This window comes from Bacillus sp. FSL R5-0585 (genome assembly GCF_038004545.1).
GTDB lineage: Bacteria > Bacillota > Bacilli > Bacillales > Bacillaceae_G > Bacillus_A > Bacillus_A cereus.
This window is the reverse complement of record NZ_JBBORJ010000001.1, coordinates 1,440,362-1,555,704: the sequence shown is the minus strand read 5'-3', so window position 1 is coordinate 1,555,704 and position 115,343 is coordinate 1,440,362. Positions and strand designations below refer to the sequence as shown.

Sequence of the window (115,343 nt, the reverse complement as noted above, 5' to 3'; positions counted from 1 at the left end):
AATGCTGCTTGAATAGATAAAGCAGCTTTTGTATCTGTAGTAGTAACTTCTACATCCGCTGAATCTACAATTGTAATAGATTCTTCAGAAATTTGATACGTTTTACTTTCTTGCGCAGCTGCTTCTGAAACGCTAGCATTTTTAAAAGATGGATGAGGATTTGAGGAATCTAATGCACTCCACTTTTTATTTTCATCTGAATGACATGTTTTGTCCATGCGTTCACCCCCTTTCAATCTAAATAATTATTAACTTGTGATTGTATTTCAGAAACAATACTTTTAATTTGCTGCTTTTTTTCTGGTGATAAATTTTTTAATTTTTCTTCATTTATCCCATGCCTATTAAAAATATCTGAGAGTAAAAGGTCTATAATTATATTCTTTTGATCCTTATCAAACTTAAAGGAAGAAAATTTGTTTAAATCATCCATTTACAATATTCACTCCAATCAATTTTCTATAAAAATTTTAAATATCTACGAGCATTATATGTAATGAAATAAAAATTGCTTGGACAAGTAACTTAATCTTCTATTTTCACTTCTTTTTGCTAATAAAATCAAAAGCTGACTTCTAATAAGAAGACAGCTTTCCTTCACTTCACATAAATATAAGTTTCATTACTGTTAAATCATGTATTTTATCTTTATTTGTAGTTTTCCACACTTGCTTTACCATTAATCTTGAATATTAATTCAGTCATAATAAAAAGTCCAAGCTTGTACCACGTATTACAACAAAAAACATTTACTTAGAGTGAAAACTTATAGCTAAATATCAATAGGATAGACACTTTATAAAATGTTTAGTTTAACTAATAAAGCTAATAAAATTTGAAGGAGAATTTGAATATTCACTGCAATATCTGTATCAGTAGTTGTTACGGTTACGTTTCTAGAATTTTTAATAAATGTTTTTTGTCTATTAATTTGTTTAATAGCTGATTTTTGAAATAATTCTTGTGTTATTTTATCTGCCTTTTCACTATCTGCTATAGAAATACTTACTACAACTACGATAGCTGCTTGTAATGCCGCTTGGATAGATAGTGCAGCTTTTGTATCTGTAGTAGTAACTTGTACATCTGCTGAATCAACTATTTCAATATATTCCTCAGAAATTTGATCGATTTCATCTGTTTGTATAGCTGCCTCTAAAAAATTTGCATTTTTACTAAACGAATAATCATTTAATGATTCGCAATCTTCTTTTTTTGGCTCGCAATCCTCTTTTTTTGGCTCACAATCCTCTTTTTTTGGCTCACAATCCTCTTTTTTTGGCTCACAATCCTCTTTTTTTGGCTCATGAACTCGTTTTTTCGGCTCAAACTCCCGGTTTAATGGATCCCGATTTTTCTTTCGTCTACAAACTTCACATTCACACATAAAATCACCCCTTTTAGTCTTAAAAATTAGCAATATTAAAATATTGACTAACTAATAGCATTTTATGTATTTTTTTAAAATTTGTTTGGACAAGTAACTTAATCTTCTACTTCTTTTTCTAATAAAAAAAGCTGCCTTCTAATAAGAAGACAACTTTCTTTGTGACTACTCTAGAATAGATTTCATACAATATAATTGTTCCTTCCTTATAACCTGAGTTCGTCACTTTAGTTATAAAAATGTGGGTATATCCTATAACCTTTTTAGGGACCATCCATAATTTATTTCATAAAAAGTGCTTTGTTTTACTGAAAGGTGGTTGCGGAAACAACCGCCTTTTTATTCGGAACAAAATAAAACTTTTATATAAAAGACCCATAATTAAATACACTTAACTTCATATGATATATTGCATCCTTTCTTTTTAGAATGAGTAGTCGTTACTGAAGGGCACTTTTCGAAGTGCTCTTATCTTTAATCTCCCTCTTTTTTAGGAAGAGTTTTTTTACTAAATCCTAATATGATTTGTATCACTAAGGCTGGCGATTACCACATTTCCTTAATAGCTTCAATGAATACAGTAGCTACTAATTAAAATACCCCTATAATTTTCTCTACACTTAAACAATCGTGCGTTATCGAACGCATGAACTAATTTTTATTTTGACTATGTAACACTAAATTCACAAGATTATTATCCTATGTTTGGTGAAGCCATCATTTCAATGCCAGCAACCCCACACTTTTAACTAATAACTTAAACAAATGGGCTACCTCAAGGTTCCTTTGATATAGTATCTTATGTTCTATATAATGAAGAGAGCGCTAGTATTTCCAAGGAGGATGTATATGAGTATTCAATTGGCCACATGTAACGATTTAAAATGGATTAATAGTCAATATGACTCAATAGGATTTGTACGAAGTGATTTAAAGAGAGATAAAGTTGCAATTATTACATATAACAACGAGTATGCAGGTGTTGGCCGATTAGTCGAAATAGATGAAGATACTTTAGAAATGGGCGGGATTTTTATTCTGCCTCAATTTAGAGGGCTTCAATTAGCTGGTGAGCTTGTTTCATTTTTAGTAGAAACTGCGAAAAAATCACAAATACAAAATGTATATTGTCTTCCTTTTGAGGAATTAGAAAACTTTTATAAGAACTATGGATATACTGAAGTCGATACTACGACAGAAGCAGTCCATCCAATTATTCTAAAAAAATATAATTGGTGTTTGGAGAACTACGATAAACACGTTCTACTATTTAAATTGTAAATGTAATAAAGTGAAACTTTAATCAATGGGAGTTTTAATCAAACCCCTCACCAATCGGGCTTTGATTAAAACTCTATGTTCCGTCAATACTATAGATAATATGATTGTATTTCTCCATTCCCCCTTAGAGAGGAGCAGTTGGCTTTTACTAGCTGCTCTTTTATTTTTTCAAAAAGCCACATAAATATCTTTAATTCCAAACATTCAAAAGATAAAATATGATATGATTGTTATGAAGATATTTACCAACTAATAAATGCGCCCTAGACTTACGTACTAGGGCGCATTTATTTTTTAGTATGTAACTCCTTCACTCATCTATTATCCACAAAATAAGTATCATATGCCTTATCAAATTCATATCCTAACTTTTCTGCTAGTTTAGCAGATGTAGTATTCGCTGCGTCCCAGTTTGGATACTTTCCATTTTCTAAGCAATCCAATATAAGAGCTGCACTTACTACAGTTGCCAAGCCCTCTCTTCTATGATTGTGATCAGTCGCAACTTCAATTTCAATCCCATCATTATAAATACTATACGAGGATGCACCGCATACAACTTCTCCGTTATATAAAATGCTATAACCTATACCACGGTTTATATAATCTTCTACCGAATGAAATTGACTTGTGAAATCTTCAGATATCTTATGTAATGTAGGGCTATTTGCGATATGCTCGTCTATTCTTCTTAACTCATATTCTTTTGGAAGTGCTGATATAAAAGATTTTAATTTTGAACGATTAAAAACTTCTGGATTTCGTTTGAATTTATAACGTAAAAACTTATCTATTTTTCTTTCATGGAATGTTTCTAAGCGTTGTTTCCACTCTTCACTATTTACGATAACTAAAATTCTTTCTGGAATATTACGTAATAACTCTTCTGTTTCTTTCGTATTTGGGTCTCCAGCGTAAAATGTAAAAATCCCTACCGTAACTTGTGCTACTTTTGGATTTTCAAGATCATTTACCCAAGCAGTACCCATATGCCCTTGTAAATAAGAAAGTAAAACAACGTTATTGAAATCCTCAAACATAGAAACTAGTTTTTTTCTTGTATGTATATTCGCTTCATATATCATTTACATTCCCGCCTTCTTTAGAATCAACTACTCTTAACATTTTCATGAGCGCTCCATAATTCGTATTCATATACATACCCACCTGTTCATCATAAAAGCAATTGACTATTAAATTAAAACTTCGAATATTTATAAAATATCAGTAAACATAAAATGATTATAACATCTACTAACTATGAAATGATCAACATATAAAATAAGTCAACAATAAATATATTTCTTACCCGTTAACAAACGGTTTGAAGGACCAACATAATTAATTATGTAACAACCCTCAACAATAGTTTGAGGGTGCATTTAAATACATGTGTTATAACTCATTTTTATAAATAAAAGATTCCGTCTCACCGTTCTTATATACTTTAGTCAATTTAACAACTGATTTGTACGTGTTAACATCATCCTCTATCATTTTTTTCATCTCTTCTATTTCGGCATCACCAGTTCCGCCCTCTATTTTTAAACAGTTCGAAATGGAAAGGTATCCGCTTGATGCCAATATAAAAATAAAAATCGTATCAGGAAAATTAATAAATAATAATCCGTAGTTTAAAGGGTCTCCAGCTGGATGTGATAAAAGTAATCGAAAACCTACCAGTTCAGGTACTTGAACAAAATCTCTAGAAACTCTCGCCTCACCTACTATAGTAATTTGCTTTACTACATTCCCGAGATCATCTGTAAATTCAGTACATCTAGGTGGATTAATTGTTGTTGCTTGGAAAGACACATTTAATTCAGGATTGTTAAAATCGAAAAAGATTGTACTCCCCTCTATTAAACATTGCGGGCAAACATTTCCTAGCAAGCTAAAGTCCTCTTCAATATATTTAACTTTTGTTTTGCAACTACATACTTTCCCTATTCGAATTGCATCAATCTTTGAACAATCGACAAATATAACCTCATTGTCTTCTTGTACGAATGATACGATACCTGTTTTCTTATTAAATGAAAGAAAATAAGATACAGCAATTTCGTTTCCTGCTATTATGATACTTTCAACTTTTGTATACGGTTCTAGACTCTGTAAAAACTCACATATACTATTTTGGCAACACCCACAATCACGTTTCGGTTCACACCCCACTTACACTCCATCCCTTCTCTATATAGAATTGCTACTACATATATATGAGAAGAAAATAAGAAAAGCTTGGACAATATAACGTTAACGTAGTAATATCGTTACCTACTCGTACATTTATATGGAAATCACACCATTTTTGAGTAAGGACACATAATTTTTACTATAAATACATATAACAATTTCATCTTTCATAAAAAAAACGTTATAATAAGGTGTAGCCTCTACGATTACGTTATAAAGGAGATTAAAACAATGGCTAAAATTAAAGTATACCAAGCAAAAGAGGAAAATATGGAAGCAGTAAAAAACATCATTGATGTTGAGGAACAAAACCCAACTGCTGAAAACTTACAAAATCTATACGCATGTGTATTAGATACTGAAGATATGGCATTGCCTGAATCATACATTGAAGAAGATATCTTAATTGATTCTATTGAAGTTATGGTTAACGCTTCTCAAAGCAAAGTAAGAGACTTAGGTGCTTACGATGTAATCGAAGTTCAAAACAAAGGTAAGAAAACACAAATTTTACTATTAGCAGACGAAGAATACGAAATTATCGAAGGCTAATCTAAATCCGTACATACGAAAAAGCTCCTTTCCAATTAGAAAGGAGCTTTTTCATTACGCTTTTGATGTTTCACTCTTTTTATTCGTTTGTTGTTTCTTAATTACCATGCGCTCATTTCCCATAAAGAAAATGAATATGAATGCTAATCCAGCTGGTACCAATGCCCACATGAATGTTTGAACAATTGAACTAGAAAGAGCGTCAATAATCTTATCTAATATTTGCGGAGGGATTTGAGATCTTGCCGATTCTGATAGAATAGCTCTTGAATCCCCTAAAGCGTTTGTATTCATTCCCCCGCTCATCCCTTTAAATGCTTCTTCTAATTGATCTTGGAAACCTGTTCTTTGGATCATTCCGAAGATTGTAATGCCTAGTGTCATTCCTAACGAACGAATGAAGTTACTCGTTGAAGTCGCAGACCCGCGCTGTTCCATACCGAAGTTGTGAATAGCTGCCATACTTAGTACAGAGAATGAGAAACCGACTCCAAATCCGATAATAATCATATAAACTGTTAATAATGCACGACTTGTTTCTGGTGTTAACGTGCTTAATAAGAATAGTCCAATTAGCATAATAACCGCAGAAATAATCATAATGTTTCGGTAGCTAAGTTTAGTTGTTAAAAATCCGCCTAACTGCGCTGTTACGACTGATCCTAACATCATCGGTAAAAGTAATAATCCTGAGTTTGTTGCGGTACCACCGTATACACCTTGAATAAATAACGGAATGTACACAGTTGCTGACATAAATGCAGCACCGTAACATAAAGCAATAATTGTACTCATTCCGAATAAGCGCTGCTTAAACATCTCAAATGAAATAATTGGTTCTTCTACTTTTCGTTCAATAAAAATGAATGCGATGATTAAAATGGCGAATCCACCAAATAAGCTTAAAATAAAGCTAGAATCCCAATCATATTTTTGTCCACCTAGTTCTAAAGCAAACATTAAACAAATTACTGCACCAACTAAAGTAATTGCACCAAACCAATCAATCTTTTGCTTTCTATGAACGCGTGATTCTTTATAAAAGAATGTAATAAAAATAAGTGCTAAAATGCCAAGTGGTAAGTTAATATAAAATACCCAGTGCCAGCTAATGTAATCGGTAATATATGCGCCAAGTAATGGCCCGAAAATACTAGATAATCCAAATACCGCTCCGAATAAGCCACCCATTTCCCCGCGTTTTTCAGGTGGGAAAATATCAAAAACGATAGTAAACGCAATTGGCACTAATGCCCCGCCGCCAATACCTTGAATGGCACGATAAATACCTAACTGTGTAATATTTTCAGCAGTACCACAAAGTGCCGAACCAATCATAAAGACAATTAAACCGAAAATAAAGAATCTCTTTCTACCATACATATCTGATAGCTTACCGAAAATCGGCATGCCTGCCATTTCTGCGACCATATAGGCAGAAACGACCCATACAAAGTTTTCGAGGCCTCCTAAGTCACCAACGATTGTTCCCATCGCCGTTACGACAATGGTATTATCCATCGATGCCATTAAAATACCTAGCAATAAGCCCGCCACAACAAAGCCGAGCTTATTATTCTTCTCAACCATATCTCTTGCTCTCCCTCATACTACTTATATTTGTTTATGTTCTTTTACGACTGCATTACCTTTTTGATTAAAACTAGTATGATATTCTACAACACTAATTTCACATCCAGGACCAATTGTGACGTTGTTGCCTCTTACAACTTCAGCAATCGTATGTTCTAAATAGATATCATCTCCTTCAACAATCGAAGTTTGGAGGTTTCCAGCATGACTAGTAAAAGGAATAAATCTCGTTTTTTTACGAACAGTAATCTTTTTGCCACCAATTTCTCTTACCTTACTGCCTTCATAACGAAGTGAGATTTGAATATTTTCAGCATTAAGTAATCCAGCACTTTCAAGACCACCAGTTAATGATAAATCTTCTATTTCAATATCTCCCTTCACATTTAAAGCACCTTTTACATCAACAAAATCACCTGAAAACTTTCCTGCAATATCTATCATACCTCTAACTTTTGTTTTTTCAATATGAGCATCACCATGAATTTGTGTATTACCATATACTTTTACATATTCCGCATCTATATTTCCTTGTACTTCGTTATCTCCATACACGACATAATTTTTCACTTTCACATTACCACGTACATCACTCGTTCCGTACGTTTTAAACTCATTGCAACTCATATCATTCGTAATTGTTCCTTCACCGCGAATCTTCACTTTATTATAATCTCCGCCTGCTGAATTACCAGAACCATTTACTGTGAGACTATGTGGATGTTCCATATTGATTTCTCCCTTCCGTTAAACCAGCTTAATTTCTTTTACATTTGCATTTTTATCAACAGTAAGAACACCGGTATATTCAATCAGTTCAATCTCACAGTTTGCTCCTACTGTAACATTGTTTCCTCTTACCGTTCTTATGTGAGCATAATCAATATCGATATTGTCACCTTCTAATAGTTCAGCTTCTAACTGCAAGCCAAACACTGTTTTAAATAACCTACTAAATGTACCTGATCTATGTCTTACTTTAATCGTTTGACCACCAATTTCTTTCGCTCGACATGTACCGTGAATATTTATATTAATTTCATCTGCGCTTAATAAACCACCGATTGTAAATTGTCCTTCTGAAGAAAAAGTATCCACTTCACAATTACCGTCAATTGTAGCTTGACCATTGACTTTAAATTCTTCACCAGTGACATTTCCACCTATCGTACCTTTTCCTGCAATTTTCAAACTGTTTGCTTTTACATTTTGCGTAATTGTTGCTTTTCCATCAATTCGCATCGTTTCAGCATGAACTGTACCATCAACTTTACCAGATCCGCTAATTCGTGCACTGCTACTTTTCAAATCACCAGTAACTGCACCGTAACCGTTACATTCAAATTGCTCACATTCAACATTTCCATTCACAGTTCCTTTTCCGTTTAATTGCACTTTATGAAACTCGCCGCCATTCGATGAACCGTAACCATTTATAATCAAATTATCTGTACGCATACTTTCTCCTCCACTACAACAATTTAGTTTTTAATGCTTCGGTATATTTCATAATCGCTTCGCGTAAAACGATTTTGGTGCCTTTTTCAAAAATTAAATCGTCCACGTTTGAAACTAATAAACATGTAGAAATCCCTAACTTTCGGACGATGATTAAGTCACAAGTTTTATGTTTCATTGCTTCATAATTTTCACGTAAAACTTGCAAGACCATTTTTCCTTCTTCTAAACTAATCTCTCCTGATTGTAGTAATTCTTCTAACATGTACACATAAAGAATATCTACAAATTGAAACTCTGCTGTTTTATTCGTTTGTTCTATGAAAAATTGTAAAACTGGTTCTGATGCAATTCCCTTGCATAAAATGTCTTCCTTTGTTAAAAGAATTTCTCTCACACTCGGTGAAAACATGTTCGCTAGTTCATCAAGTGATAAATCCTCTTTCATCGTTTGGATTTTATCGATACGCTCTAATATCTTTTCTTTCGGAAAAAATGTCTCTTGACCTGTAAACGTTGATTTTCGTACAAACCAATCTTCCGGAATTAAATTTTTTCTTTTCCACCTATATAACTGTCCGTATGAAATACCAGTTAGTTCTAATAAATCTTTTTTTGAAATTAAATCTGTACTCAACTGTATAACACTCCTTTCTGATAACAATGTAACATAACACTGTTACGCTGTAAATAGACTTTTATCACAAGTAGCGTAACAATGTGTAAAACAAACCTATTCTCACATACAAAAAAGGCTCTTACACATCTTATGAAAATGTGCAAAAGACCTTATATATCAAGATTTAAACCAAATATTATAAAAATCAATCCAACCTTGTGAATTAATCATTATATTTTGAACTTTTTCATGTGTACTTACCTCTTGTTTATTACGATATAAAGGAATAATATGAATTTGACGTAACAAAGTATCCTCGATATCGCGTAACAGTGTAACTCTTTTCTCTAATTCTTCTTGTCTAAAATAAGGAGACAACTTTTCATGAAAGTCCATGCTGCTTTGTCCATGAATAAAACTATTTTTTGTAAGAAACATATATAATAAACTATCTTCTATTCGTTCACTTATTGTGGCACTATCATGCATCATATCGGCCTTTTGTATCGTACTTACTTCCAATAGCTCTTCTATCTCAAGAAAATTATTTTCTACACGAATCCCGTACTTCGCACACTCTTTTTGTATCCATTGTGCATCTTCAACATGATCTCGTCCTGTAAATGTGTAGAGTTGTAGCACTTCATTATGATAATTACTCCTTTTAATTAAACTTTCTACATCTTCCTCAATCTCTACAATGCTTTCACCTGCTAATATTAGTTTTTTTGCCACTTCTCCACGTTCTCCGCCGAGTTCTTGAACGATTGTATAACCATGAATGATGTTATATAACGCTTTCCGAAATAACTCATCTTGCATTGGTCCTTCTTTCGTAAGATTACATGTTATATATGTCACGTTCGACTCAAGCCGAGACAATTCTTTATTATGTTTTTCTTTATCTTTATACTGCGCCTTTACTAAAACATCGTATGTACTTACACCTTGTTCTACATTCCACAACTCAATACGATCTAAAAAAGGTCTTTCACGAAAATATAAAGGATGTCCTTCTAAAATGAACAGATTTTCATTACTTTTATATAATTGAAAAGGCCCTGTTCCAATTAACCCTCCTGCTTCATCTTCATTCACGATAGAACACTGTTCTGCACTTAGCATATGTAAAAACATTCGATTTTCCGTATGTAATTGAATTTCGAAAACGTAGTCATCCACTGAACGGATATTTTCAACGTGTTGTAACATCCATGCGTGTGCATTATTTTCCAGCTTCATAAATCGATTCAACGAGTATATAACATCATGTGCAGTAAGTTGTTTTCCATTATGAAAGTGAACTCCTTTTCGTAAGTAAAACGTCCATATTTTTTCAGCGTCATTATATTCCCAGTGAAATGCAAGTCTTGGCTCTATAATGTTTGTATTACCGTCTACATACACGAGTGTGTCGAATATATGTTTTACCATATGGCATTCTGAACGCATTGTAGCGTATACAGGATCTAATGTGATATCTAAATTCATTTGTACTTGCAACCGGAGTACATCTCTTCTCCCTTCAGATGTCATTTCAACCTTATGACCAAATATTGAATCCACCCAGGAATGATATTCTCCCTTTACCGATGGAAAATGTGAGCTATAGCGTTCCACAAATATACTTCCGCTTTTCACATCCCCTTTTTTCGTTATTTCTTTTCCTCTATCTAAAATTAAAGATATCGGGTGCTTTTGAAATATTAACTTAGACCGATTTCCTCTGCCGCGACCTGGAAACCACTTAATCCAATTTAACTCATCTAATTTTTTTATAATTAACTTACTATTGCGCTCTGTACAAAATAATGTACCAGATATATTTTGCACTGTTACTTCCAATCGTTCTCCCTCTTTTTTTCCTTTTCCATAAGCAATCCATAGTTCAATGTATTGATCTAAAATAAACATCATACTCCCCCTAAAAGGTGAAAAATCCTCCCTATAGTCTCTACCCTTTTTCCAACTCTCCTTTCATCTTATCATTTCAATATAGAAAGGAGGAATTAATATTGAATTATCTCTTACTTCGTTACAATAAACCTATTTTTATTAGATTGTGTGGTGAATTATTAACCCGAACGACTGAATCTATGTTAGCTCTCATTATGATTATTTACGTCAATAAAATGTTAAACGGCAATGTAATAATAACTATGCTAATTTTCGGATTACAGCCACTTTCAGACATTTTATTTACACTTATTGCTGGAGGAATTACTGATAAATATGGCCGAAAAAAGATTATGTTACTCGGATTATTACTACAAGGTGTTGCAATCGGCAGTTTCGTTTTCGCTCAATCTGTTTATATATTTGCACTGTTATATGTCATTAATGGTATTGGCCGTTCCTTATACATTCCAGCTCAGCGTGCACAAATTGCTGATTTAACAAAACAAGAGCAGCAAGCAGAAATTTTTGCTCTCCTACAAACGATGGGAGCAATCGGATCCGTAGTCGGCCCTTTAATCGGTGCAAGTTTTTATAATACTCACCCAGGATATTTATTTATCGTGCAAAGTGTAACTCTTACGATATATGCTGTTGTTGTTTGGACCCAGCTCCCAGAAACTGTTCCAACTATAAGTAAGTCAAAACAAACAGTGGAGGCAAGTTCACCAAAGCAATTTGTTTTTAAACATTACGCCATATTCGGTCTTATGGTTTCTACACTTCCTATTAGCTTTTTTTATGCACAAACTGAGACGAATTATCGTATTTTTGCAGAACATGTATTTCCTAATCTCGTATTCATACTCGCATTTATTTCAACATGCAAAGCCATTTTGGAAATCATTCTACAAATCTTCCTCGTAAAATGGTCTGAACGATTTTCTATGGCGAAAATCATCCTTATTTCTTACGCCTGCTATACAATAGCTGCAGTTGGCTTTAGTTATTCAACGACGATATTGTCGTTATTCTTCACCTTACTCTTTTTAGTCATTGGAGAAAGTATTGCTCTAAACCATTTATTACGATTCGTTTCAGAAATTGCACCTCATGATAAACGTGGTTTATATTTTTCAATTTACGGTATACACTGGGATATATCTCGAACGTGTGGACCAATTATTGGTGCAGTTATATTAAGTAAGTTAAATGGAAGTATACTGTTTTATATTTGTGCTAGCTTCTTATTAGTTGGAGGTATTGTTCAAGCGCTATTTGTTCAAAGTTTGGAACGTAAAAAAATCGTGAACCATCCTACACATAATTTATAGGTTACTACTTTTCAGTAGATCAATATTTCTTATTGGATGAATATTAAAAAACAAAAGTGAAGTATTTCGCATATGAAAGTATGTTTTATATGACAGGAGACGTTCTTTGTTTACAACTAAAAACACCTCACTTCAAGAAAGTGAGGTGTTTTTGAAATCACTTAATTTCTTATCCTGCCATTTTATTAATACTATCCTCTGGCGAAAATACGGAAATATGATCGACCTTACCAGTCGATTTTGGAATGACAAATTTCAATTCATACTGGTTATTTACTTTGTATACATATATTTTATCTTCACCATTCTCTTTAACTGAAGATGGTTTTCCTAATGCTTTTTCAATTTCTTGTAATGTAATCAATTTTAGTTCTGCATGATATGAGCGTACATCAAAAACTTGTGACCCTTTATTAAATCCGAAAACAATATTTTTATTTGTAAAAGTTGCGTACATTCCGTTCCCTGCATATTCGGTTTTATTTGCTTTCCCCCACGCTTTTTCAATTTCTTCAATATCCCCTGTATGGGCTCCAAATGGCACATTAGGTACCTTTCCTTCTTTTGCTAGTTCAAACAAATCTTTAACGTGGTTAATTGATTTTTGATTAAGTGTTCTATTTTTCGAATCTGGGTCAGGCGATGGTTTTGTTGTGTTTTCATTGCTTGGTTTTGCTTCAGGATTTTTCTGTTCTTCTGAAGAATTGCTTTGCTCATTTTTATTATTTTCCAAGGTTGGATTTGTTTCCTTTTTTTCGTCTGTCCCTTTACATGCGACTAGCGCAAACATACATGTAAACACCAAAAATAACATAACTATTTTTAAATATATTTTCATCATTTTTACCCCCTATTGTATTTTATTCATTTCGATAATCAACCGGATGCGAAGTATAGTATTAATTAAGGACTTCTAATTCTAAATCGTCACTTTCCCATAATTTCAAAAAACTTGGAATTATATTGTTAATCACTGTATTCATCTCCTTATTTAAACCTTCTCTTCTCAATGATAATATCCTCTATCTATAGCTGAAAATATGCCGTCACAACAGCTCCTTGAAACAGAAAAAAACCAGTAGGAAGTGATTACTCTTTTCCTACTGGTTGAAATGAAATTAAACGGTAAATCTTAGTTTCTTAAAAAATGTAGCGATAGTGCTTTTTACAGTTTCAAAATTATAAGCAAATGTATTATCTCCACTTAATGATGAAATACATGTTAAACCTGCAGCTTTAATAAAAGCTTTTACATCTACAAGCATAGAATTAGCCTCCATGAATTTAATTACAATCATTATAACAGGTGTTTTACGATACTAACATGAAAGTAATAAATAATCCTACTTAATAAATAAATTTCTATTATTAATTTATCCCGCTATTTGCCGGGCAGTAAGATCCCCACTTCGAAGCAAAGAAGTTAGATGGGGGTAAGAGCTGCCCGTAAAAGCCCGATTGGTAGGGCTAATAATCAGTGGGGATGAACCACCCACTGATTAAAGCTTCACTTTATTTAGCTCAAAGTACACCATTTCAATGTCATATAAAAAAGCTGCCCAAAAGGACAGCTTTAAATATGTATATTACACTTCAATTGACTTACCGTCTTCAACAATATGATAAAGTAAGTGAGCTAAATGATGAATTGGACCATATTCTTCTTCTTCCTCATCTGTTTCACCTTGGTATTCCAGATCATTTAAGTATAGTGCTAAAAATTGATAGTATAGTTTTAAATCAAATCCATAACACGCAGTTGGTTCTTCATGATCCCCTTCATATTGTAACATTAAGTATTGATCATTTCCTTCTACATCTTCTGCATCAAAGAATACGAAGAAGCCAACGTTTGTATCTAAATCAAATAAATGACGAGTACCTTTTTCAGTTGCTTTATTGAAGTCCTCTTCACTTAATTTATGTACTGTTGTCGCTTTTGCATTATCTTCTTGATGGAAATTTACTGTAAATGATTTCAATGCTGACACCTCCTGATTGTATAATACTAGCATAACATATAAAAAGGACTGCTTACAAATGTAAACAGTCCTTACATTCATTTTCGCATTGCTCGTAATAAGAAGCTTACGATGAAAATTAAAATAATCGCACCGATTAAAGCTGGAATAATTGCATATCCGCCAATGACTGGACCAAAACTACCAAGTAATTTCGAACCAACCCAAGAACCGATAATACCAGCAATAATATTACCAATTACACCACCAGGTACGTCCTTTCCAGTAATTAAGCTCGCAAGCCATCCTAATATACCACCGACGATTAAAGACCAAATCATATAATAACCTCCTTTACATTTCACCAATCAAAATATAATTAGAAACAATTGCTTACCATTAGTTATGTGACATTTTTCATAAGTTATTCATGTTGTTCAACTTTAAGATTTATGAGAATAATACACACAGATTAAACCTTTTTTGAACTAACGATTTATCCGACTTGTTATTACACACATTAAGAACAATCTGGCTTCAATATTGTTCGCATAAACTCTTCTTTAAAAGCTGCATAGTTAAAACCAACAGCAATTCTTTGAATCGGCCGATCATCAAACCTTGTTGGCTCAGCTATTTTTCTAAAGTCTGCTACACTTTGGCCCCTAGTCACATCATTTGTCGTACTAATCCACACTGCCGATTTTTTATATTCGAAAATACTGTCATTTATAAACGAGATAAACGGTAGTAAATCGTGTATAGGACTTCCACCAATACCCGGATATTCTTTTTTATAGAAATTCTCATAATAAAAATCAATCATTGGTTTAATGAGTTTCGCCTGTCCAGTTCCTTGTTTATCTATTATATTGGCCATTTCAGGCGTAATAAGCGCGCCCTGTGTTACATTTAACGGGTATATGCTAGCGTTTTTCGCATATTTCATAACAATATTTGCTGCAATTGGATCACCATAAAAATTCGCTTCAGATACTGGTGTAACATTACCTGAAAATAGGAAAGCGCCGCCCATTATATAATACGAACAAATACGATCCATTATATTTGGATACAATAAAAATAACGTAGCAAGCGTCGTTAGTCTCCCTGTCGCCACAATTATAATATCTTCTGGACAAGGTTCGATTAATTTGATTAATTCACAAAAATTTTCTCGTTTACAAATTCTCATCTCAGGTGGAATAATAGGACCTAAACCGTGATCCCCGTGGATTTCAGGGAAAAACAAAGGCTCTTCAGCTGTCATCGGTCTACTCGCACCTTCAATAATTTTCACTTGTGTAGCATAGTACCTTTCTAAAAAATAAACATTTTCCGTAACGATATCTCGTGATACATTCCCGTACTCAGCAACAATACCTAGAATATCTAATTTACATGTTTTATTTGCATAAATTAACGCTACGGCGTCATCAATACCAAAGTCTCCAAAAAAGATAATTTTCTTATTAACTATTCTCACCCCTCTTCAGCATAATCTACTATTATTATTATGTGAAAAAGACAAGGCGGTGAAACAGCGCAAACTAAAAAAGCCGCCTATTTATTGGCGACTTCAATCTTTTTATAAGACAAATATGCAAGTACATTTTTACTTGAATCGTATTTCGGGTTATTTCCTTTTCTCGGCTCTCTCATATGTGTCTTTTCAAATCCAGGAATGTCTGGCATTTTCCCCATAAATTCAAGCATTTCTTCCTCAGTACCTTCAATGCGTACACGAATCATTATAACTATTCCTCAATTCTCAGTTTCTCTGTACTAAGTATATCGTACTTCAGAAAGACTGCAACACATTTATCTTTTTAACGTTGTACTTTTTTTACATATAAACATAGCCATTTCAGTATAGAACGATTCTACTTTATTATTTTTAAATTGAATATTAAAATATCCCTTCATTTCGTTTGGTGCTTTCATCATACATTCTGTTAATTTTTCACGCTTTTGTAAAGGGACATCCATCATATTACACCACCAGTCAAAATCAAACTTCTTATCAAAAGTAAGACATGACTGCATTTGCAAACCGTTTTTTTCTAATAAAGTAAGCCATTCTGTCTTTTTTAGAGCTCGTTCATGACTTGGGTCACGCTTTTTTTCTATAAAATTATAAAATGTATCATATTCATTATTTTCTGGCGAAACATTATCTATTAAGATGAATAATCCATTATCCTCCAACGTACGATTTACTTCATAAATAAATTGAGCCGGACTCGTAAAATGATGGGCTGCAATCCGGCATGTAATTGTATCAAAAAAATGGTCTGCAAATGGTAAATTCTCTGCATTTCCTGCTACAAAAGATACATTTTCATGACCATTCTGCTTTATAAAAACTTTTGCTTTTTCTAACATCTGTTCTGTTAAATCAAGTGCAACTACTTCTTCAAACATAGGTGCTAACATATTTGCCACATGCCCGCCACCAGTAGCAACATCAAGAAGACGATTATTATGACGAGACTCAACTTGTTGAACTACATATTGTAAATCCAGTCCTTTAGCATGTATTTTACTATTTACATATTTATCTGCATTGCTGCCAAACTGTTTTTTCACAAGCTCTTCTTTACTCATATTATCATCTTCTTTCTATTGTTATTTACATATACGACTCATATAATTATTACAATTCTCTTCATGTATTTTCAAATCCTCTTTTCATCTCACTTCTTATCATATTACCTTTCATTAAAATAATATAATTTTGCATTTTATTATTAAACAAAAAAAGGCTATGGGAGCTTCCCCCCTAACCTGAATAAATATTTACTACATTTTTATTTCTTCGTATATATCTATATAATATAAATCCTCTTTCAACTTCATAATAACATCTACTTCGTTATAAGTAGCCTCACGAGCATGTAAACCAAATTGATCCATACCAATCCATATCCACCCAGGTGTAAGATATAAAACATCTATATTAAAATAATCTAACTTAGTAAGCTCCGATGTAATAAATTTATCTTTATTAGCGATTTGTTTATCTATTAAACCGTATTCTTTTCCATTTTCAAATAGCGATATAAATTTCCCTACAATCGGATGTTCACGAACAATAAAATGATATTCTTTTTCTTCTATATTTACCACAATCAAACGAGAAACAGATAAATCAGGCCCTGAATTCGACATATTTGTTTATTCACCTCCTTATATAGGCTTCTTAAATATGATAACAAATGAATATTCAAATTAAGTTAATATAATGTAAAAAATAAAAAGACTGATTTCCCTTTAGAAATCAGCCTTTATAATTTGATCAACTTTATTCTTTTACAAATTATTATAATGTTTCTTTTTCCTCATCATTTCCAGAAACTAAATTTCCTATAGCATCTGCTGTTACTTCCACTACAAATTCACAAATACCAGCTACAACTTCTCCAAGTATTTCATCCATCTTTTTACCCCCTTATTTTATGTAACCTATTTGCATTATAGAAGAAATTGGTAAATACAAACTATCGAAAAAGGTGACATAAACCTTACAGAATTGTAAGCTCTTTTATCCCTTTACTTATCCCCTTTGAAACTCCAAGTATTTTTAGCAGACATATAAGCCATCATAATATGAAGCAAGTAATAATCTAGTGTCAGGAGGCGTTTAATATGTATTACGTAAAATTAATTAAAGGTCAATCTTTCTACGCTTTTGATCATCGTTTCTTAGTGTCTGAAGAAGAAGAGGTTTCAGAGAAAATTTATAATTACTTACGACGTAATGAATTTTTTGAAGTACGTAAAGAAGAATATTCTGCTTAATTACAAAAAGCATTAAGAAAAATATCATCTTATGTGGAACACACGAATATTCATTAACTGTAGAAAACCTTACTAGTGGTGCAAGCGCAGAAGTTGTTGGCCCACTATCTTTTAGCGCTTTAGCTATTGGTCAAGAGCGTAAATGTTGCTAAGTGAATCTAATATTTAATTTTGTACTTGAGAAAAGCGAGGCGTAGTTATACGTTCTTGCTTTTTTATATGTACCTTTACTTTCTATTAGCTTTAATCATAAATTTTTTACGTTTTGATTCACTTATTTCATCAATTAACACATCAAATTTTTGACAAATCAAAAAGATTGAAATCCAATTATGAAACACGTAATATAGACTCTGACTCTAAAAAAGTTCGTATAAAAATACTACATAAATAAGGAGGTTTTATATACGAGTTTTTCATTTTAAAAGACGGAGAGGTTTTATGTTATGTGGCGTAATAAAAACGTTTGGATTGTTTTAATTGGGGAGTTTATTGCAGGTCTAGGATTATGGCTTGGTATTCTTGGCAACCTTGAATTTATGCAAAAATATGTCCCTTCTGATTTCATGAAATCAGTTATATTATTTATCGGACTATTAGCCGGTGTTCTAGTTGGACCTATGGCTGGCCGTGTCATCGATCAGTATGAAAAGAAAAAAGTTCTTCTTTACGCTGGGTTTGGTCGAGTTTTAAGTGTTATTTTCATGTTTTTTGCTATTCAATTTGAAAGTATCGCATTTATGATCGCATTTATGGTTGCTCTTCAAATCTCAGCAGCATTTTATTTCCCTGCATTACAATCTGTAATTCCACTCATCGTACGTGAGCATGAGTTATTACAAATGAACGGTGTACATATGAATGTTGGTACAATCGCTCGTATTGCAGGTACTTCACTAGGTGGAATTCTTTTAGTTGTGATGAGTTTACAGTACATGTATGCCTTCTCAATGGCAGCATACGCCTTATTATTCCTCTCGACTTTCTTCCTACAATTCGAAGACAAGAAATCAACAATACCTAGTAAACAAGCTGCAAAAGATAATAGCTTTATGGAAGTATTTCGTATTTTAAAAGGAATTCCTATTGCTTTTACAGCACTTATATTAAGTATCATCCCTCTATTATTTATAGCTGGGTTTAATTTAATGGTTATTAACATTAGCGAAATGCAACATGATCCTACGATTAAAGGGTTCATATATACAATTGAAGGTGTCGCATTTATGTTAGGTGCCTTCGTAATTAAACGTCTATCTGATCATTTCAAACCTGAAAAATTACTATATTTCTTCGCAGTTTGTACTGCTTTTGCACATCTGTCATTGTTCTTTAGCGATATAAAATGGATGGCTCTTACATCATTTGGTTTATTTGGGTTTAGTGTTGGCTGCTTCTTCCCTATTATGTCGACGATTTTCCAAACGAAAGTGGAAAAAAGTTATCACGGTCGCCTCTTCTCATTCCGTAATATGTTTGAGAGGGTTATGTTCCAAATCGTCTTACTTGGCACAGGCTTCTTCTTAGATACAATTGGGTTACAATATATGGTTCTCATCTTCGGAGTCGTTTCATTATTGATTATTTCTATTTCCCTTTCTAAGCAGAAACATTATGAAAAACAGCATTCGCAATCTGCGAATTTATAAAATAAACAAAGAAGTATGGATCTAATATTGAATCCATACTTCTTTGCTTTATAATACGCCTATTTATTACGTTTATTGAAATTACCTAAAGGAGTATCCCCCTTTTATTTTGAATAGATTATAAAAAGTACTCTTTATAAAAGGAGTGGTAAAATGTCTGATGGCATCGAAGTATTTATTATCCTGCTCTTTGCAATTGTTCTGTTTAGCATCCTAAACTTTTTAGCCATTTCCTTATCTGGACATAGTTTAAAAAAAAGAATCGTGGCAGGTTTCATATTTTTACTACTGACTCCCATTATCTTTTTGACTATCGCAACATTTGCTTCTATATTCGATAAAGCAGGATTTGGCGCAGGTACGTTAGCCTTTATGATTGCAAGCGTATATATATTAAATGGAATAGTAATTCTGCTTTCCTCTTTATTTATCCTCAAAAAAGACATAACATAGGCTATAGTACTAGCATGAATCTGACTTTACACTAGATTCATGCTTATTTAATTTCTCCTAAATTTTTATATGAAATTAAATAATTCTTTAAAAAAATTTAAACTTTATTTATTATAATATCCCTATCGTATTCGCACGTTTATTCAAATTTAAAAGAAAGGAGCACAAAATGAAAAAGGTTCTACTTACAATTCCTATACTAATCATCCTACTTAGTGGATGCAGCAATAACGATATATACGGTTCTTGGGAAGTCGTTGACAATAAAAAAGGTGAATGCCCTGTATATTATAAATTTGAAACAGTTGTCAAAAAAGAAAATAAAGAGGAAATTGTGCAAAACTTAGTAGAAATGCAAACAACAAAGAATAAAGACGATTTATATAAAGGCTCATTTGTCAAAAATTCTAATGTATATCACATTGATTATGGTAATTCATTTACATCGGACCAAACTTTAAAAGTTGTCGACGGTACATTAAATGTATACTTTTTGACAGCCGAAAAATTATGCACATATAAAAAGAAATGATTACATTTCAGAGGAGACGCAGAAAATATTTTCTGCGTTATTTCACTTTAGAAATCGTCCACAAAAATAGCCCTTGTTTTCGTATTCTTTTTCATTCAAAACATGAGAAATATACTTAATAAAAGCTAGAAAATACCTTAAGTTATATAAAATGAATCATATAATACACATTTCAATTAATATATCTACGCTATTTACATCGTTACTTTTCAAAATAGGATAATCCTCCCTCTAAATTTGTCAATCGTTTTAATTTTCATAAAAAAATGATAAAATGTAAACATGTGTTTTCAGAATAATTAAAAATGCAGAATGAAAGCACTGTTTTAGGAGGGGTTTTGATGACTTACACGTTAGCAACTAGAATGAAAGCATTCCAATCTTCTATATTTAGTGAATTAGGAGCCTATAAAAAAGAAAAAATTGCAGCAGGTCATAACATGATTGATTTGAGCATCGGAAATCCTGATATGCCGCCCGCTGATTTTGTAAGAGAAACAATGGTACATACAGCGATTGAAAAAGAGAGCTACGGGTATACATTATCCGGTATTCAAGAATTTCACGAAGCTGTAACTGAATATTACAACAACACTCATAACGTTTTATTAAATGCGGATAAAGAAGTTTTATTATTAATGGGTTCACAAGACGGGCTCGTTCATTTACCTATGGTTTATGCAAATCCAGGTGATATTATATTAGTTCCTGATCCAGGATATACAGCTTATGAAACAGGTATTCAAATGGCCGGTGCAACATCTTACTACATGCCTTTAACGAAAGAGAATGATTTCTTACCAGACTTAGAAGTCATCCCTGAAGAAATTGCCGATCAAGCGAAGATGATGATTTTAAACTTCCCAGGGAATCCCGTTCCAGCAATAGCTCATGAAGATTTCTTTAAAGAAGTAATCGCATTCGCGAAAAAGCATAATATTATCGTTGTCCATGATTTTGCTTATGCTGAATTTTATTTCGATGGTAATAAGCCAATTAGCTTTCTCTCTGTACCTGGTGCTAAAGAAGTTGGTGTAGAAATCAATTCTTTGTCAAAAAGTTATAGTTTAGCAGGTAGCCGTATTGGATATATGATTGGAAACGAAGAAATTGTTCGTGCACTTACTCAATTTAAATCTAATACCGATTACGGTGTATTTTTACCAATTCAAAAAGCGGCATCTGTAGCACTAAGAAATGGCGCTGCATTTTGTGAGAAAAACCGCGATATTTATCAAGAACGGAGAGATACTTTAGTCGATGGATTCCGAACATTTGGCTGGAATGTCGATAAGCCAGCTGGTAGTATGTTTGTCTGGGCTGAAATTCCACAAGGATGGACTTCTCTAGACTTCGCTTATGCATTAATGGATCGTGCGAATGTCGTTGTTACACCTGGTCATGCATTTGGACCTCATGGAGAAGGCTTCGTACGTATTGCACTCGTTCAAGATAAAGAAGTTTTGCAACAAGTTGTTGAAAATATTAGAAATAGCGGCATTTTCGTCCTTGAAAAAGTAGATGAATTAGTTAAAAATTAGTTCCCACTCCCCTGCTTAACTTTAGCAGGGGTATTATTAATTGGAGGTACTTTCATATGCATATTAAAGACACGCTTCCCCATCGTTATCCATTTTTAATGATTGATAAAGTAACAAATGTAAAACAAGGTGAATCCGTTACAGGATATAAACTCATTACAAATAACGAATGGTTTATAAATGATAGTCAAAAACATATGCCTCATATGTTAATTGTAGAATCACTTGCCCAGCTTAGTGCATTTGTACATACAAGTGATTCTGAAGGACTAGGATTCCTCTCCTCTTTAGATGGAGTTGAATTCCACGGAAAAGCATATCCCGGTGATAAACTTGATTTACATTATGAGCTAACGCGCAATCGCCGAGGTTTTATTCTTGGTAAAGGTATTGCAACTGTAAACGACCAGCCTATTGTAACTATAGAAAAACTATTAATATATCAAGCAGATTAAAGTGTTCCTTATATCAGTTGGAAATATCTATTCTCAACCAATTAAGTAAATAGGAAAACATATTACGTAGTTAGGAGCAGGAAAATGGAACGCACTATCGGTATCGATGCTGGAGGCACATTAACGAAAATAGCTTATTTTAACGAAAAAAAGCTATTAACTTTTGAAAAATTTTATTCGCATGAACAACATAAAATAATAGATTGGATTAAAAACAACAATGGCATAAAACAAATATGTATTACGGGTGGTAAATCGAAACTATTACAGCAACTGCTTACAGGTTCATATAAAATAATAGAGCTAAGCGAATTTGAAGCTACTCTTGCAGGTGTCCAATTCATATTAAAAGAAGAACAACATACTATAAACAATTTTATTTTAACCAATATCGGTACAGGTACTTCTATCCATTATGTTTATAATGAACAATATATTCGCGCTGGTGGAACCGGAGTTGGCGGTGGGACTATTATGGGACTCTCAAAATTGTTAACAAATATAGATCATTTTGAAGATATAATACCTCTAACAAAAGTAGGATCTAGAAAAGAACTAGATATTACGGTTGGAGATATTTATGGTGGTATTCTTTCCCCTATCGATAATAACTTAACTGCTAGTAACTTCGGAAAAGCAGCCATTACAGAATCAAATAATAGTAGCTCCGATATACTAGCTACTGTACAAGGACTTGTCGGTGAAGTCGTTACTGCATTAAGCCTTCAATTCGCTGAAACAAAAAACATTGAACATATTATTTATATTGGTTCGACTTTATGTAATAACGTACAACTTCAACATATTATTAGTAGCTACACCGAATATCAAAATAAAATACCAATCTTTTTACAAGATGGTGGTAATAGCGGTGCAATTGGTGCATTACTTCATGCTACGAAATAAAAAGCTGACTTTTGTCAGCTTTTTAGAAATGGCACTTCAAATTCAATAATTGATTCCCCGTTCTCTCCAATTCGCTCCACGCTTATTCTATCAATCAAACAATTTAACTTCCCATGAAAACTAGGAATCTCCTTCACTACTTCAGCAGCTAATTCGGCACTTTCTTTTCTTCCGACTGTTACATGCGGGATGTACGGAATGTCTTCTTTCAAAAATTGTAATAAAGGTCCTGTATACAGGCTATCATGTAGTTCTTCTATTTGTTTTCTTCCTCTATCAACTTCTAAAAACAAATAGTTCCCTACGCTAGTGATACGATTTGCAAACTCAATTTCAATTTTGCCTCCCCCTTTTGATACATTAAAAATATGAGATTTTAATTCATCATTTGAAATATTACTCTTAAATGGAAATACGATTGTTATATGCGGTGGAATTAATCCAAATAAAGGATCATGTTTATGTCTAATGTTCTCTATTTTGTCGATGAACATGTTGTTTAGAAAAAGTAAAATTGTACGCATTTTTATCCCCTCAACTTTTCCTCATTATAATATGTATCATATTCTATGACAGCCTGCCCTTCAACAACTTGTTTTGCTTACCTATAAAAACAAAAAAACTTCTCAAATGAGAAGTTTTCATATAGCATAATTATTATTTTCCCGCCAAACTTTCCTAAACTTATACTTTGAACTGTTCCACCACCGGGTAAATGATTAACAATTGCAACCACATCTGAATTATTACCAACGTATGTCCCAGTATATTTCTTAAAATCATCTGACCTAACATCATATATATCTTTTATTCTTTCTCCGTTAGAACAAGCCGCAATGAATAAAAAAATTGTTAGCATAACGATCATGTTATGATGCATATATTTCATTTAGCATCCCCCATTTTTATCGATATTTCGTTAATTACAATATTTACTTTCAAATCCCTTTTTAAATATACGCATTTTAATCAAAATTAAAAATTTTCATTTTTTATGTTTACAATTATCCATTAATTGTATATACTTACTAACGTAAGAAAAAAATTCTAAAAGGAGGTCGAAGGAAATGATGAAATTACAATTACATGCATTAACTTTAGCGTTAACTGCACCTGTGTTTTCTGGACAATTAAATATGAATTCGACCACCCTAATGGAGAATTGAAAATCGTACTTTATTTCATTTAATTCATAAATTCGCCACAGGAGGTCGTATACTTTCCTGTGGCTTTTTCACGCCCAGCCATAGGAGAACTGTATCTTCCTGTGGTTTTTTTGCGCGATTTTTTAGTCTCTTACATTATTTTTCTAAGAAAGGAGCAACATTCAATGACTATTAGCGTATTGTTTTTAAGTATTACGATTCAAAGAAATACAATTTCCAAAGATGAAATTCTTCATAATGAGCAAATTGAAAAAGCTATGAATGATGTTAAGGAGCGCCAAGCACTTTACTGTGATCACCTGTAATTCCTTTTCGAAAGGAGGAATTCATTTATGACTTTTCATATTTTCTTTTTTACGACTGCACTTCAAAAAAATACTTTATCTGAAACTGAAATCAATCGTAAACAACAGTTAAAACAACTGACTGATAAAATAACTGACATTAAAAGTTCATACTACACTCAAATGTATTAAAAATATATTTTAAAGGGGTAATATATTCATGAAATTTAAAGCATTCTTTTTAACAATCACTATTCAAAAACGTAAGCTCTCACAGAAAGAGATTTTATGTGAACAACACATTCAAAATATTATGGACGAAGTAAAAGAGCGTCAATCTTCTTATTACACTCGTCTTTTCTAAATCACTTATAAAGGGGTAATTATTTTATGAAATTTAAAGTATTCTTTTTAACCATTACCATTCAAAAAAAAAAATTTTCCGAGTCTGAAATGCTTCATGAGCGACAAATTAATCAGGCTATGAATTCTGTAAAAGAAAGACAAAGTCATTACTGTAGTCACCTATAATTTCTTATTACACTCGTTTTTTCTAAATCATTTATAAAGGGGCAATTATTTTATGAAATTTAAAGTATTCTTTTTAACCATTACCATTCAAAGAAATAAATTTTCTGAGTCTGAAATGCTTCATGAACGACAAATTAATCAGGCTATGAATTCTGTAAAAGAAAGACAAAGTCATTACTGTAGTCATCTGTAATTCCAATTCGAAAGGAGGAATTCACATATGAAGTTTCACCTTTTCTTTTTAACGATTACGATTCAAAAAGAAACAATATCTCAAAATGAATTAAAACAAGAAAGACAATATAAACAAGTTATTGATGAAATTCGAGATCGTAGAAGCAAGTACTACACTCACCTTTAATCGTTTAACTATATAGAATTGAAAGGAGTCGATTATGATGTTGATAGCACGCTGTAAGGAAATGATTTGGATAGTTCAGAGGGATTCCACATAGTTTTATAGAGCTTATATCACACAAGTTTATCACTGAATTTGATGTATAAAAAATATATAATAAAATCAAATCAACACACTTTTAATTATTTATTTATAAACAAAAGATACACCACTTAAAAAGCGGTGTATCTTCCTCAGTTTTTACTATTTTCGGTTACTTCTCTTCGTCTTAAACAATCTCACTAAGTTCGAAACAACTGTTTTTGTTACTGCATAAACTGGTACTGCTAAAATCATTCCGATGATTCCAGCAAAGTTACCTACCCCTAAAATTAGGATAATAATTGTTAATGGGTGGATGTTTAATTTCGAGCTCATAATACGTGGTGAAATAATATTACTTTCAAACTGTTGTACAATTGTTACGATAATAATTACGTATAAGGCTTGCATCGGAGATACGAACAGTCCTACAATAACAGCTGGTGCTGCTCCGATAAATGGACCTAAGTTAGGAATGATGTTTGTAAATGCTGCAATAATTCCTAAAACGAAAGCGTACGGTAAATCGATAATTAAATAACCGATAAAAGTAAACGCACCTACAAATATACAAACAAGCGCTTGCCCTTGAATATATGCAGATAATGTTTCATTCGTTTCCTTAATGATACGAAGCCCCTCTTCACGGTAAGACTCTGGTAATAAACTTACCGCTTTTCCTGGAAAGGCATGTCCATCTTTAAACATGTAAAATAAAATGAACGGTACAGTAAATACAACTAATGCAACGTTCGTGATAATACCAAATAAAGCCGTTGCACTCGACGTAATTGTATTTGGTATATCTTTTAAGTATTCAATCGCATTTTTTTCAATTGTTTCAATGGAAACGTAGTTTTGTGTAGATAACCATTCAAACAACCTATGATGTGATAATTCTTGTATGTATACTTTTCCTTCTTTTATGTAGCCTGGCATATTTTTTACCAAGTCCATTAGCTGTTGTGAAATCGTAGGAACAACTACTCCAACGCCAACCGCAGTTAATGTTATGATAAAAAGATATAACAGCAATATCGCTAAATTTCTAGGTACTTTTTTATTCTCCAAAAAGATTAATACAGGATTAAATATGAAGTATAAAAAAAGCGCGATTAAGATTGGGAAAAATAATGTTGATATGAAGATACCAATCGGTTGAAATAAAAATGATATTTTTGTGCAAATAAATATGATTCCTACAACCATTAGCACTTCTAATGTCCAAAAGTGCACTTTTGATTTCAAAAAAATGGCCTCCTTTAAACTAGCACTTCTCTTCATTGTACCAAAATAAGTATGAATTTCACATAATATTTTCCTTTACAATATTCCAAAATACCAATAAATACACTACAATGAGATTACATACAAATTTGCAGGTAAAGGTGATAAAAATGACACAATGCATCATTTGCAGAAAAGATACGAAAGAACTTAGTGAACAATATGTCATTCCAGAAATATTATGTGGATATTATTTCACAAACTCAATTTGTGATACTTGTCATGAACAAATGACAACAAATATTGATCGTCCTTTAATTAGGCATAAATTGAGTCAATTTAAGATTGAACAAATGAAAAGACAAATTGATTCCCCACTCTATACGAATGAGCACGGTGAGGAACTTGCGGCTGCTGAGACTGATGTTGTCGAAGTAAGCGACGAAATTCTTTATTCTAATGCATTAATTATGAAACTATGTAAAAAGCACGATATTTCCTTACATAATGAAATTTGGAAAGAGGAACGTGTAACGAAAGTAGCCAGTTCTATTCAACGTGAATTGCTATTGGATAACCGTAAATATAAAATGAGTGTATTAAAAATGGCTTATACATTCGCTGTACAAACAGTTGATGGCTACTTTGAAGATCAAGATGCAATTGATATTTCTACCATTCTCTCAAATGCAGATTTCGTGGAACTAAAAGAAAAAAGCATTGTACGTGATTTAAGCAAAAGTTCTTTATGGAATACGCTAAATACAAGTAGTGAAAATCATTACTTTATTTTACTTAGCGATAAAGACGGCCTGTTTTGCTTCATTCGTTTGTTTGACATCTTTGATGTTGTCGTTCATTTATCAGAAAAAAGATTTGACCTTCCATCGCCGATTGTCGGTGTAAATAATGTGAATACGCAGAAATTTTATGTCCAAAGTTTAAAACAGTATATGGATGGGCTGTTTAAAGAAAAAGCACCTACTATATAACAGAAACCAGAACATACGGTCTCCTTTCTTGATGAAAAGACACTGTGTTATAATGAGTATGAAAAGAACAATACAATCACATAAACCAATTATAAATTGTATATAAATAAAAAAGACTAGTGTGCGGCTACACACTAGTCCACGTAACTTAGCAGATTGGATTGTTCATTTATCCTATTTGTTTCTTACAAACAAAACAACCCACATTCTATAGGCATAGGTGGGTTGTTATTTTTTGAGCTTGTCTATTAAAACGACGACGAACGTTAACAATGCAACGAGAAACAGTCCACCCTGCAGTAGCAACGCTATTTCACTCACGTATTATCACCCCCCTCCTACTCGGAGAAGTGATAATTGAACAACCAACCGCACCTTAAGTTACCCTTTAATTTTACCATATTTTCTAATAATTTACGATGAAAACCCGCAAGCGAATAACTTGCGGGTTTTTTATCCCGTATTAACAGGCAGTAATCAAAATGAAGCAATAAATAAGTGAAACTTTATTTCTCACTATTTTTTTAATGCATATGCATCAGCAATCATTTCACCAACAATTTTATTTTCTTCTTTCTTCTCGTCTTTCAATAATGGGAATAACAATTCTGCCACTTCATACGCTTCTTCTAAATGCGGATATCCTGATAAAACAAACGTATCAATTCCTAACGATTCATATTCTTTTATCCTTTCTGCTACTGTATGCGGATCGCCTACAAGTGCAGTACCTGCCCCACCTCTTACAAGTCCGATTCCAGCCCATAAATTAGGGCTTATCTCTAACGACTCTCTCGTACCTTTATTTAAATGGGTCATCCGTTTTTGACCAACCGAATCATATCTTGTAAATGTCTTTTGAGCAAGCTCAATTGTTTCATTATCCACATATTGAATTAAACGTTCTGCCTCTTCCCATGCTTCTTCTTCTGTTTCTCTTACAATTACGTGTAATCTAATGCCAAATCGCACTGTACGCCCCTTCTCTTCTGCAAGTTTTCTTACTTCTTCTATTTTCTCTTTCACTTGCTCTGGCGGCTCTCCCCACGTTAAATATACATCACTATGTTCAGCTGCTACTTCTTTTCCAGCAGCTGACGATCCTCCGAAATATATAGGAGGATAGGGTGTTTGAACTGGTGGGAATACAACTTTACTATCTGTAACTTTAATATGTTTTCCTTCTAAAGAGATCGTTTCACCTTGCAATGTCGATTTCCAAACTTTTAAAAATTCATCCGCTGCTTCATATCTTTCATCATGATCAAGATATAATCCATCTCCTTGTAGTTCAACTGGATCTCCTCCAGCTACTACATTGATAAGCAGCCTCCCATGTGAAATTCTATCAAATGTAGATGCCATCCTCGCTGCAACTGTAGGGGACATTAGTCCTGGTCTCACTGCTACTAAAAATTTTAGTTTTTCTGTTTCAGCAGCAAGAGCTGAAGCTAACACCCAAGGGTCTTCACATCCTTGACCAGTTGGAAGTAAAACACCCGTATATCCTAAATAATCAGCTGCCGCAGCAACTTGCTTATAATAATCATATTCAGCTGCTCTTCCTCGTTTTGTCGTTCCTAAATATCGACCATCTCCATAAGCCGGAATAAACCATAATAATTCCATACCTTTACACACCCCTTATTTATTTTGAATCGTATACTAACACATTCTATATAAATTACCCCTAATAATTTATATGCTAATTCCCTGTCTCACCTTTAAAGTTATCTCGCCATCTTAAAAACTTCACTTCTAGTAAACGTACAAGAGAGTCAGAAAACTTCCCAACAAATGCAAAGATAATTATGCCGACAAATACGATATCTGTATTTGAAAATTGCCTTGCATCCATAATCATATAGCCAATACCTTCTGTAGACCCCATAAGTTCTGCTACTACTAAACTCACCCACGCAACACCTAACGATAACCTTGCTCCTAGTAAAAGGTTAGGCAATGCAGCTGGTAAAATTAGTTTCGTGATTAATTTTCTTTTACTAAACTCTAACACTCTCGCAACATCAAATAACTTTGAATCCACACCTCTAATACCTAAAAATGCGTTTACGTATAAAGGAAAAAATGCACCATCTGCAATTAATAACACTTTTGATGTTTCACCAAAACCGAACCATAATACGAAAAGCGGCGCAACAGCTAAATGAGGTACAGTTCTTAACATTTGCACAGATGGGTCTAAATATTGCTCACTTCTCGTTGAAAATCCAACAATCGTTCCTAAAATGATTCCTAAGCCCCCACCAATAAAGAAACCAGCCGCAGCCCTGAATACACTAATACTTAAATGGCCGAATAACTCTCCTGTTTTAATAAGCTCTTGGAAAGCTAGAAAAATATCTAATGGTGTTGGTAAAACTGTTTTAGAAACAAGACCGAATACGCCAGCCAACTGCCAAATTATTAATATAATAACCGGTATAGTAATCGCCCTTACTAAAACTTTTACATTTAACTTTCGTACCTTCTTTATGCCATTTTTCTTAATCGTTATACTCGCTGGTTTCATAACAGCTTTCGTATTTTCCACTTTACAAAACCTCTTTTCACTTCGTTTTCAATGCTTTTTCTACGAAAGAATTATCTACAACTTTTTCCGTCTTAATTTCTTTCTTTATAGAACCGAGCTTATATTGAAAATCCGCAGTCTTTTGTTGTTCTGCTATTATTTCCTTAGTTACCGGAACTAAAATTGGTTTGTCGTGATTAAACACTTCTTTTACGATCTTCGCATCTATCTTTTTTACAGAAGTATATACTTTTATTGCTTCATCTAAGTTAGCATCTTGCCATACACGTGCTTTCTCATAAACTTTGAGGAATTTCTCAACTAATTCTGGATGTTCTTTCGCAAATTTTGTTCTCGTAATTAAAAATTCTGGTGAAGAGACATTTAATGTTTCACCGTCTGCAATCACCTTCGTACCTTTATTTAACGTATGTAATGATATGAAAGGGTCCCAAATCGCCCATGCATCTACTGATCCTGATTCGAATGCAGGCTGCGCTTCATCTGGTTGTAATTGAATGACATTTACCTCTTTTGCATCAATCCCTTCTTTATCAAGTGCTCGATACAATAAATTAAAGGCACTACTTCCTTTTGCTACCGCAATTTTTTTACCTTTTAACTCTTTTACACTCGCAATCTTGCTATCTTTTTGAACGAGAATTCCAGTTCCTTTTCTCGCATAACTTGTATTGGCGATTTCGGTAAATCCAATACCTGCTGCTTGCGCTGAAATGACTGGAGAATTCCCTACTTCACCAAAGTCTAATCGGTTTGATGCGATTGCTTCAAAATAAGGAGGTCCACTTTGGAACTCTGTCCATTTCACTTTAACTCCTTCTTTTTTAAACTCCTCTTCAAACCACCCCTTTTTCTTTGCTAGTAATAGCGGGCTTAATCCTTGTTGTATACCAATTTGTATTGTTACATCTTCTTTCTTACTACTTGCTGTACTTTTTTCACATCCTAACAAACATACTGATATAGCTAAAGCAAAAGAAAGAATTTTTAATTTTTTATACATATAAAATCACCCTTTTCCTATATACTTGTTTGAATCAACCCTCCATATTCAAACTGCTGTAATACTTTCGTTCGAAGTTGTTGGAACGATTGAGAAGTTTTATTTCGCGGATAAGGCAAATTATTTTCAATCACTTTATGTATTCCCCCTGGTTTTGCACTCATAATGATGATTCGGTTTGAAAGATATATCGCTTCGTCTATATCATGTGTAACGAATATCATTGTTGTTTTCTTCTGCTCCCAAATATTTAGCAATACTTCTTGTAAATGACTTCGAGTAAAAGCATCCAGCGCTCCAAAAGGTTCATCAAGTAATAATACATTTGGATCTCTTAATAACGCTCTCGCTATCGCAACACGTTGTGACATCCCGCCTGAAATTTCTTTCGGATACGATTTTTCAAAGCCATCTAATCGAACGATTTCAACCCATTCTCTCACCTTATCTTTCACATACTTATCTTTTAACGGCAAATCTGCCGCTATATTTTCTTCAACTGTTAACCATGGAAAAAGCCTATGTTCTTGAAAAATAAAACCTTGTTTCTTACTCGGTTTTGTTATACGCTCCCCGTCAATAATGATTTCACCTTCAAAATCGCTGTCTAAACCTGCAATAATTTTTAATAGTGTACTTTTTCCGCAACCACTCGGACCAATTACTGTAACAAAATCCCCTTTCTCTAATTGAAAATTAATATTTTCTAATACTTGAACAGTACCAGTTTGTTTCAAAAAATATTTTGATACCCCATCAATTGAAACAGTCATTTCTTCCCCTCCTTAAAATGATTCATATAAATGAACAGATTCAGTATTTGTGCAATAAAAAAACCAAAGGCATTTTATCTGTTGATAAAATGCCTTTGGTTTCTCCAATCAGCAATACGTTATGGAATTAAGTACATATTATACAAACATTTCCGATAAGTCAACTATGTTTTACTAAAACATACATATGATTTGTTTGAACATTTTACTTTTGTTTATTTAAACGATATCGTTTACTTACTATTTTTTCTGATCTTTAATCCACTGTAACCAATAAGAAAACTCACACGCTAAATGCATTTGATGGGATTTAATAACTAAGCGACGAAATTTCTACAAAAAAGAGTAATCTCAAGAGATATGCTACTAACCTTAGATTTATCAAAAAAGTTAGATCATATAACTTGAGACTACTCATTCCCATTCAAAATATTTATGTAATTAAATTTTATTTCCTCTGCACCCTGGCTGTCTCCAAAACTATTGGTGGCAGCTCTTTTTGAATGATTTCTTTTAATCCATAAAGAGCTTTCTTCACATAACCACCTTCGAAATTTCCTAATGGTTCTGGTAATTCATCCTCATCCAATATGAAGTATTCTCCATTTGGAAGTACCATAATATCGATGATTAAATCTTCAAAGGAAACCACTTCATCTTTTATTTGTGTGTTTTTTACGATATTAAAATAGGAACCTAAATACTTTCCTTTTATATCTCTCCATACGTATAAATTGTACGGACGATCTTTCCAGTAATATGCGATTGTATAACTCCCTTTTGGGATTGTTAACTTAGTATCATTTGCAGTCATTGTAAATGAATACTGCACCTCGTGAAATAAAACGATACTTTGTGATTGCTTTTCAAGTAATAAGCAATTGTGATCTACTATTGTTGAGTTATACCGGATTTTTCTTTCTATAATTTCAATTTTCGATGTAAGTAACTTATTCATTATTTTGTTTCCCCTTATGCTAGTTCTATCCTCAATTATATCCATTTATGTAGTAATAAAGAAGTATATAGTTTTTTATATAATGATTTATACAAGTACATAATAAAAACTCCTTCTTATTTAGAAAGAGTTTTTCACTATCCATGTTTCATATTTTTTCACTTCTAACGGAAGCTCATTTGTTTTTATGCAACTAACAGTACTATTACTCATGTTTTAACTTTTCCTTAACCGCACCATAAAATTTTCGTTCTTCATCAACATTTAAGTAAACACGACTTACTGTTTTAGAAAAGCCGTATAACAACTGCGCTTTCACTGGCTCTTTTAATGTTATTTCAAAAGTAGCAGGTTCTTTTATGAACTCCATAACAGTTGCATCCAATACCTGTCTCCCTTCTTTTGCCGTTAGCAATTCACCCTTGTAGAACGCAATATTATCAATTTGTGTAAATGGCATAACAATTTTCTTTCCTAATCCGATTTGAATGATTACTTGTTCTCCTGTTACGACAAGTGGATTTTTGCGCATCGCTTGTATTTCAGCTATAAAATAAATCATCGCGTATACATTTAAAATAAGTAAAATCCATGCTATTACTGGATTCCACTGATGTAGTAAATAATGAAAACCAATGCTTTCAATTGCTGTTGCGTGAATAATCATGATATACACACCTATAGCACCAGTCTTTTTATGATATGAGTATACAGATTTACCTGTTGGTACTTTTTCACGCCACGATAAAAACGCATAATAGATTAACTTACACTCTGTTAGAATGACATCTATTAACTTACCTCTTTTCATAGTAGCGTCAAACGCTGCATCAATTGCATAAGAAAAGGAATAATTTTCTCTTCTATATTCTTTATATTTTTTTATTATTTTAGGAAGCACTCTAACAATTTTATAGAGAAGGAATAATTCTAAACCTACAAATGCAATTTCAGCCGCAACAATAATATAAGAGATGAATGAAAAAGCTTGTAAATAGTCACTTGGAATAATAAATCTTGCAAAAATATAACCAGCTATTACAACAGGAACTATATATGTTAACGAGTATCTTTTTCGAATAATGAAGAAATACGTGATGATTGGAATGACAAACATGCAATCTAATAATGACCCAAGCACAACTTCTTTCGGCGCAACTGGTACAATTGGAAGGGCATACAATAAATAGTTTGATAGCATAATTAAAGAGACGAGTCCAATCCAAGTACCTTTTCGCCTTCGTGATAGTGTAACCTTCATACGTTCACTCCTTTATTTAAAAACCTCATTTAAATGGTCTTTATAAAATGAAATGGCACGTTCAAATTCTTTTACTTCCTCTACTTTCACGACAGTTTCAAGTAATAATTTCATCGCTGATTCGTGATCGTTTACGTTATATTTTGCTAATGATAAAAATACTTTCATTGGAGCGTTCTCTGGGAATTTTTTCACCCCAGCTTCTAATACTGTAATTGCCTTTTCATATTCCCCTATACAACGATATGTACTTCCTAAACCAATATAAGCACCGCAAAGCGATTCGCCATCAAGTCCATTTGCGATTGCCTGCTCATAATACGGAACTGCTTCTGTTTCTAGCCCCATTACATCATGTATCCACGCACACTGATACAGTACTTCTGCATCCTTTGTAAAGTTTGTTAATCCTATAAGCATCTCTTTAGACTGCGCATATTTCTTTTCATTTCTAAGTTTAATAGCTTGCTTTAATAAATGTTCCATAGAATCCACTCCTCACCAATTATTCTGTGTATAGCTCTTGATTGGTATACGCTTCACATTCGTGTAAAAGTAAAATTCCCACCAATTAAAGTTTCGCTTACTTATACTATGCGGATTCATTCTCATCTAAAAACTTAATTTTAAAAAGCAGTGACACGATTACATAATACCTCTAAGCTTTTGACAATTTCTTTCGCTGTTTCATCTTTCCCATTACACAACTTCCCTTTACCATCCTGTCCAATTACATAATGCACAGCCCCGCGCGAATATAAAGAATGTGGTGAATTCGCAATCATTACATTCGCCCTTGCTTCTTTCATTCTATTTTTTGCTCTTTCAAACAGTTCTTCTTCATTTAAATCACTTTCAAGTTTAAAACCAACAAGTACTGTTTCTGGGTCCCATTCTTTTATTTGTTTTAATACTTTTGGAGCCTTTTGAAAGTGAATAATCGGTGCTATATCACTTGAAATTTTTCCGTTCATATTAAGAACATTACCATCTTGATCACAAATTTTCTCCACAATCCAATCTGATCCAGCCGCTGCCATAATAACTGCATCAACCTTTTCATGTGTGATGATACTTTTCATTTTATCTTGTAAATCAACGATTCCTTCAAACGGATGTAATTCTAACCCTCTATGTACTTCACTCGGTTTCTCCGCAAAATAACCGTGTAAATATATAACATGTGCCCCTTTAGCTAGAAGTTCTTCTGCGATTATCCTTCCAATTGTACCTTTGGCCATATTCGTATGCCCGCGTACTTGATCCCATTTTTCTAGACAACCACCGCTCGTAATTAATACCTTTTTCCCCTTCATTGTAACCATCCCTTACTAATTTTTCTTACGAAACCATTCTGTTCCAAAGTCAACTATATCACGCTGTTTCATTAGACGACACGTTGCATTCCCTATCTTCCCATTTTTTACAGTTCCTTTTCGCTCAAACTCCACACCAATTTCTACAAACTTCTCAGATTCGTAATCCATTTCAACAAACTCTTTCCACACTCTTTCACCGTTTTCTATAATAGGTGCTCCTACTTGTATTAACTCACATGCACCAGAACGCACCTCGGATAAATGAACAGACGTATTGGAATCATATCCAACACCAATTAATAATACGTACCCGTCTAAATCATATATTTTTCTTAATGGAGATTCTTCTCCAAAGCTCATTGATAACGAATGGTTCATTGTTATTTCTACTGCATGTTTTCCCCATGCAGCAAAACTTCCTAACGGATGATTACTACGTACTACATTCGGATATGTACGAAAACATTCAACTATTTCACCCATTCCCCTTGTTGGGGTTATACGTGAATCAAATGCTGGGACGTTATCTCGGATAATTTGCCACCAGTCTTCCGGTACAGGTGGTCTTGACCAATGTTTCGGATCGGACAAATCCGAAGATTGCGTTGGCATTATTATCGTTCCTTCTTCCGTAACAACTTTCATTAATGCTTCTACTACAGCAACGGCACCACCAGATATCCACCCGATAGAACTTAGTGATGAATGAACGATAATTGTCATTCCTTTTTCGACTCCTAATGCTTTTAAATCTTTTGTTATTGTTTCGATTGTATTTGGAAATTGTGTACTTGCTACTATTTCATTCATTTTCATATTGGTTCCCCCACTAGCCACGTAAATTTAAACTTTTATATAAATATATTATCATATTTTTCTTAATTTTTAACTTAATCATATTCATTACTACAAAAATATGTATATTATTATACTGAAGCCTCAAAACTCTATTAAAATCGTAGATAATGATGAGCGAGAGTTTTTTGAAATGAAGAAAAATGTAAATCCTATTTTTTCAAACTATACTCCATATGCATTTTTTTATACTATTTTTCCATGTAACAATGAAATCTTTCTATCCCTGGATATTTTTCTCCTAAACTTTTAACTTGAAAACCAATTCTTTTATAAAATTCTACCGCCCCATCGTCTGTCTCCGCTTCTATATAAGTCAATTGATATATCCTTACCACTTCTTTAATCATTTGCAGTGCAATTCCTTTTTGACGATAATCTGGAGCCACTGCTATATGACATATGCGTGCTTTAGTTTCTCCGATTATTTCAATACCTAGACAAGCTTTTTCTTCATATTTGTACAAAGTCCCTTTATTACTTTGATAAAATATTACTGCCTTCTTTAAGCTTATTTCATTTGGACCGACGGCATATTGTAGCACATTTAATATTGAATCTTTCTCAATTTGTTTAACACACTGTAAATTCATACTTTCATCCCTTTCTATGAAAAAAGACTAGCTCTTAATAAAAAGAGCTAATCTCATTACGCCGTTATTTTTTCTTCTTTTTTTACAACGACAGCCACATAACTATGAAGTATCATTCCAATAATAACGAGACTCATACCAATCCAAGATAATGATGATGGAATTGGTGCAGATAACCAGATCAACTCTCCTACTAGCGCAAATAAAACTTCACCAGACTGCGTCGCTTCCACTGTTGCTAATTTTTGCGGATCATCTTTCACAAGATCTGTTGCAAAGAAAAATAATACTGTCGCGATTAACCCAGAGCTAACTGCTACAATAAAACATTGAAAAACTTGGCTACTTGACGGTAATCCGCCTGTTGATACTTCGTAACCAGATAATAAAAACCAAAATGGTAAACTTGCTAATGTCATACCGAGTACTCGCTGAAATACATCTAATTCCCCTTTACAAACTTGCATCATTTTTCTATTTCCAAGAGGATACGCAAATGCTGCAATAAGTACAGGAACTACACATAAAACGGTTTCACGAATACCTAATGAAGAAGCATGTTCTACTTGCATGAGAACGACACCGAATAAAATAATGGCCGACATTACTAATTCCTTCATCGGAAGTTTTTTATGTAGTGGATCCACCGCAAAAAATGGTGTTAACAAAATCCCTGCAACGATTGTAATTTGCCATGTTGATGCAACGAGCCAACCTGGTCCGAACGCTCCAGCAAAACTAAGCGGTGCATAAAAGAGACCAAATCCAACGATACTCCACACTAACCATTCTTTCGGATTGTTTTTCATATATTGAAAGAGTTGCTTTAAGTTCCCTCTATACATAACAATAAGTAATAGCATTGGAACCATAAAATAATACCGTAATGATGCACTCCAAATCCAGCTTCCACCTTCTAAGTCCATTACCCTGTTTAAAACAAAAGTAAAGGCAAAGAAAAATGATGCCAGTATCCCTATAACAATTGCTTTCATTGTAAAACCCCTTGTATTTAATTTTTTATCTCTATGACATATATTTTAGTATACGCGATGAAAAATCTACATTCAAACTTACATTTCACTTTAGTGATGATGAAGGAATTGTAGTAGATTTACATGGGAATAAAGTGCATTGGTATGAAATCGAGGCCATTACATGTCAAAATTTTCAAGGGTCAAAATCTACTTTAATCTCGCCCCACTATACTCACCATGAAAATATACGCATCCGCTATAAAAGATGGTTACCAACTATTGCACATTCAATTTACTGGTTTTCTATTGAGAAACCAAAAGATTATCATAAAAATTTAATGATAGCTTGGGAAGAAAAGCGAACGAATAAAAACAAACGCCTCCTTTAATTATTATTTAGGGGCGTTCGTTCATTAAAAAATTAAAGAATATGTAGTTTATATTCTCTGTATAATTTCTTCAATCGACTTATATGGGCTTGATGATACCGATTATGATCTGCTATATGCCATATTCCCCATCTTATTGTCGCGGTTTCCCCTTTTTCATACAAAACTTCCCGCGTTAAATCAGTTTCTGTTAGTTTCATACATTCTTCATAAAACAATTTTTGCACTGCTTCATAATCTTGCATTAACTCTTGCAATGTGTTTTTTCTTAAACTTGGTAATTCTCCTACTTCATTTAACATAGGACCATATTTATTTTCAAATGCTGGCGGAACTTCTTCTCCCTTGAAACGATACACCCAATGTAAATCAACAACTGCTAAATGCTGAAGTAACTGCCCAATACTATTTTCATTATTTTCAGACCCTTTATAGGATAGTTCGTTCTCTTCAGTACCTTCGACTAACCTTTGCAATCTATTAAACGTATCAGCAACCGTCGCATACAAAATCGCTACTTGAGGGTCCATTTTTCTTTCTAAATGGAGATCTTTCATACAAAACTTCCTCTCTTAAAAGAACAACACCATATGCTCATCATCACTATACACACCATTCATTTTTATAGCCCTTTGTTCAATTCCGTATGTTTTAAATCCCATTGATTCATATAATCGTTTGGCTGGTTCGTTCGTTGACACAACCCCTAAATTCAATTGCTCTAGCTTCATCTCTTTTGCCCTTTCAATTGCTTTACGTATTAAATCACGTGCAAGACCACTTCTTCGATTTTCAGTATCTACATACATTGCAACGATATGTCCTTTATGCTTATATGCGTCTTTTTCTTCTGTTAATAAAGTAACAACCCCAACTAAACGATTTTCATTATTAAAAGCACCAAATGTAAAACTACTGTTGGATGAAAGATTACTAGCAACTCGTTCAAGAGGGTTTTCTTGACGTACTGCTTCTTCATAAGTCGTTATAAATGCTTCTGGATTTACTTGTAGTGCTTGTAAACGCAACTCCCAATATTTTTTTGCATCCGCTTTTGTAAGTAATCGAATCATTTTATTTTCCCCTTTTTAATTTACATAATATTTTTATAGGTTATTATTTTTTGATTCATACTCTTCTTTTAATATACTGTAACGATAGCGATGAATGAACTTTCCCTGTCTCAATCGATCATTTCTCATTAACCCTTCGCATACAAATCCGGCACTTTCATAACTCTTTTTAGCTTTTGTATTATCTTCATCTACACGTAACCAAATTTTCTCCAATTCAAACTGAGAAAAACCTATTTGTAACATGCTGTTTAGAGCTGCCATTCCAAATCCTTTACCCCAATAGTCTTTATTTCCAATCGCAATTCCTAGTTCAGCATTTTTATTTGTTTTATCAAAATTTTTAAGGTCTACCCATCCAATATGTATACCTGTCTCAGTAACGATTGCCCTTTGTTCATAACCATTTTTTCGGCTTATACAAGCTTCAATCCAGTTTCTCGTATCTCCACGAGTGAACGGAGGATATTGATCTGGTACAACTAAATGCTTTGTTACATCTCTATCTAATGACCATTGATAGCGATCTTCTACATCATCTAGTGTCAATTCTCTTAATTGAACATATGGTACATTCATTTTTTTCTCCTCTCTTTATTTACCAATAGAAAATCCTTCGAACACTCTTCCACCATACTGTTCTAACGTCTTTTCTATAAAATGAATTAATTCATTTTTCCCTCCCGTTTTATAAAAATGATCAAAAGCGGCTACAAATTTGTTTGCATATTGCTCATCATATCTTTTTAGCACTCTAATAAACCATTTTGAGCTCCCAAGCCACTTACCATTTACTCTTAATACATATTCATGTACTAAATCGGCTAATAAATTAGCGATAAACAATTCTTCTTCTCTTTTTGTTGCACCAATAAAGTCATCTAAAGTATCCGTAATAAAATATCGCTTCTGCTTAATCGTTTCTTCGGTCCATTTAGCCGGTCCTTTATGTAGTAAATCATTCGCTTCTTTTTTTAATTTCTCAACAATTTCCTGTTCCCCTTTTAAGGCAATCCCTTCTGAAACTAATTGTGGTAACGACGGTCTCCCTCGATCACAATCCATTTTGAAAAAGGTTTTATATGTTTCGAAATTATGAACAAACACCTCAACAGGCCATCCATTACTATAGAAAGATTCTCTATAGCAAGAAGTTAAACTTTGATCGACTATTACAATGTCAAGGTCAGATGTTTTCGTCGCTTCTCCTCGTGCAACGCTTCCGCCGAGTAAAGCTACATCACAATTCGGAAATTGTAATGTAATTATGTTTTGTGCTGCTTCAATTGGTTTCATAACCGATCCTCTTTTCTTATTTCACTTTCTTTTTTTCAGCTCTTTCTCTCGCTTTTTTTATATAGCTTTCTGCATCTGGTGTTTTACATGATGTTGCACCATGATCAACCTCTATTTTTCCAATTTCACTTGCAATTTCAATCGCTTGTCGCTCTAAGTCTTCATTACGAATTCCTATTGCGATTAAAGCACTATTCATCGCTTCTTTTTTTCTATTTTTTTCATTATGTATATTTTCTTTAATCTCTTCTAAGTACGGAGAGAAGAAATCATCATGTAACGTTTTATTTTTAATCGCTATATTTGCTAATAAAGACCAGCCAGCTCTTCCAATCCATTCATCATTAGACTTTGTCCACTCTTCCATTCTTTCTATTGCAATTGGCGAAGTACATATAGATGTCATAAGAACATCCATCAAACAGTAATAATCAACATCCTGAATCCAACTATTAAGCTGTTCTGTCGTTATTTTTTTCGGGTCTAAAATATAAGTTGCTAATGTCATCGCGTCCATATTTTTCGTTTCCCACAATTCAACTGCTAAATCGTGATCTTTTTTTATCATCTTTTTTAACAATTTTAAATTTGCAAAACTAACTCCAAATAACGGCTCTTTCGCTCCGTGTTTTTTATACGTTTTTCGATTTTGTTCTGTTCCATATCCTTCTAGTTGCTGCATTACTTCCTCAAGTAACATATACCCACCTCTTTATCTTTTATGTTGACTCTATATATGTATGTACGATATATTCTACATTACTTTTTGGTTTTCCTATATTTATTTTTAAAATACGGTATGTGAAATTTCTAAACATTGCACAGCTATACCATTAAAAAACTATACATGTTAAACATACAGTTTTTTGATGGTATCAATTTTGCGTAGAATAAGATATAAACTACGAAAGAACTTTTAATGGTCCTCTCAATCACCCATTTTTTCAACTAAATTTTTTACATCTGACCACTCTTCTATTGACCCTGCATCCGGAAAAACTGTAACTACATTAAACTTCGCACCTTTTTCTTTCCCAATTTGTTTAGCAGCTAATAAGTTTGCTGCCGCAGACGTTCCTATTTTCATACCAGTATCCTTATAAAAACGGGCCATTTCATACAAGGTTTCTTCATATGAATAAGTCCATTGCTTTTCTATCAAATTTTCTTCCTTTTCTATGAAATGTTGTTTCCGTCCTAGGCCGAATCCACCTGATCCAGCATATTTCTTTAAATCATTTGGTGGTTGTTCCGAACCATAAGGCAATTCAGCAGGCATTACTAAATGTAGTTCAACATTTTTTGTATAATTCTTTATTGCTGTATAGACCCCCATTAGAGTTCCACCAGTACCAGCAGATGCTACCCATGCATGTATTGGTTTTCCATTCATTTGTGCAATAATTTCTCGCCCTGTACCTTCTATATGACTTACTAGATTTGCATTATTATAATGTTGGAATAAAAAGTATAATTCTGGCTTTTGTTTGCTAATCTCTATTGTTTTCTCAATTACTGCGTAGAACCCTTTACATTTATCAACTAAGATTACGTTAGCACCATAACGATCAATTTCATTTAATAGAGATTTACCGGTTCCAGAACTTAAAACTAACGTGCATTGAATCCCTAAATAATTACAAATACACCCAATTGACCTCGCTAAGCTTCCACCACTATACTCTAAAATATTTTGTTTTTTGTCCGCTTCTTGTAAATATTTATTAATCATTCCAAGTGCTGCCCTATCCTTAATTGACCCTGTAGGGTTATGCCATTCACATTTAGCATAGATAGAAAGATCCTTCGTTTCTTCGCATTTTAAATTCATGAGAGGTGTATTTCCAACGTGTTTAGAAAACTCTTCAAAATGGTTTACTATCATACTTTTATACCTCCTTCATAAATTATGTTTATTACATTTGTTCTTAGCCAAAATACTTTCTACATTTTAATAACTCTCTCAATAAGATCTTCTTATATAAAAATCCCTACAAACCGCTGTAGGGATTTATGTCTAAATCATTTTGTTACACTCTATTTCATATGAAAATAGTTTCTTTATTCAGATGCATTCATAAGCACAATTCTCCAACCATCTGGATCCTCTATTGTGGTTCCTTTCTCTATCCAATACGGGTTTTCTGGTTCCACCTCATGATAGCCCATATTACCTAATCGATTCACTATCTTTTCAATTTCATCTTTATTAGGCATATAAAAAACTAGTAAATTATCTTTTGTCGGTGCCGGACATGGACTTCCATTAACATGTGTAGTAAACTCCAAATGATACTCTTCATCTGGTAAGCCAAACATAACCCCATCATATCCTTCATGATTGTGAAATTCCCCTATACGTTTTAAACCTAATCCTGTTTCATAAAAATTTATCACTTCTTCAAATTTATCTGTTGGTCTTGCAATTCTAAATTGAACCCAATTCTTCATGCAAATCTCCTCCTTTTCATTTTCCAAAGCTTTATAGTAATTAGTATAGGTTACATATATTCCCTTTAACATCCCTCATTAGTGTGAACTTCCTAAGTTGAAAGACCTATTAGTTAATAAACAATAGGACCTTAGTATAAAATTCATATAAAATTAGTTATATAAATGTAGAGATGAATTACAAGCTATTACGTATGAAATAGTTCTCCTTGCAGGGCCTTTATATACCGATCAGCAGATCTTTGTACAGCTTTATTCGCATCTTCCACCACACCATGAAATGCATTATATAGTCGACTAAATTGGATATCTTTTACCTTCTCTGCCATATCTCTAACTTTATTCGCTGGTAATGGAATGAGGTTGGGATAACTATACATAAAACTTACCCATTTTCGATCCGAAACTACTTGTATAATATCACCTGATAACAAAATGCCTTTCCCTTCATTACCGTCTTTCCAATGTATAACAGTTCCCCCCTTAAAATGGCCTCCTAAGCGATGCAATGTAAGTTCTTCCGATAATATCAGATGCTCCCCAGACCAAAATTTAATTTGCTTACTCGGACGAACCACCCACTCTTTATCATCTTCATGAATATAAATAGGTACATTGAATGTTTCCGCCCATTTAACTTGTGTAGAGTAATAATGTGGATGAGAAAGTGCTATTGCTTGAATACCACCTAAATCATATATACGTTGTATCGTTTTATCATCTAAATAACTAATGCAATCCCACATAACATTTAGAGTTTTACTTTGTATTAAAAATGCTGTTTGTCCAATCGCAAATTTAGGTTTAGTAGTAATGCTATACAAACCGCTTTCTTCTTTTATTATTTCGTTTTTGTATAAATTGCTATTTTGCATCGTTTCTAATGTTATCCATGACTGCCCAATTGGATTAACATATTGTCTTTCCTCATTACAAATTTTACAGCGAGAAGGTGCTTCTTCATTTTCGGGATACTGTACTCCACATGTAGTGCAAATATAATTATCCATATTCCCACTCCTTTTTTCATGTAATTGTTTCTTTACCAATATTTTAATAAAAAACAAAAATATTCGAATCAATAATTGGAACGAAAACGAAGTGATACGAAAGTATGATTTGGTGATTGAAAGTTTAAATAATAAAGTTTCAATTCATTCTATTTTTCAAAACTGCAATTGATATAAAATCTTGCATACTTTTGAGTAAACTTTTTTACACTTGTAAAAAAGTTTTTTTGCATTTCCCTACCTATAATTGCTAATATAGTAGAGTAGAACTTTTATAGAGAGAAGGAAAATTATGCACAATGGAATTCGAATGACAACTTTAGTAAAAAGGGCTATGTTAGTTTGTGCGGGGGTATTATTCACATACGAAGTAGCTTTTGGATCAGTACATACTGCTCTAGCTAGTACAGAGGATGAAGCAAAATCTGTTCAACTTGTAAGTGAGATTCAAACATCTCTTGCTCCGAAAGAAGCTCCAAAACATTATAACGGGCAAGTTAGAAAAGTCGCTTATTTAACATTTGATGACGGTCCTGGAAAATACACAGCTGAGCTTTTAGATATGTTAAAGAAAGAAAATGCAAAAGCAACATTCTTCCTAATTGGTTCAAACGTAAAAGCTTTCCCTGATCTTGTAAAACGCGAAGATGCTGAAGGTCACTACGTTGGGATGCACAGTATGACTCATAACTACAAGAAACTTTACACTGAAGGTCATTACGTAGATGAAATGAAGGAAGACCAAGGCTTAATCGCTGGTGTTTTAGGTAAATCACCAGTATTAACTCGTCCATCTTACGGCTCTATGCCAGGATTAAACGAAGCTCTTCGCAACAAAGTTGTAGAAAATGGCTTAAAAGTTTGGGATTGGACAATTGATTCTTTAGACTGGAAATATAACAAAATGCAAGTTGATGCTGCATCTGCTAAAATTGTAGAAAACGTGTTACATGGTGCTACAAATCCAACAGAAGTTATCCTTATGCATGATATTCATCCACAATCAGTAAAAGCAGTTCCTGGAATTATTAAAGGACTGAAAGAAAAAGGATATGAATTAGAAGCATATAATGAGAACGAACACTTCCCATTAAACTTCTGGCATGATAATCGTATGTAATAAAAAGACTTGATAACCTACTAGTAGGTTATCAAGTCTTTTTTATCGTTTTTAGAATTTCCTTATAGAGAAAACCTATACACGCTTGCACCATATCAATATTATACGTCCCTTCCCTTTTATCCAATAAAGTGAAACTTTAATCAGTGGGGGTTTTGTTCATCCCCCACCTAACTTCTTCGCTTTCGCTGAATTTTGAGGTGGGGTCCTACTGCCCGTTAATGCGGGATAAATTTAACTTTGAAATATCACATGCTATCTTTAACCTAGTTTAAATAAGTAGATGTTATATAATCGTATTTATAGTGCAAACTGAAGAAGCTTGGAATCAATTTAAAAAAGAAACGCGATAAGTAAAAAACTACAAAAGCGACTTATTCAAAATAAAAACATACATATCAGAATACAGTCAAAAAAGGATTGAATATACAATTTCAATCCTTTTTTATATTATCAACACTTTAGCACATATTACTCTTAAGGAGTGATGTGTATATGGATTTTCTTTCAGCCGAATATTTTTCCGCCCTACTTGCCATCATTGTAATTGATTTAGTGTTAGCCGGTGATAATGCCATTGTAATTGGATTAGCAGCAAGAAGATTACCGAAAGATCAGCAAAAGAAAGTTATTATATGGGGAACTATCGGGGCAATCGCGATTAGAGCCCTCGCTACCTTAGTTGTTGTTTGGTTATTAAAAATACCTGGATTACTCCTAATTGGTGGTGTACTTCTTATTTGGATCGCTTACAAGCTGATCGCTGAGGGCAAAAATCATGATATTAAAGCCGAAGAAGGATTTTGGTCTGCTATTAAAACCATTATTATTGCTGATGCGTTAATGGGCATTGATAATGTACTAGCTGTTGCAGGAGCTGCCCATGGTAACTTTTCTTTAGTAATCATCGGATTATTAGTGTCTATTCCAGTAGTCGTATGGGGCAGTACATTGATTTTAAAATGGGTGGATCGTTTTCCTGTCATTATTACGATCGGAGCAGCAGTTTTAGCTTATACTGCCGCGAAAATGATTGTAGATGAGAAATGGTTCGCTGGATTTTTCGAAAGTAACCCTTTCGTTAAATGGGCATTTATCATTATTATCATCGTCGGTGTAGTTTTCTTCGGAAAGGCAAAACAAAAAGCAACAGCTGGTTCTGTCTCATAATGATGGTATATTTACAAATAAAAGGCGCTATTCATATGAATAGCGCCTTTTATTATTTATTTAGCTTCCCCTTCCGGAGTCGTTTTTACCTTCGTTTTGTTTTTATCGCGGTTGTTATAGTTATACTTCGAACGATCTACTGGAGTGAATCCTTCCGGTGTGTAGAATCGTAATAAGTCACCATTTACAACTTGGTCAGAGTATTTTAGTGAATTTTGAACCATTTGTTCATTTTTCTTTATTTCATCTGTAAATTCTACAGGTTTTCCAGTAGTTGTATCATAGTATTTGCCGTTTAGTGCAGTAACTGTTGGGCTTACGTAGTTACCGTTACGGAACGCAACGACTTGTTTATGATCTGGTGATAATAAATCCGAACCGAATTGAACATAATTCTTTGTATCTGTACCTAGTAAGTGTAATAGCGTTGGAAGAACGTCAATTTCACCACCGTATTGATGTTGTACGCCACCTTTCACTCCTGGTACACGAACGATTAATGGTACACGTTGTAACTGTGCATTTTCAAATGAGTTCATTTCTTTACCCATTACTTTTGACATTGCTGCGTTATGATTATCTGAAATACCGTAATGGTCTCCGTACATAACAATAATTGAGTTATCATATAAACCAGATTGTTTCAAGTAATCGATGAAGCCTTTTACAGATTCATCTAAATAGCGTGCTGTTTGGAAGTACGTATCTACTGATGAATCACCTGTTGTTGCTGGTTCAATCGTTGCTTCTGCCTTATCGATTGGATAAGGGAAATGGTTCGATAACGTAATAAACTTCGTATAGAACGGTTGTTTCAACGTTTGTAATAACGGAATAGATTCATTAAAGAACGGTTTATCTTTTAATCCGTAGTTTACTACATCTTTTTCATTCATATCGTAGTATGACGCATCAAAGAATTTATTAAAACCAAATGATTTATAAATATCGTCACGGTTCCAGAATGTTTTGTAGTTACCGTGGAATACTGCTGATGTGTATCCTTGTTGTCCTAAAATAGCTGGTGCTGATTGATACGTATTATGAGATTTCGTTGTAAAGACAGAACCTTGCGGTAAACCAAACATTGAATTCTCTAACATAAACTCCGCATCAGATGTTTTCCCTTGTCCTGTTTGATGGAAGAAGTTATCAAAATAAAGTGTATTCGCATCTTTTGTAAATGAGTTTAAGAACGGTGTAACTTCTTGACCATTTAATTTGTAATCAATTAAGAAGTTTTGGAATGACTCTAAATGAATGTAAATTACGTTCATTCCCTTTCCTTTACCGAAATACTCAGGGTTTGGACTTGCATAAGTTGATGTTAAATAATTTCGTACTTCTGTCATATTATCGCCATCAGCTAATGCTCGTTCTGTCGATGCTTTCGCACTTTGAATTCCATCATAAATTGTGTAGTTGTATGCACCTAAATATTTCACAATATAATTACGGTCAAACGTTCTTGTTAATAATTCAGGACGGTCAGACTCTGCAAGACCTAAGTTAACACTGAATAATAAAATACCTGCTACAAATACTAGAGATAATTTATGCTTCGCAACACGAATTGGTTTTGGATTTGCAAATTTTGTTGCGACTAACACAATTAATATAATCGTGTCTAAGAAGTATAATGGATCATAAAGATGTAGCAACGCAAGAATACTACCACCTAAATCTCCAAAGTTATTCGTTTGTGTTAATGTCGGGAACGTAATAAAGTCACTGAAAAAGCGATAGTATACTACGTTTGCGTATAAAAGAATCGACAATAACAAATTAATGATAATTAACCAAATATAAGATCGTTTCCCTTTTGCAAATAATGCAAGTCCTAAAAATAGAACTGCTGAACTAAGCGGGTTAAAAAACAGCAAGAATTTTTGAATTGTGTTTGAAATTCCTAAATTGAATTCCGTTACATAAGCTGCATATGTTTTGAGCCACAATAAAATAACGGCAAACAGAAAGAATCCAAAATGATTGCTTAACACACTTTTGCTCTTTAATAAGAACTGTTTCATTTCTCCACCTCTTTTGATCATCCAAGGCTTATTTTTTTATAAGTCTGTCTCTCTATTCAAATTTTCTTCTTCAAATAGATTATATTTATTTAACTATATGAAGAATATTAGTAATTATAATTTGAAGCAAGTATTTATTCAACTATTTCTTTCTAGACATTTTGACCTTGGTTTCTATTTAACAAAATAAATTTGTAACATTTCCTATTTTCTCCCAAGATTCATCCACTAATTATGACACCCCATACTATATACCTTTATAAACTCATTCGCAAACTATTCTATCTCCAAATTTGGTACATATTTCACATGACAAAATAATACGATTTGATTATATTACTCCACTAACATTTCCCTTCTTCAACTAACTCTTTAAATCTTAAAGTCATTACATCCCTTCATACATGAAAAAATTCTCCTGTTCATTAATATTATATTTGAATAATTATTCATTTGACCGACCAGCGATGTTACGTTTTCTCGACAAAAAAACTCGCTCTAAAAAGAGCGAGTTTTTTCATTATATATTATTGACCTTTGTACATTGCATCTACTTGTTTTTGAAGTTCCTCATTTTCTAAGAACTCATCATAAGTAGCCTCTTTATCGATTACACCGTTTGGTGTTACTTCGATAATGCGGTTTGCAATTGTTTGCACGAACTGATGGTCATGAGATGTGAATAAGATTGTACCTTTGAATGCAATTAAACCGTTATTTAATGCTGTGATTGACTCAAGGTCTAAGTGGTTCGTTGGATCGTCAAGTGTGATTACGTTCGCACCACTTAACATCATTTTAGATAACATACAACGAACTTTTTCGCCTCCAGATAATACAGAAACGTTCTTCTTAACTTCTTCACCTGAGAATAACATACGGCCTAAGAAACCACGTAAGAAGCTTTCAGACTCATCTTGTGGAGAGAATTGACGTAACCATTCAACTAAGTTGTAATCACTGTTCTCAAAGTACTTAGAGTTATCTCTTGGGAAGTAAGATTGAGAGGTTGTAACACCCCATTTGAATGAACCGCTATCCGGCTCCATTTCACCCATAAGAATTTTAAATAATGTTGTCATCGCAATATCGTTACGGCCGATAAATGCAACTTTATCACCTTTATTTAAAGTGAAGTACACATTATCTAACACTTTTTCACCATCAATTGTTTTAGAAAGACCTTCAACAGTTAATAAGTCATTTCCTACTTCACGCTCAGGTGTGAAGCCAACGAATGGGTAACGACGTGATGACGGTCTAATATCATCTAATGTAATTTTGTCTAATAATTTTTTACGAGAAGTTGCTTGTTTCGCTTTAGAAGCGTTTGAACTAAAGCGTGCAATGAAGTTTTGTAACTCTTTTACTTTCTCTTCTTTTTTCTTATTAGCATCTTGTGTTAATTTTAAAGCTAATTGGCTTGACTCATACCAGAAGTCATAGTTACCAACATAAAGTTGAATTTTACCGAAATCAAGGTCAGCCATGTGCGTACATACTTTATTTAAGAAGTGACGGTCATGGGATACTACGATAACTGTGTTTTCAAAGTTCATTAAGAAGTTTTCTAACCATTGAATCGCTTTTAAGTCCAAGTGGTTGGTAGGCTCATCTAATAATAGAATGTCAGGTTGACCGAATAAAGCTTGAGCAAGTAATACTTTTACTTTCTCTGCCCCAGTTAATTCTGACAATTTCTTATCATGAAGGTCTTCACCAATACCTAAACCTTTAAGAAGAATTGCAGCTTCTGACTCAGCTTCCCAACCGTTAAGCTCAGCGAACTCACCTTCAAGTTCAGCAGCGCGCATTCCATCTTCATCACTAAAGTCTTCTTTCATGTAAATAGCATTTTTCTCTTGCATTACTTTGTAAAGTTGCGTGTGACCCATAATTACTGTTTCTAATACTGGGAACTCTTCATATTCGAAGTGGTTCTGTTTTAATACTGCTAGACGCTCACCTGGCGTAATATGTATGTCACCTGTTGATGGTTCAATTTCTCCAGATAAAATCTTTAGGAATGTAGATTTACCAGCACCGTTTGCTCCGATTAAACCGTAGCAGTTACCTGGCGTGAATTTTATGTTAACATCTTCAAATAATTTGCGATCCGCGAAACGCAAACTAACGTTACTTACTGTAATCATTTGTGTCCTCCTACTAATACCGCTTATTTCAGCGTTTTCTCACCGATTGTCTTAAAAAATCGCATATTACGACTCAATTATTGTAGACTATAGCTATTATATAGTAGAAGCTGGATGAATAGCAACGGTTGATTACCTTTCTACAATGAAATCGGATAGTTTTTGTCCATTCTCCTAGCTATTGTATGTATATCATCGACCTCTTTCTCATATAACCTTTCACTGCTCATTCTGTAATATATCGGATTCATTTTCATCTGAAATATTATATATCGAAAAAACTGTAGAGAAATCATTCCCTACAGTCTCTTCTTATTTCGTATTTATTATTTTCTCTTTGTAACTCTTCATTTTACTCGTTAACCCTATTAACGCCGGTAATAATATCGGCATCACAATTAAAGCTAATAGAAGAAGTGCAACGCCAACTACTGATGCAACTTGTATAAGTGTTAATACACCTGATGGAATTAATGCTGCAAATGTCCCGCCTAAAATTAGCGCAGCTGATAATACAACTCCTCCTATATGACGAGATGCAGTTACAATTTTCGTTACCGAATCCCCTTCTATCTCGTTATAGCGCATCATTACGAAAATACTATAATCCACTCCTAAAGCGACAATCATAATGAAGCTAAAGAATGGAACATTCCAGCTTAATGACTCTACATGTAATACATGTGCACTAATTTGTTCGCTTATACCGAGTGATGCAAAGTACGCCAATAGTAATGAGCCAATAATAAATATTGTGTTTAGTAATGAGCGTGTAATTACGATTAATACAATCGCAATGCCAATCAACATAATCGTAGCTGTACGTAAGAAATCTTGCCCTGTTACTTCTTTTAAATCAACGTTTCTAGCTGTTGTTCCGCCAATTGCTGTTTTCGCATCATGTAATTCCGTTCCCTTTACAGTGCCATCGATTGTTTTATTGATTTCTTGAATAATTGGCATCGCTTCTTTTGAATACGGATTTACATCTAAAATGATAGTCATTTTAGCAATTTTTCTATCCTGTGACATGTACGTGTTCAATGCTTTTTGGAAATCTTCTCCCTCTAGCACTTCTTTTGGAATATAAAACTTCTCAGAGCTTTTCGATTCATTGAGCTCCCCTAAATATTTCTGTGCGTCATGCAGGCCATTACTTACTTTTCCAAGCCCTTCTGTACTTTTAGATAAACCGGATTGTAATTGGCCCATCTTTTCCTGTAGGTCTTTAAGGCCCGTTAAAAGTTGTCCCTGCCCATCGTTTATTTTCGTTAATCCAGATTGTAACTCAACTGATTTATTTGCAATTTGTTTTGAACCTGAAGAACCTTCATTTAATCCATTTTTAAGATCGGCTGCTCCCTTTTGTAACTTATTAACTCCATTGCTCATTTCTTTTAAGCCGTTATCCACTTTCAGTAACGATTGATTCGCTTCTTTAAATGAATTCATCGCCGTTTTGTGCTGCGTTGCTAATTGATTTAATTCATTTGAAAGTACGCTTAATTTTCTTTGAGCCTCTTTAGCAATTCCTATCGTTTGTTGTATGTTTGGATCATTCGCTAATTCTGGTTTCGTTTGAACGAAATTGGTCATTAACATTTCAATTTGTTCATATCCCTTTTTCGCACCATCAATCGCTTGAGAAATACTTCCGAAGTATTGATCGTAAGAGTTTAAACCTTTTTCTAACTGTGCATAACCAGCATGCAGCTGCGACGTTGCATTAGATAGAACATTTATATTTTCGTTTACTGAAGCTAAACCACTCTCAATTTGCTGCGCTCCTTGTGCACCGTTGTTTATGCCATTTGATAATTGATGTAAAGCTGTTCCTAATGCTGATACCCCATTTTTCGCCTCGTTCGTTCCATCAATTAATTTTTGAACATTCGCAAGACTATTTGAATCATTACTTCCCATTTTATTTTTCGCATCCGTTAATCCATCATTAATTTCCTTTATGCCACCATCGGCATCTCCTAATCCTGTATTCAATTCTCCCGCTTGCTTATTTAAATATAGTTCTTTTATCTTCTCACCAGTTGGACGTGTTGGTGCATATACTTCTGACACACCTTTAAGTTTTGAAATCTTATCAGTTAATTCGTCTAAAATTTGTAGAGAAGTTCCTTCATCCAGCTTTTTATCAGATTGAATGACTAATGTACTCGGTGAAGAAAAACCAGGCGGAAAATGATCTTCTATTACGTTAATACCCATCTTTGATTCATACTTATTATCCACTTCAAATAAATCATTGTAATTAAGTGTATTAGAGTATTTTAATACGAAAGGAATCGATATTACGAATACAATGATTAAAGCGACAAATGGCCTTGCTACTGAGTTTTTCGCAAAGAATCCCCATAAGCGGCTATCCTCATGACCTTTAAATGTTTTAACTGGATAAAACATTCCTTTTCCTAAAAGCACCATGAAAAACGGATTTAAAGTCGTTAATACGAGTAATAATACTAAAACACCAATTGCTACCGCTGAAGTAGATTGATATAATTTAAAACTTGCTAAAGCAAGTGATGCAAAACCAATTAGCACCGCTATTCCGCTATATAATACAGTTTTACCTGCTGATTTGAATGTTTCTTTCGTAGCTAAAAATGCATTTTCTTGTTTACTTAATTCTTCTTTAAACCTCGTATATAATAAAATGTTATAATCTGTTCCTACCCCAAACAGGACGACGACTACGAACACTTGTGTAAAGTTTGAGAATGGAAAATTAAATTGATCTACAAGCTGGGCAATAATCCCCATTGAAACTAAATACGATATACCAACTGTAAGAAGAGAAACAATTGGAACAACTGGTGAACGGAATACGAGGATTAATACTACAAGAATGAAAATGATTGAAATAACTTCTGTCTTTTTCACTCCCTCTTGAGAGGATTTAAGAAAATCACCCGCTATTAAGTCACTTCCTGTTAAATACGTTTTTACCCCTTTCGTTTGCACTTTTTCATGAAGATTATTTGAAACTTTTGATATTTCACCATGTTTTTTATCTATCGATATTTGCGTTAAAATAGTCGTATTATCTTTAGAAACTAATTGTTTCTCCAAGTCTTTATTGTCTAAATGTGAAACAACTTCCTTAATTCCTAATTGCTCTTTTTCATTTTGCAGGGCGTTGATTGTTTTTGTTATTTCCTTTTTTTGTTCATCTGTTAAAGCTGCCTTATTGCCACTATTAAAAACGGCTATAATTTCATACTTTTCAACCCCTTCTTTATCCATCTCTTTCATCATCTTGTCAGCAATACTGCTTTGCTTTGTATTAGGGATTGTAATTTTCCCTTTTTCCTTCACTAATTTATCCATATTAGGCATCGTTACGACCATTGTAATAGTAATAACTATCCATAATAGAAAAGATAAACTTCTCCAACTTTTTAACTTGCTCATTTGAATCATCTCCCGTTTTGAAAGTTTCACGTTAGTAACGGAATGAACGTTCATTCCTATTATTCTATTACGTTATTTTGTAAATCCTATTAAACTAGTCTTTCCGGAATGAATGTTCATTCCCTTAGTTACACAAATATCCTTTCCTACTCTCATTTTTTTTAAATCTATTTAGGAATGAATATTCATTCCTGTCCTTATAAAGCTATAGAATCAAATGATTCTAATAGCGTTCCAAGAGCTTTCTTCTAATTCTTTTACTAACTCTTTCGAGTATTCTAATTGCCCTGTTGCAATTACTTTCGTTAATTTTTCTAGCGGTTGATATACAATAATAATTAAAGCAACTGGAGGCAATGGACGAAGAAAACCTTTTGCGATTCCATCTTCAATAATATTCATAAAGAAGCCTATAAAATCATCAAATATTTTCTTACTCTGTTCATCAAGAAAATAACTATCACAGTGAGAATTTGTAAATAAAAAAGCATCTACATTGTTTCTCGCAAATTCAAATAAACGGTTGTACGTATGACTAAACTGTTCACGAATATTTGCTTCAACAGGAAAATCCGTTTTTATTATTTCAGAAAGCTCTAACATACTTTTTGAAAATAATGAGTTAACAAGTGCCTCTTTATTTTCAAAATAGCGATAAATAGTACCCGCACCGACTTTTGCCTTTTCAGCGATCATTGGAATTGTCGTACCATCGTAACCACGCTCTGCAAAAAGTTGCATCGCAGCATCAAAAATATCCTCTTGTTTGTTTTTAGCCATTTTTTCCACCTCTATTTTCAGGAATGAAAATTCATTCCGTTTTTTAATTATAAATTACAGGGAATAAAAGTCAAGTGCGTGACAACGTATAGTTGCGATTCTATTCTCTTGTATGTGAATAAAATTATATCAGCGATTTTCAGGATATATCAACTTACCGACAAAAATTAATACGATGAGATGGAGCTATCCCAAAATTTTGTTCGAAACAACTCCATCTTATATGCAAATTAAAAGAAATCATAAATAAACGGCTTGCGCACTGGTACTACATTCTCAAATGCCCTTATTTCCTCTTCGCTTCCGCTAATTAATTCTAATTCATTTAGTTCTAATGGGCGTTTGTATCCAAGCAGTATTGTAGATAGTGCATTTATATCTAGCTTGATCCCTTTATCCATTGGTTCTTCTATAATTGCTATTTTATAATTTGCAAGTCTCACCGATACATTATTCCACGGTGCAAATGAATCTGTAATATGTAAAATGACTTCTTGTTGTACATTGTTCCAGTTTAACTCATACTGTTTTAAGAACTGCTCTACATCTACAATTCTTCCCATAAAATATGGTTTTATTTCTGTTTTCACACGTGGTTCTTGCAATGTATATAACAACTGTTCGTTTTCACTTACTGTCATTTCAAGCTCTTTAATCATAGAATCATGCTGGCAAATAAAATTCCATAGACCATTTCGTGCTTCATTATGCAGTGATACAAATTCTTCTACTGTCATTTTATAGTTTTCTATTTTGTATAACATGTAACCTGCTGCCTTTTTATTTTCATCATAGTAAATCGCTAATGTTAAATCATCATAAACCGCTTGGAACCACCAGTTCTTCTCTCGAACTAACATACATGAAAAACGTTCTGCAAATGCTTCATAGAGCTTCTCGACTTCTTTTGGATGATTTTCTTTATTAAAACGTTTCACAGTACCATTTACTTGTTTTTTCATCACTAAATCGCTCTTACTTATATGACATTTGAGTAGATTCGCACAAAGTTCCCAGCCGTATTTACGGTAAAATGAAACAGCAAATGGATGTAACATAGAGACTGTATAGCCATCTTTTTTCATTGTTTGAAGTGAATGTTGAAGTAGCTCTTTTACATACCCACTTCTTCTGTACTCTGGATACGTCGCTACTCCTGCAACGCCACCCATTTTAAATTTTTCTTTACCTATGTAAATATGAAACGGAATGAGGTGTAGTTTTGCAGCTAAGTCTTCCCCTTCCATAATGCCGTATATTTCATGACTTTCCTTCATCTTTGTAAGTTGCTGCTGTAATCGTTCCTCATCTACTTTATATTGAAAAGCGTATTCTGATAAACGTAATGCTTCTCTGAACTTATCTTCTTTTAATTGTATGACATTCATATAATTCTCCTCCATTCCCTGTTTGAATTGTATCATAATTCTTACTATTATAGTTCGGTAAGTGAAACTACAAGGACGTTTTAACAAAAAAGCAGATACATCACGTATCTGCTTTCCATCCTTTTTATTTAGCTAATTTTTGAAGTTCGTCAAAGAACGTAGGATATGATACACCTACTGCTTCTGCATCTTCAATAATTGTTTTTCCTTCTGCCAGGCAACCAGCAATTGCAAGCATCATTCCGATACGGTGATCACCATAACTATTTACTGTATTGCCTTTTAGAGCTGATTTTCCGTAAATGATCATACCGTCATCAGTTGCTTCTATGCGAGCTCCTAGTTTCGTTAGTTCAGCAACGACTGTATCAATACGGTTTGTTTCTTTTACTTTCAATTCATGTGCATCTTTAATTACTGTAATTCCTTCTGCTTGCGTTGCCGCTAATGCGATTACAGGAATCTCATCGATTAATCTAGGGATAATATCTCCGCCAATTTCAATTCCTTTTAATGAAGATGTTTCGATTGTAATATTTGCAGCTGGTTCCGATGCCCCTTCGTTAATTAGATCTACAGTGAACGTAGCACCCATTTTTTCTAAAACATCAATAATACCTGTACGGGTTGGATTCATTCCTACATTTTGTAATACTAGTTTACTATTTGGGATGATTGCACCTGCTACTAAGAAAAATGCTGCTGATGATACGTCACCTGGCACTTGAATGTCTGTTGCTGTTAATTTTTGTCCACCTGACAGCTTCACTGTTTTCCCTTCGCGAGTTACTTTAACACCAAATGCTTCGAGCATTCTTTCTGTATGGTCGCGTGAAATATGTGGTTCTGTAACAGCTGTTACACCTTCTGCACAAAGACCTGCAAGTAAAATAGCCGACTTTACTTGTGCACTTGCAACAGGAGAAATATATTCAATTGCTTTTAAATCTCCGCCACGTATTGTTAACGGTGTAAATGTTCCTTCTTCTCGGCCGTCTATGTTTGCGCCCATTTGTTTTAATGGGTTTGTTACACGCTTCATCGGTCTTTTTGCGATAGATTCATCACCTTGTACGCAAGAGAAAAATGGTGTGTTAGCTAATATACCTGACATTAATCGGATTGTTGTACCAGAATTACCAACATCTAATACAGCTTTCGGTTCTTGTAAACCTTCTAACCCTTTACCAACTACAGTAACCTCATCACCGTTTTGCGTAATTTCTACTCCCATTTCTTTAAAACATGAAATCGTACTTAAACAGTCTGCACCGGGCAAGAAACCTTTAATTGTTGTTTTCCCTTCTGCAATAGAACCGAACATAACAGCACGGTGTGAAATGGATTTATCACCTGGGATTGTAATATTACCATTCAATCCGTTATTAACAGGTTGTATTGTTCTTTCTTTCACGTTTTTCACCTTCTCATTTAAATTGTTTCATAAGTTTGGTATTCTTCTTCTCCAAGCGCTAGTTTTGCTTTCATACGATCTTCTTCCCTTTGGAAGCTAATACGTAATACCCCAAGCAGTCCTTCACGCGCTTCTAATATTTGCAAGTTCGTAATACTAATTTCCTCGCGCGCCAAAATACTCGTAATATGAGCCAATGCCCCCACCTTATCTAATACATCGACGTATAAGTCGTGATAGGCAGGAATTGCCCCTCTCTTTCTTACTGGTAAAGAATCACGGTATTCTTTCGCATCTGCAAAATAGTTTTGAATCTCGCATGCATCTCCGGTAGAAACTGTTTTATATAAATCTTCCATTTCAGAGATCCACTCTTTTAATAATACCATTAAATGCTCACGATTTTGCTTTACAATATCACTCCACATTTTCGGACTACTAGATGCGATACGTGTAATGTCTTTAAACCCTCCAGCAGCTAGCTGATGAATGAGCGGATTATCTCCTGCATGTTTTTCTACTTGCTTTACTAATCCAGCGGCAATAAGATGCGGGAAATGACTTACAATCCCTGTTACATAATCATGTTCTTCTGTATTTAAAACAAGGAAATGTGATCCCGTTCCTTTTAACCAATCTTTTAACTCTTCCACATGTTCATTTGGCACATGATGCATCGGTGTTAAAATGTAAAATGCATTTTCAAATAAATGCGCTTTTGCACTTTCAACTCCCGTTTTATGAGAACCTGCCATTGGATGTCCACCAATGAAAGATACTTCCTTTGAAAATAAAGTTTCTGCTTCATTCATAATCGTGCCTTTTGTACTACCAACATCAGTCACTATAACATCTTCTCGTAAACGGAATGACGCAAGTTTGTGTAATAGCTTCTTTGTTTCTTCAACTGGAGAAGCAAAAACAATTAAATGTGCCTCTTCACATGCATGCTGTAAATCAACTGCTATTTCATCTACTACGTGTAATTCTTTTGCACGCTCTACTTGTTCTTGAAATATATCATAACCTGTTATCGTTATATCGTGCTCTTTCTTAATTGCTAATGCGAGAGAGCCTCCGATTAAACCAGTTCCAATTAATACTACCTTTTTACGCATTTTCCTCATCTCGAGACTTTCTTTTTTTATTTTCAAAGTGTTGTTGTAACACTGAAATCACCCCTTCATTTTGCTCCCTTGTTCCGACTGTAATACGGATACCATTCGGGAACGGACGAATAATAAATCCTGCATGTGCACAAGCTTCATAAATCTCTCCAGCATTCTCAACTGGCAAGAAGATGAAATTTGTTTGCGATGGATAAAATGGAATATCATTTTCCCTACAAAAGCTCTCGTATTGTTGTAATCCTTCTGTATTCACGCGAACTATTTCTTCAATAAACTCGTCATCACCAAAAGCAATCGTCGCTGCTTTTTGCGCTAATGAAGATACGTTAAATGGCAAACGAACGACATTTAATTTTTCGATTAACTCTTCCTGTCCAACCGCATATCCAACGCGGAAAGAAGCTAATCCGTACGCTTTAGAAAATGTTCTAAGTACAAGAATATTTTTATGTTTTTCTAAAAGCGGTAATGTCTCTGGGAAATCTTTTGCTGTTACGTATTCATAGTACGCTTCATCAATGACAATTAACGTATTTTCACTAATACCTTCAATGAATTGAGTCAATTTTCGGTCATTCACATATGTGCCTGTTGGATTGTTCGGGTTACAAATCCATACAATTTTTGTATCGTTATCTACTACTGAAGAAATTTCTTCTAAGTCGTATACACCGTTATTTAACGCAACTTCCTTCACTTCGCAACCTTCTATAATGGCATGATGACGATACTGTGGGAATGTTTCACCTGCTGTTACAATGTTATCTCCCGCTCGTAATACGGCGCGGCTTATTATTTGAATGATTTCATCTAAACCACTACCACAAAGTACTTGTTCCATTTTCACATGTAACTTATCTGCGATTGTTTGACGGAGCGTTGTAGCACCTCCGTCAGGATATAAAGCATGTTCCAACCAAGAGTTTTGCAACTCTTCTAAAACTCTCGGTGAACAACCAAATGGATTTTCATTCGATGCTAATTTCACAAACGAATGATCTCCGTACACTTCTTTCATTTGTTCTGGTGATTTACCTGGTTTATATGGTTGTAATGATGATAGTTGATCTTTTACTTGCACGTTAAACCCACCTTTTTATTAAAATTCTTTTGCGTAGTTATTGTGTTGCATAATGTTTTGTTTTAATAATTCCATACGATCTTTTCCGAATTGTTCGACTAGTGCATCTGCAAGTTCCCATGCCACAACAGATTCAGCTACTACACCCGCCGCTGGTACTGCGCAACTATCAGATCTTTCAATACTCGCTTGGAATGCTTCTTTCGTATCAATATCAACGCTTGCTAACGGTTTGTATAAAGTAGGAATTGGCTTCATCACGCCTCTTACGATAATTGGCATACCTGTTGTCATACCGCCTTCTAAACCGCCGGCATTATTCGTTCTTCTCGTGTATCCTTTTTCTTCATCCCACAGAATTTCATCATGCACTTTGCTTCCTGGTTGTCGTGCCGCTTCAAAACCTACGCCGATTTCAGCACCTTTAAATGCATTTATACTCATAATTGCACCAGCAAGTTTTGCATCTAATTTACGATCGTAATGGACGTAACTACCGACGCCAATCGGCATACCTTCTGCAATGACTTCCACAATACCACCGATTGAATCTCCACTACTTTTTGCGTTGTCAATCGCATTCATCATTTCTTGCTCTACTTCTTTATCTAAACATCGAACTGGTGAGTTTTCAGTAATTGTTTGAATTTCTTCAATTGATAAGTTTGAAATATGTTTTGCTTTTACTCCACCAATTTCAAGAACATGTCCTGCAATTTCCACGCCTAATTCGCTTAAAATTTGTTTTGCAACTGCACCAGCAGCTACACGAACTGTCGTTTCTCTTGCAGATGACCGCTCTAATACGTTTCTTATATCACGATGACCATATTTAATTGCTCCATTTAAATCTGCATGTCCGGGACGTGGTTTTGTAATTGTACGTTTCATGTCTTTACTTTCTTTTTCCGAAATTGGCTCTGCACCCATTACTTTCGTCCAATGTTTGAAATCATCATTTTTTACAATTAACGTAATCGGTGATCCAAGTGTCATCCCGTGACGAACACCACTTACAATTTCAACTGTATCTGTTTCAATTTGCATACGTCTTCCGCGCCCATGACCTTTTTGTCTTCTTAATAATTCTTTATTAATATGTTCCGCCGTAAGTGTCAAACCTGCTGGTACACCTTCTAAAATAACTGTTAACTGCGGTCCATGTGATTCTCCAGCTGTAATGTATCTCATTTCTCTTGCCCCTTTACTATTTTTTTGTACAAAAAAGTCCCTACTGAGCGCTCAGTAGGGACGATGTTTATCGCGGTACCACCCTAGTTGTAGACTTCTTTCGTCTACCTCTCTTCTTCTTTAACGATCGTTCGACCGTCTTACCCTCCAAAAGTTGTCGGGAAAGATGCTCCAAGGCTGTAATTCATGCTTACCTTTGTACTGATTCACACCGACCATCAGCTCTCTTTAACAGTGAGATAAGCACTACTGTTTCCTCTTCAATGCATATATGATATGGAATTAAGATAATTTATTTTTGAAACCTTTTAACTCATCCATGAATCTATGGAATTCTGGAATGTCCATTTGTTGTGCAGAATCTGATAATGCAACTGCTGGATCTGGATGAACTTCAGCCATTACTGCATCTGCGCCAATTGCAAGTGCCGCTTTCGCTGTTGGTAATAATAAATCTCTGCGTCCAGTTGAATGTGTTACATCAACGATAACTGGTAAATGTGTTTCTTTCTTTAAAATTGGTACTGCAGAAATGTCTAATGTGTTACGTGTTGCTCTTTCGTATGTGCGGATACCGCGCTCACAAAGAATAATTTGATCGTTACCTTGCGCAATGATGTATTCCGCTGCGTTAATGAACTCATCAATTGTTGCTGCTAATCCACGTTTTAATAATACTGGTTTGTTAACTTTACCTACAGCTCGTAATAAATCGAAGTTTTGCATGTTACGTGCACCAACTTGAATTACATCAACGTAGTCTAATGCCATTTCAACATCGTTCGGATTTAAAATTTCACTAATAATTGCTAAGTCAAACTCGTCTGCTACTTGACGTAAAATTTGAAGTCCTTCTACTCCCAAACCTTGGAAATCATATGGAGAAGTTCTCGGTTTGAATGCACCACCGCGCATTAATTTTAAGCCTTGGTCTTTCATCGCTTGCCCTACTTGACGAACTTGTTCTAAACTTTCTACTGCACAAGGTCCCATGATGAACGTTTGTGTTCCGTTTCCAATCAATTCACCTTTTACATCAACGATTGTATTTTCTTGTTTCTTTTTACGTGATACTAGTAACGCTTTACGGTTATCATCTTCTTGTAACTCTAAGCTTGCTTTGAAAATCGTTTTGAAAATATGTTGAACTGTTGATGTTTCGAATGGTCCTTCGTTATGCTCTGCAATCATATCAAGTACTTCACGCTCACGTACTGGATCAAAGCGTTTCGTACCTTGTACTTGCTTTTGCTCTCCAATTTTTTGAACAATTTCACCACGTTTGTTTAAAAGGTGTAATAGTTGTAAGTTAATTTCATCTACCTGTTTACGTAATTGATCTAATTCATGATTTGCCATTTGGAAATCCTCCTCTAATGTTTTAAAAGTATAGTAAGAGAATAAAAAATTCTCTATTTTCTGAACTGACTAATTATACAAATTCATAGTGGAATCGATACCTCTTCTTATTTTAAACTGATAATTCTTACAAAGACATGAACTACTAGTTAAAAACCCACTTTTTTGTACAAAAAAGCCCTACTGATCCAATCAGTAGGGACGATATTTATCGCGGTACCACCCTAGTTGTAGACTTCTTTCGTCTACCTCTCTTCATTGTTAACGATCATCTGACCGTCTTTCCCTTCATAAAGACAATACTATCTTTACTACGAAAAAGATGCTCCAGGACTGTAATTCGCTCTTGTTTATGTACTGGTTTGCACCAACCACCAGCTCTCTGTTACAGGGAAACAACAACTACTGCTTTTCCTTTCAATGCATGACTATTTAATTTTCAAGTTGAACCACTAAAATACAAAAAGTCCCTACTGAATAAATCAGTAGGGACGATATTTATCGCGGTACCACCCTAGTTGTAGACTAACTTTCCGTCTACCTCTCTTCACTGTTAACGATCAATTGACCGCTTTTTCCTCATAAAGACAAACTATCTTTATTACGAAAAAGATGCTCCAAGACTGTAATTCATGATTATCCCTGTACTGGTTCACACCAACCACCAGCTCTCTGTTACAGTAAGACTAACCACTACTGTGATCTCTTCATTGCACTTTGTTTATTCAAATGTTTTTGAAATTGAATAAGTATGATTCGTATTATAGAACGCTTTTCAAAACACTGTCAACAACTTTTTATATATTTTTTTAAATTCCACTTTCGTCCTATAATTCTTTTTGTAAATCACCCATTACAATTCCTATGCGAATTATTTCATTTTCTAGTAAATGTAAAACATATTCCTCTACTTCATACTGAACTAATAATTCTTTTATTTTTATGATTTCTTTTTCAAATAAAACGGCTTCGTGACATGTTTGTAGTAAAATAAAAAACACATTTGCAAATATTTCTTTATGCGCTTTCATACTTTCTTTTTTATGAAGCATTTCAATCAATAACTGCTTCATTTCCTCACCTGCACATTTACCATGTACACTTGAAAATGCACGAGACATAATACATAATCCTTTTTCTAATATTTCATCCATGTATAAAATAATACGTAAAAGCATTACATATTCTCTTGCAGTTATCTCACCCATTTTTGGTCGTTCTCGCAAAAATACACTGAGCCAAGCTGTCCAAAATTTTTGTTGTTCTTTTACACTTAATGTTTTGACGTAATAGCATAAAAACTGCATAAACTTAATTTTATTTTCTTCATTTTCTAGTATGAGTAACGGGTATAACCAATCTGTTTTTTGCTCCCAATATAGTACACATTTAATAAATACAAAGCTAAGCCATTTCAAGAAAGCTTCTCTCGTATGCGGATGTAATACTTCCAAATGTTCTATCGCATACTTAATAAATCGCTTCATTTCTGTAAATAAAGGTAGATTTATTTGCGTGTAACATAAGCCGGCCCATGCATATTCCGTAATCTCATTTTGTTTTTTTAAATCTAAATATGGTAACAAATATTTTCGGCACCATTGTTTTTCAATATGATATAGGAATGTAATATCTGCTATTAAACGAGCAAACATAAAGTTTGTTCGTTCCGAATTAACTCTTACTTGTTCTTCAAATAAAAATAAATATTCATATACATTACGATCGTATAAATGATCATATGATAACAACTTTAATAATACAGCCGTCATTTTTCCAACTGGATGCTGAATTGATTCATTATAAAAATCTTGTTTCCCAAGCTTAAAGTCTGTATCACTCTTCATAACTTGAGGAAACACTGAAAAAGCAAATCGTTTTACAACACGTATACTATTCTCTTCTAACTCTTCTAGTCGATTACTAATTTCATATAGAAAACTACTAATTAACCAATGAAAAGCAGTATTTCTAACAAATTTCTGCAATAGCGGAATAATTTTTTGGATTTGCTCATTCGTCAATCCTCGATTATTTCGCCATTCTCTAATACAAACAAACCATACTTCATTACTTATTTCTTGCACTCCTACTAATTGGTATGCAAATGAAATACTCCACTCTGTGTTTAATTTACATGCTTTTGATAACATCTCTAAAAAATGGCGTTGTTCAAAAACACCATCTTGCGAAAATTGCTGAACTTGCTTCATAATTTCAACATCTTTCAGCTGCAATAATCCGTCAGCAGTTACATTACAAGTAATGCTTTCTGCTGTATCCTCTTTCTTTTGTACACTGTATCGTTCAGAATGAAAATGAGGATGCTTTTGCTTCATTAACTCATACCCATTTGCCGTAGATGGGCTATTCGAATCACACTTGAATAATAAGTCTAATACGAGACATGCATCAAATACCCTCTCTTCTGTAAGATGCTTTATTACAGTTCGAGTGACTTCTTCTTTTGTTTTTTCTAAACAATGTGCATAATGCCTTTTTAAAAGTTGAAAAACTTCGTGTTTATAAGTGAAATCTAAAAGAAGTCCTTCATGTAACAACCATTTCATTTTGTCATCTACACGAACAAAAATATTTTTATTCATCGCATCAATTGCAATTCGCTTTTGAAGTACACTATTTGCTTCTATCATTTCTGTAATATAATAATCCGCTTTTTTCTCATTGTTTTCGCATAAATAAGTTAGACACTCTTTTACAATTCGTATTAAAAATGCAAGGTCATTTTGATGAAACTCTTTCTCTACATTTTCCTTATTTCTTTTTTTCAGTGCCGTTTGTCTTAACGACAACATTCTCAATTTTTCTAATCCAATCATCATAATTGGAACAGCATAATAAGCGATATATGGCCTCATCTTTTCGTTCCAAATTTGCTCCACATGAGAAAATGTAGATACTGGTAAGCGACTCGATTCCTCGAGTTCTATTGATTCTTGCGTATCATTTCCCCATTTTCTTACACGTTTCAACTTCAGTTTTCCGTCTAAAATAAAAGTTAGTAACAATAAGGCAATTTCTTTATGCTCAGGAAAAGAACATTTTTGCAGTAACTTAGAAATCTTTTCTATAGAGCTACTATCTTTTTCAGCTGTTTCTAATAAAAGGAGTGTCCACCTTGCAAACAACAACGGGTCCATCTTACTCTTCGTTTCGTTTAAGTAGTTACAAATTGTTTTCCATAATAACGGTGATATTTTAGAATAGTTTTTATAAATTAATTGAAATAATTCTTTCTGATGACTAAAAAGAAATTGTTCCACTAACCATTCTGCAAGTAATTCATCTACTTCATTATAGTTTGGCGTAAGCATAAACAAATTTTGTAATTTACCTTCTGCTTCTAACCATTCGACCCATTCATAATCATGAGCAAATTCCACAAAGTAACGTACTGTTTCAATTTTTTTAATCGATTGCTTTATGTATGATAATTGTTCCTGTTCTACTGACGGGGGAACCGTTACAATATCCCGAATACGCATTCTTTTCGTAATATAATTATCACCCATTAATTCAGCCCAGCGTTTTACCGCTTTTACAAGGGATTGATGATTATTCACCTTATTCGGATACACAATTGGTCTTATCCCTAAATGTTCCCAGTGGTATGTATTTTCTCCTTGTGCGACAAAAGCAAATCGTCTTGTACTTGGTGGTAAACCAGTTGCTAAATATTTCATTACTGGGTCATTATGACTATATCCAACGAATAAAACGGTGTAATTTGAGAATAGATCAACTAAAAACCTTCTCGCCCACCCTTCCGTTAAGTAAGCCCTTCCAAAATCACCATCTGTTAAAATTAAAGCCTCTTTCTCCTGTTCTACATTACCATGTATGTAAGCAAGACCTTTAAAAGCTCTCCCAGTCGGTAAAGCTGGAGCGTAATAAACATTGATATCTCTATTTATTTCTTTAATTGCAGTTGTAAAATGTTGATCAAAATTTGTTGTTACAATGCGGATATCTGTATCTAAAGGAAATAACCTTGGAATTGCATAATGCAATGGATTCGGTTTTGATTTCTCTATATGAACGAGATCTCTTGCGACTTGATGTACATCTTTTGTTTTCGCAATTTTGCCAAGATAATAATCATGCGGCTCTGTTATTTCACGTTTTTCGACATATAACGTTTTTGCAATTTCATCAACTAAATCATCAAAATTCGGTAAGTTTGATTTCCCTTTCATAGAAACTCCCGCTCCAACAAATAACACTAACTTTCCTTGCTCAAGGTGATCAATTAACTCATCTGGAATTTCTACTTCTGAAGTAATCCACATCTTGGATTCCCCCTTACCTAAAAATGTCATACACTCTCATTTTACTATAACATTTTTTCATTGTTTTTATAATATTTAGACTAAATTCCGAACATGAAAAAGTTTTATGTAAATAAATCCGTTACAATGTATGAACTCCAGAATTTATTGAAAAACTATGTATAAATCGGAGGTGTAAATTTTGAATGATTTCACAGTAGTGCTTATCAAGTTTATATCGTGCATTATCGCATTTAGCATTGGGCTTGCTTTATTTTTCCCTGCAACGTTTGTTCAAATTATTTCATTCAGTCTCTTTGTTACAATCGTATCCTACATGTTCGTTGATAAAATTATTTTAAATCGAATTGGCAATACTGGTGCCATTATGTCGGATTTCTTATTAACATATTTAAGCGTATGGATTTTCGGTAATATTTTATTAGACAACTATATGCAAATTGCATGGGGCAGTATCCTTTCTGCCATCGTCTTCACTTTATCTGAAGTAATCGTTCATCGCTTCTCTAACTCTCATACAAGGCACAACAATGATAACATTCGTATTAATCGCCGCTTTGCATATGGTACAGAGTTTGCTGAAGAACAAAATATATTGGATAAAGATAAGAAAAAGTAACGTTTTAATGCAGGAGCGCCCTTTTTAATTATGTGGTGCTCCTTTTTTGTATTTTTTCATTATGGTACGTGAAATTATATAAGTGATTATTTCAAAATACCGAATTACTAACAATATTTGACGCTATTTTTTCTAATAAAAAACTGCCTCTTATTTAGAGGCAGCCACTTTTAAGTCTTTTACTGCAACAACATCCGCAAACGCTCCCAATACTGCGTTATGATGTTTCACAATATCTTCAGCACGTAACACTTCTGTATTAAATGTACTATGCGCATCACTCACTAACGTTACTTTATACCCTTCACTACATGCTCTGCGCGTTGTCGTATCTACACAATACTCTGTTTGCATTCCCGAAAGAATAACGTGTTCAATTCCTTTCTCTTGTAACACTTCGCTTAAGTTTGTATTATGGAATGAATCTGGAGTCGTCTTTTCAACTATATTATCTCCTTCTTGCGGAGCGATGGCCGCATGGATTCGCCATCCATCCGTACCTTTTTCTAACGGATGGTCTTTAGGACCGTTATGTTGGATATAAATAACTGGAATATCATTTGAACGACATTCCCTAATAAGCTCTTGCAATGTTTGTAAAAACTTTCCCCCATTATGTACTGGCATTCCAGCTGTATACATACCCGCTTGCACATCAATTACGATTAATGCTTTTTTCATTTCACACATCCCCCTTTATTTGTATAAGCCATTATTATTGTTTATATTCCATCATCCAACAATCTTCTAATTTCCCCTCATGCAACTCATGTTCCTTTAAAATCTTTACTTTTTTAAATCCACTTTTTTCATAACACTTTAATGCTCGTTCATTATTTACTTTCGGATCCATTGCAATTGCTTCTGCTCCCATTTCACCCATAATATATGTAATTGCTGCCTGAACGAGTTTTGTTCCAATTCCCTTTCCCCAATAGGCTGGTTCACCGATAAATTGGTCCATACCCCATACATTTTGTGATTCTTTATAGCCATATAACGCTTTCCACTCTGAATCCACTGGGTACATTTGTATGTAACCAATCGGAATGGTATCAAATTCTATTAAACATCTTTTTTCATTACTGTTTGGACTATGTATAAAATGATCAAGCACCTTTTCTACAGATTGCGGATTATCTCGTCCTTCGTAATACCGCAGGACTGCTGGGTCCGTTAACCATTTAGAAATGATAGATGCATCATCTTCCATTACGTATCTAATCAATAAACCTTCTTTTTGAAAAAGCATATTATACCTCTATTATTTCTTTATATTTTTTCTTGCTGTTACATCTTTCATTGCACCTACTAATGCATATGGTAGTAATGTAATTGCAAAAAATGCTGTAAATACGTTAAGTTGCGGGATTGTATAGAGTGTGAACCATTCAGTGAAAAATTGAGAATTTAATATTCTATTAAAAAACTCTCCGCCTGGCCTAAAGTTTGGCGCCCACGCAGTGATTTCACACAAAATAAACAGTAACTGAACAATAAAAAATGCCCCTAGATAACGAAACCAAGTCCGTTTCCATATAGGTTGTGCATTTTTTAATATATCTCCCATCTTACCCCCTCCTTAAATATCCATCATATTAATTATACACTTTCCTCACTTTATTTGTTAAAATTTTCTATATAATTAATGCTGTTGGGGGGAAATACATTATGTCTAATCCTATACTTACATCCACTTTAATCATTCTTAGAGGAAACTCCTCAAGTGGTAAAACAACGATTGCAAAACAACTACAAGAACATTTCGGACAAGGAACACTTTTAGTATCACAGGATGTTGTACGTAGAGATATGCTTAGAGTACACGACACAATGGGTAATTTATCACATGATTTACTATTTGAAATTACGAAGTACGGAAAAGGAAAATGTGAATTTGTTATTTTAGAAGGTATATTGAACAGTCATAGGTATGGTGAGATGTTAAAAGAATTAATTCGTTATTTTGATGAAAATGCATTTGCATATTACTTTGATTTATCATTAGAGGAAACTATTAGACGACATAACACAAGAGACAAACGACATGAATTTGGTGAGGATTCCCTACAAAAATGGTATAATCCGCACGATACTATTAAGGTTGCCAGAGAAACTATTTTTACAGATAACTTTACGCAAAAAGATATATTTGATGCGATTCTTAATGATGTTGCGATACAAAAACAAGACTAATATAATATGTTAGTCTTGTTATGTACTTTGTGTTTCCGTTTTTATAATTGAACAATCTTTACATAAATAATAGTATATATTCATTTCCCCAAACTGGAAATCAACTACTGAAATAAGTTCACGTTCCTCGATATCTTGTGTAATTGTAGCAACATACTTCATCTCTTTAGAACAAGTTGGACACGCCAAATGCTCTGGAAGATCCGCATATAATGGTGCCCCTAATAATCTACATACATATTCAGAACCGAACAAGTCAAAAGCTTCCCAGTAACTATCTTCATCTGTAGGTATATCTTCATTTTTCATATTTATAAGCTTTACCGTTGTTTTTGGTAATGAAACTGGTAACTTATCTTCCTCTTCCATTATCCATTCTTCTTTATTTTGCTGCTTTATGATTTGAACTGTTTTACCTCCATCACTTAACTGAAAATATTGCGGTTCCCACACCATCGCGCAGTTCAAGCATGAAACGAATGGTAAAATATTTAGTTCATTACTTTTAAGTTCAGCAAGTCTCCCATCTTTTAAATCAAAACAGAGAATTTGATGCATCTTCTCACCGCATAACTTACATACTGGCAAATTACAATCTTGACCGCCAAAGTAATGATTATATGAACCTCTTCCTTCAATTACTCTATACCCTTTCCGCTCATTACAATGTGCGCCATATAATTCTATTGTCATATTCTATCCTCGCCTTTTATAAGAATGATTCACAAAATGATAATAATTAAGACTAAAAAACATCGTCTTCCTGAATAGTTTCCATAATAAATTCTTTTAAACTCGGAGATATTTCTTCCATTTCGTCATCCGCGTGATACCAAATATATATTTTATCATCCATTTTTCCATTATTTATTTTAAAGCACAATTTATCCCCTGAACCATCGTCACCAATTATGATAAGATTTTCTGGTATAGACTCATCTCTCATGTCAATATTTTGTCTAACAATATCATCCCAAGTTTTCGTTACATTTCTATTATCTTTAATCGGATATAGTATCCATTCCCCTATTTCAGCATTATTAACTAATTTAATAAGATCCCTATATTGATTTGGGAAAGCAGCACCTAGCTTTTCTTCCGTTTCTTTTATTTGCAACTCCAATACACCTTGTTTCTTTGTTTCAATATATTCTCTTACTTCTTTCATGAAATACACCTATCCTTTGAACTTAATTACACTATTATGAGTGAAAGTGTTTAGTAAACGATTTGATCCGATTTATATATTTCATTATACGTTAACCCTTCGTTTTCAACATACTATTCTTCTCTACTTCTCAATAACCTTCTGTTCTACTTCCTTACCTCATTCTTAATAGTTTTTCTAAACATGAGACAATTTTTATGTTTTATTACAGGTTTATTAATAAGTCATTTAAAAATCCTATTATCCTTCTACTAAAAAAATAAAAGCCAGCCTCAATAAAGAGAACTGACTTCTATTTGGATAATTATTGTTATTATAAAATTTTCACTTTAACAGTTTGTCTTCCCCAATTTATAGCTTTACTTTTTGAACCCATTAAAACATCAATACGATTACCTTTAATTGCACTTCCAGTATCACCAGCGATCGCTTCTCCATAGCCTTCTACCCATACTTTAGATCCTAATGGGATTACTTTCGGGTCAACTGCGATAATTCTCATATTCGGATTTTCCGTTAAATCATGCCCCATCGCAGTTAAAACGCGTCCACCATATGTACCATTTTCACTTGGATCAGCAGTATACGCTGTCGCTACTACCGTTAATTCACGTTTAGCAGACTGTATGTTGTTTTTAGATGCTTCTTTCGCTCTCTCTTCTTCTTTAGCCTTTGCTATTTCTCTTGCTTTCTCTTCTTCTTTAGCTTTTGCTATTTCTCTTGCTTTCTCTTCTTCTTTAGCTTTTGCTATTTCTCTTGCTTTCTCTTCTTCTTTAGCTTTTGCTATTTCTCTTGCTTTCTCTTCTTCTTTAGCTTTTGCTATTTCTCTTGCTTTCTCTTCTTCTTTAGCTTTTGCTATTTCTCTTGCTTTCTCTTCTTCTTTAGCTTTTACTATTTCTCTTGCTTTCTCTTCTTCTTTAGCTTTTGCTTTTTCTTCTTCTTTAGCCTTTGCTATTTCTTGCACTTTCTCTTCTTCTTTAACTTTTACTTCTTCTTTGATTTTTGCCTCTTCTTTAGGCTTTACTATTTCTTGCGCTTTTTCTTCTTCTTTAACTTTTACTTCTTCTTTGACTTTTGCCTCTTCTTTAGGTTTTACTATTTCTTGCGCTTTCCCTTCTTCTTTAGGTTTTACTATTTCTTGCGCTTTCCCTTCTTCTTTAACTTTTACTACTTTTGCCTCTTCTTTAGGCTTTACTATTTCTTGTGCTTTCGTTGTTTCTTTCGCTTTTGCTACTTTCTGCGTCTTTACTTCTTTCTTTTCTTTAACTGATTTTTGTACTTTCGCTACTTGCTTCGTTTTCTCTTCAGTTTTCTTTTCAGTTGGTGCTGTACTTGATAGGAAAGAAACGTTTGCATAAGCAGTTTTTCCTTTATACTCAAATTGCAACCATCCGTCTTTTACTTGATGCGTTGATTCAATTACATCATCTTTTTTTAGTCTGCCAAGAATTTCTGAATCTGTGTTTGCTTCAGTACGTACATTTAACAAATTCGCCGTTACATGATATACATCTTTTGTAAACTCCGAACTTACAAACACTTCTTTACCATTCAACTCAATTTTTGACCAGCCATCTTCGGTATTTATGACTTTTAATTCTTGCCCATTCTTTACTTTTTCGACCACTTTTGATTCTGTAGTCGGTTTTTCACGTACGTTAAGTACATCTGCTGTTACGATTGTTTCTGCGGTAGCAGTTGTGGTAAACGCTCCCAATCCAAAAACAGTTGCTGTTGCTGCGCCAATTACTTTTTTCATATTAGCCTCCATTAAATTTTTTTGAATTTTATCAAATGCCTCCGTAAAATTGTATAATTTTACATAATATCAAAACATTTGCAACAGTATATTAATATTGTTTAATATACTGTTATTAAAACTCCTTACTCCAATACTATCAAATTCTCATTTCTAATTCTATATATTATAAATCTCCTTATCTTTTATAAAAGCTCCATGCCCTTCTTCACACTAAATAGTTGTGGCAATTCCCGCCAAAAATAAACTTACGATTGCTAAAATTTGAGTAGCGACAATAGCCCCTCTTAAATGAAACTTATAATCTTTATATCCTTTCATACCTTCCGTACTAGGAATCACAACAAACCTTGGAGTAATCCAGCAAAAAATTAGCCAATCAATTATAAGTAAATCTACTAAATTGAAAATCATTAAAATACCAAAAGTGTGTAAATAGGCATCCATATACATTAACTTTTCATGCTTATGTAGTATATATGTAGAAAGGAAAGGAGTACCGAAAAGAATAGTATTATATACAATATTAAAATAAATGGTTTGCTTTTTTTCATGAATCGATTTTGGAAAAACTACTTTTTGAATATCTTTCGGATAATCAGTTAACGAAAGTCGAGGATTATAATATAAGGACCCTAAAATCATTACGGATAGTACAATAGACATGATGACACCAACGTACATCATTTGCTCAAATTGATTCATATGCTTCATTCACCCTTTTCTGTAATTACTATGATGGTCATTCACTTAATTACATATTGTATGTACGTACATAATCAAAAATTAACAACTAGCTTTAATAGCGAAGCAAAATTGTTGCAATGCAAATGCAAATTTAATACAGTGGAAGCCTAATTGATACAGATAGGACTGGTGAAACCTATGAAAATTGAACATATTGCAATTTGGGTAAATGACTTAGAATGTATGCGTGATTTTTATATGAAATACTTTAATGGTAAAGCAAACTCTTTATATCATAATAAAACGAAACAATTTGAATCTTATTTTATTACGTTCGAATCTGGAGCAAGACTTGAACTTATGCGTAAAAAAGGGATTGAAAATAAGCCTAATTTAAACATAACTGGCTATGCTCATATGGCTTTTTCTGTCGGTAGTGAAGAACGTGTGAATGAACTGACAAAGGTGATAAAAGATGCTGGTTATCCTTTATTGAATGGACCACGTTTTACTGGAGATGGCTATTATGAAAGTGTAATAGGCGATCCGGAAGGTAATCAAATAGAAATTACGATTTAACTTACCCTTTTCCACCACCTCCGTATTTTTCCACCGATTAGGCGGTGCTGTTGCCGAGGTGCCAAATGAGGCGACTGCTTATTTTTACCGAAAAGCACTATCAAACATGTCAATATTTGCTACTTGGGGGCAATCAGAAGGTGCTGGTGGAAGTATTCGATGGGTTGAAGATTTCCGCTTGGCAATGCTCCCCTTTACAAAGGGTGTCTACGTTAATACACCTGACCTTTCCATTAAAAATTGGCCAGATGCATACTTCAGTTGCAACTTTGAACGATTAATGGAAGTAAAAACGAAATATGATCCAAAAAATATTTTTAACTTTCCGCAAAGTATTCCGCTTTTTTAACTGTTTAAAATTTTTTCCAAACTGCTAAGTAAACATTCATTTTATATTGTTTATTTAGCAGTTTAGTATAAAGACTCTTTTGTTTACATAATAACATTACGGATTATAAGATATTGCTCTTTTACTTCTCTTTTTACTTATAATGACTCTTCCTATATTAAAAGCAAAAGCGATAAAAAAGATAATACTCCCCATTAGAAATACTTCATTATAACTACGAATAATTCCATGCTTATATTTCTCCTTTAGTTGCTTGTAAATCTTGCTCTCCCCATCAGTTTGTAATAATATCTGTTGTTTTTTATTTATGGCTTGCAATACTTGTTCCCTTTCTAAATTTGACAAATCACTTTTTTTAATTGCAGTCACTACTTCCCTATTTACTTTCTCTTTTTCAACTAACAACTGATGATTTAGAAACATCACCAGTATCGCTACTCCAACAATACTTCCAACTGTTCTAGAAACATTACATATACTTGCAGCAACACCTGACTTTTCAATCGGCACACTTAAAACTGCTATTGTTGTATATGGCGCTAATGTGCAACCAGTTCCAATCCCAACGATTATTAATCGCCAAATATAATCCCATGTAGTAAAGTTTGAGTCTATTTGACTAAATAAATATGATGATAAAATAAATGTTAGTAGCCCCATACTACCTATTAATGAACTTCCCCGCTTTGCTGCAATTGGTGTTACTATTGCTGTAACAAGCATTGAAACAATCGCTAGCGTGCTAATTATTAAACCTGACTGTAATTCAGACATACCTCCTACTTGGACAAAATAAAAAGTAAGTATAAACAAAAAGTTCATTAATCCCATTCCAACAAAAAATAAAGAAAAATTTGAGATTGAAAACTCTTTATTTGTGAATAACTTTAATGGCAACATTGGATTTTTACTTTTCTTTTCAATGATAAAAAATAATATAAAACCTACGAGTGAGAGCATAAAAAGAAGTATTAAGCTTATCGTGCTTAAATGATTTGTATTTACTTGTATGAGTGCATATACAAGTAAGCATAGTGCAGATGCAGAAGTAATCATACCTGCCCAATCTATTTTAGAGCTTGCAGCATGATCATAAGATTCCTTAATACAAAGAATCACGAAGATGAAAGATAAAATACCAACTGGTATATTAATAAAAAACACCCAACTCCAATTTAATTTGTCAGTTAAAACACCTCCAAGTGAAGGGCCAATTGCCGCTGCTAATCCCCCAAAAGCTCCCATGATACCTCCTATCATACCTTGTTTCTCTCTCGGTACTAAATTAAGGCCTAGTGGCATAGCAACTGGTACGATAACTGCGGCGGAAATTCCTTGTATTATCCTAAAAGCCACTAATGTATGAAAAGAAGTGGCTATACCACACATAAACGAACTAACAGAAAATCCCAATAAACCAATAATATACAGCTTCTTACGACCAAACTGATCCGCCAGACGTGCTGCAATTAATAAACACGATACAAAGGCAACATTATAACTATTAGCAACCCAAGAAATTGTATCAATTGAAGTATAAAATGTCTTTGTCATTTCTGGTAATGCGATATTCACAATATTTGAATCTAAAATTGCCATAAAAAAACCCGCAATTAAAGCTATTAATGCAAATATATTCCTCATTTCTGCCACCCTTATTCCTTTTATTTATTTAAAATCCCATTCATAAATAAATTTACACATGTCTCTATATACTCTTCTAACTGAATCTCTTCTTCCGATATACTTACATTCATAATGTATAAAAACAGTTGTCCATAAAACATATTTGCTATCAAACTGTAATTACAGGTGAAAATGTGTCCCTTCTCACCAAGTTGCTTTAAATATTTTTCTAAGTGATTCACTAAATGTGAATTCAACTCGTGTAGCAATGTTTTCATTTCACTATTTTGTCTTGATTCTATTAACGCAGCCCAAATATAATTTAGCTTTGGTAAATTGGTTTGAATATATGTTTCTGCTACTTTCGTAAGGTCCTTATGTAAATCACCAGTAAATTGCTCTTCTATTTCCTCTAACAATGCAACTGGTGTCGTCCGTAAAATAATGCTCTCCCTAAAAAGATTTTCCTTATTTTTAAAATTACGAAATATCGTTAACTCGCTTACCCCTGCTTTTTCTGCTACTTCACGAATTGTTGTCGCTGTATATCCTTTTTCACCAAACAATAACGTAGCAGCTTCCATAACTTTTTCTCGCGCTGTTAATTTACCCATCTTTATTCCTCCATTCAATATGTAAGTAAGTGATTACTAACATATTATCATAAAAGAAAAATGAAAGTAACTAGTTACTTTCATTTTTCTTTATTTTCATTAACTATTCAATCATCGAAAGTAAAACGTTCTCAAGCTCTTTTTTTGACAACATACTATCATTTATATACACTTGATATGCATTTCTTCCTTCTTTTGCTGGCACAACTATTTTCATAGCCCTTACATTCGATTCTTTATACTCACCGAATGTAACGTCATAGCCATTTAATTTATATTTCTTTATATCTCCAGTAAAATTAGGTCCTCTTTCAGATGGTTTATCAAATGGTCTATCAATAAAGTAATCTTTATATTCTCCTTCAACAATTTCTAATTGATGAATTGTAAAACCTAATTCCGCCTCTGAAGTATGTGGCTGTTTTTTTACATTTTGATTTTCATATCTCATCGTAATAAGTGGCATAGGTTTTCCTAGTGTTGCTTCAGCTTTTACCTCTTCCAATACTAATTGATGTCCAACCGGAATATATGTTGGATGCTTGATTGGAAAACCAGTTATTTGTTCAGCTTGTTCAAATGTATAGGTAAAATGTTGATCTATTCTTTCTTCATATGTATGTAATTGTTCCATTACCTCTCTATCTCTCATTTCTTCATCAGCATTTAGACGATTGGTTGCTGTATATTGTCTCTCACCATTCTCTACGACACTTACTTTTTTATAAAAATAGTACGATTCCTGTAATAAAGTTACATACTTATCAAAGTCCTTTTCTGTAAATATACTTTTAGCAATTTCTATACGTTCCATTACGCCATTATAACCATCCTCAGTCATTCCCATATCTTGTCTTGCTTTTTCTGGTGTCCCTACAATTTTATCCATTAATGTTGTACCTGCAAAAGTACCGGTCGGTATTAAAATTGCCGTAGCTACAAATCCAAGCAATAATTTTTTCTTCATAGAAATCTTCCTTTTCATTTTCGACTGTTGGTATTTATAAAAAGAGTTTTGCACTTGATTATCTAGATTTGGAGACGGGTCTAGATTCTCTGCTTTTCTTTTTAGTTCATTCGTTACATATCTCTCAAAATCCATTTACTTCTTCCTCCCTTTCGTTTGGCATTTGTTCCATTTCCATTCTTAATCGTTTTAGTGCTGTGTGTAGTCGAGATTTCACTGTACCAATAGGGACTTGAAGAAGTGCAGCAATTTCATCCAAGCTATATTCATGGAAGTAACGCATAATGACTACTTCACGATGTTTATAAGATAAATTTTGTACAATTTCTACTAATTCACTTCGTGTTTCTTTATGTAAAATAACTTCATCCATTATGTAAGACCGATCTTGTTCATACATTTTCTTCTTTTCAAAGATTCGAAATCGTCGCCACGATTTACGACGACAATCCTGTACTTCCTTGACAACTAGTCCATGTAACCAAAAACGAAATGAACGATTCATATCATAGTTTGTTATGGACTTCCACATATTGATGTACACTTCATTAACTATATCGTCTACATCTTGGTTTTGACTTCCTACTAAAAATACTACTGTTCTATAAATATCTTTACATGTATATTCATAAATAATTTGAAAGGCTTCTTGGTCCCCAGACCCCACTTTATATAGCCATTCTTTTAATTGTACTTCATCCAAAGCTCCGTTCCCCTCTCATAATCCTTCACACTATATTCGCTCGTTTTTCACAAAAGGTTCATTTTACATAAAAATTTATTTATTACAATAAAAATATAAGGTATATTTTTATGAAAAGGAGGAATTCAATGATGAATACAGAGGATAAAATTCACGCTGAAAAAATGTTAAAAAATCTATTCATCGGATCACAAGTTGATGGATTACAATTTGGTATTTCTCCAGGCGCTATAAAGATTCATTTCACAAACTTTCACGACTCAGTTGATTATGACGGACAATTATATATCAATATCGAATCCAAATGGTATTTATTTAATAAACCTCAAAAAAGCTACCCATTAAATGAAGATGAATTTGAAGTTTATTCTGAGAAAGAAGAATATGAAAGAATATGTAAGATAAGAAGACAAAAAGTTACCGATATACAACTTGGCTTAGAAAGCCCTCATTTAATTATTACATTAGAGAGTGGACAAATTATTTTTTTAAATGGTTTTCATGATTATTATGAATGTTGGCAAGCTGGTGTCCTATGTGAGCAATGGCTTGTAGTCGCTGTACCTGGGAATGAAATCGCCACTTGGGCTCCCGATGAGTTTACCGATAAGTAAACTGTCTTCACGAAGAAGAAACGAAGATATTTTATGAAGTACTATACTAATGAACTACATAATCATTTCTATTACCCGTAAACAAAATGACGATTTTACTTCTCAAAAAAATTACGAAGATTATACACCAGAGAAATATCATTGCATATCTGTTGATGATGATATTATCAGTAGTTTAAATCAAAATTTATCAATTATGAAAACCTACTTCCATACAGTCAAAAATCAGAAATACGGTTTAGCTTATTGTGGTATTACAATTATCCCGCCTGAATCATTAGCAATTTTCTATGAAACAGTTACATCCTCAAAGTTCTTCAGAAAATCTGATGAGCTGAATGAGTTAGCTTCAAAAATTGTACAAGCTGCAGCAGAACAGAAGTACATGATCCATTATGGGGTTTAAATGTAATTCAAAAAATGCTTCGGATTTCTCCGAAGCATTTTTTGTATGTTACTAATACATTTATTCCTTAACCATTTAGTCAATGCTTGAGCCTATGGCCCCATCTTTTACAAGTGAGGGCGCCCCTATTAATCTAAATAAGCGTCTCATTTCCAATCTTCCAGCTAAACCATCTCCCATGCCCTTCTGTTTCTCCAACCGTTTCACGATATTCGTTTCCGTTAATATAATAATCAATATGAAGGTCACGATCCCACATGTTGTTATACAGGTGGAATACATCACGTTTTGCGCCAATTTCTTGTATTTGTTTTTCTAACTTATGTTTTACTTGTTCTGGTATTTGATTTGCAACATGTGTATGGAAAATACAAATAACAGCTTCTTCACTTATTTGTTCAATAATAGATGATAATAGCTCTACACCGTCTCCTTCTATTAATTGGACAGATTCATTTTTCACTAAAGATGCAGCTTGATCAAACATCTCAAGCCTTTCTTTATGTTCTGGCCAAATTAAAGCACGTAACCATAAATAATCTTCCTCATTATGTAAATCATTCACATGTAAGTCCAGTCCGATTCTTTCTACGACAGATGGGCTTTCTTTTAGAAAATGCGGCACATTCGTCCCTCTTATTTCAGAAGTTACATGCACATTTGAATTTATATTTCCGTACATTTCATCCGTCCCGTACGAATAACTATATTGGTCCCAGAACAGTTGCAACCCAGAACTTGTCCCAATTTCAATTAACGCTAACGGCTTCTTCACTTTGTTAAATATGTAGCAGAAACTTGGGTATAAGTATGCGCACCGTCTTACTTCATTTGTTTGAACGAGTTTCGTTTGTAACAAAGTAATGATTTCTTCTCGGTACTCTTTACAGAAATCTTTAAAATGATTAAAAGCTTTATCTAAATTTGTATCAGTATTTTCAACTAAACTACTATAATACGTTTTTAAATGATGTTCTTTCCCTGCTAGCAATAAATAATGTACTGCACCTAATAGTAAGTTTGGGACTGGTTGACCTACCTGAGCATAGGACGATAGTGTAAGTACTTCCTCATCTTCAGCAATTTTCATTGATAAATATTCATATAAATCACTTGACCCTTTACATTCCTTTATTGAAAAGTTTCGAAATAAGTTTGAAATTTGTTCTTTTGTACACATTAGAGTCCCTCCTTTTTATTTTTCAGAATAATCTTACCATTACAGAAAGAATAATCCTATAAAAAGGTACTCGATTTAGTCACTTAAGGATACGTAAGCTTTTTCGAGATAATTTCAAACTGTAATTTTTTTCTATTTATCACCTTAAAAGAGCTTGTTAAATAAGATTTTTAGCGAATAAAACGTTAAATAGTTTAAAATTATCAGATAACACTAGATATTTTAGTCTATTAATTATTATAATAGAGTATGAGATGGTTATATAATTGAGACAAAAAAGGTATACACCTAGGTGGGGCCTAGGCGGTGTTTCTCTTTTACGGCTTAGACATAGAAAACACCTACACTTTTTTGCCAATATAGGGGATGGAGAGATTATCATGAGCAACATGCAGCAAAAAACAGACGTTATCTTAATTGGTGCAGGAATTATGAGTGCAACGTTAGGCTCATTACTAAAAGAATTAGCACCAGAATGGGAAATTAAAGTTTTTGAAAAACTCGCAAGTGCCGGGGAAGAAAGCTCTAACGAATGGAATAATGCAGGTACAGGGCATTCTGCGCTATGCGAACTGAACTATACTTCCGAAAAAGCTGACGGATCTATAGATATTAGTAAGGCTGTAAAAGTGAATGAGCAATTCCAGCTTTCAAGACAATTTTGGGCATATCTTGTAAAGAGCAAATTAATTCGTAATCCACAAGATTTTATTATGCCACTACCTCATATGAGTTTAGTACAAGGGGAAAAAAATGTTGAGTTTCTAAAAAACCGTTTTGAAGCGCTTTCAAAAAATCCACTGTTTCAAGGAATGGAATTTTCTGATGCTCCTGAAACATTAAAAAGATGGCTTCCACTCATTATGGAAGGTCGCACATCTAATGAACCGATGGCGGCAACGAAGATTGACTCTGGAACAGATGTTAACTTCGGTGCATTAACACGTATGTTGTTTGATTACTTAAAAACAAAAAATGTCGAGCTAAACTACAAGCATAGTGTCGAAAATATTAAGCGCACGAAAAATGGTTTGTGGGAAGTAAAAGTACACGATATGAATAGTGGTAAAATTGAGCATCATACTGCTAAATTTGTCTTTATTGGCGGCGGTGGCGGTAGCCTACCTCTACTTCAAAAGACTGGTATCCCTGAATCAAAGCATATCGGTGGCTTCCCAGTAAGTGGACTATTTATGGTATGTAAAAACCAAAAAGTTGTAGAGCAGCATCATGCGAAAGTGTACGGTAAAGCTAAAGTTGGCGCTCCGCCAATGTCTGTACCTCATCTAGATACGAGATATATAGACAATAAAAAAGCTTTACTGTTTGGACCATTCGCAGGCTTCTCACCTAAATTCTTAAAAACTGGCTCAAATCTTGACTTAATCGGTTCTGTAAAACCGAATAACGTCTTAACGATGTTAGCCGCTGGTGTAAAAGAAATGGGACTTACAAAATACTTAATTCAGCAAGTTATGTTATCACATGAAAAACGTATGGAAGAATTACGCGAATTCATTCCGAACGCGAAAAGTGAAGATTGGGATATTGTAGTTGCTGGACAACGTGTACAAGTAATTAAAGATACTGATGCTGGCGGTAAAGGAACACTTCAATTTGGTACAGAAGTAGTAAGTGCAGCTGACGGCTCAATCGCCGCATTACTAGGCGCATCACCAGGTGCTTCTACTGCTGTTCACGTCATGCTTGAAGTATTAGAAAAATGTTTCCCAAGCCGCATGGTAGAATGGGAAGAAAAAATAAAAGAAATGATTCCTTCATATGGCATTTCACTAACTGAAAATCCAAGATTGTTCCAAGATCTTCACACTTCTACTGGTCGTACACTTGGATTAAACGAAAAAGAAACTGTTCATAATTAATGAAGAAATAAAAAACGTCCGATATATTCGGACGTTTTTTTGTCTACTAAAAATTATACTTATCAATATTATCTTTCGTAAATACAACTCGTTCTGGTAATACGATAATTCCATTCCCTTCTGCCTCATAATCATATCCTTGAATGGAGTTTGGCTCTACCTTCACTTTTCCAATTCCTTTTACTTCGAAGCTATCCCCTACTTTTAACTTCTTCCCTTTTACAACAATTTCATTTGCTACATACGTTGCGAGAGCACCTTGTTGTTTTACATCCCATAAACCAAATTGTTGTACTGTTCCTCGTTTTACATAATCACGCATAACGTTCGGTGTAGAAAATCCAGTTACCACTACTTTTTTATCCATTTTTAAATTTTCAGCTGCTTGTGCCATTGCAGGAAGTGCTGTTGCATCTGGACAAATGATTGCATTAATATCTGGATACGTTTTTAAAATATTCTCCCCTACTGACAAAGACTTTTGCGCATTATTTTCACCGTACTGCGTCGTTACAATTTCCCAGTTCGGATATTTCTCTTTAATAATTTCTTTCGCTTTCGTTACCCATTGGTTTTGATCTGTTACTGTTGGGCTAGAATAAAAAAATGCTACTTTCCCTTTATCTCCAATTTGCTTGGAAGTCATTTCAATTAATAAGTTAGCAAGTTGGTCTGGTGTTCCTTGGCTTATATAAAAGGAACGGTCTTTCGGATTCACATCGGAATCCCAAGTTAAAACAGTCATCCCTTTTTTCTTAGCACGTTGCAGTGATTGTGATAAACCATCTACTGATGTAGAAGAGACCATAAGTGCATCATAGTTTTGGTTAATAAAATTGTTTATATATTTCACTTGCCCAGATACGCTTGCTTCAGACGGTCCATCATATTTCACTTGTACGCCTAGTTTATCCCCCATCTCTTTTGCTCCTTCACCACCTGATGTAAAGAAGCCAACTCCAGTTAATTTTGGGATAAATGCAAATTTCACATCATCAGCTTTTTTCTTATCTGCGGTTTGACTAGAACAAGCGATTAAACCGATTAAACAAATACATACAATGAATACAATCCCTAGTTTCCTCTTCATGACATTTCCCCCTTATGCAAATTCTTTCTTTTCCCCAGTGTGAATTGATGTAATTTGAAATGTTTCATAATAACTGAAAGAATAAGAATCATACCAATTACTACGTTGGATTGTTCATTTGTTAAACCCGTCATTTGCAAACCATACTGCATGAGCCCAATAAAAATACTCGCTAGTACAGTACCGATAATGCTTCCTTTTCCCCCTGTAATAAGTGTCCCGCCTAATACGACTGCTGTAATGATTGGTAAAATTGTTTCACTTCCCATATCAGCACGTGCGGAACCAAAGTATGCGGTTAAGAAAGCACCTCCTAATCCACCTCCTAACCCGGAAAGTATGTAAGCGATAATGACTACTTTTTTCGTTTTAATCCCGGTGTATTTTGCTGTATTCTCGTTCGCACCTGTTAATTTTACATGGCGCCCGTATATAGTTCGATGAAATAATACAGTAAATAAAACTGTTAATACGATCAGTAGCCATAATAAATTCGGTATTCCTATAAAACTACCGTTTGCCAGTTGTACAAATGTGTCAGGTAAACCGCTTATTCCTTCGTACCCAGAAGCACCTGCTCCTCCTGAAATGACGAGTGCAATTCCTCCGTATAAAAACATCGTTCCGAGTGTAACGACGAGTGGTTCTACATCTGTCATTTTTATAATGAGTCCGTTTATAGCGCCTGCTAAACAACTAATTATTAGGGCGATTATGACAGCAAACAAAATAGGTATTCCGTTCATCCAAAGTACACCGATTAAGATCGAAGTGAGCCCCATTATTGAGCCGATCGATACATCAATTCCTCCTGTTACTATAACAAAAGTCATTGGTATCGCCGCAATTGCGATAAATAAGAAATCCTTTGTACTAAAAAGGAGATTACTAATATTTAAGAAATCACTATTTATTAAACTAAAAAGGATGAATTCTACAAGAAGTAATACAATTAGAACCCCTTCCCATCTATATACATACTTCATAGATTCATCCTCCTTTCTGCCTTCCACTTTTTCATAACACTATCTAATATGATGATAAGTAATAATAAAAAACCTGAAATAGCATTATTCCAAAATGCTGGTATTTTTAAAAAGACGAGTGAGCTACTTATTGTTTCTAAAAATAACGCTCCTAATGCAGCTCCAAATAAAGATCCTGTTCCTCCTTTTAAGTGAATTCCTCCTAGTACAGCGGCTGCGATTACTTGTAATTCTAATCCTGTACCTGTTTGATTTGGCACGAAACCGATATTCATAACAAATATGCAACCAGCGATCGCAGCGCTTATGCCTGAAATCATAAACGCATATATCTTCACTTTATTAACAGGTATACCAATAAGCCTCGCGCCATCTTCATTATCACCTACCGCATAAAAGTATCTTCCCAATGGCACTTTTCTTAAAAAGAAGTATAGTAGTAGTAAAATAATAAGAACGAACCATACAGTTATAGGTAAACCAAGAATGATGATAGATGGCAGCTGCTTAAAATCGTTTGGAATATCTTCAATCCACTTCCCGCCTGTGAAAATTAACATTGTACCTCTAATAATTCCTAACATGCCTAATGTCATAATAATGGCTGGTACCCGAAACTTCGCAACTCCAATACCATTTACGAAACCGATAATGGCCCCAAGTATAATAGCTACAAATATCGACAAGAATGCACTATACCCATTCGTTAACATCATTCCGCAAACTGCTGCACTTAACCCCATGCTTGAACCAACTGATACATCTATATTTTTCGTAAATAAGACGAACGATTGACCGATTGCTAGCACGACTAAAATAACGCTTGATTTCATCAGTAAAGATAACGAGTTAAATTGAATAAAACTAGGGTTTATCATTCCTACAATAGCTATATAAATTAGTAGTAACAGTATGATAGACGTTTCATGCATTTTTAACATATGTTTCATTCCGCTACACCTCCGTATGCAAGGCGTGTAACTTCATTCACACTCAGTTGTTCTTTTTCCATATGAGAAACAAATCGCCCATTTCTCATTACATATACACGGTTTACTAATTGGACAATTTCTTCAACATCTGAAGAGATTAATAAAATTGCGAGTCCTTCCCTTTTCATTTTTTTTATCGTCTCATACACTTCAAGCCTTGCTTTCGCATCAATTCCGCGAGTCGGCTCATCAAGAATAATAATTTTAGGATTACATGCAAGATACTTCGCAAGCACGACCTTCTGCTGATTACCTCCTGATAAAGATGCCAGTTCTTTATTCATATTCTGTACAACAATTCGGAACTGTTCTATAAACGAATTAACTAAAGCGCTTTCTTTTTCTTGATTTATAAAAAAGCGATTATTTTGATATAAACTTGCTGCTGCAATATTTTCTTTAACAGAAGCACTTGAGAAAATTCCATTCCTCGCCCTATCCTCTGGCACATAAACTAGTCCTTCGTCTAGCCTTTTATGCAAAGAACACGTATCAATTGATTTTCCGCCCAATAAGATAGACCCTGATTTTATAGTTTTCAATCCAAATATCGCTTCTGCTAATTCCGTTCTGCCAGATCCTATAATGCCAGCAACACCTACAACCTCACCCGCATGTACAGTGAATGATATATTTTCGAATGCGTGACCAGTTATATCAACCACTTCTAATATTTTTTTCGTCTTTGCTGTCTCTTGAACTACTTCTATTTTCTCTTTCTGTTTATATCCTTTTGGCAATAGTCCCTTCATCAGCATGTCATATGTATAGTCACATACATCACCTTGGCTTACAACCATTCCATCACGTAGTATTGCTACTTTGTTGGCAATTTCAAAGATTTCTGGAAAACGATGCGTAATATAAATCATCCCAATTCCTTTTTCTTGTAAACTTTTCATCAACACAAAAAGACTCTTAATTTCGTGTGTTGTTAATGTCGATGTTGGCTCATCTAGAATAAGAATCTCAGCTTCTCTTATTAATCCTCTAACGATTTCTACTAACTGTTGTTGCGCAATCGATAATGTTCCTCCTAGTTTATTAAGGTCAATATCCCATCCTAAGCTGCTAATCAATTGCTGAATCTGTACTTTTAGTTTCTTTTTCTTTTCTTTTAACCCGATACATATATTTTCTTCAATAGTCATATGCGGAAAAATGAGTGGTTCTTGCGGTATTAAATAAATACCTTTTCGGTGTGCTTCTGATGGATTTGAAAACTGTTGCTTCATTCCTTTTACATACATCTCTCCATCATCATACGAATATAACCCCGTTAATATTTTCATTAATGTTGATTTCCCGGCGCCATTTCCCCCCACTAAAGCGTATATATCTCCGCGCTCTACTTGTAAGTTCACTTCTTTTAATACAAGTTGATTTAAAAACGCCTTACTCATTTTCTTTACTTGTAATAAAGGTACGTTCTCCACATGATGTCACCTGCCTTTATCCAGAACATTTTTTGAGAAAATGATTATTTGTTCTACTTGTTTTGTAGCATTGTATATTCCTTTTTTTATATCTAGAACACTTTTTTCTACGTACTATTAATCGTTTCAACTGGAATAAACAAAATATATGGTACATATGTTTAATCTGTGGTCAATTGTTGAAAGGGATGAAGAGTATGACTCAGCTGAACTTTGAAGAAAATTTATTAACGAAAGTAGCTTGGTACTATTATAAAGACCAATTAACACAACAGGAGATCGCGTCACTTCTTCATATTTCAAGAAATAAAGTCGTCCGGTTATTAGATAAAGCGCGGAGTGAAGGTATCGTTACATTTCACGTAAAAGGGACTGGTTTGCACTGTTTAAGTATTGAGCGTGACCTAATGAAAAAATTCCACTTAAAAGATGCTTTTATTATCCCTACCCCAGTAAACAATTATCACGCTTCTCTCGGAAAAGCTGCTGCACAATATTTAGAAACTCATCTCCAGCAAGGCGATTTACTCGGTATTGGCTGGGGAGAAACAATTAGCAAAATGCTAGAAAACATTCATTTTGAAAGTTCTATCAACCTTTCAATCGTAACGCTCACAGGCGGGGTAAATCACTATCTCCCGAGAAAACAAAACTATTTACACTACATGCAAGGCGAACTTCACATTATCCCTACGCCGTTTCTAGCGTCTACAACCGAAATGGCACAAAGTATTCTATCAGAACCGAGTGTAAAAGATATGCTTCAAGTCGCTTCACTTGCTCATACAGCTGTTGTCGGTATTGGGGGATTATCTCAAGACGCTACGATTGTAAAAGAAGAAAAATTAACACTACGTGAGATGACATATATTCGTAGTCAAAACGGTGCTGGCGATATTTTAGGACAGTTTTATAATACAAATGGCGATTTATTAGAGCTCTCGCATCACAATCGTCTAATTGGCACGCCCCTCTCTATTTTGCGCAATATGAAGCATGTCGTCGGTGTTGCTGGAGGTACTGAAAAGATAGATGCAATTTATGGTGCCTTAAAAGGAAAGTTTATTCATTCATTAATTACCGATGAGGAAACTGCCCTCTCCTTATTACGAAAGGATGGTGATTGTTAATGTCCCATTTATTAGCTTTCGATGCTGGTACAGGGAGCATTCGAGCAGTTCTTTTTGATTTACATGGTAATCAAATTGCAGTAAGTCAAACAGAATGGATTCACAAATCTGACCTTCGTTATCCAGGATCTATGAACTTTGATGTAGTAGAAAATTGGAAGCTAGTACAAGAATGTACGAAAGAGGTGCTTCAAAAAAGCAACACTCCTGCCTCTTCTATTCTTGCTATTAGCGCTACAAGTATGCGAGAAGGATTTGTTTTATATGATCAAGATGGGCAAGAAATATGGGCGTGTGCAAATGTTGATGGGCGCGCATCCGTCGAAGTTAGTGAATTAAAAGAAATTCGGTCACATCTTGAAAAAGATTTATATACAAAGTCTGGTCAAACTTTTTCATTAGGTGCTTTACCACGCCTACTCTGGATAAAAAAACATGAACCCGACGTCTATAATAATATTTACTCTTTTACAATGTTAAACGATTGGATTTTATATAAACTAAGCGGCGTACTACAAATTGATCCCTCAAACGGATGCACGTCAGGTATTTTTGACTTACAAAATAGAGTGTGGGATAACGATGTCGCTAAGGAGTGCGGTCTATCTTTGCCATTTTCACCAACAGTAAATGAAGCTGGTACAGTAATTGGCAACGTTACAAAAGAGTGTGCAGCATTAACTGGATTACGTGAAGGGATTCCTGTCGTCGCCGGGGGTGGAGATGCTCAAATGGCATCGCTCGGAACAGGAATCGTGAAACCGAATCAAACGTTAATATGCGGGGGGAGTTTTTGGCAACAAGAAGTGAACATTACAGAGCCAATAACGGATCCAAATGCTTCAATTCGCGTAAATTGTCACGTCGTTCCGAACTTATGGCAATACGAAACGATCGCCTTTTTCCCTGGTCTCGTTATGCGCTGGTTTCGAGATGCTTTTTGTCAAGAAGAAAAAAAACTCGCTGAAAAACTTGGTGTAGATGCATATGAATTATTAGAAGAACAAGCGAAAGACGTACCGACCGGGTCACATGGCATTATCCCTACTTTTTCAAACGTTATGAACTACATTTCTTGGCGTCATGCCGCACCTTCTTTTTTAAATTTAAGTTTAGACGCAGAAAAATGCGGTAAGAAAGAAATGTTCCGTGCTATTGAAGAAAATGCTGCTTTCGTTACACTCGGAAACTTAAAATTAATAGAACACCTCACTGGTACATTCCCTTCTGAAGTTGTTTTTGCTGGTGGTGCAGCTAAAGGAAAACTATGGCCACAAATTCTTTCAGACGTACTTGGAATCCCTGTAAAAGTACCAGTTGTGAAAGAAGCAGCTGCGTTAGGAACTGCAATTGCTGCTGGAGTTGGCGCTGGAATATATAAATCTATGGAAGAGACTGCCGAACAGTTTGTACAGTGGGAATACACATTTGAACCAATCACTGAAAATCACGAACTTTATAAGGAGTTCTATGAAACATGGAAAACTGTGTATGATAGTCAGCTCGCTTTAGCCGATAAAGGGCTCACCTCACATATGTGGATTGCACCCGGCGCTCTGTAACACATTACATAAAGGAGTGAAATGTATGTTAAAAGCGAATGAAAATGATTTCTCCTATCGCTTCGGTGATAACGGGCCGAAATATTTAATACAAGGACCGAATATTGATTTAGGCCTTGTTGTCATTCAGCCTGGGCAAGAGTTTCAAAACCATTATCATACAACGTGCGAGGAAGTCTTCTATGCATTAGAAGGTGAAATAGATTTCTACGTGAATAACGAAAGAGTTCCAATTAAACAAGGTGATGTCCTGCAAGTTCGCCCTCATGAATCTCACTATCTTATTAACCATTCTGACAAACCTTTTAAAGCAGTTTTTATAAAGTCACCACATTTACCAAATAAAGATACGGTACAAACGGAAAATCCAACATTAACGAAGGAGTGATTCCTAATGACTTGGGGATTTAAAAATCGATTAAATACAATTTTACCTGATGGCAGAGCGGTTATGCTAGCAATAGATCACGGTTATTTCTTAGGACCAATTCACGGACTAGAACAACCACTTGAAACAGTAAAAAACTTACTTCCTTATACAGACTCCCTCTTTTTAACGCGTGGTGTACTTAGCTCCTGTATTCCTGAAAACTGCAGCACACCGATGGTTATACGTGTATCTGGCGGCGCTACTGTCGTCGGTAAAGATTTAGCGAATGAAACAATTGTTACACCTGTGAAAGAAGCAGTAAAACAAAACGCAATTGGCGTCGGCGTTTCTGTTTTCATTGGATCAGACTATGAAACACAAACTGTTACAAATCTCGCAAATGTAGTTTCTGAAGCTCATGATTACGGCCTGCCAGTACTCGGCATTACCGCAGTCGCAAAAGAATTACAAAAACGTGAAGCTCGCTTTCTAGCACTTGCTTCCCGCGTATGTGTTGAAATGGGTGCTGATATTATTAAAACGTATTACTGCGAAGGATTCGAAAAAATAACGAGCACATGCCCTGCCCCAGTTGTCATTGCTGGTGGACCAAAACTAGATTCAATTGAAGACGCATTAAACATTACGTACAATGCGTTGCAAGAAGGCGCAATTGGAGTAGACATGGGCCGAAATATATGGCAATCCGAGCACCCAGCTGCGATGATTCAAGCAATACATGGCATTGTAAAAAATGGATTGAATGTGAAAGAGGCACTTGAACTTTATGATGATGTGAAGAATTAATGTGAAAAGACAGACTATTTATTAGTCTGTCTTTTTTTACTTTACAGTGAAACTTTCTTAATCCGTCTTCTAATATGATACATACTTAAATTCTATACACCTTCAAATGATTACTCTAGATGATTACTATTAAGCTTTGAAACTTTCTTACCTTCTCTATAATCAAGACAAGACACTTCAATTAATAAGCCATTAAATACTGTAAAATAAAAACCATAACTACTACCTCGCATCAAATAAGGTTCCTTGTCTATTTCAATGCCGCCGGCTACTAAACGATTATACGCTTGATCCACTTCACTTGATGTATCCACTAAAAAACCAATATGAAAAGCTTCCGGATACGTAACTTCCTTATTCCCTTTAAATGCTTTTGGATCACTTAGTACAAGTATAAAACCACTCTCATCACTCATGACTACAAGTGCTTTCCCTTTTTGCTCCAAAAATTGAAAATCAAAAAATGTTTCAAAGAAATGTCTCGCTTCCGATAAATCATCAACACATAAATTTAAATGATTCAGCTTCATGTACTCATCTCCTTTTAAACTGAGCGTATATGGATTCATTTTTTTCATAACACTTAAATATATAAGGGAAAATATTCAAGCGTTCCGTCTAAGACTATGCTTTATAAGTCTAATATTTTTTTCTATAGCCTAGAACGTTTTTTAAATGAATGAAAGATTTCCTATCATTCCCATCCCCCCAGTAATAAAAAAGAGGATACATGTTTGCTTCTACAACATGTATCCTCTGCTTGTATATTACGACTGTTGATAAGCCGATTTCGATGATTTCACATAATAAACTGCATGATTCACATTAATAATATGATCTGGCTTTGGTTTACCACGGCCCGCTCTATGTCCAGCTAAGTGTTCTTCACTTGTTTCCCAGTTTTTCCATGCTTCTTCAGATTCCCAGCGAATCATTACGACAACTTCTTCGTCGCCGCGTCTTACTTTTTTCACGAGAACACTTAAGTCGATGAAGCCTTCAAATTTTTCAATAATACCTTCTCCAGTGAAACGTTCTACAACTATATTTGATGTACCTTCTTTTACTGTAAATGTTTTCGTTTCGATAAACATATATCCCACTCCCTCTTTGTTATACGAATACTAGTATTCTTCTATTATAATTGATTATGATAATTATTTTCAATTGTAAAGTTTTAATTTTTTGAATTATGCTGATTTCTTTTCTATCGCCTCATCTAAAAATTTAAAATATGGAAGTAACATCCCTATTAAAGATGTAACACATATAATTGCACCGATGATTACATATAGCGCTCTTACTCCCCACATTTCACTCAATATTCCCCCTACTAACACACCTAATGGCATAGCGGATCGTATAAAAAATAAACGCACTGAAAATACTTGTCCTATCATATTATTTGGGACGGTTTGTTGGCATATTGTCGTGTTATGAACATTGAAAAATGCAATACAAATCCCTGCTATTACTTCAATTATTATTGCAATGATAATACTATGATTGAACCCTAATGAAATGTATGTGAGTCCCCCTATAAACAATCCTCCGAGCATAAGTATACGCCGACTTTTATATGTTACTTTTCCGACTAATACTGAGCCAATTACGTAGCCAAGTGGAAAACCTGCCATGAAATAACCGTACTCTGCATATCCCGCTGACAGCTCATCTTTTATATAAGGAAGATTTGTAACCATCGTTACCCCTACTCCAAACTGCACGAAAGTAAGAAATATACCGAGCCAAACGATGATTGGTTTTGTGAAAAAATATGTAAAACCGTGAAAAAACTGTTCTAGCCACGTTTTCCGAATAGGTTGCGACGTTCTATTTTCTTTTATATAAAATAAGAAAGTGCCACTAACAAATAAACATATGCATACGAAAGATAATGTAAGTTCTGTTCCAATCAAATGAATGACTACTCCGCCTAATACTGGCGCAAGAAACATCATAAGGCGAGTCATTCCATCAATGTACGCATTTGCATCTTGAAGTTGTTCTTTCCCTACAATGCTCGGTGTAATTGCTTGACTTGCAGGTGTATAAAGTGGTGTAATAAGTCCCACTACAATTTGAACAACATAAATGTGCCAAACTTCTATACTACCCGAAACTAGCATCACCAAAGGTAATAAAAATACGGACGCTCGTATCCATTGTGAAAATATCATAATCCACTTCCGGCTCCATTTATCAATAAATGGGCCACTTATTAATTGCAATATGAGTGATGGGATGAAATATAATAACCACATACTACTTAAAGCCATTTCTGATCCTGTTAACTCATATACTAGAATTGAATTACATAACGTTCCGAAAGCCCCTCCTAATTCAGAGATTGCACTACCAATCCACATAAAAAAGAACGAACGATTTTTCAATACACTCTTCATTATAGCTCACCAACTTTTCTCTTAAATTCCTCCCTTTATGTACATTCTTGTTGCATATTATCTACTCAAAAACGCTTCTAATTCTTTCGCTAACGACTGCACTGCTTTCTTTCTTAATACATATTTTCCGTCATGTATATCAACTAACTTCGCTGCACGTAACAATTTCAAATGATGGTGTACAGTCGATTTACCGAGTTGCAATCTTTCCGTTATTTCCTGTAATGTACGTTCTTTTTCAAACAACATTTTTACAATTCGCAATCTCACTTCATCTCCAAGAGCCTTATGTTTTTGAACTAAAAAATAATTCGGTTCATACGGATCTTCAGGATGAATACTTTCATTCGCAACTGGATAATGAAATACTTTCGTATCATCAATATCTGCTTCAATATTCCACGGTCTGTACGTCATTTGCGGAATAAGAAGTACGTGATGAACACTTGGCTCTGGCATATAGTTCACTCCGCCAGTCGCCCACTCGACAAACTCTTCCGGCTTCATCTTTTTATTCATTTCATTTTTTGCTTCATAATCTCGTTTTAATATAGAAAGTATTTCTTCTTCCTCACTCTTAATTACACTCTCATACCACCCTGTCATTACAGCGATTAAATGAGATTTCAGCACTTGTACATCTACATCACATATAAAGCGAATGTACGTAGAGAAAAAATGATGATCATGTGTTAATTCCTTTAGCTCATGTATTGCAGTTCCATCTCTACTTGCGGCTAAACGTCTTTTTTTCTCATATTTCTCCCCTAAAAACGGTAAACATGTATACTTCAAATCTTCTTCTGAAAGTGAATCGATTTTAGCATGAAACTGCGATACACCCTGTATGTCTTCTTCATACAACAACTGAAGCAATGCTTTCCACGTATTATTTTCTTCGACAAATTGTAAGTGCTCTCTCATTTCTTCTGTTAATGATTTCTTAATTTCTTCCCATTCATTTTGACTCTTTTCAAGTGTATCAATTAACCTTTTATGAGTAATAGCAGCAATGCCAAGCGCACATTCGAAAAGTATCGAATATTTCACTTGAACGTTATAAGTTTCCCTCTTTCTACTCGTTATGTGATAGACCTCCATTTTTATCCCCTCCTTGTTTGCTATATATTAAATTCTATTTTTATCGAATTTAACCTTCTATATTTTTAGAATTATTTTGCGACTTCAAAAAAACTCTAATCAATGAGCAAATAGAGAAAGGTTTATACTCTTTTTCATTCTGACTTAATTAAAGCCTTGATTATTAAGTATCATATTAAAAAGAAGTTTTTTAATGGCTCTGTTATAAGTTGTCTTTCACCCTCTTGTGCAACTATAGAAAAGGTTTATTGAAGAGAAAAGAGAATTGGTTTTATGAAGAAAAATGAACAGGAGGCTATACGAATGGGAAGAAAAGAAATGTTGCAAAATGGAGTCCAACAAGTTTTTTACGAAGAAGAATGGTACCCACCAATATCAGAAGCGTTAAAGAATCTTACGGTTGAACAAGCATGTTGGCAACCAGAAGGTGCTGCCAGTAATACGATTTGGGAAAATGTGAACCATTTATTAATCTTTAAAGAACGCCTACTTTCCCGCTTACATGAAGACGACACATTTGTTGCTCCACAAAATAATGATGAGACGTTTATCCAAGGTGGACCTAATGATGATGCCGCTTGGCAGCAAACCGTAAAGCGAACGCTTCAAGTACATGATGCCTTACAATCTTCATTAACCGCCCTTCAAGAAGCAGAACTAGATCAACTAAGTCCTTCTCTACCAGTTTGGCAACAATATATGAATATCCTTTTGCATGATGCTTATCATACAGGACAAATTATACAGCTTCGGAAACTTCAAGGTTCATGGCCAACTCACCGTTCTTATTTATAAAGTGAAATTTTAATCAGCTCTTACCAATCGGGATTTTGCGGGCAGCCCACCCCCACCTCACTTCTTTGCTTTCCTTGAATTTTGAGGTAAAAATCTTACTGCCCGTTAATCCGGAATAAACGATGTTTAAAATCGCATACGTTTAATATCCAACAAAACAATTGAAAACAGCTAATTGTTCGATAATTACTACGATTGCTCAAAATAAAGCAAATTAAAATACATTGATTCCTAACATAACTTACATGCTTCATAACTTCTAATCATAATCCAAATTTGGAAGAATAGATGCTTTTTTATATACAAATAATAACTCTCAAGGAGTTGTTGACATGTATTTCATATTGAATATGTTAGGGATTTTCGTTGTCATATTAATCATTTTCTTATGTTCGCCTAATAAAAAACATATAAAATGGAGACCAATTGTAATTCTCATCCTATTGGAGCTTTTTATTACGTGGTTTATGTTAGGCACAAAGCTCGGCAGTATTATCATTAATAAAATTGCGTCATTTTTCAGTTGGCTACTAGCATGTGCGAATGAAGGTATTCGATTTGCATTTCCTTCAGCTATGGAAAGTCAGCACATTGATTTCTTCTTTAGTGCGTTACTTCCTATCATTTTTGTTATTACTTTTTTCGATATTCTTTCTTATTTCGGAATCTTAACTTGGATTATTGATAAAGTAGGTGCAGTTATTTCAAAGATTTCTCGTTTACCAAAGTTAGAAAGTTTCTTTTCGATTCAAATGATGTTTTTAGGAAACACCGAAGCACTTGCGGTTGTTCGGAATCAATTATCTGTTTTAAAAGAAAATCGATTATTAACTTTTGGAATTATGAGTATGAGTAGCGTTAGCGGATCCATTCTTGGTGCTTATTTATCAATGGTTCCAGCAACATATATTTTCAGCGCAATCCCATTAAACTGTATTAACGCATTAATTTTAGCCAATGTATTAAATCCTGTGGAAGTTTCGAAAGAAGAAGACGTTGTTTACACACCTTCAAAACATGAAAAAAAGGATTTCTTTTCTACTATTTCAAACAGTATGTTAGTTGGGATGAATATGGTTATCGTTATTTTAGCTATGGTAATTGGTTATGTAGCTTTAACAGCATGTTTAAATGGGATTTTAGGATTTTTTGTAACGGGGTTAACAATTCAAAAAATCTTCTCCATTATCTTTAGTCCTTTTGCATTTTTACTCGGTTTATCAGGCAGTGATGCTATGTATGTAGCTGAATTAATCGGGATCAAAATAACGACGAATGAATTTGTTGCAATGATGGATTTAAAATCAAACTTAAAATCGCTACAACCGCATACGGTTGCGGTTGCAACGACATTTCTAGCTTCTTTTGCTAACTTTAGTACAGTAGGTATGATTTACGGAACTTACAATTCATTATTTGGCGGAGAAAAATCATCAGTCATCGGTAAAAATGTTTGGAAGCTTCTTGTTAGCGGGATGGCTGTTTCTTTATTAAGTGCTATGCTCGTTGGGCTATTTGTATGGTAAATAATTTTTATAATAAAAGACACCCAAGCCAATTGAGTGTCTTTTATTATTATTTTCGAATTTGCCCATTTCCACGAATCACATATTTTGTAGAAGTTAATGCTGGAAGCCCCATTGGTCCTCTTACGTGTAACTTTTGTGTACTGATACCAATTTCCGCTCCGAATCCAAATTCGGATCCATCTGTAAAACGAGTCGATGCATTATGATAAAGTGCCGCGGCATCTACAGAAGTAAAAAACTTGCTGACGTTTTCCTCGTTTTCAGTAATAATCGCTTCAGAATGCATAGATCCATACGTATTTATATGATGAATCGCTTCTTCAACAGTGGAAACCACTTTCACTGCTAGTGTGAGACATAAAAACTCAGTTTCCCAGTCTTCTTCTGTCGCAAGTAAGATAGAAGGATCAATCGCCACTGCTTTATTATCACCACGTAGCTCCACTCCTCTTTCCTTCAAGGAAGAAAACAACTCGCTACCATATTGCTCTGCCCAATTCTCATGAAGTACAATCGTCTCAATTGCATTACATACAGATGGACGCTGCGTTTTTGCATTTATAATAATATTAAACGCCATTTGTTTATCTGCTGTTTCATCAATGAATATATGACAATTTCCCGCACCTGTTTCAAGTACTGGAACAGACGCTTCTCTCACTACTGTATCAATTAATTGTTTACCGCCTCTTGGTATAAGAACATCCAAGTACTCGTTCAATGTAAACAACTGTTTTGCACTATCTCTCGTTGTATCTTCTATGAGCTGTACACTTTCTAAAGGCAAGCTAGTTTGCTTAAGCGCCCGGTGAATAACGCTAACGATAGCTTTGTTAGAATGTATAGCAGAAGAACTACCACGTAGTATTACTGCGTTTCCTGTTTTTAAACAAATTGTAGCAGCATCAACAGTTACATTCGGTCTTGCCTCATAAATCATTCCGACAACACCAAGTGGTACGCGCATCTCCTGAATAGATAGTCCATTTGGTCGTTCCCATGCACTTACACATTCTCCAATAGGATCACGTAATTCAATTAACTGCTTAATACCCTCTGTCATATCAACAATTCGCTGTTCATTCAGCAAAAGGCGATCAAGGAGTGAATCAGAAAATCCTTTTGCCTTACCTTCTTCAATATCCCTCTTGTTTTCTTCTAAAATATAAGCTGTTTCTAATATTAACTGATCAGCTATTGCGGAAAGTGCTTCGTTTTTTTGCTCTGTAGATTTAAGCACAAGCTCTCTAGCAACCTCTTTTGCTTTTATCCCCTTTGCCAACACTTCATTCATTTTTATTTCCTCCTTTTTAAAGTGAAACCCAATGATCCCTATGGATGACTTCATAACTATGTCTCTCGCCTCTTACTTGAATATCTTGGCTTTGCATACCTTTTACATCTCTTAGTTCCTCTGCACTATATGTGCATTGTCCTTTTCCTATTACGCGCCCTTGTTGCGTTACAACCTCTACAACTTCACCTACTTGGAAAAATCCTGATACATTCGTAACACCAGCTGGAAGTAAACTCTTACCATGCTGAATGATGGCAGTAGCTGCCCCAGCATCTACTTCAATTTGTCCGCTAACAAGCGAATGCAAGGCAATCCATTGCTTGTTCATCTTCATTTCTTTTTGAGGAGCATTACCGACATACGTTCCATCACCCTTACCCTTCAAAACATCTACAAACTTTTCCTGTCCACGTCCTGTTCCGATAAATACACTCACACCAAGAGAGAGCGCTGTCTTTGCAGCATCGATTTTTGATTTCATACCGCCAGTCCCAAGTTTTGAGCCAGCATCTCCTGCAAGAGAAGAAATTTCTTCCGTAACTTCAGGAAGAAAATAATATTTTTTTGCATCCGCATTTTTCTGAGGATTTTTGTCATATAACCCGTTCACATCCGTAAAGATTATAAGCATATCCGCCGAAACAAGCCCGCTTACTAAAGCTGACAGCATATCATTATCACCGAACGTCAGCTCCTCTAAAGAGATGGAATCATTTTCATTAATAATTGGAAGAGCGGAGCGGTTTAATAATTCTCCTAACGTAGCGTAAGCATTACTATATTGTTCTTTTCTAGAAAAATCACTTCTCGTCAGCAAAAGTTGCGCAGTAACGATGCCATATTTACGGAATTCCTCCGTGTACGCCTGCATTAACAAACTTTGTCCGACAGCTGCTGCAGCCTGTTTCCCTTTAATCGTTACAGGTCTGCTAGGATATCCTAGCGCTGAAAAACCTGCAGCGACGGCTCCAGATGTAATTAACACAACCTCGTGCCCATCTTCTTTCAACCGAGCCAATGCGGCAACGTGATCTGAAAGCTGTTCTGTAGAGATGCCTCCGTGACTATCTGCCAAGGAACTACTCCCAATCTTTACAACAACTCGTTGTTTTTTCACTTTTTTATCCCCCAAGTCTAAAATCAAAGTTTTTTATAAATTACACTTCATTCACTTTGTAACTATATCTATTCTCATCAATGCTGCAATGAAGTATTTAAGAGCAAAATAAAAATGACCGCTTCGCCCTTAATAAAATAAAAAGGACGAAACGGTCATTGTTCCGCGGTACCACCTTAATTGATATACATAGATATCCACTTGGTGCCTATAACGCAGGCGAACGCCTAAACTTTCATTTAAGACTCAGGGATAGGTTCGATATATTCTATACGAGGAATCTTTCAGCCGGTGAATTCCACTCTCTTTCGCAAGAAGACATATGTACTAGTTCCCTTCAACGATTTTCAATCTAATTTTTTTATATTATGCGATATAGTTCGATTCGGTGTCAAGAGGTATTTTTTAAAATAAATAGAGCCGCAAGTTATTTGTATGAAATTATCGCCCTACTGAATGAAAATACAAAATGATATAAGTTTAACTCATATTCATAAACATAAAACCTTACATTATAGTGTATATATTTACATAATGTCGAATATAATTAATTTTTATCTTTTAGTGTTGCAAAAAGGAATATATTCTCTTAGAATGTTTCTTTATATTGCACAGGGATGTTATTCTTATTCTAAGAAAATAATATCAAACCGATATAATTGATTGTAAAAGGAGCAAGATTGAGTTATTATGGATAAACAAATTGGATTCATCGGTTGCGGAAATATGGGAATGGCTATGATTGGCGGAATGATAAACAAAAATATAGTGTCTTCAAATCAAATTATTTGTTCAGATTTAAACACTGCTAATTTAAAAAATGCTAGTGAAAAATATGGGCTAACTACAACTACCGACAACAATGAAGTAGCGAAAAATGCTGATATTTTAATTTTATCAATCAAACCAGACCTATACGCGTCAATAATTAATGAAATAAAAGAAATAATCAAAAACGATGCTATCATCGTTACGATCGCTGCTGGGAAAAGTATTGAAAGTACTGAAAATGCCTTTAATAAAAAAGTAAAGGTTGTAAGGGTAATGCCTAATACTCCTGCTCTTGTTGGAGAAGGAATGTCTGCATTATGCCCGAATGAAATGATGACAGAAAAAGATTTAGAAGATGTACTAAACATTTTCAATAGTTTTGGTCAAACAGAGATCGTAAGTGAAAAATTAATGGATGTTGTCACATCCGTAAGTGGTTCTTCACCAGCTTATGTATATATGATTATAGAAGCGATGGCAGATGCTGCTGTACTAGATGGTATGCCAAGAAATCAAGCATATAAATTCGCTGCTCAAGCTGTGTTAGGCTCTGCAAAAATGGTACTAGAAACAGGAATACATCCAGGTGAATTGAAAGATATGGTTTGTTCTCCTGGCGGAACGACAATAGAAGCTGTAGCAACATTAGAGGAAAAAGGACTGAGAACAGCGATTATTTCAGCTATGCAGCGTTGTACGCAAAAGTCTGTTGAACTATCTGGTCAAACTAAAAAGTAAAACTGTAAAAGAGATCGCGTTAGCTATGAATTCATATGAATTTAATTAGAAATTCACTACATGATAAACGGCCAAACTCATATATACTTGAGTTTGGCCGTTTCAGTTTTAATTATATTAAAATAATTTCATTCAAATCTTCTTTACAGGTTCTGTTTTATCCCTTACCTATTCCCTACTATGATTGTGTAATTTTATTAGAAACTAATAATTTTTCAATGCATTTCGGTAACATATCTAATAGCGTTTCAAATGCGTAGTTTACATCTAGACGTTCTGTCCATTGATGTGCATCTTTTCCTACCGGACCCATATTTAATACTGGAACATCAAACTCTTCTAATTCCTGAAGCGGAATTGAATAACCTTTATCCCATAATGGCATATTGTCTACAAGCGAACTCATTGAATCCAGTGGATACTGCAAGCCTACATAACTTAAATCTGAAATCCCCCCAAAATAATTTTGGTTTTCAAATGTAATTTTATGATTGTAGTGTGCATACTTTTCCATTTCTACAACTACCTCTTTTATTAAAGGATTGTTGCGTGAACTCACAGCTGGATAGTACGGCGGAGCGAAGAAAAGTACAATCATCGGTGCCTTTTCTTTACATAAAATCGCTAATTTATCTACTAAATCAATCGTTACCGCACGATCATCTTTATCTTCTCTATTTTTTATAATATTAGATTGAATATGATTTATTTTTTCTTGTCCATGTTGCTCAATTGCATATGTGATAAGCTCTTCATAAGTTAATACATTTACTTTGAGATTAGGTGGTATAAATGGATTATATTTAGAAAAACGATATGCATGTTTTTCATACGACTCTTCTATTTTCTCTGCTACTTTCGTTACTTTTTGACGTAACAATGAAACTACATCTGTCATTGATTTTTCTAATAAAAACAAATTAAATAATGTAACTGCACGATGCGGAATTTGTACAGAATAATCCTCTTTTAAGTCCCTTTGAAGTAAGTTAGTTGGCGGAGGACTCGCTTCCCCTTCTACAATGTCACAAAGGTCTGTGTTTAACTCTAATTCTGCTGTTATTAATGAGGCCATATAACTCCCATTTAACCCTGCAAAAGGTTCACCTACATGTGTCTCTTTTCCGTAGCAAAGAAAACCAGGTAACACTTTACCAATAGAGCCAGTGTAAATATACTTATTTTGGTCACCAGGATGTCTTGAAAACATAGGCTCTGAGTTTAAGACCGTTTTATAATCTAAGTTATGCTCTCTTGCTAAATCTAACAGTCTCGGAACAGCGGCCCTCATCCCTACAGAATTTACTTCTTCATCTGGTACAGCCAATAAAAGAACATTCCCATCGAATCTTCCTTCACATGCTTGTTCAATCATTGCCATTTGTAATGCGAGGCCGCATTTCATATCCATTGTTCCTCTACCAAACAGCCATTCTCCATGTTCTATATCTTCACGTACATGGTCTGGAAGTTCATCTTTATGAGAATAAAACATAGATGTTAACTTTTTAGGATTAAATGCATCTTCTTTCCACACTCCGTAATCTTGTACATCTACAACATCAAAGTGACTTACTAGAATTACAGTATTTTTTGTACTATCGCTTTTCTTTACTAGTGCTGTAACAAAATATCGTCCGTCCCCTGTCGGATTTTTTTGTAAATGATGCGGGTTTTCTTTGAAGTACTGTAAATCAGATAACTGTTCCACAACAAAGTCTGGCAATATTACTTCAGCTTCTGAACCGGTAATACTAGGAATTTCAACAAGACCGCTTAATAATTGAATCAATTGTTCTTTTGATTGCCACTTTGACATATAAATCCCCCTATTTTTCCGCATTATGAAAACTAATTCCAGTATATGAATAAAAAAATGACGACAGCTATCAAAATTATAGTTCTGATGTACTGCCGATTTTTATTGATATTTCATGAGCCGCTTGTTTTACCTTGCTAATAAGAAAAGATAGTCGATCATCATTAATACGATGACTAATTAACCCAACACTTAATGCTCCTACTACTTTATGATTAAATCCGATAATAGGTGCAGCTACTGAAGCTGTCCCTTCTGTTTTTTCACCATAACTGACAGCATATCCTTCATTTTTTATTTGCTTTATTTGATTAAGAAGAATTTGCTTTTGTTCTGGTAATGAAGAAAGTAAATACTCTACAATATGTTCCATTTCATTCGTTTTCATATTGGCAAGCATCGTTTTATTTGCGGCACCAATTGAAAGTGGAATTTGTTCCCCTAGATTATCGATAACTCGAATTTTTAAAGGACTATCAATTCTTTCAATGATAATAGAATGTGTTCCGTTTGGAATATTTAAATAGACACTTTCCTCCACTTCAGCAGCTAAACGTTTCATCACTTCTCTTGCAACAGATCTGTAGTCTACCTTCTCCAATTGACGTAACCCTATTTCCATCCACATTGGTCCAATTTTGTACTGTTTTGTCTCTGAAATTTGTGTAACTAACCCATGCTCCATTAAAGAGTTAAGTAATCTATGTACTGTACTAACCGGGAGATGTGTTCCATCAGCTATATCAGAAATAGCCCAATACTCTTTTTCATTTGTAGAATTCAATAATTTAATAATACTTATCGCTCGATCAATGGACTGTACCATAACTCGCCTCAACTTTACTCGTAATATGTTAGTATGCTTAATTAACTATCAATTTAGCAAACATTCAAAATGAAATCAATCTATTTATTTAATTTTCTAACAATAAAAAACGTATCACTAACAAAGAATTGAAAACGCAAACAAAAAATTATTGACTTTTCTTTTTAATTATCTGAAAATTATAACAAGATTTCACATCACGGAATACATTCCATAATACGGAAAAACATCAAACTTTATTCTATCAACTATGAAAGTGAGGAAAACAATGGCGCAAGTAAGCAATACAAACAATGAATTAAAACGGACGATGAAAAGTAGACACTTATTCATGATTGCACTCGGTGGTGTGATTGGAACGGGGTTATTTAACGGATCTGGCTTTATTATAAGTCAAGCTGGACCTGGCGGATCCGTACTTGCCTTTATGGCCGGTGGATTATTAATGTATTTCGTTATGCTATGTCTTGGTGAACTTGCTGTAGCCATGCCTGTTTCAGGTTCTTTCCAAGAATATGCCACTAAGTTCATCAATCCTGCAACTGGCTTTACAATCGGATGGTTGTATTGGTTAAGCTGGGCGAATACGACCGGTCTTGAATTTACAACTGCCGGCATTACAATGCAGCGCTGGTTTCCTGATATTCCTGTTTGGGTTTGGTGTTTAATATTTGGCGTTACAATCTTCACTATTAACGCATTATCTGCTCGTAGTTATGCAGAAACAGAATTTTGGTTTTCAAGTATAAAAGTATCTGCCATTATCGCTTTCATTATTCTTGGCGGCGCCGCTATGTTCGGTTTTATTGATTTAAAAGGTGACGAACCCGCTCCGCTATTATCAAATTTCGTAAATCATGGTGGTTTATTCCCAAATGGACTTGCCGCTATTCTTTTAACAATGGTTACAGTCAACTATTCCTTCCAAGGTACAGAACTTGTCGGAATCGCAGCAGGTGAAAGTGAAGATCCAGCAAAAACTTTACCTCGTTCTATTAGAAATATTATATGGCGCACGATGTTTTTCTTCGTCTTAGCAATCTTTGTTCTTGTTGCTTTAATTCCTTGGGAAGAAGCTGGATTAACAAAGAGCCCATTCGTTGCTGTTTTTGATAATATCGGTATTCCATATGCAGCTGATATTATGAACTTTGTTATTCTTACTGCTGTTCTTTCTGTTGCAAACTCAGGACTATACGCTGCTACTCGAATGCTTTGGTCTTTATCAAAAAACGAAATGGCTCCAGCATTTTTAAAGAAATTATCATCACGTGGGATTCCTCTCAACGCTTTAATCATGACAATAGCTATTTCTGCTTTTTCTCTTTTGACAAGTGTAGTAGCTGCTGAAACGGTTTACTTATGGTTAATTTCCATTTCTGGAGTCATAACAATTATTGTTTGGATGTCAATTTGTGTTTCTCAATTCTTTTTCCGCAAACACTATTTAGCTGAAGGTGGAAAATTAGACGACTTGAAGTTCAGAACTCCACTCTATCCCCTGGTACCAATTCTTGGTTTTGGATTGTATGGCATTATATTAGTAAGTCTTATCTTTATCCCAGATCAAAGACTAGGCATTTATTGTACTGTACCATTTATCATCTTTTGCTATACCTACTATCACTTTAAAGTTAAGAAAAGAATTGCAACTAACACTCAAAGTGAAACTAAAATTAGCGAAACTTCGTAATATTGTACGATACAAAAAAGACAACACGTGGCGTTTCACTTCATGTGTTGTCTTTTTTTATTATTTAAATATGAGTTCACCTGAATTTAATGAATTTTTCTCTTCTCCTACAAAAGTAGTAAAATTTTCATTTGAACTTGCTACCTCAGTTGGATTTATCGTATTTTAATTTCGATATAATAATAAATAGGTATATCAGATATAGCTGTACATTATTAGAATTACATTCATTACTCAACTTGTAGTTACCAAGAAAGAAAGGAATGATCATAATGATACAGAACATATACGAGACTCATTTACATGTAAGAAATTTAGAAAAAGCGATAAATTTCTATCAAAACAAGTTAGGATTAACGTTAGCAAGAAAACTCTCCAAAAGAAGAGTGGCTTTCTTTTGGGTCGGAGAAAATAAAAAACAAATGCTTGGACTATGGGAAGTAAATAATATCGAAGACTTTGAGCTGAGACATTTTGCTTTTGGTGTAAATTTAGAGTTTTTAATGACTTCTAAAGCGTGGTTAGAGGAGCGTGGAATAGAAGTGATAGGAAGTCAAGGAAAAGGAAATCAAGAGCCAATTGTCCAAAGGTGGATGCCCGCTGCAAGTGTATACTTTCTAGATTGTGATAGAAATAAATTAGAATTCATTTCTATGTTACATGACAATCCAGATGAATTAGAATATGCATCCTATTTAAGTGTATGGAATGCGGAACACCAAGAAAAATGAATGAAATTTCCGTTCAAGTCTTTTCTAATTTTTAGATATACTGTTGTACGATCCCCCTTTTGCTATTAATTTTCGTCGGATTTATGAACAGTTATCGTAATGGAAAATTCATGATAACTCCAATTGTCAACATAATGCATTTATTGTCATCTTGTATTTGTACTTACGTACTAGCAATTCCTAATCTGCTTCCATTACAATTTGAAACATTTAATTTTTCTTCTTATCTGGCATCTAATCTTTAAACAAAAACTCCCCTTAAATCGAAAATGATTAAGGGGAATTTTATATACGATGCAATTATAGTTCAGATTTCACCCGAACAGAAACATTGTTTTTAATTATATTTTTGACATCTTTAAAGCTAACAAAATTGTTACTTTTCTCATCCCAAAGACGGAAACGGAGTGAACGCAAGCTTGTAGCAAGCGTAATTGTTGGTACATTTTTTAAAGGAAGGGTATTGTTGTGTGCCTCTTCTAGTTTATAGTTAGGTACTCTTGGACTTAAATGGTGAACATGATGAAATCCAATATTACCCGTTAGAAATTGCAAAATTTTTGGAAGTTTATAAAAAGAACTTCCCTCCACTGCGGCTTTCACATATTCCCATTCTTTATCTTCTTCAAAATAAGAATCCTCGAATGTGTGCTGTACGTAAAACAGCCAAATTCCTATTGAACCTGCTATTAAAAATATAGAACCATGTACTAAAAGAAACGATTGCCATCCAATTGCCCAGCAAAGCATTCCTACAATAGCAACGATTAAAATATTCGTTAAATAAGTGTTCATACGTTCTTTTTTTCTAGCACCTTTTCGGTTAAATCTATTTTTAAGTAAGAAAACATAAATCGGGCCTAACCCAAACATAACGAATGGATTGCGATATAAACGATATGCTAAACGGAGTCTAAATGGTGCTGCTACATATTCATCTACTGTAAGCGTCCAAATATCCCCTGTACCCCTCTTATCCAAATTACCACTCGTAGCGTGGTGAATAGAATGCTCATGCCCCCACTGATCAAATGGGAATAATGTTAAAACACCCATACACGTTCCAACTATTCTATTTGCACGTCGACTTTTAAAGAATGAATAATGGGTACAATCATGAAAAATAATGAAAATCCTTGTCATAAATCCAGCGGCTAACAGTGCTGGAACTAATGTTAACCAATAAGAAACTGACAAACTTTTATAAGCAAGGTACCATAAAATAATAAATGGCACGATTGTGTTGATCAGTTGCCAAACACTTTTTTTAATCGTTGATTTTTCAAAAGGAGCAACTTGTTTTTTTAAATTTTTAGTATTTTCTAAGGTCATTGTTCTAATTCCTTTCCTTTTTGTTGCTAATTCATATTATAGCACACTATTAGTATCAGGTGTTAAAAGTAGCTATAATAAATATTTTATACTATGAAAATCTCTTTTTTCTTACTCATTACTTACAAATTTCTTACGTCCAAAATAGCTTCTATAATTGGACAGACGGAGCATTTTATGTATCAAAGAAACTTCATATTTTTCCAATAAGTACATAAAAAACAGCGAGTTTTTTCACAAGAAGAAAAAAGCTGCAATCAGTCAGTTTCACCGACTTATCGCAGCTTCTCTTCTTTTTACCTTATTTTATCGATGAAGCCAAACTGCACCTGCAGACTTGTCTTCAGCTTGGCCTACCACTTCAAACTTCAGTCCTAGCTTCGGTAACTTACGTCCTGCATCAGGAATAACGCTGTTGATGTATTGCTTAGAATCATCAAATTTTGCCACTCCTGGTAATCCTTTATAATCAAAGATACCGCGTGTTGGTGAATTTACTTTCCATGCTGGTGTTTGATCAAATGAGAATGCCGCATCGGCAATTTGATAACGCGTACTGCTCTTCACAGTAGGTTGTCCGTTTAATGTCCCTACAATTGCCTCTGGATGAGAATCTACTACTCCTAAGAACCCTTCACCTGGATGAACGCCTACCCAGTTATCTGTAAAGCTTTGATCCGCATACCATACAACCATTCCTGTATTAAATACTGGGCCACGTGCATATTTTAACGCAGTGTCAGAACCAGCGTAATTTCTCCACTCTACATAGTAATTATGTTTTTTCTGTTCAAATCCGTTAGACACAGTAAAGCCTTTTAACGTCATTGCAGGCTGACCTTCTGCATCATCAGAGAAAACAACTTTTCCATCTACAGTTAAGGCTGCATTATCTAACGCAAATCCTTTATAAGCTACTGCAATATCTGTTAAGTACTCAAATTGCAGTTTTACTTTTTTTCCTTTGAATTGGCTTAAATCGTATGATTTATCAACCCACTTACCATCAGTTGTATCCGCGCCGCCTTTTATATCTTTTTCGCCCATTCTATCAATGCGTGTCTTCGTTCCATCTTCTGCAATCGCATATACGTCAAGGAAATCATACTTCGCTTCAAGTTCGTAAAATGCCTTATAATCGAACTTAGCATCCTTTGCATTTGTTAAGTCAAATACTGGTGTCTCAAGTGTTGTATGAATGTCATTTCCTTTTGTACTGTAATAGAACTTCTTACCAAACGCTGATTCGATATTTTTTATATCTTTGTCCGGCAAGTTAACACGAACAATTCCAGGTCGTTTAGATTTTGTAGTACTTTGATCTACATATGTTGCAACACCGATTCCTTTGCTAAGTTTATCATAATCTACTTCAAGAATATTCGCCCAGTTCCCCTTCATATTCTTTTGGAAAAACTCTTTATTTTGTGGCGAGAAACTCGTTGGCTCTGTTCCTGCAATTTTTCCAGCCCAGCTACCACCACTCATAATAGACCATGACTCAACAGGTTCACCTTGTCCTGAGTACTTTGTATCATATTCATCTGGTAAGCCTAAATCATGGCCATACTCATGTGCAAACACACCAACTGCTCCGTCTTCAGGCTCGATTGTATAATCATATGCAGCCATCTTTCCGCCCCAGTTCGAAACAGAAGATTTCGTGCCATCAATTGCATATGGTTTTGAACCTAGTTTTGAACGATGTGACCAAATCGCATCATCTTTCAATTTACCGCCGCCAGCTTCTTGACCAACGCCAGCATGTACAACCATTAAATGATCAATAATGCCATCTGGCTCATTTTTATTTCCATCACCATCTTGATCGTATTGATCAAATTGGTCATAGTCTGCTAAATTGATTCCTTTTGCTACCGCTGCTTTTAATGCTTCTTTCACAAAATCTTTTGGTCCTAAAGGCCCCTTGTTATCATGCCCAGTACCCGCATCAGCACCATAATCTGATGCTTTTCCTGGAACAGTAAGCCATTCTGTTACAGTCCCATCAACTGTATAGCTACCACCAGATTGTTCTTCATAATATTGCTTAAATGTGTTAATTTTCGATCCATCAAATAAAGTAAATGGTTCATCACCAAATAACATTTTTTGATAATGTTCACGATTAAAGTCCTTAGAATACATGTATCCTGGCTCTTGATCAATATTGTTATGCTTAAAATCGCTAAATTCTACAAGTAAAACAAGTACTTTATCTTTTCGAACAGCTCCATTGTATTCTTCTTGCTTCGCTGATGTAGTAGGTACTTTTCCATTTAATTTCCCAGGGTTCAATGCTGCACCTTGTGCAGCTACTGGGCCTACTTCAGGCTGCTGCGCCTGTTCATTTTCCCTCATTTTTGCATCTTTTACTTTTTTCATAAAGTCAGAGGCTTCTTGCGTAAGACTATCTCCTGTTAAGATTTCTTTCCCAGGGTTTTCCCCTTTCTTTTTCTCAACATATTTTTCGACAGCCTTTGAAGTCTCAGCTTGTGATGCAGATTGATCAATTACCCCCCGTTGTTTTAGCGCTTCAGCCAAACGCTCCTCCGGTATTAAGTGCTCATCTATTGGTAGAGATGATGTTGGTGTCTCAGCATACGCTGCGTGACCTCCAAAAGCAAACGTACTACTTAGTACTGCTGCTGTTGTTAATACCGCTAATGGTTTTAATTTCTTTTTCTTTTTCAATGTATTTCCTCCCCAGTGTCTGCAAATTATCGTTTTTTGCCGATAACAACATAATATTCGTTATAATACGAATATTCAATCTTTTTCAACAAATAAAATGTTGAGAAATATTTTTTATGCAGGGTGAAATACATAAGATATAAAAACAAACAGACTCTCCTATAAATAACAGTGAACTTTTATATGTTCTTAGTTACAATCAAAATCCAGTAAATCTGGGATTCATACTTTTTTAATAAAAATAAGAATTAAATATTTTCTATACTATTTAATCTATGGATTACCATATTACTCACTATTCTCATTATTACAAGCTAATAGTGGTTCGTACATCATTATAGCGTGATTCTCTGTTACATATTGATCTTCTATTAACTGTTTCTGTTGATTATATACTTTACGTTGAATCACATTATGTCGTATATAACCGCCCCAGTATGCAGGTTGAATTGAGTGTTCTTTCTCATACACTTCATATTGATAAAGTTGCGGATAGACTGTTCTCCATTCACCAACTAAATGTTCATCTGTCATATAAAGGTGAAGTTGATACGGTTGGTCCGTTTCATTTTTAATTTGTAAATCCAAATAGTTATAGGAACAAGTCGCCCCACTCCCAAACGGTTGAGTTCGCCTAGAGTCAGGAAAGACATCAAAGCTATGACGATATCGTTCTGTTACTGTCAGTGGTGTATGTAAAGTCATCCAATATATTAAATTCGAAAGCTGACAAAGACCTCCTCCAATACCTGTTTGAAAAGATCCGTAATGTAATACCATACCTTCTACATACCCTTTTTTCCTCGTTGGCTTACCTATTAAACGCCAGTAAGAAAATGTTTCTCCCGGTCTAATGACGATACCATTTAGTTTTTTAACAGCAATTTTCAAATTAACAACCTTATTCTGTTGATACCACATATCTACATCTTTTAGCTTACGAAGTAATATCGTTCGGTGCTGAATTGCTGTACAAGGTAGCTTTTCTTGTTGGAACCTTTTTGCATATGTTTTTCCGTCTGCCAACCACTGAATGTACCTCTTTGTAGAGTAATACCACTTCCCTAGCATAATGCGATACTTAGACCGCTGTTTAGGACGTAAGTGCACTATATTCATTTTATTCCCTCTCTCTTTCTTCAAGTAAATTCTAATATATTTCTAATTCAATAAACTACAGTTTTCTTAGCTGCATAATAATTTCCGCAAAAAAACAATAAATTTACTCTAGTGGAGATTTTATTTTGATGATTGCTTTATAATTATATAAAACTGAGCTTCAATACAATAAATTGAAATAAACATATTATAAATATAACGGATAACCTTAAATAAAAAATAATGAACATTAAAGAAATTCTAAAGTATTAATATATTTTTCGTAAATATTAATTGATAACTCATTAGACTTTACTATATGTATAACTTCTTATTCTACAAAACGAAATTTTTTAATGTAAGAAAAAAATATAATTTCCCTTTAACATTTATACAAGTCTCATATAGAAAAATTCACAAAACAATTCGAACACTTATATTTAGAATAAACACAAAAAATTGCCACCAGTTAACTTAACTGGTTGGCAATTTTTTAACGAGAATGCTTTACAAATAGTTGAATTGCTTCTTCTGGTACATAGCACTTTCCATTACTCTCTACAATAATACTTCTTAATTCATACCCTTTACCATTGATACGAATTATATTTTTGTTACCAAATAATTGTGCTTCTACTTTATTATGTTTTACTACGAATAACGGGTTTGCTCCTTCGGTTTTGTCGGCTGTTACAGTTGCACCGATTTTCTTAAAGGCTTGTTCACTCTCTAAAAATATTTTATTCGTTACTTCTTCTAAGTTAAAGCCCATCGCTTTCGCCATCGTCTTCGCAATGTCTGTATTTTGGATTAAGCCTTCTGGTTTTTGAGGTCCATAAGAATGTAAGAATACATCCTCACCTGTATGTCCTCCTGTCGTAAAGCCGATATTTGCACGATTAGCCAATAATGTAGTAAGAATTCGTCCTACATCCATTTTCTTTTTTGCCACTTTTAATTTTTCTTTTTCATCATGAGTTAGATTATCCAAACCGTATAGTTTAGCTACATCTTCTACATTTGATAAATCAGATTTCAGTTTATTTATAGTTCCTTCAAGTGTCATTTTCGCCTTTTTCAATGGATCAATGTATGTAGAAACCGGTGTAGTATTGTATCCTTTTGTCGTATTCCTATTCCCTATAGAGATGCCGCTGTTACCATGATCAGTTAAAGCGATGAGCATCGTATCCCCATCTTTCTTCGCAAATTGTAACGCCTTTGCTACCGCTTCATCAAATGCCAATACATCACTAATCATCCCAATTGGATCATTAGCATGGGCTGCCCAATCAGGCTTACTACCTTCTACGAATAAAAAGAAACCATCTTTATCTTTTGATAATGTTTGAATTGCTTTTTCTGTCATTTGAGAAAGTGTTGGTTGTTCTGGGTTTGTTGCTATACGATCCAGATCAAACGCAAGAGCATGATGTGAGAAAGAGCCCCAAATTTTATTAGATTTGGAGTTCAATAACGCATCTTTCGTTTCAACAAAATCGTATCCTTTGTTTTGAATTACCTTTACTAAATTTTCACCATCTTTTCGGATTCCATTACTTTTCATAGGTAACAGCGCCGCTTTTCCCCCGCCTAATACGACATCTATATTTTGATATACTTGCTGCTTCGCAATTACGTCAAATTGCTTGCGATTGACATGGTGAGCCGAGAATCCCGCCGGAGTAGCATGCTGAATTTCAGATGTAGCAACAATTCCAGTTGCACGACCAGTACGTTTTGCACCTTCTAATACGTTTGCGACCGGCCGTAACTTGTCCTCTTCTTTTATTGGCTCTAAGCTAGGCGAACTTACAATAGAAGGTAATACACCTACATATCCTGAATTTGATTTATTTCCAGTTGCTAATGCTGTTGCTGCTGGCGCTGAGTCTGTAATAGCTGATTCCGCCGAAAACGTACGAACTCCTCCTGTTACAATTTGATCTAACGTAAGCGGTGCCCCTTTATACCAGCGAGCCAATGTTGTCGCCGTTGAACTCGTTCCGTCCATAACCATCATAATTATATTTTTAGGCTGATGTTCTACTTTTTTCACCTTAGCTTTGGCCGCATGATAATTCATCATACTTTCCGTACTTAATACGCTTACTATTATAGCTGCCACTAATAGCAACTTTTTCATCTTCACACCATAATTCAACATGATTGTTCCTCCATAAACTTTGCACTCATTTCAATACACCTTATCTCCTTTTTCATTCCACAACCTACATATGTTTTATTAGTTCCCAATTCTCATAAAGCTAACAATAGTTACTTTCCCTTTCTTTCCTTTATTAAATATCGGTATGTATCATCTATCTTATAAAAAAGATTTAGCATTCTTTTCATTAATTACTTGTTTAACAATAAATCCTCGATCAAAAGAAATAAAAATTTATTGTTAAACAATAAATTTCGTGTTAAATTAATAAGATATTAAATAAATGAGGTGCTTTTTATGAAACAAGGATCCACACTCTTTTTAAAGACCGTTGTGATTCTGATCGGAATCCCCGTTCTTGCTATGTGCATTTTTTTAGTCCCTAAAATAGGAGCTTTCGCTGCAGAATTATATCCAGATATTGCATATATTAAATATCTTGTATTTATCAATTTATATGCAACAGCAATACCTTATTACTTCGCACTGTACCAAACATTTAAGCTTTTAAACTATATTGATAAAAATAACGCATTCTCAGAGTTATCTGTTCAAGCTTTAAAAAATATTAAGTACAGCGCATTGGCAATTAGTGTATTATATGTATTAGGTATGCCACTTTTCTATCTCGTGGCAGAGAGAGATGACGCCCCTGGCATTATTATTATCGGAATGATTATGATTTTTGCTTCAATGGTAATCGCGGTCTTTGCTGCCGTTCTCCAAAGACTATTAAAAGATGCTATAGATATAAAATCAGAAAATGATTTAACGGTCTGAGGTGAATAATATGGCAATTATTATTAATATTGATGTAATGTTAGCGAAAAGAAAAATGAGTGTAACAGAACTTTCGGAGAAGGTTGGAATTACAATGGCTAACCTTTCTATCTTGAAAAATGGAAAAGCAAAAGCAGTCCGTTTTTCAACTTTAGAAGCAATATGTAAAGCATTAGAATGCCAACCGGGGGATATTTTAGAATATCAACCTGAAGATACCGAGTAAAAAGAGTCCTTCATATGAGTAATGGGTTCAGTGTAGGAAGAGAAAAATGCTAATAACCATTAGAAATAACAAACTAAAACGCTCAGAAAATATTCTGAGCGTTTTTTATTTCCTTCTTCAACTAAAGCACCAGTTAGTGTAAAAAGCTATTTCACCATTTGTATGGCTAACTTATCTTTTAACATTGACCTATATGAATCAATTTCATATTTTGTATTATTGATTGTTTCTTTTTTCATTTTTAACATATCGAATATTTCTAATTCTAAATTCCTTCTAGCTTCAAGAACTTTTATCGCTCCTTCTACACCTGAATGGTGATGTTCTTTCCCATAGCCTTGGTTAGTGTAATAGTCGATAATTCCTGTGGACCATTCTGGAGTTCTTTCTTTTAACGCCTTCCTAAATGAAAATTCAAGATTATCTTGTTCTACATACAATAACATTGGGTTTAAATTTTCTATGATTTTTGCAACTTTCATTACATAATTTATTATTTTTTCTTTTTGTTCACCATATTTAATCATCCCAATAGTTAATGGATTTTGTATGAAACAACATTCAAAGATATAAACCTTATTGTCTTCTAGAGCGATTTCAGTAAAGTCATTCCATTTGTCAGCAATTAATTCAACATTTTTATCGAATGGTAATTCGTATATATCATTTTTTAAAATAATGTTAAATAATTCGTCCGAAAACTGGTCACCAAACTCATTTTTCATCTTTCTGTATGGTAATAAATAATTGCTTCCTTTTTTTAGAACTTTCTTAAGGAGCACTTCTTTAAAATCTCCACTGTTAGATAATAATCTATTGAACTCAAATTTATTAAAACAAGATACACCATCATAGTCGGCTGGGTGGTTCAAATTTCCCTCTAAAAATAGTTCAACTTCAATTTTATTTTGGCTTAGAATTTCATTTATTAGCTTTGCAGTGGTTGATTTTCCAAATCCAGGTAACCCTTCTACTATTATTAGTTTTGTATTCATAGTTATAAACCCCTATCTTCAAAGTATTTAACCAAGATTAAAAAAATCACTTAATCCACTACAATCACCCCTTCAAAATATGATATTTACCATTTCCTTTGAAAAAACCTTCTTAAAGTAATCTGAACGCTAGTTTAAGAACATTTTTTCACAATCTCTATAATTATTTTAACATAAATTTTCCAT

At 34.1% G+C, this 115,343-nt stretch carries 116 protein-coding genes, 3 pseudogenes and 4 other annotated features (1 of these 123 cut by a window edge); of the genes and pseudogenes, 38 read left to right on the top strand and 81 right to left on the bottom strand.

Going from position 1 to position 115,343, the window contains the following annotated elements; all coding sequences use genetic code 11:
- The 3 genes from MKY38_RS08050 to MKY38_RS08040 form a co-directional block, all read right to left on the bottom strand.
- Positions 1 to 218 carry the start of a spore coat protein gene (locus MKY38_RS08050; protein ID WP_000361676.1) on the bottom strand. It extends 235 nt beyond the left edge of the window, so 218 of the gene's 453 nt are visible here — the first part of the coding sequence; its start codon is at positions 216 to 218; its stop codon lies off the left edge, out of view.
- Between the two features lie 14 nt (positions 219 to 232).
- The gene (locus tag MKY38_RS08045; RefSeq protein WP_000342253.1) at positions 233 to 433 is read right to left on the bottom strand and encodes a spore coat protein W; all 201 of its coding nucleotides are present in this window, start codon (positions 431 to 433) and stop codon (positions 233 to 235) included.
- Positions 434 to 796: 363 nt separating this feature from the next.
- The gene (locus MKY38_RS08040; RefSeq protein WP_000333024.1) at positions 797 to 1,387 is read right to left on the bottom strand and encodes a spore coat protein; all 591 of its coding nucleotides are present in this window, start codon (positions 1,385 to 1,387) and stop codon (positions 797 to 799) included.
- Positions 1,388 to 2,236: 849 nt separating this feature from the next.
- On the opposite strand from MKY38_RS08040, the gene MKY38_RS08035 reads away from it, so the two are divergent.
- Complete coding sequence (locus MKY38_RS08035; protein ID WP_065224488.1) at positions 2,237 to 2,668, top strand: GNAT family N-acetyltransferase; 432 nt, start codon at positions 2,237 to 2,239, stop codon at positions 2,666 to 2,668.
- A gap of 314 nt (positions 2,669 to 2,982) precedes the next feature.
- Here the strand turns inward: MKY38_RS08035 and MKY38_RS08030 are convergent, their stop codons facing one another.
- The gene (locus MKY38_RS08030; protein ID WP_000638727.1) at positions 2,983 to 3,753 is read right to left on the bottom strand and encodes a GNAT family N-acetyltransferase; all 771 of its coding nucleotides are present in this window, start codon (positions 3,751 to 3,753) and stop codon (positions 2,983 to 2,985) included.
- A gap of 310 nt (positions 3,754 to 4,063) precedes the next feature.
- Positions 4,064 to 4,843: a BC_2878 family exosporium-associated protein gene (locus tag MKY38_RS08025; protein WP_070180217.1), complete on the bottom strand. Its 780-nt coding sequence runs from the start codon at positions 4,841 to 4,843 to the stop codon at positions 4,064 to 4,066.
- 252 nt (positions 4,844 to 5,095) lie between these two features.
- On the opposite strand from MKY38_RS08025, the gene MKY38_RS08020 reads away from it, so the two are divergent.
- On the top strand, positions 5,096 to 5,416 hold the full coding sequence (locus MKY38_RS08020; protein WP_001062733.1) for a hypothetical protein: 321 nt from the start codon (positions 5,096 to 5,098) through the stop codon (positions 5,414 to 5,416).
- A gap of 54 nt (positions 5,417 to 5,470) precedes the next feature.
- Here the strand turns inward: MKY38_RS08020 and MKY38_RS08015 are convergent, their stop codons facing one another.
- From MKY38_RS08015 to MKY38_RS07995, 5 genes are all read right to left on the bottom strand, one after another.
- The gene (locus MKY38_RS08015; protein ID WP_070180218.1) at positions 5,471 to 7,006 is read right to left on the bottom strand and encodes an MDR family MFS transporter; all 1,536 of its coding nucleotides are present in this window, start codon (positions 7,004 to 7,006) and stop codon (positions 5,471 to 5,473) included.
- A gap of 24 nt (positions 7,007 to 7,030) precedes the next feature.
- Positions 7,031 to 7,738, bottom strand: a complete 708-nt coding sequence (locus tag MKY38_RS08010; protein ID WP_065224490.1) for a cytoplasmic protein — start codon at positions 7,736 to 7,738, stop codon at positions 7,031 to 7,033.
- A gap of 18 nt (positions 7,739 to 7,756) precedes the next feature.
- Complete coding sequence (locus MKY38_RS08005; protein WP_070180219.1) at positions 7,757 to 8,467, bottom strand: bactofilin family protein; 711 nt, start codon at positions 8,465 to 8,467, stop codon at positions 7,757 to 7,759.
- Between the two features lie 13 nt (positions 8,468 to 8,480).
- Entirely contained in the window at positions 8,481 to 9,104 is a 624-nt protein-coding gene (locus MKY38_RS08000) for a YhbD family protein (RefSeq protein WP_000102241.1), read from the bottom strand.
- Positions 9,105 to 9,263: 159 nt separating this feature from the next.
- Positions 9,264 to 11,000, bottom strand: a complete 1,737-nt coding sequence (locus tag MKY38_RS07995; RefSeq protein ID WP_065224492.1) for an ABC transporter substrate-binding protein — start codon at positions 10,998 to 11,000, stop codon at positions 9,264 to 9,266.
- Positions 11,001 to 11,101: 101 nt separating this feature from the next.
- Between MKY38_RS07995 and MKY38_RS07990 the strand changes: the two genes are divergently transcribed.
- Positions 11,102 to 12,316: an MDR family MFS transporter gene (locus MKY38_RS07990; protein ID WP_070180220.1), complete on the top strand. Its 1,215-nt coding sequence runs from the start codon at positions 11,102 to 11,104 to the stop codon at positions 12,314 to 12,316.
- 169 nt (positions 12,317 to 12,485) lie between these two features.
- Here the strand turns inward: MKY38_RS07990 and MKY38_RS07985 are convergent, their stop codons facing one another.
- The 8 genes from MKY38_RS07985 to MKY38_RS07950 all read right to left on the bottom strand — a co-directional run bounded on the left by MKY38_RS07985 (position 12,486) and on the right by MKY38_RS07950 (position 17,448).
- Entirely contained in the window at positions 12,486 to 13,157 is a 672-nt protein-coding gene (locus MKY38_RS07985) for a YjgB family protein (protein ID WP_114555532.1), read from the bottom strand.
- A gap of 277 nt (positions 13,158 to 13,434) precedes the next feature.
- A complete protein-coding gene (locus MKY38_RS07980; protein ID WP_000959551.1) occupies positions 13,435 to 13,581 on the bottom strand; it encodes a hypothetical protein in 147 nt (48 codons plus the stop codon).
- A 321-nt stretch (positions 13,582 to 13,902) separates the two neighbouring features.
- The gene (locus MKY38_RS07975; protein ID WP_065224496.1) at positions 13,903 to 14,298 is read right to left on the bottom strand and encodes a cytosolic protein; all 396 of its coding nucleotides are present in this window, start codon (positions 14,296 to 14,298) and stop codon (positions 13,903 to 13,905) included.
- 77 nt (positions 14,299 to 14,375) lie between these two features.
- Positions 14,376 to 14,618 carry a GlsB/YeaQ/YmgE family stress response membrane protein gene (locus tag MKY38_RS07970; RefSeq protein ID WP_000638306.1) on the bottom strand — a complete coding sequence of 81 codons (243 nt, stop codon included), beginning with the start codon at positions 14,616 to 14,618 and terminating at the stop codon, positions 14,376 to 14,378.
- Between the two features lie 179 nt (positions 14,619 to 14,797).
- Positions 14,798 to 15,763 (bottom strand): nucleoside hydrolase, encoded by a 966-nt coding sequence (locus MKY38_RS07965; protein WP_341048632.1) that lies wholly within the window; start codon positions 15,761 to 15,763, stop codon positions 14,798 to 14,800.
- 77 nt (positions 15,764 to 15,840) lie between these two features.
- Positions 15,841 to 16,029 (bottom strand): DUF3970 family protein, encoded by a 189-nt coding sequence (locus tag MKY38_RS07960; RefSeq protein WP_000621885.1) that lies wholly within the window; start codon positions 16,027 to 16,029, stop codon positions 15,841 to 15,843.
- Between the two features lie 69 nt (positions 16,030 to 16,098).
- The gene (locus MKY38_RS07955) at positions 16,099 to 16,884 is read right to left on the bottom strand and encodes a class I SAM-dependent methyltransferase (protein ID WP_000031305.1); all 786 of its coding nucleotides are present in this window, start codon (positions 16,882 to 16,884) and stop codon (positions 16,099 to 16,101) included.
- Between the two features lie 195 nt (positions 16,885 to 17,079).
- On the bottom strand, positions 17,080 to 17,448 hold the full coding sequence (locus MKY38_RS07950) for a hypothetical protein (protein WP_000071478.1): 369 nt from the start codon (positions 17,446 to 17,448) through the stop codon (positions 17,080 to 17,082).
- A 477-nt stretch (positions 17,449 to 17,925) separates the two neighbouring features.
- Here MKY38_RS07950 and MKY38_RS07945 point away from each other — a divergent pair, with 477 nt between their 5' ends.
- From MKY38_RS07945 to coaW, 8 genes and pseudogenes are all read left to right on the top strand, one after another.
- Positions 17,926 to 18,078 (top strand): YqbF domain-containing protein, encoded by a 153-nt coding sequence (locus MKY38_RS07945; RefSeq protein WP_000291905.1) that lies wholly within the window; start codon positions 17,926 to 17,928, stop codon positions 18,076 to 18,078.
- A gap of 35 nt (positions 18,079 to 18,113) precedes the next feature.
- Positions 18,114 to 18,230, top strand: a pseudogene (gene exsC / locus MKY38_RS29280) (exosporium protein ExsC); the annotation flags it as partial.
- A 294-nt stretch (positions 18,231 to 18,524) separates the two neighbouring features.
- Positions 18,525 to 19,727 (top strand): MFS transporter, encoded by a 1,203-nt coding sequence (locus MKY38_RS07940; RefSeq protein WP_065224498.1) that lies wholly within the window; start codon positions 18,525 to 18,527, stop codon positions 19,725 to 19,727.
- A gap of 153 nt (positions 19,728 to 19,880) precedes the next feature.
- Complete coding sequence (locus MKY38_RS07935; protein WP_001279458.1) at positions 19,881 to 20,180, top strand: hypothetical protein; 300 nt, start codon at positions 19,881 to 19,883, stop codon at positions 20,178 to 20,180.
- A gap of 169 nt (positions 20,181 to 20,349) precedes the next feature.
- On the top strand, positions 20,350 to 20,712 hold the full coding sequence (locus MKY38_RS07930) for a hypothetical protein (RefSeq protein ID WP_065224499.1): 363 nt from the start codon (positions 20,350 to 20,352) through the stop codon (positions 20,710 to 20,712).
- 341 nt (positions 20,713 to 21,053) lie between these two features.
- Complete coding sequence (locus tag MKY38_RS07925) at positions 21,054 to 22,253, top strand: LL-diaminopimelate aminotransferase (protein WP_070180222.1); 1,200 nt, start codon at positions 21,054 to 21,056, stop codon at positions 22,251 to 22,253.
- A 56-nt stretch (positions 22,254 to 22,309) separates the two neighbouring features.
- Positions 22,310 to 22,708, top strand: coding sequence for a 3-hydroxyacyl-ACP dehydratase FabZ family protein (locus tag MKY38_RS07920; protein WP_000547659.1), 399 nt, complete (start codon positions 22,310 to 22,312; stop codon positions 22,706 to 22,708).
- Positions 22,709 to 22,792: 84 nt separating this feature from the next.
- Positions 22,793 to 23,614 (top strand): type II pantothenate kinase, encoded by an 822-nt coding sequence (gene coaW, locus MKY38_RS07915; protein ID WP_065224502.1) that lies wholly within the window; start codon positions 22,793 to 22,795, stop codon positions 23,612 to 23,614.
- 14 nt (positions 23,615 to 23,628) lie between these two features.
- Here coaW and MKY38_RS07910 read toward each other — a convergent pair whose 3' ends face one another.
- Both MKY38_RS07910 and MKY38_RS07905 read right to left on the bottom strand, forming a co-directional pair.
- A complete protein-coding gene (locus tag MKY38_RS07910; RefSeq protein ID WP_341048631.1) occupies positions 23,629 to 24,138 on the bottom strand; it encodes a 2'-5' RNA ligase family protein in 510 nt (169 codons plus the stop codon).
- Between the two features lie 155 nt (positions 24,139 to 24,293).
- Positions 24,294 to 24,503, bottom strand: a pseudogene (locus MKY38_RS07905) (DUF4825 domain-containing protein); the annotation flags it as partial.
- A 441-nt stretch (positions 24,504 to 24,944) separates the two neighbouring features.
- On the opposite strand from MKY38_RS07905, the gene MKY38_RS07900 reads away from it, so the two are divergent.
- From MKY38_RS07900 to MKY38_RS07875, 6 genes are read left to right on the top strand one after another with little or no spacing between them, the layout of a single operon-like run.
- Positions 24,945 to 25,085 carry a YrzI family small protein gene (locus MKY38_RS07900; RefSeq protein ID WP_000156193.1) on the top strand — a complete coding sequence of 47 codons (141 nt, stop codon included), beginning with the start codon at positions 24,945 to 24,947 and terminating at the stop codon, positions 25,083 to 25,085.
- Between the two features lie 27 nt (positions 25,086 to 25,112).
- Positions 25,113 to 25,256, top strand: coding sequence for a YrzI family small protein (locus MKY38_RS07895; RefSeq protein WP_000142708.1), 144 nt, complete (start codon positions 25,113 to 25,115; stop codon positions 25,254 to 25,256).
- A 28-nt stretch (positions 25,257 to 25,284) separates the two neighbouring features.
- Positions 25,285 to 25,428, top strand: a complete 144-nt coding sequence (locus MKY38_RS07890; protein ID WP_065224505.1) for a YrzI family small protein — start codon at positions 25,285 to 25,287, stop codon at positions 25,426 to 25,428.
- A gap of 26 nt (positions 25,429 to 25,454) precedes the next feature.
- Positions 25,455 to 25,595, top strand: coding sequence for a YrzI family small protein (locus MKY38_RS07885; protein WP_065224506.1), 141 nt, complete (start codon positions 25,455 to 25,457; stop codon positions 25,593 to 25,595).
- A gap of 52 nt (positions 25,596 to 25,647) precedes the next feature.
- On the top strand, positions 25,648 to 25,788 hold the full coding sequence (locus MKY38_RS07880; RefSeq protein ID WP_000669816.1) for a YrzI family small protein: 141 nt from the start codon (positions 25,648 to 25,650) through the stop codon (positions 25,786 to 25,788).
- Between the two features lie 27 nt (positions 25,789 to 25,815).
- Positions 25,816 to 25,956 carry a YrzI family small protein gene (locus tag MKY38_RS07875; RefSeq protein ID WP_000668497.1) on the top strand — a complete coding sequence of 47 codons (141 nt, stop codon included), beginning with the start codon at positions 25,816 to 25,818 and terminating at the stop codon, positions 25,954 to 25,956.
- Between the two features lie 240 nt (positions 25,957 to 26,196).
- Here MKY38_RS07875 and MKY38_RS07870 read toward each other — a convergent pair whose 3' ends face one another.
- The gene (locus MKY38_RS07870; protein ID WP_000837892.1) at positions 26,197 to 27,282 is read right to left on the bottom strand and encodes an AI-2E family transporter; all 1,086 of its coding nucleotides are present in this window, start codon (positions 27,280 to 27,282) and stop codon (positions 26,197 to 26,199) included.
- Positions 27,283 to 27,431: 149 nt separating this feature from the next.
- On the opposite strand from MKY38_RS07870, the gene MKY38_RS07865 reads away from it, so the two are divergent.
- Complete coding sequence (locus MKY38_RS07865; RefSeq protein WP_000189715.1) at positions 27,432 to 28,253, top strand: HNH endonuclease; 822 nt, start codon at positions 27,432 to 27,434, stop codon at positions 28,251 to 28,253.
- Positions 28,254 to 28,481: 228 nt separating this feature from the next.
- Here MKY38_RS07865 and MKY38_RS07860 read toward each other — a convergent pair whose 3' ends face one another.
- From MKY38_RS07860 to MKY38_RS07765, 20 genes and pseudogenes are all read right to left on the bottom strand, one after another.
- The gene (locus tag MKY38_RS07860) at positions 28,482 to 28,574 is read right to left on the bottom strand and encodes a putative holin-like toxin (RefSeq protein ID WP_001289320.1); all 93 of its coding nucleotides are present in this window, start codon (positions 28,572 to 28,574) and stop codon (positions 28,482 to 28,484) included.
- A gap of 195 nt (positions 28,575 to 28,769) precedes the next feature.
- A complete protein-coding gene (ssuD, locus tag MKY38_RS07855; protein ID WP_065224507.1) occupies positions 28,770 to 29,882 on the bottom strand; it encodes an FMNH2-dependent alkanesulfonate monooxygenase in 1,113 nt (370 codons plus the stop codon).
- A gap of 76 nt (positions 29,883 to 29,958) precedes the next feature.
- Positions 29,959 to 30,807, bottom strand: a complete 849-nt coding sequence (locus tag MKY38_RS07850; protein ID WP_000432134.1) for an ABC transporter permease — start codon at positions 30,805 to 30,807, stop codon at positions 29,959 to 29,961.
- A 16-nt stretch (positions 30,808 to 30,823) separates the two neighbouring features.
- Positions 30,824 to 31,810: an aliphatic sulfonate ABC transporter substrate-binding protein gene (locus MKY38_RS07845; protein ID WP_114555536.1), complete on the bottom strand. Its 987-nt coding sequence runs from the start codon at positions 31,808 to 31,810 to the stop codon at positions 30,824 to 30,826.
- A gap of 17 nt (positions 31,811 to 31,827) precedes the next feature.
- The gene (locus MKY38_RS07840) at positions 31,828 to 32,583 is read right to left on the bottom strand and encodes an ABC transporter ATP-binding protein (RefSeq protein ID WP_114555537.1); all 756 of its coding nucleotides are present in this window, start codon (positions 32,581 to 32,583) and stop codon (positions 31,828 to 31,830) included.
- 448 nt (positions 32,584 to 33,031) lie between these two features.
- On the bottom strand, positions 33,032 to 33,541 hold the full coding sequence (locus tag MKY38_RS07835) for a DUF402 domain-containing protein (protein ID WP_001037877.1): 510 nt from the start codon (positions 33,539 to 33,541) through the stop codon (positions 33,032 to 33,034).
- Between the two features lie 205 nt (positions 33,542 to 33,746).
- On the bottom strand, positions 33,747 to 34,802 hold the full coding sequence (locus MKY38_RS07830; RefSeq protein ID WP_114555538.1) for a hypothetical protein: 1,056 nt from the start codon (positions 34,800 to 34,802) through the stop codon (positions 33,747 to 33,749).
- A gap of 12 nt (positions 34,803 to 34,814) precedes the next feature.
- Entirely contained in the window at positions 34,815 to 35,288 is a 474-nt protein-coding gene (locus MKY38_RS07825) for a tetratricopeptide repeat protein (RefSeq protein WP_000400636.1), read from the bottom strand.
- A gap of 140 nt (positions 35,289 to 35,428) precedes the next feature.
- Positions 35,429 to 36,118, bottom strand: a complete 690-nt coding sequence (locus MKY38_RS07820; protein ID WP_341048628.1) for a phosphopantothenoylcysteine decarboxylase domain-containing protein — start codon at positions 36,116 to 36,118, stop codon at positions 35,429 to 35,431.
- Between the two features lie 15 nt (positions 36,119 to 36,133).
- Positions 36,134 to 36,937, bottom strand: coding sequence for an aminoglycoside N(3)-acetyltransferase (locus MKY38_RS07815; RefSeq protein ID WP_000783346.1), 804 nt, complete (start codon positions 36,935 to 36,937; stop codon positions 36,134 to 36,136).
- A gap of 230 nt (positions 36,938 to 37,167) precedes the next feature.
- Entirely contained in the window at positions 37,168 to 37,569 is a 402-nt protein-coding gene (locus MKY38_RS07810; protein WP_001053115.1) for a GNAT family N-acetyltransferase, read from the bottom strand.
- A gap of 56 nt (positions 37,570 to 37,625) precedes the next feature.
- Positions 37,626 to 38,564, bottom strand: a complete 939-nt coding sequence (locus MKY38_RS07805) for a DMT family transporter (protein ID WP_114555540.1) — start codon at positions 38,562 to 38,564, stop codon at positions 37,626 to 37,628.
- Between the two features lie 403 nt (positions 38,565 to 38,967).
- Positions 38,968 to 39,492: a DinB family protein gene (locus MKY38_RS07800; RefSeq protein ID WP_341048626.1), complete on the bottom strand. Its 525-nt coding sequence runs from the start codon at positions 39,490 to 39,492 to the stop codon at positions 38,968 to 38,970.
- 15 nt (positions 39,493 to 39,507) lie between these two features.
- The gene (locus MKY38_RS07795; RefSeq protein ID WP_114555541.1) at positions 39,508 to 40,008 is read right to left on the bottom strand and encodes a GNAT family N-acetyltransferase; all 501 of its coding nucleotides are present in this window, start codon (positions 40,006 to 40,008) and stop codon (positions 39,508 to 39,510) included.
- A gap of 33 nt (positions 40,009 to 40,041) precedes the next feature.
- Positions 40,042 to 40,587 (bottom strand): GNAT family N-acetyltransferase, encoded by a 546-nt coding sequence (locus MKY38_RS07790; RefSeq protein ID WP_001102498.1) that lies wholly within the window; start codon positions 40,585 to 40,587, stop codon positions 40,042 to 40,044.
- Positions 40,544 to 41,304, bottom strand: a pseudogene (locus MKY38_RS07785) (nucleotidyltransferase domain-containing protein). The gene MKY38_RS07790 and the pseudogene MKY38_RS07785 overlap by 44 nt, the downstream one beginning before the upstream one ends.
- Before the next feature lie 16 nt (positions 41,305 to 41,320).
- A complete protein-coding gene (locus tag MKY38_RS07780; RefSeq protein ID WP_070180228.1) occupies positions 41,321 to 42,004 on the bottom strand; it encodes a DNA alkylation repair protein in 684 nt (227 codons plus the stop codon).
- A 228-nt stretch (positions 42,005 to 42,232) separates the two neighbouring features.
- Complete coding sequence (locus MKY38_RS07775) at positions 42,233 to 43,189, bottom strand: PLP-dependent cysteine synthase family protein (RefSeq protein WP_114555542.1); 957 nt, start codon at positions 43,187 to 43,189, stop codon at positions 42,233 to 42,235.
- A gap of 176 nt (positions 43,190 to 43,365) precedes the next feature.
- On the bottom strand, positions 43,366 to 43,755 hold the full coding sequence (locus MKY38_RS07770) for a VOC family protein (RefSeq protein WP_065224519.1): 390 nt from the start codon (positions 43,753 to 43,755) through the stop codon (positions 43,366 to 43,368).
- Positions 43,756 to 43,943: 188 nt separating this feature from the next.
- Positions 43,944 to 44,765 (bottom strand): MBL fold metallo-hydrolase, encoded by an 822-nt coding sequence (locus MKY38_RS07765; protein WP_070180230.1) that lies wholly within the window; start codon positions 44,763 to 44,765, stop codon positions 43,944 to 43,946.
- Positions 44,766 to 45,057: 292 nt separating this feature from the next.
- On the opposite strand from MKY38_RS07765, the gene MKY38_RS07760 reads away from it, so the two are divergent.
- Positions 45,058 to 45,885, top strand: a complete 828-nt coding sequence (locus MKY38_RS07760; protein WP_000551452.1) for a peptidoglycan-N-acetylglucosamine deacetylase — start codon at positions 45,058 to 45,060, stop codon at positions 45,883 to 45,885.
- A gap of 495 nt (positions 45,886 to 46,380) precedes the next feature.
- Complete coding sequence (locus MKY38_RS07755) at positions 46,381 to 47,055, top strand: TerC family protein (protein ID WP_070180231.1); 675 nt, start codon at positions 46,381 to 46,383, stop codon at positions 47,053 to 47,055.
- Between the two features lie 56 nt (positions 47,056 to 47,111).
- Here MKY38_RS07755 and MKY38_RS07750 read toward each other — a convergent pair whose 3' ends face one another.
- The 11 genes from MKY38_RS07750 to MKY38_RS07700 all read right to left on the bottom strand — a co-directional run bounded on the left by MKY38_RS07750 (position 47,112) and on the right by MKY38_RS07700 (position 67,320).
- Positions 47,112 to 49,085, bottom strand: coding sequence for an LTA synthase family protein (locus MKY38_RS07750; RefSeq protein WP_000808770.1), 1,974 nt, complete (start codon positions 49,083 to 49,085; stop codon positions 47,112 to 47,114).
- 527 nt (positions 49,086 to 49,612) lie between these two features.
- Entirely contained in the window at positions 49,613 to 51,238 is a 1,626-nt protein-coding gene (locus MKY38_RS07745; RefSeq protein ID WP_000633864.1) for an ABC-F family ATP-binding cassette domain-containing protein, read from the bottom strand.
- A 312-nt stretch (positions 51,239 to 51,550) separates the two neighbouring features.
- Positions 51,551 to 54,667, bottom strand: coding sequence for an MMPL family transporter (locus MKY38_RS07740; protein WP_065224522.1), 3,117 nt, complete (start codon positions 54,665 to 54,667; stop codon positions 51,551 to 51,553).
- Between the two features lie 213 nt (positions 54,668 to 54,880).
- A complete protein-coding gene (locus MKY38_RS07735) occupies positions 54,881 to 55,447 on the bottom strand; it encodes a TetR/AcrR family transcriptional regulator (protein WP_001107299.1) in 567 nt (188 codons plus the stop codon).
- A 230-nt stretch (positions 55,448 to 55,677) separates the two neighbouring features.
- Entirely contained in the window at positions 55,678 to 56,835 is a 1,158-nt protein-coding gene (locus tag MKY38_RS07730; protein ID WP_065224523.1) for a GNAT family N-acetyltransferase, read from the bottom strand.
- A gap of 124 nt (positions 56,836 to 56,959) precedes the next feature.
- Complete coding sequence (gene aroA / locus MKY38_RS07725; protein ID WP_065224524.1) at positions 56,960 to 58,249, bottom strand: 3-phosphoshikimate 1-carboxyvinyltransferase; 1,290 nt, start codon at positions 58,247 to 58,249, stop codon at positions 56,960 to 56,962.
- A 17-nt stretch (positions 58,250 to 58,266) separates the two neighbouring features.
- Complete coding sequence (gene tyrA / locus MKY38_RS07720) at positions 58,267 to 59,367, bottom strand: prephenate dehydrogenase (RefSeq protein ID WP_001228124.1); 1,101 nt, start codon at positions 59,365 to 59,367, stop codon at positions 58,267 to 58,269.
- On the bottom strand, positions 59,360 to 60,460 hold the full coding sequence (gene hisC / locus MKY38_RS07715) for a histidinol-phosphate transaminase (protein ID WP_137071958.1): 1,101 nt from the start codon (positions 60,458 to 60,460) through the stop codon (positions 59,360 to 59,362). The genes tyrA and hisC overlap by 8 nt, the downstream gene beginning before the upstream one ends.
- A gap of 18 nt (positions 60,461 to 60,478) precedes the next feature.
- Complete coding sequence (gene aroC / locus MKY38_RS07710) at positions 60,479 to 61,651, bottom strand: chorismate synthase (RefSeq protein ID WP_001269425.1); 1,173 nt, start codon at positions 61,649 to 61,651, stop codon at positions 60,479 to 60,481.
- 53 nt (positions 61,652 to 61,704) lie between these two features.
- Positions 61,705 to 61,924: a binding site (T-box leader), on the bottom strand.
- A gap of 9 nt (positions 61,925 to 61,933) precedes the next feature.
- On the bottom strand, positions 61,934 to 63,010 hold the full coding sequence (locus tag MKY38_RS07705) for a bifunctional 3-deoxy-7-phosphoheptulonate synthase/chorismate mutase (RefSeq protein ID WP_001273575.1): 1,077 nt from the start codon (positions 63,008 to 63,010) through the stop codon (positions 61,934 to 61,936).
- Between the two features lie 194 nt (positions 63,011 to 63,204).
- Positions 63,205 to 63,440, bottom strand: a binding site (T-box leader).
- Between the two features lie 54 nt (positions 63,441 to 63,494).
- Positions 63,495 to 63,730 (bottom strand) — a binding site (T-box leader).
- 107 nt (positions 63,731 to 63,837) lie between these two features.
- Positions 63,838 to 67,320: a DUF4020 domain-containing protein gene (locus MKY38_RS07700; RefSeq protein ID WP_000265213.1), complete on the bottom strand. Its 3,483-nt coding sequence runs from the start codon at positions 67,318 to 67,320 to the stop codon at positions 63,838 to 63,840.
- Between the two features lie 181 nt (positions 67,321 to 67,501).
- Here MKY38_RS07700 and MKY38_RS07695 point away from each other — a divergent pair, with 181 nt between their 5' ends.
- The gene (locus MKY38_RS07695) at positions 67,502 to 67,939 is read left to right on the top strand and encodes a YndM family protein (protein ID WP_000997702.1); all 438 of its coding nucleotides are present in this window, start codon (positions 67,502 to 67,504) and stop codon (positions 67,937 to 67,939) included.
- A gap of 150 nt (positions 67,940 to 68,089) precedes the next feature.
- On the opposite strand, the gene MKY38_RS07690 is transcribed toward MKY38_RS07695, so the two are convergent.
- From MKY38_RS07690 to MKY38_RS07680, 3 genes are read right to left on the bottom strand one after another with little or no spacing between them, the layout of a single operon-like run.
- Complete coding sequence (locus MKY38_RS07690; RefSeq protein WP_000709539.1) at positions 68,090 to 68,620, bottom strand: cysteine hydrolase family protein; 531 nt, start codon at positions 68,618 to 68,620, stop codon at positions 68,090 to 68,092.
- Between the two features lie 34 nt (positions 68,621 to 68,654).
- Positions 68,655 to 69,191: a GNAT family N-acetyltransferase gene (locus MKY38_RS07685; RefSeq protein ID WP_046392824.1), complete on the bottom strand. Its 537-nt coding sequence runs from the start codon at positions 69,189 to 69,191 to the stop codon at positions 68,655 to 68,657.
- A 12-nt stretch (positions 69,192 to 69,203) separates the two neighbouring features.
- Positions 69,204 to 69,509: a YfzA family protein gene (locus tag MKY38_RS07680; RefSeq protein ID WP_000502340.1), complete on the bottom strand. Its 306-nt coding sequence runs from the start codon at positions 69,507 to 69,509 to the stop codon at positions 69,204 to 69,206.
- A gap of 101 nt (positions 69,510 to 69,610) precedes the next feature.
- Between MKY38_RS07680 and MKY38_RS07675 the strand changes: the two genes are divergently transcribed.
- Complete coding sequence (locus MKY38_RS07675) at positions 69,611 to 70,135, top strand: kinase (RefSeq protein WP_046392825.1); 525 nt, start codon at positions 69,611 to 69,613, stop codon at positions 70,133 to 70,135.
- A gap of 18 nt (positions 70,136 to 70,153) precedes the next feature.
- Here the strand turns inward: MKY38_RS07675 and MKY38_RS07670 are convergent, their stop codons facing one another.
- From MKY38_RS07670 to MKY38_RS07655, 4 genes are all read right to left on the bottom strand, one after another.
- A complete protein-coding gene (locus MKY38_RS07670; RefSeq protein WP_137072816.1) occupies positions 70,154 to 70,828 on the bottom strand; it encodes a hypothetical protein in 675 nt (224 codons plus the stop codon).
- A 52-nt stretch (positions 70,829 to 70,880) separates the two neighbouring features.
- Positions 70,881 to 71,303, bottom strand: coding sequence for an SMI1/KNR4 family protein (locus MKY38_RS07665; protein ID WP_000665935.1), 423 nt, complete (start codon positions 71,301 to 71,303; stop codon positions 70,881 to 70,883).
- Positions 71,304 to 71,616: 313 nt separating this feature from the next.
- Entirely contained in the window at positions 71,617 to 73,062 is a 1,446-nt protein-coding gene (gene entB, locus MKY38_RS07660; RefSeq protein WP_341048607.1) for a cell wall-binding protein EntB, read from the bottom strand.
- Between the two features lie 213 nt (positions 73,063 to 73,275).
- Positions 73,276 to 73,767, bottom strand: a complete 492-nt coding sequence (locus tag MKY38_RS07655; RefSeq protein WP_001071243.1) for a hypothetical protein — start codon at positions 73,765 to 73,767, stop codon at positions 73,276 to 73,278.
- 180 nt (positions 73,768 to 73,947) lie between these two features.
- Between MKY38_RS07655 and MKY38_RS07650 the strand changes: the two genes are divergently transcribed.
- Both MKY38_RS07650 and MKY38_RS07645 read left to right on the top strand, forming a co-directional pair.
- A complete protein-coding gene (locus MKY38_RS07650) occupies positions 73,948 to 74,328 on the top strand; it encodes a VOC family protein (RefSeq protein WP_000687534.1) in 381 nt (126 codons plus the stop codon).
- A gap of 58 nt (positions 74,329 to 74,386) precedes the next feature.
- Positions 74,387 to 74,677, top strand: coding sequence for a BBE domain-containing protein (locus MKY38_RS07645; protein WP_137072912.1), 291 nt, complete (start codon positions 74,387 to 74,389; stop codon positions 74,675 to 74,677).
- Between the two features lie 96 nt (positions 74,678 to 74,773).
- Here the strand turns inward: MKY38_RS07645 and MKY38_RS07640 are convergent, their stop codons facing one another.
- From MKY38_RS07640 to MKY38_RS07625, 4 genes are all read right to left on the bottom strand, one after another.
- Positions 74,774 to 76,321 carry an MFS transporter gene (locus MKY38_RS07640; protein ID WP_044307010.1) on the bottom strand — a complete coding sequence of 516 codons (1,548 nt, stop codon included), beginning with the start codon at positions 76,319 to 76,321 and terminating at the stop codon, positions 74,774 to 74,776.
- A 20-nt stretch (positions 76,322 to 76,341) separates the two neighbouring features.
- Complete coding sequence (locus MKY38_RS07635) at positions 76,342 to 76,917, bottom strand: TetR/AcrR family transcriptional regulator (protein ID WP_044307009.1); 576 nt, start codon at positions 76,915 to 76,917, stop codon at positions 76,342 to 76,344.
- A 103-nt stretch (positions 76,918 to 77,020) separates the two neighbouring features.
- Positions 77,021 to 78,019: a hypothetical protein gene (locus MKY38_RS07630; RefSeq protein ID WP_044307008.1), complete on the bottom strand. Its 999-nt coding sequence runs from the start codon at positions 78,017 to 78,019 to the stop codon at positions 77,021 to 77,023.
- Positions 78,009 to 78,587: a sigma-70 family RNA polymerase sigma factor gene (locus tag MKY38_RS07625; protein ID WP_044307007.1), complete on the bottom strand. Its 579-nt coding sequence runs from the start codon at positions 78,585 to 78,587 to the stop codon at positions 78,009 to 78,011. The genes MKY38_RS07630 and MKY38_RS07625 overlap by 11 nt, the downstream gene beginning before the upstream one ends.
- 131 nt (positions 78,588 to 78,718) lie before the next feature.
- Between MKY38_RS07625 and MKY38_RS07620 the strand changes: the two genes are divergently transcribed.
- Both MKY38_RS07620 and MKY38_RS07615 read left to right on the top strand, forming a co-directional pair.
- The gene (locus tag MKY38_RS07620) at positions 78,719 to 79,201 is read left to right on the top strand and encodes a hypothetical protein (RefSeq protein ID WP_114555555.1); all 483 of its coding nucleotides are present in this window, start codon (positions 78,719 to 78,721) and stop codon (positions 79,199 to 79,201) included.
- Between the two features lie 49 nt (positions 79,202 to 79,250).
- Positions 79,251 to 79,607 carry a hypothetical protein gene (locus tag MKY38_RS07615; RefSeq protein ID WP_001106576.1) on the top strand — a complete coding sequence of 119 codons (357 nt, stop codon included), beginning with the start codon at positions 79,251 to 79,253 and terminating at the stop codon, positions 79,605 to 79,607.
- Positions 79,608 to 79,740: 133 nt separating this feature from the next.
- On the opposite strand, the gene MKY38_RS07610 is transcribed toward MKY38_RS07615, so the two are convergent.
- Positions 79,741 to 80,787: a DUF2332 domain-containing protein gene (locus MKY38_RS07610; protein ID WP_000337442.1), complete on the bottom strand. Its 1,047-nt coding sequence runs from the start codon at positions 80,785 to 80,787 to the stop codon at positions 79,741 to 79,743.
- Between the two features lie 380 nt (positions 80,788 to 81,167).
- Here MKY38_RS07610 and MKY38_RS07605 point away from each other — a divergent pair, with 380 nt between their 5' ends.
- Positions 81,168 to 82,670: a malate:quinone oxidoreductase gene (locus MKY38_RS07605; RefSeq protein WP_000069139.1), complete on the top strand. Its 1,503-nt coding sequence runs from the start codon at positions 81,168 to 81,170 to the stop codon at positions 82,668 to 82,670.
- A gap of 46 nt (positions 82,671 to 82,716) precedes the next feature.
- On the opposite strand, the gene lsrB is transcribed toward MKY38_RS07605, so the two are convergent.
- From lsrB to MKY38_RS07585, 4 genes are read right to left on the bottom strand one after another with little or no spacing between them, the layout of a single operon-like run.
- Positions 82,717 to 83,760 (bottom strand): autoinducer 2 ABC transporter substrate-binding protein LsrB, encoded by a 1,044-nt coding sequence (gene lsrB / locus MKY38_RS07600; protein WP_065224535.1) that lies wholly within the window; start codon positions 83,758 to 83,760, stop codon positions 82,717 to 82,719.
- Positions 83,757 to 84,746, bottom strand: a complete 990-nt coding sequence (locus tag MKY38_RS07595) for an ABC transporter permease (RefSeq protein WP_065224536.1) — start codon at positions 84,744 to 84,746, stop codon at positions 83,757 to 83,759. The genes lsrB and MKY38_RS07595 overlap by 4 nt, the downstream gene beginning before the upstream one ends.
- Positions 84,743 to 85,696: an ABC transporter permease subunit gene (locus MKY38_RS07590; RefSeq protein WP_025710051.1), complete on the bottom strand. Its 954-nt coding sequence runs from the start codon at positions 85,694 to 85,696 to the stop codon at positions 84,743 to 84,745. Before MKY38_RS07590 ends, MKY38_RS07595 begins: the two co-directional genes overlap by 4 nt.
- Positions 85,693 to 87,174 carry a sugar ABC transporter ATP-binding protein gene (locus tag MKY38_RS07585; protein ID WP_070180239.1) on the bottom strand — a complete coding sequence of 494 codons (1,482 nt, stop codon included), beginning with the start codon at positions 87,172 to 87,174 and terminating at the stop codon, positions 85,693 to 85,695. Before MKY38_RS07585 ends, MKY38_RS07590 begins: the two co-directional genes overlap by 4 nt.
- Before the next feature lie 197 nt (positions 87,175 to 87,371).
- On the opposite strand from MKY38_RS07585, the gene MKY38_RS07580 reads away from it, so the two are divergent.
- From MKY38_RS07580 to lsrF, 4 genes are read left to right on the top strand one after another with little or no spacing between them, the layout of a single operon-like run.
- Positions 87,372 to 88,304 carry a sugar-binding transcriptional regulator gene (locus tag MKY38_RS07580; protein WP_000192709.1) on the top strand — a complete coding sequence of 311 codons (933 nt, stop codon included), beginning with the start codon at positions 87,372 to 87,374 and terminating at the stop codon, positions 88,302 to 88,304.
- Positions 88,304 to 89,866 carry an autoinducer-2 kinase gene (gene lsrK / locus MKY38_RS07575; RefSeq protein WP_341048595.1) on the top strand — a complete coding sequence of 521 codons (1,563 nt, stop codon included), beginning with the start codon at positions 88,304 to 88,306 and terminating at the stop codon, positions 89,864 to 89,866. The genes MKY38_RS07580 and lsrK overlap by 1 nt, the downstream gene beginning before the upstream one ends.
- A 25-nt stretch (positions 89,867 to 89,891) precedes the next feature.
- The gene (locus MKY38_RS07570; protein WP_000909986.1) at positions 89,892 to 90,254 is read left to right on the top strand and encodes a cupin domain-containing protein; all 363 of its coding nucleotides are present in this window, start codon (positions 89,892 to 89,894) and stop codon (positions 90,252 to 90,254) included.
- 6 nt (positions 90,255 to 90,260) lie between these two features.
- Positions 90,261 to 91,043, top strand: a complete 783-nt coding sequence (gene lsrF / locus MKY38_RS07565; RefSeq protein WP_341048593.1) for a 3-hydroxy-5-phosphonooxypentane-2,4-dione thiolase — start codon at positions 90,261 to 90,263, stop codon at positions 91,041 to 91,043.
- A 110-nt stretch (positions 91,044 to 91,153) separates the two neighbouring features.
- Here the strand turns inward: lsrF and MKY38_RS07560 are convergent, their stop codons facing one another.
- The 4 genes from MKY38_RS07560 to MKY38_RS07545 form a co-directional block, all read right to left on the bottom strand.
- Complete coding sequence (locus MKY38_RS07560; protein ID WP_000773085.1) at positions 91,154 to 91,573, bottom strand: VOC family protein; 420 nt, start codon at positions 91,571 to 91,573, stop codon at positions 91,154 to 91,156.
- Between the two features lie 237 nt (positions 91,574 to 91,810).
- On the bottom strand, positions 91,811 to 92,137 hold the full coding sequence (gene hmoA, locus MKY38_RS07555) for a heme-degrading monooxygenase HmoA (protein ID WP_065224540.1): 327 nt from the start codon (positions 92,135 to 92,137) through the stop codon (positions 91,811 to 91,813).
- Between the two features lie 96 nt (positions 92,138 to 92,233).
- Positions 92,234 to 93,448 (bottom strand): MFS transporter, encoded by a 1,215-nt coding sequence (locus tag MKY38_RS07550; RefSeq protein WP_065224541.1) that lies wholly within the window; start codon positions 93,446 to 93,448, stop codon positions 92,234 to 92,236.
- Positions 93,449 to 93,505: 57 nt separating this feature from the next.
- On the bottom strand, positions 93,506 to 94,549 hold the full coding sequence (locus MKY38_RS07545) for an ArsR/SmtB family transcription factor (RefSeq protein WP_065224542.1): 1,044 nt from the start codon (positions 94,547 to 94,549) through the stop codon (positions 93,506 to 93,508).
- A gap of 303 nt (positions 94,550 to 94,852) precedes the next feature.
- On the opposite strand from MKY38_RS07545, the gene MKY38_RS07540 reads away from it, so the two are divergent.
- Both MKY38_RS07540 and MKY38_RS07535 read left to right on the top strand, forming a co-directional pair.
- Positions 94,853 to 95,344: a DinB family protein gene (locus MKY38_RS07540; RefSeq protein ID WP_000532733.1), complete on the top strand. Its 492-nt coding sequence runs from the start codon at positions 94,853 to 94,855 to the stop codon at positions 95,342 to 95,344.
- A 332-nt stretch (positions 95,345 to 95,676) separates the two neighbouring features.
- Positions 95,677 to 96,870: a NupC/NupG family nucleoside CNT transporter gene (locus tag MKY38_RS07535; RefSeq protein WP_341048588.1), complete on the top strand. Its 1,194-nt coding sequence runs from the start codon at positions 95,677 to 95,679 to the stop codon at positions 96,868 to 96,870.
- Positions 96,871 to 96,919: 49 nt separating this feature from the next.
- On the opposite strand, the gene MKY38_RS07530 is transcribed toward MKY38_RS07535, so the two are convergent.
- Positions 96,920 to 98,167, bottom strand: a complete 1,248-nt coding sequence (locus tag MKY38_RS07530; protein ID WP_341048586.1) for a glutamate-5-semialdehyde dehydrogenase — start codon at positions 98,165 to 98,167, stop codon at positions 96,920 to 96,922.
- Positions 98,168 to 98,183: 16 nt separating this feature from the next.
- Positions 98,184 to 99,287, bottom strand: coding sequence for a glutamate 5-kinase (proB, locus tag MKY38_RS07525; protein WP_341048584.1), 1,104 nt, complete (start codon positions 99,285 to 99,287; stop codon positions 98,184 to 98,186).
- 139 nt (positions 99,288 to 99,426) lie between these two features.
- Positions 99,427 to 99,637: a binding site (T-box leader), on the bottom strand.
- A gap of 340 nt (positions 99,638 to 99,977) precedes the next feature.
- Here proB and proC point away from each other — a divergent pair.
- Positions 99,978 to 100,796, top strand: coding sequence for a pyrroline-5-carboxylate reductase (gene proC, locus MKY38_RS07520; RefSeq protein ID WP_065224546.1), 819 nt, complete (start codon positions 99,978 to 99,980; stop codon positions 100,794 to 100,796).
- A 178-nt stretch (positions 100,797 to 100,974) separates the two neighbouring features.
- Here the strand turns inward: proC and MKY38_RS07515 are convergent, their stop codons facing one another.
- Together MKY38_RS07515 and MKY38_RS07510 are read right to left on the bottom strand one after the other, a co-directional pair.
- Positions 100,975 to 102,639, bottom strand: coding sequence for a M20 family metallopeptidase (locus MKY38_RS07515; protein ID WP_341048581.1), 1,665 nt, complete (start codon positions 102,637 to 102,639; stop codon positions 100,975 to 100,977).
- 52 nt (positions 102,640 to 102,691) lie between these two features.
- The gene (locus MKY38_RS07510) at positions 102,692 to 103,441 is read right to left on the bottom strand and encodes an IclR family transcriptional regulator (protein ID WP_341048579.1); all 750 of its coding nucleotides are present in this window, start codon (positions 103,439 to 103,441) and stop codon (positions 102,692 to 102,694) included.
- A 268-nt stretch (positions 103,442 to 103,709) separates the two neighbouring features.
- On the opposite strand from MKY38_RS07510, the gene MKY38_RS07505 reads away from it, so the two are divergent.
- Together MKY38_RS07505 and MKY38_RS07500 are read left to right on the top strand one after the other, a co-directional pair.
- Positions 103,710 to 105,134 (top strand): amino acid permease, encoded by a 1,425-nt coding sequence (locus MKY38_RS07505; protein WP_341050276.1) that lies wholly within the window; start codon positions 103,710 to 103,712, stop codon positions 105,132 to 105,134.
- Between the two features lie 272 nt (positions 105,135 to 105,406).
- Positions 105,407 to 105,865 carry a VOC family protein gene (locus tag MKY38_RS07500; RefSeq protein ID WP_000615639.1) on the top strand — a complete coding sequence of 153 codons (459 nt, stop codon included), beginning with the start codon at positions 105,407 to 105,409 and terminating at the stop codon, positions 105,863 to 105,865.
- 300 nt (positions 105,866 to 106,165) lie between these two features.
- On the opposite strand, the gene MKY38_RS07495 is transcribed toward MKY38_RS07500, so the two are convergent.
- The 4 genes from MKY38_RS07495 to MKY38_RS07480 all read right to left on the bottom strand — a co-directional run bounded on the left by MKY38_RS07495 (position 106,166) and on the right by MKY38_RS07480 (position 113,156).
- Positions 106,166 to 107,197: a fatty acid desaturase gene (locus MKY38_RS07495; RefSeq protein WP_000171499.1), complete on the bottom strand. Its 1,032-nt coding sequence runs from the start codon at positions 107,195 to 107,197 to the stop codon at positions 106,166 to 106,168.
- 306 nt (positions 107,198 to 107,503) lie between these two features.
- Positions 107,504 to 109,891, bottom strand: coding sequence for an immune inhibitor A domain-containing protein (locus MKY38_RS07490; protein ID WP_341048577.1), 2,388 nt, complete (start codon positions 109,889 to 109,891; stop codon positions 107,504 to 107,506).
- A gap of 288 nt (positions 109,892 to 110,179) precedes the next feature.
- Positions 110,180 to 111,010 carry a VanW family protein gene (locus MKY38_RS07485; RefSeq protein ID WP_001028242.1) on the bottom strand — a complete coding sequence of 277 codons (831 nt, stop codon included), beginning with the start codon at positions 111,008 to 111,010 and terminating at the stop codon, positions 110,180 to 110,182.
- Between the two features lie 472 nt (positions 111,011 to 111,482).
- On the bottom strand, positions 111,483 to 113,156 hold the full coding sequence (locus MKY38_RS07480; RefSeq protein ID WP_078385389.1) for an alkaline phosphatase: 1,674 nt from the start codon (positions 113,154 to 113,156) through the stop codon (positions 111,483 to 111,485).
- 297 nt (positions 113,157 to 113,453) lie between these two features.
- Between MKY38_RS07480 and MKY38_RS07475 the strand changes: the two genes are divergently transcribed.
- Both MKY38_RS07475 and MKY38_RS07470 read left to right on the top strand, forming a co-directional pair.
- Complete coding sequence (locus tag MKY38_RS07475; protein WP_000809113.1) at positions 113,454 to 113,936, top strand: DUF2975 domain-containing protein; 483 nt, start codon at positions 113,454 to 113,456, stop codon at positions 113,934 to 113,936.
- Positions 113,937 to 113,946: 10 nt separating this feature from the next.
- Complete coding sequence (locus tag MKY38_RS07470; protein WP_000974619.1) at positions 113,947 to 114,162, top strand: helix-turn-helix domain-containing protein; 216 nt, start codon at positions 113,947 to 113,949, stop codon at positions 114,160 to 114,162.
- Between the two features lie 146 nt (positions 114,163 to 114,308).
- Here the strand turns inward: MKY38_RS07470 and MKY38_RS07465 are convergent, their stop codons facing one another.
- Positions 114,309 to 115,157, bottom strand: coding sequence for a hypothetical protein (locus MKY38_RS07465; RefSeq protein ID WP_001093199.1), 849 nt, complete (start codon positions 115,155 to 115,157; stop codon positions 114,309 to 114,311).
- Between the last annotated feature and the right edge of the window lie 186 nt (positions 115,158 to 115,343).

Coding starts and splice junctions, on each gene's coding strand:
- MKY38_RS07840 (WP_114555537.1), bottom strand. CDS start 32,583: ATGACTGTTTCAATTGATGGGGTATCAAAATATTTTTTGAAACAAACT.
- lsrF (WP_341048593.1), top strand. CDS start 90,261: ATGACTTGGGGATTTAAAAATCGATTAAATACAATTTTACCTGATGGC.
- MKY38_RS07640 (WP_044307010.1), bottom strand. CDS start 76,321: ATGAGGAATATATTTGCATTAATAGCTTTAATTGCGGGTTTTTTTATG.
- MKY38_RS07750 (WP_000808770.1), bottom strand. CDS start 49,085: ATGAAACAGTTCTTATTAAAGAGCAAAAGTGTGTTAAGCAATCATTTT.
- MKY38_RS07995 (WP_065224492.1), bottom strand. CDS start 11,000: ATGTTTATTTTAGATCAATACATTGAACTATGGATTGCTTATGGAAAA.
- MKY38_RS07550 (WP_065224541.1), bottom strand. CDS start 93,448: ATGAAGAGTGTATTGAAAAATCGTTCGTTCTTTTTTATGTGGATTGGT.
- MKY38_RS07925 (WP_070180222.1), top strand. CDS start 21,054: ATGACTTACACGTTAGCAACTAGAATGAAAGCATTCCAATCTTCTATA.
- MKY38_RS07475 (WP_000809113.1), top strand. CDS start 113,454: ATGAAACAAGGATCCACACTCTTTTTAAAGACCGTTGTGATTCTGATC.
- MKY38_RS07945 (WP_000291905.1), top strand. CDS start 17,926: ATGTATTACGTAAAATTAATTAAAGGTCAATCTTTCTACGCTTTTGAT.
- tyrA (WP_001228124.1), bottom strand. CDS start 59,367: ATGCGTAAAAAGGTAGTATTAATTGGAACTGGTTTAATCGGAGGCTCT.
- MKY38_RS07970 (WP_000638306.1), bottom strand. CDS start 14,618: ATGATTTGGTCTTTAATCGTCGGTGGTATATTAGGATGGCTTGCGAGC.
- MKY38_RS07545 (WP_065224542.1), bottom strand. CDS start 94,549: ATGGAGGTCTATCACATAACGAGTAGAAAGAGGGAAACTTATAACGTT.
- MKY38_RS07675 (WP_046392825.1), top strand. CDS start 69,611: ATGTCTAATCCTATACTTACATCCACTTTAATCATTCTTAGAGGAAAC.
- MKY38_RS08040 (WP_000333024.1), bottom strand. CDS start 1,387: ATGTGTGAATGTGAAGTTTGTAGACGAAAGAAAAATCGGGATCCATTA.
- MKY38_RS07755 (WP_070180231.1), top strand. CDS start 46,381: ATGGATTTTCTTTCAGCCGAATATTTTTCCGCCCTACTTGCCATCATT.
- proC (WP_065224546.1), top strand. CDS start 99,978: ATGGATAAACAAATTGGATTCATCGGTTGCGGAAATATGGGAATGGCT.
- MKY38_RS07510 (WP_341048579.1), bottom strand. CDS start 103,441: ATGGTACAGTCCATTGATCGAGCGATAAGTATTATTAAATTATTGAAT.
- entB (WP_341048607.1), bottom strand. CDS start 73,062: ATGAAAAAAGTAATTGGCGCAGCAACAGCAACTGTTTTTGGATTGGGA.
- MKY38_RS07825 (WP_000400636.1), bottom strand. CDS start 35,288: ATGGAACATTTATTAAAGCAAGCTATTAAACTTAGAAATGAAAAGAAA.
- MKY38_RS07470 (WP_000974619.1), top strand. CDS start 113,947: ATGGCAATTATTATTAATATTGATGTAATGTTAGCGAAAAGAAAAATG.
- MKY38_RS08020 (WP_001062733.1), top strand. CDS start 5,096: ATGGCTAAAATTAAAGTATACCAAGCAAAAGAGGAAAATATGGAAGCA.
- MKY38_RS07960 (WP_000621885.1), bottom strand. CDS start 16,029: ATGATTCGTGTACGCATTGAAGGTACTGAGGAAGAAATGCTTGAATTT.
- MKY38_RS08030 (WP_000638727.1), bottom strand. CDS start 3,753: ATGATATATGAAGCGAATATACATACAAGAAAAAAACTAGTTTCTATG.
- lsrB (WP_065224535.1), bottom strand. CDS start 83,760: ATGAAGAGGAAACTAGGGATTGTATTCATTGTATGTATTTGTTTAATC.
- MKY38_RS07930 (WP_065224499.1), top strand. CDS start 20,350: ATGAAAAAGGTTCTACTTACAATTCCTATACTAATCATCCTACTTAGT.
- MKY38_RS07795 (WP_114555541.1), bottom strand. CDS start 40,008: ATGATTCGATTACTTACAAAAGCGGATGCAAAAAAATATTGGGAGTTG.
- MKY38_RS07540 (WP_000532733.1), top strand. CDS start 94,853: ATGGGAAGAAAAGAAATGTTGCAAAATGGAGTCCAACAAGTTTTTTAC.
- MKY38_RS07570 (WP_000909986.1), top strand. CDS start 89,892: ATGTTAAAAGCGAATGAAAATGATTTCTCCTATCGCTTCGGTGATAAC.
- MKY38_RS07770 (WP_065224519.1), bottom strand. CDS start 43,755: ATGAAGAATTGGGTTCAATTTAGAATTGCAAGACCAACAGATAAATTT.
- MKY38_RS07835 (WP_001037877.1), bottom strand. CDS start 33,541: ATGAATAAGTTACTTACATCGAAAATTGAAATTATAGAAAGAAAAATC.
- MKY38_RS07670 (WP_137072816.1), bottom strand. CDS start 70,828: ATGACAATAGAATTATATGGCGCACATTGTAATGAGCGGAAAGGGTAT.
- MKY38_RS07685 (WP_046392824.1), bottom strand. CDS start 69,191: ATGCTTTTTCAAAAAGAAGGTTTATTGATTAGATACGTAATGGAAGAT.
- MKY38_RS07560 (WP_000773085.1), bottom strand. CDS start 91,573: ATGAAGCTGAATCATTTAAATTTATGTGTTGATGATTTATCGGAAGCG.
- MKY38_RS07480 (WP_078385389.1), bottom strand. CDS start 113,156: ATGTTGAATTATGGTGTGAAGATGAAAAAGTTGCTATTAGTGGCAGCT.
- MKY38_RS07955 (WP_000031305.1), bottom strand. CDS start 16,884: ATGAGTAAAGAAGAGCTTGTGAAAAAACAGTTTGGCAGCAATGCAGAT.
- MKY38_RS07505 (WP_341050276.1), top strand. CDS start 103,710: ATGGCGCAAGTAAGCAATACAAACAATGAATTAAAACGGACGATGAAA.
- MKY38_RS07885 (WP_065224506.1), top strand. CDS start 25,455: ATGAAATTTAAAGTATTCTTTTTAACCATTACCATTCAAAAAAAAAAA.
- MKY38_RS07780 (WP_070180228.1), bottom strand. CDS start 42,004: ATGTTACTTGAGGAAGTAATGCAGCAACTAGAAGGATATGGAACAGAA.
- MKY38_RS07935 (WP_001279458.1), top strand. CDS start 19,881: ATGTCTGATGGCATCGAAGTATTTATTATCCTGCTCTTTGCAATTGTT.
- MKY38_RS08045 (WP_000342253.1), bottom strand. CDS start 433: ATGGATGATTTAAACAAATTTTCTTCCTTTAAGTTTGATAAGGATCAA.
- aroC (WP_001269425.1), bottom strand. CDS start 61,651: ATGAGATACATTACAGCTGGAGAATCACATGGACCGCAGTTAACAGTT.
- MKY38_RS08015 (WP_070180218.1), bottom strand. CDS start 7,006: ATGGTTGAGAAGAATAATAAGCTCGGCTTTGTTGTGGCGGGCTTATTG.
- MKY38_RS07630 (WP_044307008.1), bottom strand. CDS start 78,019: ATGGATTTTGAGAGATATGTAACGAATGAACTAAAAAGAAAAGCAGAG.
- MKY38_RS08005 (WP_070180219.1), bottom strand. CDS start 8,467: ATGCGTACAGATAATTTGATTATAAATGGTTACGGTTCATCGAATGGC.
- MKY38_RS07740 (WP_065224522.1), bottom strand. CDS start 54,667: ATGAGCAAGTTAAAAAGTTGGAGAAGTTTATCTTTTCTATTATGGATA.
- MKY38_RS07485 (WP_001028242.1), bottom strand. CDS start 111,010: ATGAATATAGTGCACTTACGTCCTAAACAGCGGTCTAAGTATCGCATT.
- MKY38_RS07830 (WP_114555538.1), bottom strand. CDS start 34,802: ATGAAGGTTACACTATCACGAAGGCGAAAAGGTACTTGGATTGGACTC.
- MKY38_RS07705 (WP_001273575.1), bottom strand. CDS start 63,010: ATGGCAAATCATGAATTAGATCAATTACGTAAACAGGTAGATGAAATT.
- MKY38_RS07900 (WP_000156193.1), top strand. CDS start 24,945: ATGACTATTAGCGTATTGTTTTTAAGTATTACGATTCAAAGAAATACA.
- MKY38_RS07595 (WP_065224536.1), bottom strand. CDS start 84,746: ATGAAGTATGTATATAGATGGGAAGGGGTTCTAATTGTATTACTTCTT.
- hmoA (WP_065224540.1), bottom strand. CDS start 92,137: ATGTTTATCGAAACGAAAACATTTACAGTAAAAGAAGGTACATCAAAT.
- MKY38_RS07790 (WP_001102498.1), bottom strand. CDS start 40,587: ATGAATGTACCATATGTTCAATTAAGAGAATTGACACTAGATGATGTA.
- MKY38_RS07880 (WP_000669816.1), top strand. CDS start 25,648: ATGAAATTTAAAGTATTCTTTTTAACCATTACCATTCAAAGAAATAAA.
- MKY38_RS07615 (WP_001106576.1), top strand. CDS start 79,251: ATGAACTACATAATCATTTCTATTACCCGTAAACAAAATGACGATTTT.
- MKY38_RS07745 (WP_000633864.1), bottom strand. CDS start 51,238: ATGATTACAGTAAGTAACGTTAGTTTGCGTTTCGCGGATCGCAAATTA.
- MKY38_RS07800 (WP_341048626.1), bottom strand. CDS start 39,492: ATGAAAGATCTCCATTTAGAAAGAAAAATGGACCCTCAAGTAGCGATT.
- MKY38_RS07605 (WP_000069139.1), top strand. CDS start 81,168: ATGAGCAACATGCAGCAAAAAACAGACGTTATCTTAATTGGTGCAGGA.
- MKY38_RS07700 (WP_000265213.1), bottom strand. CDS start 67,320: ATGTGGATTACTTCAGAAGTAGAAATTCCAGATGAGTTAATTGATCAC.
- MKY38_RS07980 (WP_000959551.1), bottom strand. CDS start 13,581: ATGCTTGTAGATGTAAAAGCTTTTATTAAAGCTGCAGGTTTAACATGT.
- MKY38_RS07765 (WP_070180230.1), bottom strand. CDS start 44,765: ATGGATAATTATATTTGCACTACATGTGGAGTACAGTATCCCGAAAAT.
- MKY38_RS07920 (WP_000547659.1), top strand. CDS start 22,310: ATGCATATTAAAGACACGCTTCCCCATCGTTATCCATTTTTAATGATT.
- MKY38_RS07910 (WP_341048631.1), bottom strand. CDS start 24,138: ATGCGTACAATTTTACTTTTTCTAAACAACATGTTCATCGACAAAATA.
- MKY38_RS07465 (WP_001093199.1), bottom strand. CDS start 115,157: ATGAATACAAAACTAATAATAGTAGAAGGGTTACCTGGATTTGGAAAA.
- MKY38_RS07515 (WP_341048581.1), bottom strand. CDS start 102,639: ATGCGGAAAAATAGGGGGATTTATATGTCAAAGTGGCAATCAAAAGAA.
- MKY38_RS07820 (WP_341048628.1), bottom strand. CDS start 36,118: ATGAAGGGGAAAAAGGTATTAATTACGAGCGGTGGTTGTCTAGAAAAA.
- MKY38_RS07760 (WP_000551452.1), top strand. CDS start 45,058: ATGCACAATGGAATTCGAATGACAACTTTAGTAAAAAGGGCTATGTTA.
- coaW (WP_065224502.1), top strand. CDS start 22,793: ATGGAACGCACTATCGGTATCGATGCTGGAGGCACATTAACGAAAATA.
- MKY38_RS07985 (WP_114555532.1), bottom strand. CDS start 13,157: ATGATGAAAATATATTTAAAAATAGTTATGTTATTTTTGGTGTTTACA.
- MKY38_RS07500 (WP_000615639.1), top strand. CDS start 105,407: ATGATACAGAACATATACGAGACTCATTTACATGTAAGAAATTTAGAA.
- MKY38_RS07940 (WP_065224498.1), top strand. CDS start 18,525: ATGTGGCGTAATAAAAACGTTTGGATTGTTTTAATTGGGGAGTTTATT.
- MKY38_RS07610 (WP_000337442.1), bottom strand. CDS start 80,787: ATGTGTACAAAAGAACAAATTTCAAACTTATTTCGAAACTTTTCAATA.
- MKY38_RS07805 (WP_114555540.1), bottom strand. CDS start 38,564: ATGAAAGCAATTGTTATAGGGATACTGGCATCATTTTTCTTTGCCTTT.
- MKY38_RS07950 (WP_000071478.1), bottom strand. CDS start 17,448: ATGTCGAATTCAGGGCCTGATTTATCTGTTTCTCGTTTGATTGTGGTA.
- MKY38_RS07655 (WP_001071243.1), bottom strand. CDS start 73,767: ATGAATCAATTTGAGCAAATGATGTACGTTGGTGTCATCATGTCTATT.
- MKY38_RS07495 (WP_000171499.1), bottom strand. CDS start 107,197: ATGACCTTAGAAAATACTAAAAATTTAAAAAAACAAGTTGCTCCTTTT.
- MKY38_RS08010 (WP_065224490.1), bottom strand. CDS start 7,738: ATGGAACATCCACATAGTCTCACAGTAAATGGTTCTGGTAATTCAGCA.
- MKY38_RS07775 (WP_114555542.1), bottom strand. CDS start 43,189: ATGATAGTAAACCATTTTGAAGAGTTTTCTAAACACGTTGGAAATACA.
- MKY38_RS07735 (WP_001107299.1), bottom strand. CDS start 55,447: ATGGCTAAAAACAAACAAGAGGATATTTTTGATGCTGCGATGCAACTT.
- MKY38_RS07810 (WP_001053115.1), bottom strand. CDS start 37,569: ATGAATTTACAGTGTGTTAAACAAATTGAGAAAGATTCAATATTAAAT.
- MKY38_RS07635 (WP_044307009.1), bottom strand. CDS start 76,917: ATGGGTAAATTAACAGCGCGAGAAAAAGTTATGGAAGCTGCTACGTTA.
- MKY38_RS07590 (WP_025710051.1), bottom strand. CDS start 85,696: ATGAAACATATGTTAAAAATGCATGAAACGTCTATCATACTGTTACTA.
- MKY38_RS07730 (WP_065224523.1), bottom strand. CDS start 56,835: ATGAATGTCATACAATTAAAAGAAGATAAGTTCAGAGAAGCATTACGT.
- MKY38_RS07845 (WP_114555536.1), bottom strand. CDS start 31,810: ATGTATAAAAAATTAAAAATTCTTTCTTTTGCTTTAGCTATATCAGTA.
- MKY38_RS07815 (WP_000783346.1), bottom strand. CDS start 36,937: ATGAAAATGAATGAAATAGTAGCAAGTACACAATTTCCAAATACAATC.
- MKY38_RS07865 (WP_000189715.1), top strand. CDS start 27,432: ATGACACAATGCATCATTTGCAGAAAAGATACGAAAGAACTTAGTGAA.
- MKY38_RS07680 (WP_000502340.1), bottom strand. CDS start 69,509: ATGGGAGATATATTAAAAAATGCACAACCTATATGGAAACGGACTTGG.
- MKY38_RS07665 (WP_000665935.1), bottom strand. CDS start 71,303: ATGAAAGAAGTAAGAGAATATATTGAAACAAAGAAACAAGGTGTATTG.
- lsrK (WP_341048595.1), top strand. CDS start 88,304: ATGTCCCATTTATTAGCTTTCGATGCTGGTACAGGGAGCATTCGAGCA.
- MKY38_RS07620 (WP_114555555.1), top strand. CDS start 78,719: ATGAATACAGAGGATAAAATTCACGCTGAAAAAATGTTAAAAAATCTA.
- MKY38_RS07890 (WP_065224505.1), top strand. CDS start 25,285: ATGAAATTTAAAGCATTCTTTTTAACAATCACTATTCAAAAACGTAAG.
- MKY38_RS07580 (WP_000192709.1), top strand. CDS start 87,372: ATGACTCAGCTGAACTTTGAAGAAAATTTATTAACGAAAGTAGCTTGG.
- ssuD (WP_065224507.1), bottom strand. CDS start 29,882: ATGGAATTATTATGGTTTATTCCGGCTTATGGAGATGGTCGATATTTA.
- MKY38_RS07690 (WP_000709539.1), bottom strand. CDS start 68,620: ATGAAAAAAGCATTAATCGTAATTGATGTGCAAGCGGGTATGTATACA.
- MKY38_RS07650 (WP_000687534.1), top strand. CDS start 73,948: ATGAAAATTGAACATATTGCAATTTGGGTAAATGACTTAGAATGTATG.
- MKY38_RS07875 (WP_000668497.1), top strand. CDS start 25,816: ATGAAGTTTCACCTTTTCTTTTTAACGATTACGATTCAAAAAGAAACA.
- MKY38_RS07895 (WP_000142708.1), top strand. CDS start 25,113: ATGACTTTTCATATTTTCTTTTTTACGACTGCACTTCAAAAAAATACT.
- MKY38_RS08035 (WP_065224488.1), top strand. CDS start 2,237: ATGAGTATTCAATTGGCCACATGTAACGATTTAAAATGGATTAATAGT.
- MKY38_RS07535 (WP_341048588.1), top strand. CDS start 95,677: ATGTATTTCATATTGAATATGTTAGGGATTTTCGTTGTCATATTAATC.
- MKY38_RS07530 (WP_341048586.1), bottom strand. CDS start 98,167: ATGAATGAAGTGTTGGCAAAGGGGATAAAAGCAAAAGAGGTTGCTAGA.